Source organism: Enterobacter cloacae complex sp. ECL352, assembly GCF_020149545.1.
Lineage (GTDB): Bacteria > Pseudomonadota > Gammaproteobacteria > Enterobacterales > Enterobacteriaceae > Enterobacter > Enterobacter asburiae_B.
On record NZ_CP083709.1, the window covers coordinates 4184948 to 4297399 of the forward strand.

At 56.5% G+C, this 112452-nt stretch carries 117 protein-coding genes, 1 other RNA gene, 1 pseudogene and 1 other annotated feature (2 of these 120 only partly in view); of the genes and pseudogenes, 66 read left to right on the forward strand and 53 right to left on the reverse strand.

What is annotated here, in order from left to right:
- The 9 genes from LBF07_RS20495 to LBF07_RS20535 form a co-directional block, all read left to right on the forward strand.
- The gene (locus tag LBF07_RS20495; protein ID WP_087451024.1) for an IS3-like element ISSen4 family transposase occupies window positions 1-62 on the forward strand (it extends 1059 nt beyond the left edge of the window). Within the gene, window positions 1-62 belong to an annotated coding region that runs on past the window's edge; the region does not span the whole gene.
- A gap of 32 nt (window positions 63-94) precedes the next feature.
- Window positions 95-1498 carry a DNA circularization protein gene (locus LBF07_RS20500; RefSeq protein WP_001139208.1) on the forward strand — a complete coding sequence of 468 codons (1404 nt, stop codon included), beginning with the start codon at window positions 95-97 and terminating at the stop codon, window positions 1496-1498.
- A complete protein-coding gene (locus LBF07_RS20505; RefSeq protein WP_001548480.1) occupies window positions 1495-2580 on the forward strand; it encodes a phage baseplate assembly protein in 1086 nt (361 codons plus the stop codon). The genes LBF07_RS20500 and LBF07_RS20505 overlap by 4 nt, the downstream gene beginning before the upstream one ends.
- Window positions 2577-3161, forward strand: a complete 585-nt coding sequence (locus LBF07_RS20510; RefSeq protein WP_023568807.1) for a phage baseplate assembly protein — start codon at window positions 2577-2579, stop codon at window positions 3159-3161. The genes LBF07_RS20505 and LBF07_RS20510 overlap by 4 nt, the downstream gene beginning before the upstream one ends.
- Window positions 3158-3595, forward strand: a complete 438-nt coding sequence (locus LBF07_RS20515) for a phage GP46 family protein (RefSeq protein WP_206462056.1) — start codon at window positions 3158-3160, stop codon at window positions 3593-3595. The genes LBF07_RS20510 and LBF07_RS20515 overlap by 4 nt, the downstream gene beginning before the upstream one ends.
- A 1-nt stretch (window position 3596) precedes the next feature.
- The gene (locus LBF07_RS20520; protein ID WP_206462057.1) at window positions 3597-4739 is read left to right on the forward strand and encodes a baseplate J/gp47 family protein; all 1143 of its coding nucleotides are present in this window, start codon (window positions 3597-3599) and stop codon (window positions 4737-4739) included.
- Window positions 4736-5329, forward strand: coding sequence for a YmfQ family protein (locus LBF07_RS20525; protein ID WP_206462058.1), 594 nt, complete (start codon window positions 4736-4738; stop codon window positions 5327-5329). The genes LBF07_RS20520 and LBF07_RS20525 overlap by 4 nt, the downstream gene beginning before the upstream one ends.
- Before the next feature lie 51 nt (window positions 5330-5380).
- Window positions 5381-6133 carry an integrase gene (locus tag LBF07_RS20530; RefSeq protein WP_224435054.1) on the forward strand — a complete coding sequence of 251 codons (753 nt, stop codon included), beginning with the start codon at window positions 5381-5383 and terminating at the stop codon, window positions 6131-6133.
- Window positions 6133-6717 (forward strand): tail fiber assembly protein, encoded by a 585-nt coding sequence (locus LBF07_RS20535; RefSeq protein ID WP_206462059.1) that lies wholly within the window; start codon window positions 6133-6135, stop codon window positions 6715-6717. The genes LBF07_RS20530 and LBF07_RS20535 overlap by 1 nt, the downstream gene beginning before the upstream one ends.
- A 50-nt stretch (window positions 6718-6767) precedes the next feature.
- Here the strand turns inward: LBF07_RS20535 and LBF07_RS20540 are convergent, their stop codons facing one another.
- The 3 genes from LBF07_RS20540 to LBF07_RS20550 form a co-directional block, all read right to left on the reverse strand.
- Window positions 6768-7175, reverse strand: coding sequence for a MaoC family dehydratase (locus LBF07_RS20540; RefSeq protein ID WP_206462060.1), 408 nt, complete (start codon window positions 7173-7175; stop codon window positions 6768-6770).
- On the reverse strand, window positions 7176-7916 hold the full coding sequence (locus tag LBF07_RS20545; RefSeq protein ID WP_206462061.1) for an N-acetyltransferase: 741 nt from the start codon (window positions 7914-7916) through the stop codon (window positions 7176-7178).
- A gap of 294 nt (window positions 7917-8210) precedes the next feature.
- Window positions 8211-8477 (reverse strand): DinI family protein, encoded by a 267-nt coding sequence (locus LBF07_RS20550; RefSeq protein WP_206462062.1) that lies wholly within the window; start codon window positions 8475-8477, stop codon window positions 8211-8213.
- 100 nt (window positions 8478-8577) lie between these two features.
- Between LBF07_RS20550 and LBF07_RS20555 the strand changes: the two genes are divergently transcribed.
- The 3 genes from LBF07_RS20555 to LBF07_RS24775 all read left to right on the forward strand — a co-directional run bounded on the left by LBF07_RS20555 (window position 8578) and on the right by LBF07_RS24775 (window position 9590).
- Entirely contained in the window at window positions 8578-8817 is a 240-nt protein-coding gene (locus tag LBF07_RS20555) for a hypothetical protein (protein WP_126287265.1), read from the forward strand.
- The gene (locus LBF07_RS20560; protein WP_016240120.1) at window positions 8817-9137 is read left to right on the forward strand and encodes a hypothetical protein; all 321 of its coding nucleotides are present in this window, start codon (window positions 8817-8819) and stop codon (window positions 9135-9137) included. Before LBF07_RS20555 ends, LBF07_RS20560 begins: the two co-directional genes overlap by 1 nt.
- 279 nt (window positions 9138-9416) lie before the next feature.
- On the forward strand, window positions 9417-9590 hold the full coding sequence (locus LBF07_RS24775; RefSeq protein WP_080934429.1) for a hypothetical protein: 174 nt from the start codon (window positions 9417-9419) through the stop codon (window positions 9588-9590).
- Here the strand turns inward: LBF07_RS24775 and LBF07_RS20570 are convergent.
- Window positions 9587-10189, reverse strand: coding sequence for a hypothetical protein (locus LBF07_RS20570; RefSeq protein WP_045889599.1), 603 nt, complete (start codon window positions 10187-10189; stop codon window positions 9587-9589). The genes LBF07_RS24775 and LBF07_RS20570 overlap by 4 nt on opposite strands.
- A gap of 82 nt (window positions 10190-10271) precedes the next feature.
- On the reverse strand, window positions 10272-10571 hold the full coding sequence (locus LBF07_RS20575) for a DinI-like family protein (RefSeq protein ID WP_049015967.1): 300 nt from the start codon (window positions 10569-10571) through the stop codon (window positions 10272-10274).
- Window positions 10572-10690: 119 nt separating this feature from the next.
- Here LBF07_RS20575 and LBF07_RS20580 point away from each other — a divergent pair, with 119 nt between their 5' ends.
- A complete protein-coding gene (locus tag LBF07_RS20580) occupies window positions 10691-11011 on the forward strand; it encodes a hypothetical protein (RefSeq protein ID WP_045406334.1) in 321 nt (106 codons plus the stop codon).
- Window positions 11012-11138: 127 nt separating this feature from the next.
- Here the strand turns inward: LBF07_RS20580 and LBF07_RS20585 are convergent, their stop codons facing one another.
- Window positions 11139-12422 carry a YeaH/YhbH family protein gene (locus LBF07_RS20585; RefSeq protein WP_126802336.1) on the reverse strand — a complete coding sequence of 428 codons (1284 nt, stop codon included), beginning with the start codon at window positions 12420-12422 and terminating at the stop codon, window positions 11139-11141.
- A 75-nt stretch (window positions 12423-12497) separates the two neighbouring features.
- Window positions 12498-14432, reverse strand: coding sequence for a protein kinase YeaG (gene yeaG, locus LBF07_RS20590; protein WP_008500713.1), 1935 nt, complete (start codon window positions 14430-14432; stop codon window positions 12498-12500).
- A 431-nt stretch (window positions 14433-14863) separates the two neighbouring features.
- Here yeaG and LBF07_RS20595 point away from each other — a divergent pair, with 431 nt between their 5' ends.
- Window positions 14864-15610 (forward strand): MipA/OmpV family protein, encoded by a 747-nt coding sequence (locus LBF07_RS20595; protein ID WP_032657936.1) that lies wholly within the window; start codon window positions 14864-14866, stop codon window positions 15608-15610.
- Window positions 15611-15688: 78 nt separating this feature from the next.
- Here the strand turns inward: LBF07_RS20595 and LBF07_RS20600 are convergent, their stop codons facing one another.
- Together LBF07_RS20600 and gapA are read right to left on the reverse strand one after the other, a co-directional pair.
- Window positions 15689-16573 (reverse strand): D-hexose-6-phosphate mutarotase, encoded by an 885-nt coding sequence (locus LBF07_RS20600; protein WP_094935566.1) that lies wholly within the window; start codon window positions 16571-16573, stop codon window positions 15689-15691.
- A 73-nt stretch (window positions 16574-16646) separates the two neighbouring features.
- On the reverse strand, window positions 16647-17642 hold the full coding sequence (gene gapA / locus LBF07_RS20605; protein ID WP_023311257.1) for a glyceraldehyde-3-phosphate dehydrogenase: 996 nt from the start codon (window positions 17640-17642) through the stop codon (window positions 16647-16649).
- Window positions 17643-17982: 340 nt separating this feature from the next.
- Between gapA and msrB the strand changes: the two genes are divergently transcribed.
- Window positions 17983-18396 (forward strand): peptide-methionine (R)-S-oxide reductase MsrB, encoded by a 414-nt coding sequence (gene msrB, locus LBF07_RS20610; RefSeq protein ID WP_008500710.1) that lies wholly within the window; start codon window positions 17983-17985, stop codon window positions 18394-18396.
- Window positions 18397-18452: 56 nt separating this feature from the next.
- Complete coding sequence (locus tag LBF07_RS20615; protein WP_196238666.1) at window positions 18453-18716, forward strand: YeaC family protein; 264 nt, start codon at window positions 18453-18455, stop codon at window positions 18714-18716.
- Window positions 18717-18761: 45 nt separating this feature from the next.
- Here the strand turns inward: LBF07_RS20615 and pncA are convergent, their stop codons facing one another.
- The 3 genes from pncA to sppA form a co-directional block, all read right to left on the reverse strand.
- Window positions 18762-19403 (reverse strand): bifunctional nicotinamidase/pyrazinamidase, encoded by a 642-nt coding sequence (gene pncA, locus LBF07_RS20620; RefSeq protein ID WP_058840806.1) that lies wholly within the window; start codon window positions 19401-19403, stop codon window positions 18762-18764.
- Between the two features lie 9 nt (window positions 19404-19412).
- Window positions 19413-20429, reverse strand: a complete 1017-nt coding sequence (gene ansA / locus LBF07_RS20625; protein ID WP_008500705.1) for an asparaginase — start codon at window positions 20427-20429, stop codon at window positions 19413-19415.
- 63 nt (window positions 20430-20492) lie between these two features.
- The gene (gene sppA / locus LBF07_RS20630) at window positions 20493-22349 is read right to left on the reverse strand and encodes a signal peptide peptidase SppA (protein ID WP_094935567.1); all 1857 of its coding nucleotides are present in this window, start codon (window positions 22347-22349) and stop codon (window positions 20493-20495) included.
- Window positions 22350-22516: 167 nt separating this feature from the next.
- On the opposite strand from sppA, the gene LBF07_RS20635 reads away from it, so the two are divergent.
- The 3 genes from LBF07_RS20635 (at window position 22517) to LBF07_RS20645 (ending at window position 26139) form a co-directional block, all read left to right on the forward strand.
- Window positions 22517-23068 carry an NAD(P)H nitroreductase gene (locus tag LBF07_RS20635; protein ID WP_094935568.1) on the forward strand — a complete coding sequence of 184 codons (552 nt, stop codon included), beginning with the start codon at window positions 22517-22519 and terminating at the stop codon, window positions 23066-23068.
- Between the two features lie 115 nt (window positions 23069-23183).
- Window positions 23184-24227 (forward strand): selenide, water dikinase SelD, encoded by a 1044-nt coding sequence (gene selD / locus LBF07_RS20640; RefSeq protein ID WP_039262032.1) that lies wholly within the window; start codon window positions 23184-23186, stop codon window positions 24225-24227.
- Window positions 24228-24231: 4 nt separating this feature from the next.
- The gene (locus LBF07_RS20645; RefSeq protein ID WP_094935569.1) at window positions 24232-26139 is read left to right on the forward strand and encodes a DNA topoisomerase III; all 1908 of its coding nucleotides are present in this window, start codon (window positions 24232-24234) and stop codon (window positions 26137-26139) included.
- A gap of 71 nt (window positions 26140-26210) precedes the next feature.
- Here LBF07_RS20645 and gdhA read toward each other — a convergent pair whose 3' ends face one another.
- The gene (gene gdhA / locus LBF07_RS20650; RefSeq protein WP_112778374.1) at window positions 26211-27554 is read right to left on the reverse strand and encodes an NADP-specific glutamate dehydrogenase; all 1344 of its coding nucleotides are present in this window, start codon (window positions 27552-27554) and stop codon (window positions 26211-26213) included.
- 228 nt (window positions 27555-27782) lie between these two features.
- Between gdhA and LBF07_RS20655 the strand changes: the two genes are divergently transcribed.
- Window positions 27783-28061 (forward strand): DUF1496 domain-containing protein, encoded by a 279-nt coding sequence (locus LBF07_RS20655; protein ID WP_087822393.1) that lies wholly within the window; start codon window positions 27783-27785, stop codon window positions 28059-28061.
- Here the strand turns inward: LBF07_RS20655 and LBF07_RS20660 are convergent.
- Window positions 28021-28437, reverse strand: a complete 417-nt coding sequence (locus LBF07_RS20660; RefSeq protein WP_032657918.1) for a pyrimidine (deoxy)nucleoside triphosphate diphosphatase — start codon at window positions 28435-28437, stop codon at window positions 28021-28023. The genes LBF07_RS20655 and LBF07_RS20660 overlap by 41 nt on opposite strands.
- A gap of 75 nt (window positions 28438-28512) precedes the next feature.
- On the opposite strand from LBF07_RS20660, the gene LBF07_RS20665 reads away from it, so the two are divergent.
- Complete coding sequence (locus tag LBF07_RS20665) at window positions 28513-29082, forward strand: carboxymuconolactone decarboxylase family protein (RefSeq protein ID WP_094935571.1); 570 nt, start codon at window positions 28513-28515, stop codon at window positions 29080-29082.
- Window positions 29075-29692: a CDP-alcohol phosphatidyltransferase family protein gene (locus LBF07_RS20670; protein WP_094935572.1), complete on the forward strand. Its 618-nt coding sequence runs from the start codon at window positions 29075-29077 to the stop codon at window positions 29690-29692. Before LBF07_RS20665 ends, LBF07_RS20670 begins: the two co-directional genes overlap by 8 nt.
- On the opposite strand, the gene LBF07_RS20675 is transcribed toward LBF07_RS20670, so the two are convergent.
- The 6 genes from LBF07_RS20675 to xthA all read right to left on the reverse strand — a co-directional run bounded on the left by LBF07_RS20675 (window position 29689) and on the right by xthA (window position 35864).
- Window positions 29689-30996 (reverse strand): sulfurtransferase, encoded by a 1308-nt coding sequence (locus LBF07_RS20675; RefSeq protein WP_094935573.1) that lies wholly within the window; start codon window positions 30994-30996, stop codon window positions 29689-29691. The genes LBF07_RS20670 and LBF07_RS20675 overlap by 4 nt on opposite strands.
- Before the next feature lie 73 nt (window positions 30997-31069).
- Window positions 31070-31690: an ATP-binding cassette domain-containing protein gene (locus LBF07_RS20680; protein ID WP_094935574.1), complete on the reverse strand. Its 621-nt coding sequence runs from the start codon at window positions 31688-31690 to the stop codon at window positions 31070-31072.
- The gene (locus LBF07_RS20685) at window positions 31690-33219 is read right to left on the reverse strand and encodes a thiamine ABC transporter permease (RefSeq protein ID WP_094935575.1); all 1530 of its coding nucleotides are present in this window, start codon (window positions 33217-33219) and stop codon (window positions 31690-31692) included. The genes LBF07_RS20680 and LBF07_RS20685 overlap by 1 nt, the downstream gene beginning before the upstream one ends.
- On the reverse strand, window positions 33192-34352 hold the full coding sequence (locus LBF07_RS20690) for an ABC transporter substrate-binding protein (RefSeq protein ID WP_370642522.1): 1161 nt from the start codon (window positions 34350-34352) through the stop codon (window positions 33192-33194). Before LBF07_RS20690 ends, LBF07_RS20685 begins: the two co-directional genes overlap by 28 nt.
- Before the next feature lie 15 nt (window positions 34353-34367).
- Window positions 34368-35051 carry a TVP38/TMEM64 family protein gene (locus LBF07_RS20695; RefSeq protein WP_094935577.1) on the reverse strand — a complete coding sequence of 228 codons (684 nt, stop codon included), beginning with the start codon at window positions 35049-35051 and terminating at the stop codon, window positions 34368-34370.
- Between the two features lie 6 nt (window positions 35052-35057).
- A complete protein-coding gene (gene xthA / locus LBF07_RS20700) occupies window positions 35058-35864 on the reverse strand; it encodes an exodeoxyribonuclease III (RefSeq protein ID WP_058840797.1) in 807 nt (268 codons plus the stop codon).
- A 433-nt stretch (window positions 35865-36297) separates the two neighbouring features.
- Here xthA and LBF07_RS20705 point away from each other — a divergent pair, with 433 nt between their 5' ends.
- From LBF07_RS20705 to ves, 7 genes are all read left to right on the forward strand, one after another.
- Complete coding sequence (locus LBF07_RS20705) at window positions 36298-37518, forward strand: aspartate aminotransferase family protein (protein WP_039262052.1); 1221 nt, start codon at window positions 36298-36300, stop codon at window positions 37516-37518.
- On the forward strand, window positions 37515-38549 hold the full coding sequence (gene astA, locus LBF07_RS20710; RefSeq protein ID WP_058840796.1) for an arginine N-succinyltransferase: 1035 nt from the start codon (window positions 37515-37517) through the stop codon (window positions 38547-38549). The genes LBF07_RS20705 and astA overlap by 4 nt, the downstream gene beginning before the upstream one ends.
- Complete coding sequence (astD, locus tag LBF07_RS20715) at window positions 38546-40033, forward strand: succinylglutamate-semialdehyde dehydrogenase (protein WP_094935578.1); 1488 nt, start codon at window positions 38546-38548, stop codon at window positions 40031-40033. The genes astA and astD overlap by 4 nt, the downstream gene beginning before the upstream one ends.
- On the forward strand, window positions 40020-41345 hold the full coding sequence (gene astB, locus LBF07_RS20720) for an N-succinylarginine dihydrolase (RefSeq protein WP_094935579.1): 1326 nt from the start codon (window positions 40020-40022) through the stop codon (window positions 41343-41345). Before astD ends, astB begins: the two co-directional genes overlap by 14 nt.
- 10 nt (window positions 41346-41355) lie before the next feature.
- Window positions 41356-42321 carry a succinylglutamate desuccinylase gene (astE, locus tag LBF07_RS20725; protein WP_094935580.1) on the forward strand — a complete coding sequence of 322 codons (966 nt, stop codon included), beginning with the start codon at window positions 41356-41358 and terminating at the stop codon, window positions 42319-42321.
- 338 nt (window positions 42322-42659) lie between these two features.
- A complete protein-coding gene (gene spy / locus LBF07_RS20730; RefSeq protein WP_023311279.1) occupies window positions 42660-43154 on the forward strand; it encodes an ATP-independent periplasmic protein-refolding chaperone Spy in 495 nt (164 codons plus the stop codon).
- A gap of 297 nt (window positions 43155-43451) precedes the next feature.
- A complete protein-coding gene (gene ves / locus LBF07_RS20735; RefSeq protein ID WP_094935581.1) occupies window positions 43452-44009 on the forward strand; it encodes an environmental stress-induced protein Ves in 558 nt (185 codons plus the stop codon).
- On the opposite strand, the gene cho is transcribed toward ves, so the two are convergent.
- Both cho and nadE read right to left on the reverse strand, forming a co-directional pair.
- On the reverse strand, window positions 43987-44865 hold the full coding sequence (gene cho / locus LBF07_RS20740; RefSeq protein ID WP_199121790.1) for an excinuclease Cho: 879 nt from the start codon (window positions 44863-44865) through the stop codon (window positions 43987-43989). The genes ves and cho overlap by 23 nt on opposite strands.
- A gap of 178 nt (window positions 44866-45043) precedes the next feature.
- On the reverse strand, window positions 45044-45871 hold the full coding sequence (gene nadE, locus LBF07_RS20745) for an ammonia-dependent NAD(+) synthetase (protein WP_094935583.1): 828 nt from the start codon (window positions 45869-45871) through the stop codon (window positions 45044-45046).
- A 232-nt stretch (window positions 45872-46103) separates the two neighbouring features.
- Between nadE and osmE the strand changes: the two genes are divergently transcribed.
- Together osmE and LBF07_RS20755 are read left to right on the forward strand one after the other, a co-directional pair.
- The gene (gene osmE / locus LBF07_RS20750) at window positions 46104-46448 is read left to right on the forward strand and encodes an osmotically-inducible lipoprotein OsmE (protein ID WP_010430142.1); all 345 of its coding nucleotides are present in this window, start codon (window positions 46104-46106) and stop codon (window positions 46446-46448) included.
- 281 nt (window positions 46449-46729) lie between these two features.
- Window positions 46730-47071, forward strand: coding sequence for a PTS sugar transporter subunit IIB (locus LBF07_RS20755; protein ID WP_165771880.1), 342 nt, complete (start codon window positions 46730-46732; stop codon window positions 47069-47071).
- Here the strand turns inward: LBF07_RS20755 and LBF07_RS20760 are convergent.
- Window positions 47006-47703 (reverse strand): IS1-like element IS1B family transposase gene (locus LBF07_RS20760; protein ID WP_103178130.1). Its coding sequence is split into 2 segments (ribosomal slippage): window positions 47006-47454 and window positions 47454-47703, totalling 699 coding nucleotides; the frame shifts between segments, so codons are not numbered across the junction. The genes LBF07_RS20755 and LBF07_RS20760 overlap by 66 nt on opposite strands.
- Window positions 47704-47758: 55 nt before the next feature.
- Between LBF07_RS20760 and LBF07_RS20765 the strand changes: the two are divergent.
- Both LBF07_RS20765 and chbG read left to right on the forward strand, forming a co-directional pair.
- A pseudogene (locus LBF07_RS20765) lies at window positions 47759-49027 on the forward strand (6-phospho-beta-glucosidase); the annotation flags it as partial.
- 11 nt (window positions 49028-49038) lie between these two features.
- Window positions 49039-49788 (forward strand): chitin disaccharide deacetylase, encoded by a 750-nt coding sequence (gene chbG, locus LBF07_RS20770; protein ID WP_094935158.1) that lies wholly within the window; start codon window positions 49039-49041, stop codon window positions 49786-49788.
- 102 nt (window positions 49789-49890) lie between these two features.
- Here chbG and katE read toward each other — a convergent pair whose 3' ends face one another.
- On the reverse strand, window positions 49891-52140 hold the full coding sequence (katE, locus tag LBF07_RS20775) for a catalase HPII (protein ID WP_047061621.1): 2250 nt from the start codon (window positions 52138-52140) through the stop codon (window positions 49891-49893).
- Window positions 52141-52343: 203 nt separating this feature from the next.
- Here katE and cedA point away from each other — a divergent pair, with 203 nt between their 5' ends.
- Window positions 52344-52583 carry a cell division activator CedA gene (cedA, locus tag LBF07_RS20780; protein WP_008500668.1) on the forward strand — a complete coding sequence of 80 codons (240 nt, stop codon included), beginning with the start codon at window positions 52344-52346 and terminating at the stop codon, window positions 52581-52583.
- Window positions 52584-52631: 48 nt separating this feature from the next.
- Here cedA and tcyP read toward each other — a convergent pair whose 3' ends face one another.
- From tcyP to hxpB, 3 genes are all read right to left on the reverse strand, one after another.
- The gene (gene tcyP, locus LBF07_RS20785; RefSeq protein ID WP_008500667.1) at window positions 52632-54023 is read right to left on the reverse strand and encodes a cystine/sulfocysteine:cation symporter; all 1392 of its coding nucleotides are present in this window, start codon (window positions 54021-54023) and stop codon (window positions 52632-52634) included.
- A 127-nt stretch (window positions 54024-54150) separates the two neighbouring features.
- A complete protein-coding gene (locus LBF07_RS20790; protein ID WP_014883483.1) occupies window positions 54151-54741 on the reverse strand; it encodes a metal-dependent hydrolase in 591 nt (196 codons plus the stop codon).
- 101 nt (window positions 54742-54842) lie between these two features.
- Entirely contained in the window at window positions 54843-55514 is a 672-nt protein-coding gene (gene hxpB / locus LBF07_RS20795; RefSeq protein WP_032657872.1) for a hexitol phosphatase HxpB, read from the reverse strand.
- Window positions 55515-55662: 148 nt separating this feature from the next.
- On the opposite strand from hxpB, the gene LBF07_RS20800 reads away from it, so the two are divergent.
- A complete protein-coding gene (locus tag LBF07_RS20800; RefSeq protein WP_023311291.1) occupies window positions 55663-56199 on the forward strand; it encodes a YniB family protein in 537 nt (178 codons plus the stop codon).
- A 35-nt stretch (window positions 56200-56234) separates the two neighbouring features.
- Here the strand turns inward: LBF07_RS20800 and LBF07_RS20805 are convergent, their stop codons facing one another.
- From LBF07_RS20805 to pfkB, 3 genes are all read right to left on the reverse strand, one after another.
- Window positions 56235-57095: a fructosamine kinase family protein gene (locus LBF07_RS20805; protein WP_029740438.1), complete on the reverse strand. Its 861-nt coding sequence runs from the start codon at window positions 57093-57095 to the stop codon at window positions 56235-56237.
- Between the two features lie 105 nt (window positions 57096-57200).
- Window positions 57201-57491, reverse strand: coding sequence for a type V toxin-antitoxin system endoribonuclease antitoxin GhoS (gene ghoS, locus LBF07_RS20810; protein ID WP_033145271.1), 291 nt, complete (start codon window positions 57489-57491; stop codon window positions 57201-57203).
- Between the two features lie 106 nt (window positions 57492-57597).
- A complete protein-coding gene (pfkB, locus tag LBF07_RS20815; RefSeq protein ID WP_094935159.1) occupies window positions 57598-58530 on the reverse strand; it encodes a 6-phosphofructokinase II in 933 nt (310 codons plus the stop codon).
- Between the two features lie 295 nt (window positions 58531-58825).
- Here pfkB and LBF07_RS20820 point away from each other — a divergent pair, with 295 nt between their 5' ends.
- Window positions 58826-59584 (forward strand): YdiY family protein, encoded by a 759-nt coding sequence (locus LBF07_RS20820; protein WP_033145273.1) that lies wholly within the window; start codon window positions 58826-58828, stop codon window positions 59582-59584.
- An 80-nt stretch (window positions 59585-59664) separates the two neighbouring features.
- Here LBF07_RS20820 and yniD read toward each other — a convergent pair whose 3' ends face one another.
- Both yniD and yncL read right to left on the reverse strand, forming a co-directional pair.
- Window positions 59665-59772 carry a small membrane protein YniD gene (gene yniD, locus LBF07_RS20825; protein WP_008500658.1) on the reverse strand — a complete coding sequence of 36 codons (108 nt, stop codon included), beginning with the start codon at window positions 59770-59772 and terminating at the stop codon, window positions 59665-59667.
- A 98-nt stretch (window positions 59773-59870) separates the two neighbouring features.
- On the reverse strand, window positions 59871-60143 hold the full coding sequence (yncL, locus tag LBF07_RS24780; RefSeq protein WP_080338151.1) for a stress response membrane protein YncL: 273 nt from the start codon (window positions 60141-60143) through the stop codon (window positions 59871-59873).
- 142 nt (window positions 60144-60285) lie between these two features.
- Between yncL and thrS the strand changes: the two genes are divergently transcribed.
- The 14 genes from thrS to selO all read left to right on the forward strand — a co-directional run bounded on the left by thrS (window position 60286) and on the right by selO (window position 72936).
- Entirely contained in the window at window positions 60286-62214 is a 1929-nt protein-coding gene (gene thrS, locus LBF07_RS20835) for a threonine--tRNA ligase (RefSeq protein ID WP_008500657.1), read from the forward strand.
- Window positions 62215-62217: 3 nt separating this feature from the next.
- Window positions 62218-62760, forward strand: coding sequence for a translation initiation factor IF-3 (gene infC / locus LBF07_RS20840; RefSeq protein WP_014069901.1), 543 nt, complete (start codon window positions 62218-62220; stop codon window positions 62758-62760).
- 97 nt (window positions 62761-62857) lie between these two features.
- Complete coding sequence (gene rpmI / locus LBF07_RS20845) at window positions 62858-63055, forward strand: 50S ribosomal protein L35 (RefSeq protein ID WP_003030583.1); 198 nt, start codon at window positions 62858-62860, stop codon at window positions 63053-63055.
- 50 nt (window positions 63056-63105) lie between these two features.
- Window positions 63106-63462 (forward strand): 50S ribosomal protein L20, encoded by a 357-nt coding sequence (gene rplT, locus LBF07_RS20850; RefSeq protein ID WP_000124850.1) that lies wholly within the window; start codon window positions 63106-63108, stop codon window positions 63460-63462.
- A 117-nt stretch (window positions 63463-63579) separates the two neighbouring features.
- Window positions 63580-63704: a sequence feature (Phe leader region), on the forward strand.
- On the forward strand, window positions 63585-63629 hold the full coding sequence (gene pheM / locus LBF07_RS20855; RefSeq protein ID WP_001386830.1) for a pheST operon leader peptide PheM: 45 nt from the start codon (window positions 63585-63587) through the stop codon (window positions 63627-63629). (Overlaps the previous feature by 45 nt.)
- A 62-nt stretch (window positions 63705-63766) precedes the next feature.
- On the forward strand, window positions 63767-64750 hold the full coding sequence (gene pheS / locus LBF07_RS20860; RefSeq protein WP_094935160.1) for a phenylalanine--tRNA ligase subunit alpha: 984 nt from the start codon (window positions 63767-63769) through the stop codon (window positions 64748-64750).
- 15 nt (window positions 64751-64765) lie between these two features.
- Window positions 64766-67153: a phenylalanine--tRNA ligase subunit beta gene (pheT, locus tag LBF07_RS20865; RefSeq protein WP_094935161.1), complete on the forward strand. Its 2388-nt coding sequence runs from the start codon at window positions 64766-64768 to the stop codon at window positions 67151-67153.
- 4 nt (window positions 67154-67157) lie between these two features.
- Window positions 67158-67457, forward strand: coding sequence for an integration host factor subunit alpha (gene ihfA / locus LBF07_RS20870; protein WP_003857805.1), 300 nt, complete (start codon window positions 67158-67160; stop codon window positions 67455-67457).
- Between the two features lie 103 nt (window positions 67458-67560).
- Window positions 67561-68541, forward strand: a complete 981-nt coding sequence (btuC, locus tag LBF07_RS20875; RefSeq protein WP_094935162.1) for a vitamin B12 ABC transporter permease BtuC — start codon at window positions 67561-67563, stop codon at window positions 68539-68541.
- Between the two features lie 34 nt (window positions 68542-68575).
- Complete coding sequence (locus LBF07_RS20880; RefSeq protein ID WP_094935163.1) at window positions 68576-69127, forward strand: glutathione peroxidase; 552 nt, start codon at window positions 68576-68578, stop codon at window positions 69125-69127.
- Window positions 69127-69882: a vitamin B12 ABC transporter ATP-binding protein BtuD gene (btuD, locus tag LBF07_RS20885; RefSeq protein WP_087822412.1), complete on the forward strand. Its 756-nt coding sequence runs from the start codon at window positions 69127-69129 to the stop codon at window positions 69880-69882. The genes LBF07_RS20880 and btuD overlap by 1 nt, the downstream gene beginning before the upstream one ends.
- A 74-nt stretch (window positions 69883-69956) precedes the next feature.
- Window positions 69957-70421 (forward strand): NlpC/P60 family protein, encoded by a 465-nt coding sequence (locus LBF07_RS20890; protein WP_008500650.1) that lies wholly within the window; start codon window positions 69957-69959, stop codon window positions 70419-70421.
- 294 nt (window positions 70422-70715) lie between these two features.
- Window positions 70716-71432: an EAL domain-containing protein gene (locus LBF07_RS20895; RefSeq protein WP_032657851.1), complete on the forward strand. Its 717-nt coding sequence runs from the start codon at window positions 70716-70718 to the stop codon at window positions 71430-71432.
- A 61-nt stretch (window positions 71433-71493) separates the two neighbouring features.
- Window positions 71494-72936, forward strand: a complete 1443-nt coding sequence (selO, locus tag LBF07_RS20900) for a protein adenylyltransferase SelO (RefSeq protein ID WP_094935164.1) — start codon at window positions 71494-71496, stop codon at window positions 72934-72936.
- A gap of 40 nt (window positions 72937-72976) precedes the next feature.
- On the opposite strand, the gene LBF07_RS20905 is transcribed toward selO, so the two are convergent.
- Genes LBF07_RS20905 through LBF07_RS20925 form a run of 5 tightly spaced genes read right to left on the reverse strand, consistent with a single transcriptional unit; the run spans window position 72977 to window position 77751 of the window.
- Window positions 72977-73747: a 3-hydroxybutyrate dehydrogenase gene (locus LBF07_RS20905; RefSeq protein WP_058840783.1), complete on the reverse strand. Its 771-nt coding sequence runs from the start codon at window positions 73745-73747 to the stop codon at window positions 72977-72979.
- A 10-nt stretch (window positions 73748-73757) separates the two neighbouring features.
- Entirely contained in the window at window positions 73758-75149 is a 1392-nt protein-coding gene (locus LBF07_RS20910; protein ID WP_094935165.1) for a GntP family permease, read from the reverse strand.
- 44 nt (window positions 75150-75193) lie between these two features.
- Complete coding sequence (locus LBF07_RS20915) at window positions 75194-76375, reverse strand: acetyl-CoA C-acetyltransferase (RefSeq protein WP_112778311.1); 1182 nt, start codon at window positions 76373-76375, stop codon at window positions 75194-75196.
- Window positions 76376-76384: 9 nt separating this feature from the next.
- Window positions 76385-77041 carry a CoA transferase subunit B gene (locus tag LBF07_RS20920; RefSeq protein ID WP_029740425.1) on the reverse strand — a complete coding sequence of 219 codons (657 nt, stop codon included), beginning with the start codon at window positions 77039-77041 and terminating at the stop codon, window positions 76385-76387.
- Between the two features lie 2 nt (window positions 77042-77043).
- Entirely contained in the window at window positions 77044-77751 is a 708-nt protein-coding gene (locus LBF07_RS20925; protein WP_094935166.1) for a CoA transferase subunit A, read from the reverse strand.
- 140 nt (window positions 77752-77891) lie between these two features.
- On the opposite strand from LBF07_RS20925, the gene LBF07_RS20930 reads away from it, so the two are divergent.
- A complete protein-coding gene (locus tag LBF07_RS20930; RefSeq protein WP_033145286.1) occupies window positions 77892-78815 on the forward strand; it encodes a LysR family transcriptional regulator in 924 nt (307 codons plus the stop codon).
- On the opposite strand, the gene LBF07_RS20935 is transcribed toward LBF07_RS20930, so the two are convergent.
- From LBF07_RS20935 to LBF07_RS20970, 8 genes are all read right to left on the reverse strand, one after another.
- Window positions 78782-79561, reverse strand: coding sequence for a heme ABC transporter ATP-binding protein (locus LBF07_RS20935; RefSeq protein ID WP_094935167.1), 780 nt, complete (start codon window positions 79559-79561; stop codon window positions 78782-78784). The two genes, LBF07_RS20930 and LBF07_RS20935, sit on opposite strands and share 34 nt — an antisense overlap.
- Window positions 79554-80546 carry an iron ABC transporter permease gene (locus LBF07_RS20940; protein ID WP_094935168.1) on the reverse strand — a complete coding sequence of 331 codons (993 nt, stop codon included), beginning with the start codon at window positions 80544-80546 and terminating at the stop codon, window positions 79554-79556. Before LBF07_RS20940 ends, LBF07_RS20935 begins: the two co-directional genes overlap by 8 nt.
- Window positions 80546-81367, reverse strand: coding sequence for a hemin ABC transporter substrate-binding protein (locus LBF07_RS20945; RefSeq protein WP_112778313.1), 822 nt, complete (start codon window positions 81365-81367; stop codon window positions 80546-80548). The genes LBF07_RS20940 and LBF07_RS20945 overlap by 1 nt, the downstream gene beginning before the upstream one ends.
- Complete coding sequence (gene chuS / locus LBF07_RS20950; RefSeq protein WP_048977414.1) at window positions 81364-82392, reverse strand: hematinate-forming heme oxygenase ChuS; 1029 nt, start codon at window positions 82390-82392, stop codon at window positions 81364-81366. Before chuS ends, LBF07_RS20945 begins: the two co-directional genes overlap by 4 nt.
- Before the next feature lie 35 nt (window positions 82393-82427).
- The gene (locus LBF07_RS20955) at window positions 82428-84410 is read right to left on the reverse strand and encodes a TonB-dependent hemoglobin/transferrin/lactoferrin family receptor (RefSeq protein WP_112778315.1); all 1983 of its coding nucleotides are present in this window, start codon (window positions 84408-84410) and stop codon (window positions 82428-82430) included.
- 77 nt (window positions 84411-84487) lie between these two features.
- A complete protein-coding gene (hemP, locus tag LBF07_RS20960; RefSeq protein ID WP_094935171.1) occupies window positions 84488-84670 on the reverse strand; it encodes a hemin uptake protein HemP in 183 nt (60 codons plus the stop codon).
- A gap of 210 nt (window positions 84671-84880) precedes the next feature.
- Window positions 84881-85927, reverse strand: a complete 1047-nt coding sequence (gene aroH / locus LBF07_RS20965) for a 3-deoxy-7-phosphoheptulonate synthase AroH (RefSeq protein ID WP_094935172.1) — start codon at window positions 85925-85927, stop codon at window positions 84881-84883.
- Window positions 85928-86079: 152 nt separating this feature from the next.
- A complete protein-coding gene (locus LBF07_RS20970; RefSeq protein WP_023311315.1) occupies window positions 86080-86913 on the reverse strand; it encodes a pyruvate, water dikinase regulatory protein in 834 nt (277 codons plus the stop codon).
- A 335-nt stretch (window positions 86914-87248) separates the two neighbouring features.
- Between LBF07_RS20970 and ppsA the strand changes: the two genes are divergently transcribed.
- The 3 genes from ppsA (at window position 87249) to LBF07_RS20985 (ending at window position 93640) form a co-directional block, all read left to right on the forward strand.
- The gene (gene ppsA / locus LBF07_RS20975; protein ID WP_023311316.1) at window positions 87249-89627 is read left to right on the forward strand and encodes a phosphoenolpyruvate synthase; all 2379 of its coding nucleotides are present in this window, start codon (window positions 87249-87251) and stop codon (window positions 89625-89627) included.
- Window positions 89628-89860: 233 nt separating this feature from the next.
- Window positions 89861-91261, forward strand: a complete 1401-nt coding sequence (locus LBF07_RS20980) for an MFS transporter (protein ID WP_033145293.1) — start codon at window positions 89861-89863, stop codon at window positions 91259-91261.
- 3 nt (window positions 91262-91264) lie between these two features.
- Window positions 91265-93640 carry a glycoside hydrolase family 3 N-terminal domain-containing protein gene (locus tag LBF07_RS20985; RefSeq protein WP_094935173.1) on the forward strand — a complete coding sequence of 792 codons (2376 nt, stop codon included), beginning with the start codon at window positions 91265-91267 and terminating at the stop codon, window positions 93638-93640.
- A gap of 5 nt (window positions 93641-93645) precedes the next feature.
- On the opposite strand, the gene rprA is transcribed toward LBF07_RS20985, so the two are convergent.
- Both rprA and ydiK read right to left on the reverse strand, forming a co-directional pair.
- Window positions 93646-93753, reverse strand: an RNA gene (gene rprA / locus LBF07_RS20990) — antisense sRNA RprA.
- A gap of 209 nt (window positions 93754-93962) precedes the next feature.
- Window positions 93963-95078, reverse strand: coding sequence for an AI-2E family transporter YdiK (gene ydiK / locus LBF07_RS20995; RefSeq protein WP_033145295.1), 1116 nt, complete (start codon window positions 95076-95078; stop codon window positions 93963-93965).
- Window positions 95079-95277: 199 nt separating this feature from the next.
- Here ydiK and LBF07_RS21000 point away from each other — a divergent pair, with 199 nt between their 5' ends.
- From LBF07_RS21000 to LBF07_RS21010, 3 genes are all read left to right on the forward strand, one after another.
- Window positions 95278-98334: an FAD-binding and (Fe-S)-binding domain-containing protein gene (locus LBF07_RS21000; protein WP_094935174.1), complete on the forward strand. Its 3057-nt coding sequence runs from the start codon at window positions 95278-95280 to the stop codon at window positions 98332-98334.
- Window positions 98331-98741: a 1,4-dihydroxy-2-naphthoyl-CoA hydrolase gene (menI, locus tag LBF07_RS21005; protein WP_094935175.1), complete on the forward strand. Its 411-nt coding sequence runs from the start codon at window positions 98331-98333 to the stop codon at window positions 98739-98741. Before LBF07_RS21000 ends, menI begins: the two co-directional genes overlap by 4 nt.
- Window positions 98742-98826: 85 nt before the next feature.
- Entirely contained in the window at window positions 98827-99021 is a 195-nt protein-coding gene (locus tag LBF07_RS21010; RefSeq protein ID WP_003857766.1) for a YdiH family protein, read from the forward strand.
- An 88-nt stretch (window positions 99022-99109) separates the two neighbouring features.
- Here the strand turns inward: LBF07_RS21010 and fdhF are convergent, their stop codons facing one another.
- From fdhF to ycgZ, 4 genes are all read right to left on the reverse strand, one after another.
- A complete protein-coding gene (fdhF, locus tag LBF07_RS21015; protein WP_112778316.1) occupies window positions 99110-101260 on the reverse strand; it encodes a formate dehydrogenase subunit alpha in 2151 nt (716 codons plus the stop codon).
- 191 nt (window positions 101261-101451) lie between these two features.
- Complete coding sequence (locus tag LBF07_RS21020) at window positions 101452-101730, reverse strand: biofilm/acid-resistance regulator YmgB/AriR (RefSeq protein WP_048977426.1); 279 nt, start codon at window positions 101728-101730, stop codon at window positions 101452-101454.
- A gap of 29 nt (window positions 101731-101759) precedes the next feature.
- Window positions 101760-102080, reverse strand: a complete 321-nt coding sequence (locus LBF07_RS21025) for a hypothetical protein (RefSeq protein WP_094935177.1) — start codon at window positions 102078-102080, stop codon at window positions 101760-101762.
- Between the two features lie 4 nt (window positions 102081-102084).
- Window positions 102085-102324, reverse strand: a complete 240-nt coding sequence (gene ycgZ / locus LBF07_RS21030; protein ID WP_094935178.1) for a regulatory protein YcgZ — start codon at window positions 102322-102324, stop codon at window positions 102085-102087.
- A 338-nt stretch (window positions 102325-102662) separates the two neighbouring features.
- Here ycgZ and LBF07_RS21035 point away from each other — a divergent pair, with 338 nt between their 5' ends.
- The 9 genes from LBF07_RS21035 to LBF07_RS21075 all read left to right on the forward strand — a co-directional run bounded on the left by LBF07_RS21035 (window position 102663) and on the right by LBF07_RS21075 (window position 111742).
- Window positions 102663-103883 carry a diguanylate phosphodiesterase gene (locus LBF07_RS21035; protein ID WP_094935179.1) on the forward strand — a complete coding sequence of 407 codons (1221 nt, stop codon included), beginning with the start codon at window positions 102663-102665 and terminating at the stop codon, window positions 103881-103883.
- Between the two features lie 188 nt (window positions 103884-104071).
- Window positions 104072-104800 carry a MerR family transcriptional regulator gene (locus LBF07_RS21040; protein WP_033145300.1) on the forward strand — a complete coding sequence of 243 codons (729 nt, stop codon included), beginning with the start codon at window positions 104072-104074 and terminating at the stop codon, window positions 104798-104800.
- A 313-nt stretch (window positions 104801-105113) separates the two neighbouring features.
- Window positions 105114-105482, forward strand: a complete 369-nt coding sequence (sufA, locus tag LBF07_RS21045; RefSeq protein ID WP_033145301.1) for a Fe-S cluster assembly scaffold SufA — start codon at window positions 105114-105116, stop codon at window positions 105480-105482.
- A gap of 8 nt (window positions 105483-105490) precedes the next feature.
- The gene (gene sufB / locus LBF07_RS21050) at window positions 105491-106981 is read left to right on the forward strand and encodes a Fe-S cluster assembly protein SufB (protein ID WP_094935180.1); all 1491 of its coding nucleotides are present in this window, start codon (window positions 105491-105493) and stop codon (window positions 106979-106981) included.
- A 9-nt stretch (window positions 106982-106990) separates the two neighbouring features.
- Entirely contained in the window at window positions 106991-107737 is a 747-nt protein-coding gene (gene sufC / locus LBF07_RS21055; protein WP_014831592.1) for a Fe-S cluster assembly ATPase SufC, read from the forward strand.
- Complete coding sequence (sufD, locus tag LBF07_RS21060) at window positions 107712-108983, forward strand: Fe-S cluster assembly protein SufD (protein ID WP_094935181.1); 1272 nt, start codon at window positions 107712-107714, stop codon at window positions 108981-108983. Before sufC ends, sufD begins: the two co-directional genes overlap by 26 nt.
- Window positions 108980-110200, forward strand: coding sequence for a cysteine desulfurase SufS (gene sufS, locus LBF07_RS21065; RefSeq protein WP_094935182.1), 1221 nt, complete (start codon window positions 108980-108982; stop codon window positions 110198-110200). The genes sufD and sufS overlap by 4 nt, the downstream gene beginning before the upstream one ends.
- A 14-nt stretch (window positions 110201-110214) precedes the next feature.
- Window positions 110215-110631: a cysteine desulfuration protein SufE gene (gene sufE, locus LBF07_RS21070; protein WP_028012869.1), complete on the forward strand. Its 417-nt coding sequence runs from the start codon at window positions 110215-110217 to the stop codon at window positions 110629-110631.
- Between the two features lie 97 nt (window positions 110632-110728).
- Window positions 110729-111742, forward strand: coding sequence for a L,D-transpeptidase family protein (locus LBF07_RS21075; RefSeq protein WP_039262109.1), 1014 nt, complete (start codon window positions 110729-110731; stop codon window positions 111740-111742).
- A gap of 60 nt (window positions 111743-111802) precedes the next feature.
- Here the strand turns inward: LBF07_RS21075 and lpp are convergent, their stop codons facing one another.
- Together lpp and pykF are read right to left on the reverse strand one after the other, a co-directional pair.
- Window positions 111803-112039, reverse strand: a complete 237-nt coding sequence (lpp, locus tag LBF07_RS21080; protein WP_010430241.1) for a murein lipoprotein Lpp — start codon at window positions 112037-112039, stop codon at window positions 111803-111805.
- Between the two features lie 309 nt (window positions 112040-112348).
- Window positions 112349-112452, reverse strand: the final stretch of a protein-coding gene (gene pykF, locus LBF07_RS21085) for a pyruvate kinase PykF (RefSeq protein WP_029739779.1). It continues 1318 nt past the right edge of the window; 104 of the gene's 1422 nt are visible here — the last part of the coding sequence; the start codon falls outside the window, past its right edge; the stop codon is at window positions 112349-112351.

Consider the following 112452-nt stretch of genomic DNA (forward strand, 5'->3'; position numbering starts at 1 on the left):
AATTTGCAGCGGGCTGGAGAAAGGGTCATTCTGAGAATGAAGATTCCGACGTTACTAACTGAGTGTTGTATCTAATCGTGGGGGCAGGTCAGTGATGCCGTCAATTATCCAGGACGCAATAACTTCTCTTTTGGGGGGAGATACCAGCGATGACTGGCAGGGGCAGTTACGGCCCAGCTCATTCAGAGGTGTGCCATTTGCAATTGTTGCTGAGGAAGGGAGCCACGGCCGACGCCAGGCGGTACATGAATATCCCTACCGTGATACAGCCTGGATAGAGGATATCGGGCGGGCAACACGGCGATTTGTTATTCGCGGTTTCTTGATCCAGAACAGCCAGGTTTACGGCGGCGGCGATGCTATCACGCAGCGCCAGTCACTGATTGAAGCCTGTGAACAAAAAGGTAGCGGTACGCTTGTCCATCCGACACTGGGCGAATTAACGGTTTCCATCCCTGAGAATGGTTTGCGTATTTCCGGTTCGATGGAGAACGGGCGAGTATTTGAATTTACCCTGATGGCAATTGAATCAGGGCTTAAAGTGTTTGCTGTCACGGGCAGTACCGTTGCAGGCGCCACGGTGAAAACCAACTATCTGAAACTGGTCAGCACTGCTGTGCTGAGCACGATTGCCAGAGTTAAGAGTGAAATCCGCGGTGTCACACAGGCTATAAACACCATCAGAGGCACGGTCACGTTCTGGACTAACATGGTTGACAGCACCATCAGTCAGGTCACGAATCTCAGCAATGTCCTGAACTCCACGTTCGGGAATACCCGGTACGGACGTTACAGTAAAGGCTCTGTGGGCGGTAGTTCCTCTGCTGTTGCTGGCAAATCGTCAGTTGCTGATGTGGATGATGAGAGAGCACTGGCTGACAAGGTAACAGCCCAGTCGGTAATGGACCGGAAAAATGTTACCGACAGGTCGAGCCAGCTTAGCAGCTCCAACACACCTGATGAGTTTGTCCAGGGCGTCGCCGACGTGGTAAACGCAATTCTTAACAGCGCCGGCAGCGTTAATGACCGAATCACAGCGCTGGAAAAACTGGCTAATTCAATCAGCACGGAGTACCAGCAGTCCGACAGCAGCAAAGCGATTTCGGCGACCATGAACACGCTGATTGTTGTGCTATGTACTGGTGCCATGACCAGTGCCGCTGCGGACTCCAGACCAGCCAGTACAGACGAGGCAGAAGAGTTAACTCAACGAGTTTCTGTGCAACTTGATACGGCGCTGGTTCTGGCTGGAGACCGCGCGGACGATGATATGTATAACGCGCTTCTCGCCGTCAGATCGGCATTCCTTTCTACGATGAGTGAGCGTGCTTCTGGTCTGAGCGAGCTTCTGCAGGTTACTACCGCTCAGCCGCTTCCGGCGCTGACGCTGGCAAACCGATTATACCAGGATGCCACCCGTGCAGATGAACTGGTACAGGAAGCGCGCGTACCGCATCCGGCGTTTATGCCGACAACCATGAAGGTACTGAGGCAATGAATGCAGACAGCGATCTGGATGTTGTTTCTTTGACGGTCGACGGCAAAATCATCGAGGGGTGGGATTCTGTCCGGGTAACGCGGGGTATTGAGCGTTTTCCCTCTGATTTCGATCTTGGGCTAATGGATTACTTCCCTGGCAACGAAGATCGTCAACTCGTTGAAGAGGGAATGTCTTGTGAAGTTCGTATCGGAGATGATCTGACACTGACGGGATATGTTGATGACTGGGAACCCGCACTATCGCGCTCCCGCCATGAGGTCCGCGCCACGGGCAGGAGCAAATGTCAGGACCTGGTGGATTGCTCAGCCGAGTGGCCTAACAACGTCATCAATGCCAGTAATGCGCTTGAAATTGCTTCTCGCCTGGCATCCTACTACGGCATCACCGTAACCACGGATGTTGATGAACTTGTGAAGGTACCCCAGTTCACTCTGAACTGGGGTGAGTCTCCGCAAGAAGTCATCGATCGGGTGGCCAGATGGTCTGCTCTGCTTTACTACGATCAGCCCGATGGAAACCTGTTACTGACCCGGGTGGGAACACGTCGTGCGGCAAGTGGGATAGCCGAAGGGGTAAATGTCGAGCAGGCATACTACCGCAAATCGATGGCTGACAGGTTTTCAGATTATGTCGGTGTATCAATGAGCGTTTCTCCAATTGCAGGGTATTCGCCTGATACGGCCTATGACGCTGTGACTCTGGCAACGGCGAGAGATCCGGAGGCCGCCCGCATGCGGTACCGAAAACATATATCGATTGTGGAAAGTACCCTGATGGCTACTCAACAGGCACAAAGTGCGATCGACTGGGAAATGAACCGGCGGTACGGACGTTCAAAACAGCTCTCGGTAACCATCGATTCCTGGCGGGATAAAGACGGGAAACTGTGGGAACCAAACACATTGATCCCCGTTGATCTTCCCACCTTACGGTTGCCGAAGACTGAATTGCTACTGGCAGAAGTCACCTATATGCGCGATGACTACGGCACCCATGCACGCATGACGCTGATGCCGCCTGAAGCATTCTCCGTTCAGCCATATGCCTTCTACCAGAACCTGGCGGGATTCAATACATGAAGCAACTATTTAAACATGCAGCGACCAGGATCGCCGGCATGCTGGGGATTGGCCGGATCACGGCTATGAAAGATGGTGGGGTGGTGCAGTCTATCCAGTACCAGACTCCGCTGGAGGTGGCCAGCGCTCCGCGGATGGCAGAATTTGGCTTTTCATCCGGCCTGCCGTCAGGGACTGACGTGGTTCTGGCTTTTATTGGCGGTGATCGTTCCAGCGCGGTGGTAATTGCGTCCAACCATCAGGGGTTCCGTCATACAGGCCTGAAAGCGGGCGAAACGGTCATGTATAACCAGTGGGGCCTTAATATTCTCCTGACGGAGAAGGGGATCTTCCTGGATGCAAAGGGCCAGAATGTTGAGGTCAATAACGCCACTAACGTGACCATCAATGCCAGCCAGGGGATCCTTGCAAATACCCCGATCCTGAGGTGCACGGGTGACATTGTTGATAACTGTGAAACCAATACCCGAACACTGAAAGAGCTGCGGGATGCACATAATGACCATGATCATGTGGTTAAAAATGCCCAGAGTGGCAATGACAATATCCGCAGCCAAAAAACAGAGGATCAGGTGACATGAGTGACATCGCTTCATTCTGGAATGTGGATGAGATGTTTGCTGACTGGCAGAAAGGGCTGGGTGAACTCACCACGGGGAACGATTTACAGACTGCAATACTGGACAGCCTGTTTACTGACAGGCTGGCGCGTGCTGACGATGATTATGAGGACAGCGATCGCCGCGGCTGGTGGGGGGATTCCGGGGAGGAATCCCAGCTGGGATCCCGGCTGTGGCTGCTACGGCGGCAAAAACTGACCCCGGATATAGCAAAAAAAGCGGAGGAATACTCGAGTGAAGCGCTCAACTGGTTAAAGGTTGATGGCGTTGTCAGCGAGGTTATTCCTGTTGCCAGGATCGTCCTGCCTGACCGGCTCAATCTCATTATCCGCTATCAGGCACCGGGGAAGGACTGGCAGGAATTCAGGTTTTACTGGATATGGGAGCAACGTTAATATGCCGTTTAAACGACCGACGCTGAGCGAACTCCGCGACGGAAACCGGAAATTTATGCAGGCGGAGCTTGAGGATGTTGGTGCGCTCCTGCGCTTCGCGAACCTGAAGGTACTGGCTGACATGGATGCGGGAATGGGGCATCTGCATTACGCCTACCTTGACTATATTGCCCTGCAGACAAACCCGTTTACCTCTACCGATGAGTATCTCGCCGGGTGGATGGCCCTTAAGCAGGTATTCAGAAAACCAGCTGCAGCGGCGAAGTCGCCTGCGGTACAGGCTAGTGGCAGTGTTGACAGTATTATCCCTGTTGGCTCGATCATTAACCGCGGGGACGGATACCAGTACCGGACGAATGCAGATCTTAAAATTCAGCCAGATGGATTTGGTATCGTCGCGGTGACGGCCATCCTGCCGGATATTACCAGTGATGTAACGGGTGGAGGCGCGCGCGGTAACGCTGATGCCGGGACCATAATGACCCTGGACGCGAATATTGCTGGCGTGGATCCACAGGTAACGTTACTGTCCGCTGCGACCGGCGGAGCCGATATTGAAACGGAAGAGGACTTTCGCAGTCGTGGCTTGCTGGCATGGCAGAATCCGCCTCAGGGTGGAAGCGACGCCGATTATAAAAAATGGGCGCTTGAGGTTTCGGGCGTCACCCGCGCGTGGGTAAAGCGGCGTCTGAACGGGGCCGGGACCGTTGGCGTGTATATCATGTGTGATCGGAATGACAATGGTGGGTTTCCGGTCGGTACCGACGGAATATCCCAACTTGAGGACTGGGGGGCTGTTAAAGCCACCGGAGACCAGCTCGCTGTCGCCGACCACATCTATCCGCAGCAGACAGACACTGCCATTGTTTTCGTATGTTCCCCGATCAAGAAAGTCATCAATATTGAAATCTCTGGGATCAAAAATGCCGACAGCACCACAGTACAGGGGATAAAAGACGCGCTGACGGCGCTGTTTTTTGAAGAAGCTAACCCTGATGGTTCCGGGAAAGTTTACCTCTCTGATATTAACGGGAGTATCGGCGGTGTTAGCGGCACGACGGGCTATATTCTTAACTCTCCGACGGCCAATATCACCTTCGCTGTTGGCGAAATTCCGGTACTTGGTGGGGTGAATTTTGTATGAGCCTCTTTTCAAAAAATGATTATGCGGGTGCGCTTGGTGCGCTGCTACCGACGGGCAGGGCGTGGCCCCGGTCGCAAAGAACGGTACAGGCTGCGGTATTACGGGCACTGGGCAGCGCGTTTCAGCGTTCTGACAGCGATGCGCAAAGCCTGATTACTGGCGCTTTTCCGCCTACAGCGACGGTAATGTTGCCAGAATGGGAAAGCTCTCTGGGGCTGCCAGATGATTGCGCGATTGGTGAGTCCGGTGGCGTCAGCGATCGCCAGCGCGCCGTGGTGGCAAAGTTAATCAGCACCGGCGGTCTGAACCGCGATTATTACATCCGGGTGGCTGCAGCTCTTGGTTATACCATCACTATCACACAGTTCCGCCCCGCTATGAGTGGCATGTCAGTATGCGGTGATGCGCTTAACGGTGACGAGTGGCCATTTACCTGGCGGATAAATGCGCCACAAACAACAATCAAGTATTCGCTTGCTGGCGCGTCCTACTGCGGCGATCCGCTCTCCTCGTGGGGCAATAAACAACTGGAGTGTTCAATCAACAAAATTGCTCCATCCCATCTGAACATCATTTTCAATTATTCATAACTGATATTTCCCCCTCTGATTTTATCGCTTAACACTAAGTGAGGATTAACTATGCTCCGAATCGGGCAAGTCGAAGCCACTGCAACGCAGGATGGCAAATATACTGATGGAAGTGTTGCTGGTGGTATTGCCGCAACGAGGCTGCGGGCAGCAGCGTTTAACGCCCTGCAGGAAGAGTTAGCGCATATTGTAGAGTCAGCAGGATTGGCGCTCGACATTAACGATATGACTCAGGTTTTAAAAGCCATTCAAAAACTGACACTGAGCCGTACAAACCCATTTGCTGATATCAAATCAGATGGTGCTGCGGCGATTTCTACGGCTCTCACAAACCTTGGTTTGGGAGCGGGTGTGCCAGCTATCGGTATTCCGTTCTTCTGGCCGTCCTCGGCAATGCCAAATACGGTTATGACTGAATGGGCTGATATGGTGTTTCTGAAGTTCAACGGAGCCACATTCTCAGCGTCGAATTATCCAAAACTCGCTCTGGTGTTTCCTGGATTAACACTGCCTGAAGCACGCGGTGAATTTATTCGTATCTGGGATGATGGCCGTGGTGTGGATAGTGGACGCACATTGCTTTCCGCGCAATTAGACGATTTCAAAACGCACGAGCATAAAATTCTGGGGACAAATGGAAGTGGTGGCAATGTAGCGTTTGGCACAGTATCGAATGCTTCTCCTTTCTACACCAGCGCCGTTAGTCAGCCGGGTGGAAGTGCTTTGCCCGCTTTTCAAAATCCAGGCGGCACCGAAACACGCCCACGTAACATTGCATTCAACTTTTTAGTAAGGGCTAAATAATGAAACCTGTTTTCGATGAAAATGGACTGGCAACAGAACCGGGTGATATCCGATGCTATTACTACGACGCGGTGACGTTTGAATACATGGGATGGTCTGACGAATATATTAATCTTGGTGTGAGCATGCCAGGCCATTCGACTGATATTGAGCCGGGTGATGAAGTGGCTGGGAAGGTTGCTGTATTCCAGAACGGCGGATGGGTGCTTAATGAAGACCATCGTGGTGAAACGGTATATTCAACCGCTGACGCAACATCCTCAACGGTGGACTATATCGGTCCAATCAAGGATGGTTACACCAGCATTACGCCCTCAGGTCCTTACCAGAAATGGGATGGGAAAAAGTGGATAACAGATACAGATGCTCAGCATGCTGCTGATGTAAAAGCGGTGGATAAGCAGAAAGCCGCGTTACTGGTTGAAGCGAAGGAAAGTATCAGTTTCTGGCAAACTGAGCTGCAATTGGGCATCATCAGCGACGAAGACAAAGCAAGCCTGATAGTCTGGATGAACTACATCAAAGCTTTGCAGGCATTGGATACGTCGAAAGCGCCAGATATCAACTGGCCTTTAAAGCCCTAGAATAGGAGTATCCCGCATAAATATGAAACTACATTTATGCGGGGATGTGCTTATAATGGCATGTAAATTTCGGCCTCTCCTGTTATTACTTTTGAATTTCCTACTTTGCAGAAGGTGTTAAAGAATATACGACGCTTTTCAATGTCAATATCTTTAACTTCAACAGTAGCGATAACAGTATCACCAATATACACAGGCTTTCGGAACTTGGTATTCTGAGCAACATATACACAGCCTTCGCCGGGGAGTTTTGTTCCAAAAAGCGCGGAAAAGAAACTGGTACTAAACATACCGTGTGCTATACGTTTTTTATAACGAGAAGAGGCTGCATATTCTTCATCCATATGCACAGGGTTTCTGTCTCCCGACAAAGCAGCAAAGCTCTTTATGTCAGAGTCAGTGATTGTCTGAGAGTAAGAGGCCGACATGCCTACCTTTAAATCCTCCAGTTTGTACATTTATACTTCCTCAATCCATGATTCGACGACTTCTTGCGGGTAACCTCTTGAGAAGTGTTTTCTCCATGGATATGCTGGCTTACGAGATCCATCACGAAGTTTTAGTCTGCTAGTTGGTCCGACTGCACGAGCTGGGTTTCCTGCGTAAATCATATCGGCTTCAGTTTTACCCGAGAGACAGGAATGGGCCCCCACTAAGCAGCCATGAGCTATGTTAGCGCCAGGTAGGATTACAGACATAGTTGCAACTACAGCGAAATCTTCAATAGTCACACCCATAACAACTTCACTTGGCGGGTGTGGATCATTGGTCAGGACGACATAAGGGAAGAGCCAGACATAGTTTCCAATCGAACTATGTTGACCAATATGGACGTTGCTGTGAGTTCTAACATAATCGCCAATATCACAATGCCCTTGAATGTCGGATAGAGTACCGATCTGAAAGCCTTTCCCTGCTTTAGTTTTTTCTCGAACAGTTACACGATGTCCTGTCATCAAACCATCGCCAAATACCGAGCCTTCATAAAAAATACTATGTGAACGAATGTGCGAGTTTTTACCGATTTTTAATTGTTCTCCGCCTGAAAGTTTATTCGCGACACCAATTTCGCAATAGGATTCAATGATCGTGTTATCTTCAATGGTGACATTATCGTGAATGGTAACAAAATCACCAATCGTCACTTTATTGCCTATTACTGCTTTTTCAGAAATTATAGAATATTTTCCAACCTTCATTACTGTGTCCCTTATAGTAAAAATCCTGAATCAGGTGGTGAAATCAATTACCATAAAATACCATTAAAAACAAGGTGTTTATTTTGATGGAATGAAAGACAGAGGTTTGTCTGCGACCGAAGGATAGGGTTTTACAGTAAGTAACGGGCGTGTGCCGAAAGGATAAGTTTATCCAGAGGAAATAAGCCTGCGTGGGCGGGGGATTATCAACATTTTACCTGAAATTCCAGGTAGGCAGTGGTTAGACATGATGCAGGCCGCCGGTGAATGTTTAGTCTGGCAGCCTGCACAATTTTACCGTTCAACCTGGCGAACTGTCGGGAACTCAGATACCAGCCACATATCGGCCTCTTCAAACATCTCCTCCAGCATGCGGTTCAACTTTTCCCGATCGCTTTTGCTGGCATCACTATTCAAGCCGTTCGCCTGCATCGGCTTTACCTTCACTTCTGCATCAGGAAAAATCTGGTGCACTCGCTTTGTTAGCTCAGCCAGGATGATCTCTCTGGCCCCTTGGAGCCCTTCAACATTTCGCTTGTCATAAACCAGTTCAACAAACATACCGATCCTCTTATGAGTGAAAAATTGCCTGTGCTTGATCTGTTTTTATAAAAATACTACTGTATATCTATACAGTCAATGAGTGAGTGAGGGTGTGTTCATGCCTCGTCAACCGGATATTCGTGCTGCTTTTATTGCGGCCATACAGCAAAACCCGAAGGGCTATCTTTGCCTGCATACAGACAAATTCATCGCTGAACTGCAGGAGAGGCACTGGCATTTCAGCCTGGCGGATGCAAATTCATGGATCGAGCGATACCAACCGGACTTCGCCGATAAGACGACAAACGGAAGTGAGAACCGATACTGGATACTGCGTAACATGGGGAGGGTTTTCTAATGGGATTTCCATCGCCAGCCATGGATTACCAGGAGCAGCGCATGACGATAGATGTTATCTGCGGTGTAGATAACAACTGCCGGGTTATTGAAACTTCATGCGGCTGGGCCGTTATTAACGTAAGTCTGAAGCCAGAAGGAGGGGATACGTTGCTGGTTAGCATGGACGGGAGAAACCAGTTCGTGAAGCTAATGGGCCACGCGCTGATCACTCAAGATGGTGAAGCGATAGAAGGGGAGGCTCTGAATGACGTAACGGTACACGGCGTTCTTACACATACACTTAACCAAGTTAAAGACGATAAATCGCCTGTAATGTAGCGTGTAAATGTCGGGGGTTATTCCCCCATTTTTCCCCAATGATTCCCCGTACAAATTTTAAACATGAAAAAACCAGCCGTAAGAGGCTGGTTTTCAATGTGATTTTGGTCGGCACGAGAGGATTTGAACCTCCGACCCCCGACACCCCATGACAGCACGCTACCATGATAATCAAGGCGCTGCGGACCCTAAAATAATTTTCCATAGTCCACGATATCCATCTACAGACCATCCGCCATACATAACTATCCCTACACGCTGCGTGTGTCCGGTGATTCCATGATCGGCGCCGGTATTCTCGATGGCTCTTTTCTTCTTGTCGACTTCAGCCTTATGCCCCAGCATAACGATATTGTCGTCTTTAACATCGTGGGCGTGTCTGGTTTCTACAAAGATTCCCGCACAACGGGCGGGAATCGGGTAAGCTTGAACGGCATGACATTGCCGCGCTAGTTTAAAAAGGGATAAACTTCAAAAGAAGCCCATAAGTCATTGTTAAGTGCCAGCAAACCTACGGAGATATAGGATAATATCGCAAGTGCTCCTGTAAAATAAAGTATGGTTTTCTTTAACTTTTTCCACAGAATTAGAGCTGGAATCGAAATTACGGCTATCACACCCATCTGGTAAAAAAATTGTTTGGCAATGTCACCATCACTCCAAGGGTATATAAAAACATAAGGGGCAAAAAGTATTAAATGGACAACTCTAAGTATAAACCCTATACCTGCCCCAGGTATTGCAAAAAAACCTCCGGCGCTTTGTAATAAAAAACTTGCCCTCAGGCCGGGAATAAGAATAAAAAAATTAAGAATAGCCCAGAATGTTAATATTATCGTGGCATAGCCAAAAAGAGTGCTTAACCCAGATTGACCGGCAACTGCTGTAAACTGTGGCGTCTGGTAAGACTGGCTCGGCTGACTAACTGATTTGCTGGCATCACATGCATTTTGCCAGCTCTCTGCATTTTGTGCCTGCCATCCATGATCATACTGTTTAAACGGCCTGTCACTGGTAACATACTTGCCTTCATCATCTTGCCTAACACCCATATTTAAGCCCCATTATTTTTATTCATGCCGATATGTGTAGTTGTACGACTTATACTTAACGGAATGTCCGATCCCGTAGCTGTTACACTTGATATGATAACGCAATATGGCCTATACGGAAGAGAACAATTACAGCAACAATTTCCTCCAGCATACGGTTCAGCTTCTCCCGATCGCTTTTACTTGCATCGCTATTCAAGCCGTTCGCCTGCATCGGCTTCACCTTCACTTCGGCATCAGGGAAAATCTGATGCACCCGCTTCGTCAGCTCGGCCAGAATGATCTCTCTGGCCCCTTCGAGCCCCGCAACATTACGCTTGTCATATACCAGTGTTTGAACACTGACAAATTCATTACTGAATTGCGCGTTAGGAATTGGCATTTCAGCCAAGCAGATGCCAATGCATGGATTAAGAGATACCAACCAGACTTTGCTGATAAGACGACGGATGGAAGCGATAACCGTTACTGGATCTTGCGTAATATGGGGAGGGTTTTCTGATGGGCTTTCCTTCACCGGCTATGGATTACCAGGAACAGCGGTTAACCATAGATCTGTTATGCGGAATTGATGGGAACTGCAGGGTAATAGAAACGTCTTGCGGTTGGGCTGTCATTAACGTTGCCATGAGGCCAGAGCAGGGAGATACCCTACTGGTAAGAATGGATAACAGGAACGAGTTTGCAAAGCTATACGGGGCGGCATTGATAACAGAAGATGGTGAAGCGATAGAAGGCGACGCGCTGGATGATGTAACTGTGTACGGCGTACTGACTCACACCCTTAACATTATAGGGGAGGACAAGTTACCCACTATCTAACCGGATAATCACTAAACTGCCTTCCCCAAAATAAAAACTAAGGCAATGAAAATTATGGAGAATTTTAAACGTGAAAACTATAGTTAATCAGCCAGTAAAACAAAGTTAACTGGCTGATTAACAAGGTTTAATTTGAAGTTGTTGAGCTTTGCTTGTGGAACAGCTCCCTGAACACCGGATAAATATCATCCTGGTCACGGATATGCTGCATGGCAAAATTATCGAACATTGCTTGCAGATGTTCATACTCCCGCCACAGGGTCTGGTGCGCGCGACGGGTAATTTCGATATAGCTGTAGTAACGCACCACCGGCAGAATTTTCTTCGCCAGAATCTCGTGACACAGCGGTGAGTCGTCGGCCCAGTTGTCGCCATCGGACGCCTGCGCGGCATAAATGTTCCACTGCGCCGGGTCGTAACGCTCTTTGACCACTTCATCCATCAGCTTCAGAGCGCTTGACACGATGGTCCCGCCGGTCTCCTGCGAGTAGAAGAACTCATGTTCATCCACCTCTTTCGCCTGAGTGTGGTGACGAATATAAACCACCTCCACGTTCTTATAGGTTCTGCTCAGGAACAGGTAGAGCAGAATATAAAAACGCTTCGCCATATCCTTCGTGGCCTGGTCCATCGAGCCGGAAACGTCCATCAGACAGAACATTACCGCCTGGCTGGAGGGCTCTGGGCGTTTTTCGTAATTCTTGTAGCGCAGGTCGAAGGTGTCTATAAACGGTACCCGTTCGATCTTCGCTCTTAGTTCCGCAATCTCTTTACGCAGACGCTCCTCTTCCAGCAGTTGCGCCGGTTCCGTGTTTTCCACGACCTTCAGGCTGCTCTCCAGCTCGCGCAGTTCGCGCCGTTTGCCCGCCGTCATGGCCGTTCGTCGCGCCAGCGAATTCTGCAACGAACGCACGACGCTGATATTGGCGGGCACGCCGTTGGCGGTATAGCCCGCGCGATGGGTTTTGTATTCATTAAGCTGACGATGCTGATTCTTTTTCAGATTCGGCAGCGCCAGGTCTTCAAACAGCAGGTCGAGATATTCGTCTTTCGAAATCTTGAAGACAAATTCGTCCTGACCTTCACCGTCCTGGCTGGCCTGTCCCTGACCGCTTCCTGAACCACCGCCGCCGCCCTGAGGACGCTCAATTCTGTCGTTCTGAACGAAGTGGTCATTACCTGGGTGTACGCGATGGCGCAGGCCGCCTCGCCCCTGATGAAACATCGGTTCGCTGATGTCATCGGTGGGGATGGAGACAGACTCGCCGCTGTCGACGTCGGTCACCGAGCGTTTGTTGATGGCCTCGGAGATAGACTGTTTAATTTGCGCTTTATAACGACGCAAGAAGCGCTGGCGGTTCACCGTGCTCTTGTTTTTGCCGTTAAGACGCCGGTCAATAAACCAGGTCATATACCCCCCGTACTGCATTTGCCAACTTGCATTTTGTAGGCCCGGTCAGCGCTAACCGCCACCGGGCACTTGTTTTTAAGACGATTTACGCACGCGCAGATACCATTCGCAGAGCAGGCGGACCTGCTTGCGGGTGTAGCCTTTTTCCATCATACGGTCGACAAAGTCGTCGTGCTTTTTCTGCTCATCGGTGGAGGTTTTGGCGTTAAACGAGATCACCGGCAGCAGCTCTTCGGTATTGGAGAACATTTTCTTCTCAATGACCGTGCGCAGTTTCTCGTAGCTGGTCCAGTTCGGATTGCGTCCGTTGTTATGCGCTCTGGCGCGCAGGACAAAGTTCACAATCTCGTTACGGAAGTCTTTCGGGTTGCTGATCCCGGCAGGCTTCTCGATTTTTTCCAGCTCCGCGTTCAGGGATTCACGGTCAAACAGCTGGCCGGTATCCGGGTCGCGGTACTCCTGATCCTGGATCCAGAAGTCAGCATAGGTGACATAACGGTCGAAAATGTTCTGCCCGTATTCTGAATAGGATTCCAGGTAGGCCGTCTGGATCTCTTTGCCAATGAACTCGGCGTATTTCGGGATCAGGTAACCTTTGAGGAACTCAAGGTAGCGTTCAGCCTGCTCCTGCGGGAACTGCTCGCGTTCGATTTGCTGCTCCAGCACGTAGAACAGATGAACCGGGTTGGCCGCCACTTCCGCATGGTCGAAGTTAAAGACGCGGGAGAGGATCTTAAACGCGAAGCGCGTGGACAGACCGTTCATCCCCTCATCAACCCCGGCATAGTCGCGGTATTCCTGATACGACTTCGCTTTCGGGTCGGTATCTTTCAGGCTTTCACCGTCATAGACGCGCATTTTCGAATAGATGCTGGAGTTTTCCGGCTCTTTCAGACGCGAAAGGATGGAGAAGCGCGACAGCGTTTCCAGCGTGCCGGGCGCGCAGGGGGCATGCACCAGCTCGCTGTGGTTAAGCAGTTTCTCGTAAATTTTGATCTCTTCGGAGATCCGCAGGCAATAAGGCACCTTGACGATGTACACGCGGTCAAGGAAGGCCTCATTGTTTTTGTTATTACGGAAGGTCACCCATTCAGATTCGTTCGAGTGGGCGAGAATAATCCCGTTAAACGGCAGGGCGGAGATACCTTCCGTCCCGTTGTAGTTGCCTTCCTGGGTAGCCGTCAGCAGAGGATGCAGCACTTTAATCGGTGCTTTAAACATCTCGACGAATTCCATAATCCCCTGGTTCGCACGGCACAGCGCGCCTGAGTAACCGTAGGCATCCGGATCGTTTTGCGCGAAGTTTTCCAGCTTACGGATATCGACTTTACCCACCAGCGCCGAGATATCCTGGTTGTTCTCATCACCGGGTTCTGTTTTGGCGATGGCGATCTGCTCAAGGATAGACGGCCAGACCTTCACCACGCGGAATTTGGTGATGTCGCCACCAAACTCGTGCAGGCGTTTTGCCGCCCACGGCGACATGATGGTGCCGAGGTAGCGACGCGGGATGCCATACTCTTTATCCAGAATCTGCGCGTCTTCCTGCGGATTGAACAGGCACAGCGGATGGTCGTTCACCGGGCTGCGTTCACCGTTGGCGCTCAGCACATAAATAGGAACGCGCTGCATCAGCGACTTCAGGCGTTCAGCCAGCGAGGATTTACCGCCACCCACCGGGCCGAGTAAATAGAGGATCTGTTTCTTCTCTTCCAGACCCTGAGCGGCATGCTTCAGATAGGAGACAATCTGTTCGATGGCATCTTCCATACCATAGAACTCTTCAAACGCCGGGTATCGGGCGACCACCCGATTCGAAAAGAGACGGGAAAGCCGAGGCTCCAGGGCAGTGTCAACCATGTTTGGCTCACCAATGGCCATCAATAGCCGTTCTGCCGCATTGGCATAGGCACTGCGATCTTGCCGACAGATGGTAAGAAACTCCTGCAGTGTGAACTCTTCGTCCTTGGCAGCTTCATAGCGCTGGCGATAGTGATCGAATATATTCATGGCATGCCGTCCTTTCGTTTTTTAGCACAGGATAAGAGCCGTTCGTATGAGTAGTGGAGGCTCCCGGAAGAGAATCTCTCGCACCTCACTGCCAGAGCAGCAACCTGTGTGCCAGGTCAGACGCTAAGAACCGCAGGGTGTTCAGGAAAACTCTTCTTAAATTAAAGCGTAGATGGCATTTGCAAAACTTGCATGCCCAGAAAATCTACTTTCAATGACATATCAATAACTCATCCAAAAATTTCCACTGTCGTTATAAGACAAATGCACGTTTTTCATTCAGTGGTCATATAAATGAAAGCGTGTTGTCATCTGAAAAGTTAAAAATAACGGGTTAATCAGACTGATTAGCAGGCAAAAAATTTTGGGATGTACGGGAATGGCGGTTACACTTCATCCGCTGATTATTTGACTACAGGAAAGAATGGATTGTGACCAAACTCAAACTTCTGGCATTAGGCATCCTTGCCGCAACCGCAGTGAACACCGCGCAGGCGGAAAGTCAGTGGACGGTTGGCGCGGGTGTTGGCGTCATTAACAGCCCGTATAAACAGTATGACCGTGATGTTTATCCTGTTCCCGTTATCACCTATGAAGGCGACAACGTCTGGTTCCGCGGGCTCGGCGGCGGCTACTATCTCTGGAACGATAAGGCCGATAAGCTTTCCATCATGGCCTACTACGATCCAACGCACTTCAAGCCGGGTGACAGCGACAGCCATGCGCTTCGCCAGCTCGACAAGCGTAAAAGCACCATGATGGCCGGGCTCTCGTATGTACATAACACCGAGTATGGCTTCCTGCGTACGGCACTGGCGGGTGACACGCTGGATAACAGCAACGGCTTTATCTGGGATCTGGCGTGGTTGTACCGCTACACCAACGGTGGGCTCACCCTGACGCCGGGTATCGGTGTGCAGTACAACAGCGAGAACTACAACGACTACTACTACGGCGTCTCTAAAAACGAGTCCCGCCGCAGTGGTCTGAAAAGCTACAGTGCAGATGACGGCTGGGATCCTTACCTGGAGCTGACCGCGAGCTACAACTTCCTCGGTGACTGGAGCGTGTACGGTACCGGCCGCTATGAGCGTCTGAGCGATGAAGTGAAGGATAGCCCGATGGTCGATAAGTCCTGGGCAGGCATCTTCTCTGTGGGTGTGAGCTACAAGTTCTGATTGTGCATTAATTTAGTGCAATTTATGCATCAAAACGGGGCGCTTGCGCCCCGTTTGCTTTAGCGTGGTGCAGGGAGTTTATCGCTTAACAATGCGAATCGTCTGCCCTAAACGAGACGGTTTTTCCTCACTCGCTTTTTGCGGGTTGCTCACGCAAGCGGTTTCCACGCAGACAAACGTTTTGTAGCCATCATCCGTCATGTCGGCCATGCTGACGGACAGCGCAGGGCCCGGGTTCCAGCCCACCACGTCGCTGTGATGATGATGGACCACTTCAATGCCGCGGTTCAGGGCGCCGTCGTGGATCACGCTGCACGCTTCCGGGTGCAGGTAAACGCGGTCGGTACGGTCAGGGAATGCCTGAACGCCGTCGCTCAGTTTGCCTTCTTTCGCGTTATCCACTTTGTCGATATAGGTATCGCCCAGGCCGCTCACCTTCACGGCGCTGATATCACCCACGTTGAAATAGGTGTGCAGGGCAGAGGTGGTTTCGAACTCGCCGTGAGCTTCCAGTTCGATTTCACAGGTTTTACCCAGCTTGAAGCGGGCATACAGGGTGAAATCGTGCGGCCAGAGGGCGCGGGTTTCATCATTAGCCTGCAGCTCAAGGGTCAGCACTGCGCCGTTGTCATCTTCGTTATGCGCTTTCAGCGTCCACTGCTGGTTACGGGCAAAACCGTGAGACGGCAAACCCGGCTGTGCGGACGGGCCGAACCACGGCCAGCAGATCGGTACGCCACCGCGGATTGCGGCCCCTTTTTTGAAGGAGGTCGCATCGCTCAGCCATAAGCCTTCTGCTTCGCCTTCCGGTTTCCAGGAGAGCAGGTGGGCGCCGTTCAGCGCTACGGAGGCTTTAACGCGTGGGTGGTCAACGACGATGACATCAGCACCGTCAATCTGACGGCGGGAGAGCACAGGGGTAAGTTGTTCGACTACCGGAAGTGCAAAAATTTTATTAGTCATTAAGCAATCCTCTGTCTTATAAATAAAAAAAGGCGACCGAAGTCGCCTTTTTGGATCAAACACTCATCTCAACTTATTTGGAGATGTGAGCGATCAGGTCCAGTACTTTGTTAGAGTAGCCAGTTTCGTTGTCGTACCAGGAAACCAGTTTCACGAAGTTGTCGTTCAGTGCGATACCTGCTTTAGCATCGAATACTGAAGTGCAGATTTCGCCGTTGAAATCGGTAGATACAACGTCGTCTTCGGTGTAGCCCAGAACGCCTTTCATTGCGCCTTCGGAAGCAGCTTTGATTGCTTTCTTAATTTCTTCATAAGAAGCAGCTTTTTCCAGACGAACGGTCAGGTCAACAACGGATACGTTAGGAGTTGGAACGCGGAACGCCATACCAGTCAGTTTGCCATTCAGTTCTGGCAGTACTTTACCTACAGCTTTAGCAGCACCGGTAGAGGATGGGATGATGTTCTGAGCCGCGCCACGGCCGCCGCGCCAGTCTTTGTGAGACGGGCCATCAACGGTTTTCTGAGTAGCGGTAGTCGCGTGAACGGTAGTCATCAGACCTTCGATGATGCCGAAGTTGTCGTTGATAACTTTAGCCAGCGGTGCCAGGCAGTTGGTGGTGCAGGATGCGTTAGACACGATATCCTGGCCAGCGTAAGTTTCGAAGTTTGCACCACGAACGAACATTGGGGTGTTGTCTTTGGAAGGACCAGTCAGAACAACTTTCTTCGCACCAGCGGTGATGTGTTTACGCGCAGTTTCGTCGGTCAGGAAGATACCGGTTGCTTCAGCAACAACGTCAACACCGATTTCGTTCCATTTCAGGTTAGCTGGGTCTTTTTCAGCAGTAACGCGGATGGTTTTGCCATTAACAACCAGGTGGCCGTCTTTCACTTCAACGGTGCCGTCGAAACGACCGTGAGTTGAGTCGTACTTCAGCATGTACGCCATGTATTCAGCGTCCAGGAGATCGTTGATACCAACGATTTCGATGTCAGAACGTTTCTGAGCAGCACGGAAAACAATACGGCCGATACGGCCAAAACCGTTGATACCTACTTTGATAGTCATATATTCCACCAGCTATTTGTTAGTGAATAAAAGGTTGCCTGTAAAATTACAAAAACCTTACGCAGCGTCAAGCGGAATCGTGTCAATCATTGCGACAAATCAATCCTGTGACTAACGTTTGTGCGACTGACTCGCCTCACTTTCCCTTTGAGCTTGCACCCATATGGGGGCTGAGCCGGGATTTTAAAGTCCTCTCAGGATAAAAATGTGAACGTGATCACAATTGCCTGACCGCTTATTCGCGACACATAAGTTTAGATCAAAAGTGCACGCAAGGGTGTTAATGTTTTGTTAGAATCCGGGGTGAAAGATGTCTGTTTCTACAGCGAGATGTAAGCATATGTCGAACCAACGTAACCCTGACGATTTGAAAAAAAACCTCACAGAAATGCAGTTTTACGTGACGCAGAATCACGGAACGGAACCGCCGTTCACCGGGCGTTTACTGCACAACAAGCGAGACGGCGTCTACCACTGCCTGGTCTGCGATGCGCCTCTGTTCAATTCACAAACGAAATTTGATTCTGGCTGCGGCTGGCCGAGTTTCTACGAGCCGGTGAGCGATGAGGCCATCCGCTACCTGACCGACTCGTCGCACGGCATGGTGCGTACGGAAATTCGCTGCGGCAACTGCGATGCGCACCTTGGGCACGTCTTCCCGGATGGCCCCCAGCCTACGGGCGAGCGTTTTTGCGTAAATTCAGCCTCAATGAGCTTCACCGATGATGAAAACGGTGATCAGATTAAGGGTTGAAAAAACGATTCAGCAAATTATTCCTTTGAAAGGGCGCGAGAGTGAATATTGATGACATGATTAGCGGCATGACGCCGGAGATTTATCAGCGTCTGGTGACCGCCGTAGAACTGGGAAAATGGCCCGACGGCGTTGCGCTGACGCCGGAGCAAAAAGAGAACAGTTTGCAGCTGGTGATGCTGTGGCAGGCGCGCAATAACACCGACGCGCAGCACATGACGATCGACACCAAAGGCCAGATGGTCATGAAGAGCAAGCGCGAGCTGAAAGAAGACTTTGGCATCACGCCGAAGCCGATTGCGACGATGAAAATGCAATAACGGTGCAGGTTGATACCCTCTCCCACAGGGAGAGGGCGTAAAAGACTACGCCTGCGTTTCCAGCCAGTCTTCGAGCGTATACAGCGTTGCGCCTTCCGCAGCCATATCCATAAACGCCTGAGCACTGTCCTGCGGGTGAATGTTTACCCCGCGGCAGCCGTCGGTGATGACGCTGACGGTATACCCCAACTGGAGCGCGTCCAGCACGGTAAACTTCACGCAGTAATCCGTCGCCAGGCCCAGCACGATCAGCTCCGTGATTTCATGGTGGCGTAACCACGCGTCCAGCGCCGTTTTCTGGCGATGCCCGTTATCAAAAAACGCGCTATAGCTGTCGATAGCCGGGTTTTCACCTTTATGGAACACCGCGTCGATGGCTTTCTGGTTCAGGAGCGGATGCAGCTCCGCGCCTTCCGTCTGCTGTACGCAGTGATCCGGCCAGAAGGTTTGCGCCAGCCCGTCGAGTTCCCCCTGAGTGAAAGGCTCGACGTCGTGCTGGCTGGCAAAGCTGCCGTGGTTCGCCGGGTGCCAGTCCTGGCTTGCGACAACCGCTTCACCGCGGGCTTTGCACCAGTCAATCAGCGTGTTTGCCACGTCAACGGTGCTGTCACCTTCGGCGACGGCCAGCGCACCGCCCGCGCAGAAATCATTTTGCAAATCGACCAGTAGCAGGGCGCGTTGCTTCATGAGCACTCCTTATTCGTCCGGGGTCAGCTCGCCGCGCAGGTTTTGCATCATCGCGCTGCGAATGGACTGAATGTCCAGATCCTGACTCAGTAAATAGTGAAGTTTAGTCAGCGTTGCCTCAACGGTCATATCGAAGCCGCTGATAACCCCCGCATGTGCCAGCGCGTTGCCGGTGGCATAGCCGCCCATGTTGACCTTTCCGGACATACACTGGGTCAGGTTCACGACCACAATTCCGCGCTCGCTGGCTTCCTGAAGCTCTTTCAGGAATTCGCCGTTCTGCGGCGCGTTGCCGACGCCATAGGAGCGCAAAATCAGCGCTTTCACCGGCTGGCGCAGGAAGTTACGCACCACGTCGGCGGAGATACCCGGGTAGATAGTGACCACGCCAATCGGTTGCGGAGTTATCGGATGCACGATCAGCTCGCCGGCGGTGTTCGGCGCAGGCGGCGTGCCCAGACGACGGATATGAATCCCGGCCTCCAGCAGCGGCTGCAGGTTAGGGGAGGCGAAGGCGTCAAAACCGTCAGCATGGGCTTTGGTGGTACGGTTGCCGCGATACAGACGGTTATTGAAGAACAGCGACACTTCGTTGATCGGGTAATTCGCCGCCACGTACAGGGAGTTCAGCAGGTTGATCTGCCCGTCCGAGCGCAGCTCCGCCAGCGGGATTTGCGACCCGGTGACGATAACCGGCTTGCTCAGGTTCTCCAGCATGAAGGAGAGCGCCGAGGCGGTAAACGCCATGGTGTCGGTGCCGTGCAGGATCACAAAGCCGTCGTACTGGTCGTAATGGGCTTTAATGTCATCCGCGATATGCTGCCAGTCTTCCGGCGTCATGTCGGAGGAGTCCATCAGCGGCTCGTATTCGTGGATGGTGAAGTCAGGCATCTCCGGACGGTGGAATTCTGGCATCAGCGCAAGCTGACGCTGAAGGTGGCCGGAGACAGGGATATAGCCGTTTTCAGAGCGCTGCATACCGATGGTACCGCCAGTGTAGGCTACATAAATCGATTTCTTCTGCATGGTAGTGAGTTCTTGTTCTTCAAAAGAAAAAAATCCCCTCTTCGCGGGAAGAGGGGACGGTTTTTAACGGACGTTAGCGCAGGTCAGGCAAAACGCGTAACGACTCTGTGGATCGTTAAAGGCCGCGAGCTTGTCGCTTTCCGCCTTCATCGCTTTCGCTGCCGCGGCGACCGGCGCAGGCAGGTAAGCCTGCATCGCCTCCGGCAGCATGGCGCGTACCGAGCCGGACATGCTGTCCATGACCATATCGAAGAACGACGGCTCGTCCTGGTAATACTCGATATGCCACTGCTTGAGCTTAGCCAGCTCGGCGGCTTTCTTCACGGCGTCATCGAAGTCGCCCAGGCTGTCCACCAGACCGTTGCTCTTCGCATCCTGGCCGGTCCAGACGTGTCCCTGTGCGATCTGGTCGATCTGCTCAGGCGTCTTTTTACGCGAGTCCGCCACCAGGGTGATAAAGCGCTTATAGCCGTTCTCAATGCTGAGCTGCATCATCTCAGAGACTTCCGGCGGCAGGGATTTGGTCACCGACACATCCGCCAGCGGAGAGGTGGCCACGCCATCGGTATGCACGCCCAGAGAATCCAGGCTGTTTTCCACGGTGTTGATCACCCCGAAGATGCCAATCGAACCGGTCAGCGTGCTCGGGTTGGCCACGATGTAGTTGGCTGGCGTTGAGATCCAGTAACCCCCGGAGGCGGCCATTCCGCCCATTGATACAACCACCGGCTTGCCGGCGGCACGCGCCGCGGCAAGTTCAGCGCGGATCACCTCGGAGGCGCTGACGCTGCCGCCAGGGCTGTTCACCCGCAGGACAATCGCTTTAACTTTCGGATCCAGACGAGCATCGCGGATTTGTGACGCGGTAGTATCGCCGCCCACGTTCCCCGGAGTCTCCTGGCCGTCCATGATGGCGCCGTTGGCAAAGACCACCGCTACGCTGTCACCGCTGTCATCCGGCTTTTTCGTAGAGTAATCATACATGCTGATGGCGCTGTAATTTTTATCCTCTTTGCTCCAGCCAAACTGCTTGCTCAGGGATTTTTCAATCTCGGCGCTGGTGCCCAGGGCATCAACCAGTTTGTTATCGAGCGCATATTTTGCGGTATCACCGTCAACCTTACGCAGGCCTTCGAGCACGCCCTGTGCGCCAGGGAATGCCTGCTCAGGCGTAATCTGACGGTTAGCGGCAACGGTGCCGAGATAGTTCTGCCACAGCTCGCCAATCCAGCGGCTGTCCGCTTCGCGGGCGGCAGGGGACATATCGTCGCGGATAAACGGCTCGACGGCGGATTTGTACGTGCCGACGCGGAAGACGTGGGTGGTGACCTTCAGCTTGTCGAGCAGGGATTTGTAGTACAGGCCGTTGGTGGCAAACCCGTGCAGATCGACCGTGCCCTGCGGGGAGAGCCAGATCTTATTGGCGAAGCTCGCCAGATAATATTGCCCCTGGCTGTAGCTGTCGCCCACGGCAATCACCGGCTTGCCGCTGTCGCGGAATTCGCGCAGCGCTTTACCGATGTACTGCATTGAAGGCTGATCGCCTCCGGCAAAATCTTTCAGATCCAGCACGATCCCGGTGATGTTCCGGTCGTCTTTGGCCTGGCGGATGGTATCGACGATATCGAACAGGGAGTTTTCCTGCAGACGGTCTGATGTCGCGCCAAACAGCTGGCGGCTGATTGCCCCCAGACGGTTGCTGGCGGACGGTTTATCAACGATAACGCCGGTGATATCGAGTAACAGGGCCCCGCGAGTCGAATGCTGCGCCTGATTCGCGTTGCTGATATGCATCCAGATGCCCGCGCAAACCAGAACCAGCAGGATGAAGAAAATGTTCATCACCAGGTAGCGGACGAAGTTGAGCAGTCGCCACGTCCATTTAAAGAAACCGGCAATGATTCGCCAAAGGGTTCGCATGTATTCTCCCTAACCAGAAAATGACTGTTTCCGTCGCCACTGGACGGTAATGTTGGGTTATCGTAATGACCCAACCGCCACTTGTCAGCAGGAATCGCCTGCCAGGCTGTAACAAAATCTGCCGTCGTGTTAATTTTGTGAGTAAATTTCAAGAAAGGAGTTAACCAATGGACGCACTCGAACTGCTTGTTAACCGCCGTAGCGCTTCCCGTCTGGCCGAACCTGCCCCGGCAGGCGAGCAGCTGGAGAACATTCTGCGTGCCGGCATGCGTGCCCCCGATCACGGCACGCTGCAGCCGTGGCACTTCTTTGTGATTGAAGGCGAAGGCCTCGATCGTTTCAGTCAGCTGCTGGAGCAGGGCGCGGTTGCCGCCGGTCAGGATGAGAAAGGTATCGACAAGGCGCGCAATGCCCCGTTCCGCGCCCCGATGATTATCGCCGTCGTGGCGAAATGCCAGGCTGACCATAAGGTGCCGGTCTGGGAACAGGAAATGTCCGCAGGCTGTGCGGTCATGGCGATGCAAATGGCCGCCGTCGCGCAGGGCTTTAACGGTATCTGGCGTACCGGTGCGCTGACCGAAAGCCCGGCGGTCCGTGACGGTTTTGGCTGCGGTGAGCATGACAAAATTGTCGGCTTCCTCTATCTCGGCACCCCGCAGCTTAAAGCCTCCAGCACCATCAGCATTCCGGACACCACGCCTTTCGTCAGCCATTTCTGATAACGCACCTAAACTGTCTGGATTCTGAGCATCTGCCGCAGAATTCAGACAGTCATACTTACCTCTTTATGGAATGAGCGCTACCATAGCGCGATTGAGATGACAGGAGACGTCCATGAGCGAGCAAACCATTCGTTTAACGCAGTACAGCCACGGAGCCGGTTGCGGTTGTAAAATTTCCCCGAAAGTGCTGGAGACCATCCTGCACAGTGAACAGGCGAAGTTTGTCGACCCGAACCTGCTTGTCGGCAATGAAACGCGTGACGATGCTGCAGTTTATGACTTAGGTAACGGCACCAGCATTATCAGTACTACCGACTTCTTTATGCCGATTGTCGATAACCCGTTCGACTTCGGGCGAATTGCGGCCACCAACGCCATCAGCGATATCTTCGCGATGGGCGGTAAGCCGATCATGGCGATTGCCATTCTGGGCTGGCCGATCAACACCATCCCGCCGGAAGTGGCCCGTGAGGTGATTGATGGCGGACGTTTTGCCTGCCAGCAGGCGGGGATTGCCCTGGCCGGCGGTCACTCTATTGATGCGCCGGAGCCTATCTTTGGCCTGGCCGTTACCGGCGTAGTGCCGACCGAACGCGTAAAGCGCAACAGCACCGCGCAGGCGGGCTGCAAACTGTTCCTCACCAAGCCGCTGGGCATTGGCGTGCTGACCACCGCCGAGAAAAAATCCCTGCTGAAACCGGAGCACAAAGGCCTGGCAACGGAAGTCATGTGCCAGATGAACCTCGCCGGTGCGGCGTTTGCCAATATCGACGGCGTGAAGGCGATGACCGACGTCACCGGTTTTGGCCTGCTGGGGCACCTCTCTGAAGTGTGTCAGGGCGCGGGCGTGCAGGCGCAGGTCTGGTATCAGGACGTGCCGAAGCTGCCGGGCGTGGAGGAGTATATTGCTCAGGGCGCGGTCCCGGGCGGTACCCAGCGCAACTTCGCCAGCTACGGTCACCTGATGGGCGAAATGCCTGAGGAGTGGCGCAGCCTGCTGTGCGATCCGCAAACCTCCGGCGGCCTGCTGCTGGCGGTCACGCCGGAATCCGAAGCCGAGGTTCAGGCCACTGCCGCCGAGTTCGGCATCACCCTGACGGCGATCGGCGAGCTGGTGACCGCGCGCGGCGGTCGTCCGATGATTGAGATCCGTTAATTCGATGCGGTTGTTTATTGCCGAAAAGCCGAGCCTGGCCCGTGCCATTGCCGATGTGCTGCCTAAACCGCATCGCAAGGGCGACGGCTTTATCGAATGCGGTAACGGGCAGGTGGTCACCTGGTGTATTGGTCACCTGCTTGAGCAGGCGCAGCCGGATGTCTACGACAGCCGCTACGCCCGCTGGAATTTAAACGATCTGCCCATCGTGCCGGAAAAATGGCGCCTGCAGCCCCGACCTTCGGTCACCAAACAGCTCAACGTGATTAAGCGCTTCCTGCATGACGCCGCTGAAATCGTGCACGCGGGTGACCCGGACAGGGAAGGGCAGCTGCTGGTGGATGAGGTGCTGGACTATCTTGAGCTGGCGCCGGAAAAGCGCCAGCAGGTACAGCGCTGCCTGATAAACGACCTCAACCCGCAGGCCGTCGAGCGGGCGATTTCGCGCCTGCGCGCCAACAGCGAGTTTATCCCGCTGTGCGTCTCGGCATTAGCCCGCGCACGCGCCGACTGGCTGTACGGCATCAACATGACCCGCGCCTACACCATCCTCGGGCGCAACGCGGGCTATCAGGGCGTGCTTTCCGTGGGGCGCGTGCAGACGCCGGTGCTGGGGCTGGTCGTGCGTCGTGACGAAGAGATTGAGAACTTCGTCGCCAAAGATTTCTTTGAGGTGAAAGCGCATATCGTCACGCCTAAAGACGAACGCTTTACCGCCGTCTGGCAGCCTAGCGATGCCTGTGAATCGTATCAGGATGAAGAGGGGCGACTGCTCCATCGTCCGCTGGCGGATCACGTGGTTAACCGCATTACCGGCAAGCCGGCTATCGTTACCAGCTATAACGATAAACGGGAATCAGAACCCGCGCCGCTGCCGTTCTCGCTTTCTGCACTTCAGATTGAGGCGGCCAAAAAGTTTGGCCTCAGCGCGCAGAACGTGCTGGACATCTGCCAGAAGCTCTATGAAACCCACAAGCTCATCACCTATCCGCGTTCGGATAGTCGCTATCTGCCGGAAGAGCACTTTGCCGGTCGCCACTCGGTGATGAACGCCATCAGCGTCCACGCGCCGGATCTGCTCCCGCAGCCGGCGGTAAACCCTGACACCCATAACCGCTGCTGGGACGACAAAAAAGTCGATGCTCACCACGCGATTATCCCGACGGCGCGCGCCAGCAACGTCAACCTGACCGAGAACGAAGCGAAGGTCTATAACCTGATCGCCCGTCAGTACCTGATGCAGTTCTGCCCGGACGCGGTATTCCGTAAGTGCGTGATTGAGCTTGAGATTGCCAAAGGCAAGTTTATCGCCAAAGCGCGTTTCCTCGCGGAAGCAGGCTGGCGCACGCTGCTGGGGAATAAAGAGCGCGACGAAGAGAACGACGGCACGCCGCTGCCGGTGGTCGCTAAAGATGACGAACTGCTGTGCGAGAAGGGCGAAGTGGTTGAACGTCAGACCCAGCCGCCGCGCCATTTCACCGATGCGACGCTGCTGTCGGCGATGACCGGGATCGCCCGGTTTGTGCAGGATAAAGATCTGAAGAAGATCCTGCGCGCCACCGACGGTCTGGGGACGGAAGCGACGCGAGCGGGGATCATCGAGCTGCTCTTTAAGCGCGGCTTCCTGGAGAAAAAGGGACGCTACATCCACTCAACGGAACCGGGCCGGGCGCTGATTCATTCTCTGCCGGAGCTGGCCGCGAGGCCGGACATGACCGCGCACTGGGAATCGGTGCTGACGCAGATCAGCGAGAAGCAGTGCCGCTATCAGGACTTTATGCAGCCGCTGGTCGGGACGCTTTATCAGCTGATCGATCAGGCGCGCAGCACGCCGGTGAAAACGTTCAGAGGGATGGTTGCGCCCGGTGGCGGCGCGAAGAAACCGTTCAAGAAGAAAAAGAGCGCGGCCTGATACGCCCGGTTTTCTCCCTCTCCCTGTGGGAGAGGGCCGGGGTGAGGGCATCCGGCCGCACGCGATAAACCTTAAATCACGCCCTGACCAATCATCGCATCCGCCACCTTCACGAATCCGGCGATATTCGCCCCGCGCACGTAGTTGGTTTGCGACGCCTCGCCGCCGTACTCCACGCAGGCATGGTGAATATCCAGCATGATGTGGTGCAGGCGCGCATCCACTTTCTCCGCCTTCCAGCCGAGACGCGCGGCGTTTTGCGCCATCTCGAGGCCGGAGGTCGCCACGCCGCCCGCGTTAGCGGCCTTGCCCGGCGCAAACAGCACGCCCGCTTCCAGGAACAGATCCGTCGCGTCGATGGTGGTCGGCATATTCGCCCCTTCGGCCACCGCTTTTACGCCGTTGCTAATCAGGGTACGCGCGGCGTCTGCATCCAGCTCGTTCTGCGTGGCGCACGGCAGGGCGATATCCACCGGCACGCCCCACGGCTGTTTCCCTTCCAGGTAGGTCAGGCCAAGCTCCCGGGCATAATCCGCCACGCGACCGTCGCGGCTGGCTTTGATTTCACACAGGCGCGCCAGCTTCTCTGCCGTGAAGCCCGCTTCATCCACCACCGTGCCGCTGGAGTCAGAGGCGGTCACCACGCGAGCGCCAAACTGCATCGCTTTCTCAATCGCATACTGCGCCACGTTACCGGAGCCGGACACCGCGACGCGCATGCCTTCAAAGCCTAAACCGTGACGCTTGAGCATCGCCTCGGTGAAGTAAACCAGGCCGTATCCTGTCGCTTCCGGGCGGATCAGGCTGCCGCCAAACGACAGACCCTTGCCGGTAAAGACGCAGGCGTTGTTGTTGGAGAGCTTTTTCATCATCCCGGCCATAAAGCCCACTTCACGTCCGCCCACGCCGATATCACCTGCAGGAACGTCGGTATCCGGGCCGAGGTGACGGTAGAGTTCGGTCATCAGCGCCTGGCAGAAGCGCATGACTTCGCCTTCGCTTTTGCCTTTCGGGTCGAAATCGCTGCCGCCTTTCCCGCCGCCCATCGGTAGCGTGGTGAGGGCGTTTTTAAAGGTCTGCTCGAAGCCGAGGAATTTCAGAATCGACAGGTTCACGGACGGATGAAAACGCATGCCGCCCTTAAACGGGCCAATGGCCGAGTTAAACTGAACGCGCCACGCGCGGTTAACCTGTACCTGGTTGCGATCGTCAACCCACGTCACGCGGAACTGGATCACGCGCTCTGGCTCGACAAGGCGTTCAAGCAGAGACATCTGGCGATAACGCGGGTTTTGTTCAAGGAAGGGCCACAGGGTGGTCATAACTTCACGCACGGCCTGCGCGAACTCGCTTTGGTGCGGGTCGCGCTGCTGAACATGGGCAAGGAAACTTTCCAGAGAGCGTGTCTGATCCATAGATATAAGAACCTCTTATCGTATTTTATGTTTATTACTTATGCGATTTGTGTTGTTTTTTTGACTATACCACCCGTACCGCTTTGTGAGGCAAGCAGAAATTTATGACGAAAGGGAAATTAATGAGAGGGTGGGCGTCATAACGAAAAGCGATGAAGAGATAAATTAAAGGTTCGGCTCTGGTTTACCGTTATAGTCATTATCAAGGAACTACTGGAAGATGTGTCTATGAAACGTTATCTATTCACCGCGTTATGTCTGATCTTTACCGCAGGCGTGCAGGCCAATCCCATTCTCCCGGACGTGGAAGTGAATGTGCCGCCGGAAGTGTTTAGCTCCAGCGGCCAGAATCAAACGGTGCAGCCCTGTAATCAGTGCTGTATCTATCAGAATCAGAACTACTCGGAAGGGGCCGTTGTGAAAGCGGACGGCATTCTGCTGCAGTGCCAGCGCGACGAGCGCGCCATCAGCACGAACCCGCTGGTCTGGCGTCGCGTAAAACAATAAAGGCTTCCAGCAGCGGAATATCCGCGGGGGCTAAGGCGTAGCCAAACGCCTCTTCCGGCGTACACCACGCGAGCGCGCTGTGGTAGTGCGCCGTGAGCTCGCCGCGAAAAGCAGGAACGTGCCAGGCATGCAGGTTAATCAACCGCTGCGAGACTTCCCGCTGGTGGCTTGCCACGTATTGCCCCGGCAGGGCGTCAATGCCCAACTCTTCACGCAGCTCGCGGATAAGCGCTTCTGGCTGGGTTTCTCCGGCCTCGACTTTACCGCCTGCAAATTCCCACATTCCCGGCTGGTCGGCGTGGGCAGGGCGCTGCGCCAGTAAAATGTTGCCGTCTTTTTCGATGATGGCGGCAACGACATCGAGTGTTTTCAGCATGGTCGTCAATAATTGATAGCGAAAAAAGACATATTATCGTGCCCTTTCTCAGAGTCCAGTAAACAGGAGAATGAGGTGAAAGAGTCCACCGCCTGGGTTGCCCCCCTCGAATCCCTTCCCGCCAGCCTAAAACCGATTGCCGCCATGCAGAAAAAGCACTTTGGCGCGGTGCTGAATCCCACCCGCTGGTGGGGGCGCATGCCGCGTCTGTTCTGGCTGGTGGCGCTGTTTGTCGGCTTTCTGGAGCGTCGTCACGCGCGCCTGACGCCCGCGCTGCGTTCGCTGCTCATGACGCGGGTATCCCAGCTCTGTCACTGCGCTTTCTGTATTGATGCCAACAGCCTGCGGCTGGCCGAGCGCTGCGGCGCGCTGGATAAGGTTCAGGCCGTGAGCGACTGGCAGGATTCCGCCTTGTTTACCGAGCAAGAGCGCGTGGCGCTGGCCTACGCCGAGGCGATGACCGCCACGCCGCCCCGGGCGGATGAGTCAGTCAGAACGGCGCTGAAACGCCACTTCACGGATGATGCCATCACCGAGATGACGGCGCTGATTGCGTTTCAGAATCTCTCCGCCCGCTTTAATGCCGCGCTGGATATTCCGGCGCAGGGGCTGTGCGCCACGTTTAACGAGACTCCTCATGCTTGACCGTCATCTTCATCCGCGGGTAAAGCCCGTTCTGAATCGTCTGGTTTCCGTGCTGGATAAGCCGGGCATCACGCCCGACGGATTGACCCTGACCGGGTTTGTCTTCGGCGTGCTGGCGCTGCCGTTTCTGGCCCTCGGCTGGTATCCGGCGGCGCTGGCCGCCATCGTGCTTAACCGCCTGCTGGATGGTCTGGACGGCGCGCTGGCGCGCCGGAGAGGGCTGACCGACGCGGGCGGATTTCTCGACATCGCGCTCGATTTTCTGTTCTACGCCCTGGTGCCGTTTGGCTTTGCGCTCGCGGCTCCGGCAGAGAATGCGCTCGCGGCCGCCTGGCTGCTGTTTGCGTTTATCGGTACCGGCAGCAGCTTTCTGGCGTTTGCGGCCCTGGCCGCAAAGCACAATATCGACAACCCCGGCTATGCGCACAAGTCGTTTTATTACATCGGTGGGTTAACGGAAGGGACGGAGACCATCGCGCTGTTCGTGCTGTGCTGCCTGTTCCCGGCGCACTTTGCGCTGTTCGCGTGGGTATTCGGCGCGCTGTGCTGGCTGACCACCACAACGCGCGTCTGGAGCGGCTATGTAACGCTGAAGTCACTCACCCGTTAGAGAGCGCTCTCTGGCCCGCGCTCTCCGGTGGTGACCGGGTTCTGCGGGTGACTGCTCCATTCGTACCAGCCGCCGTCATAGACGGCGACATTCTTCCAGCCCATCACCCGGGCGTACATAAAGGTTTCTGACGCCCGCCACCCGGTGCCGCAGTAAAACGCGACGTGCTGTTCCGGCAGAATATTCCAGCGCTTCCACTGGGCGGCGATATCGTCCGCGCTGCGCATGGTGCCATCCGGGTTATGGAAATCTTCCATATGGGTCGCGTCGCTGCCCGCATGACCCCAGCGGGCACCGGCTATTTCACCTTTTGGCTTGATGTAGCTGTAGCCGCTGGTTTCGCCGATGAACTCCGGCCACGAACGAATGCTGACCAGGGAGGCATCCTTACGGTGCAGCATCCCCCGCGCCTGTTCCATATCAACCATCAGCTGCGGCTGGCCGGGGATCGGCGCGCCAAAATCGGGGGCTGGCGTCACTTTCGCGGGCGTGCCGCGCTCAACCGGGAGGCCAGCATCCGACCACGCCTTCCAGCCGCCGTCGAGAATACGCACATCCTTCACGCCGGCATACAGCATGATCTGTGCCACGCGCGCGGCGGCGTAAACGTCACGGCCATACAAAATGACGGTGGTGTCGTGACGGATCCCGTGCTTCGCCAGCATCGCTTTCAGCTTGTCGTCGGAGACTTTATTCCACAGCGGCTCGCTCTCCACCTCGTTGGTGTCGATGTAGCCCGCGCCGGGAATGTGGTTCAGCAGGTAAAACTTCGGTGCGCCCCAGGCGGCTTCAATCACTTTCCAGTCACCCGCCGGCGCGGCGGTCACGGGTTTACCCTGCTGGAGGCGGTGGATCCACTGCGGGTAAACCAGCTGTTCAAAGTGAGGCAGGCGCTGAAGGCGGCCGGGCGTCTGCAGCGCGTCGCTGAGCAGCGAGACGTGGCGGTATCCGGCTTTCTCCAGGCGGGATTTCACCGCCAGGTTATCGTTCTCGTCGCCGTAGAGGGCGATGGCGGTTGCAGGCGTAAGCTGATGCTGTTTTGCCCAGCTCGCAATCTGCTCGTCGCTCATTGCGCCCAGCCAGGCGGCAGCCAGGTTGAGTGCGGCGGGTTCATGCCCGGAGGGGCCGCTGAGGGTTTGCGGCCAGCCGTTATAGAACGCGCTGGGGCGGGTGTCGACAGGCGTGCCGTGCTGCGCCTGAAGCTGGGAGAGCGTCATCGCGTTGGGCATATCAGCCGCCAGAGAGGAAAAGGACGCGAGGCCGCAGAGCAGGGCCAGCGCGGTCAGTTGAGAAACACGTTTCATCGAATAACCTGACGTCAGTAAAAGAGGGGGGCATTGTCGTCTCTCCCGAAACGGAAAACATTGCGTTAGCACATTATTGCCAGCGAGAAATCTCAATCAGCTCGCCGCCGGGCGGAATATCATCCTCATCGTGCGTGACCAGCACCACTGGGATATTGCGCGCGCGGACGGAGTCAAAAACCCATTCCCGAAACGCTATGCGCAGCGTTTTATCGAGGCGGCTGAACGGTTCATCCAGCAGCAGCGCCTGCGGCTCTGCGAGCAGGGCGCGCAGCAGGCTGACCCGGGCACGCTCCCCGCCGGAAAGGGTGGCCGGATCGCTGGCGTAATGACCGCTCAGCCCGGCGGAATCCAGCGCCTGCTCGACCGCTTCCCGACGCGCGCGTCCGACGATGTGCTCAGGCAAGGCCAGCAGCAAATTTTGCCCGACGCTGAACGGTTCAAACAGCAGCGCGTCCTGAAAGAGAATGCCCAGCCCGCGGGATTCGACGGGAAGGCCGTCACAGCGACGCGCGTCGAGCCACAGTTCGCCCCGCGCCTGGAAATCGTCTGACAGCGCGCCGACCATCCACGCAAAAAGGGTCGATTTGCCGCTGCCGGACGGCCCCATCAGGGTAACGATCTCCCCGCGAGGAACGCAAAAATTGACCTCGCGGAAAAGCGGTTCGATGGTGAGATCTTTTACCTTCAGCATTAACGTAATCCTTGACGGTAGCGGCCCGCGAGCCGGGATAACAGGGCGGCAAGACCGAACACCGTGCCCGTGACCAGCAGTAATCCCAGCGCCCTGCTGGCGAGAACGGGGATGCTGCCCCCGCTGCTGAGCGCGACGGTTTCGGTAGTCAGCGTGGCGAAACGCCCCGCGCCAAGCCAGAGCGTCGGCATGTATTGCGCCATGCTGACGGAAAAGCCGGTGGCAAAGGCCAGCAGCGCAGGGCGCACCAGAAGGGGGCATTTCAGCAGTAAGAATATTTTCGCCCGTCGCCAGCCGAGCGTTCTGGCGGTAAGGATAAGCCGGGGATCGATCCGCCGCCAGGCGGGCTGCAGAACCAGCAGCATCCAGGGTAATACCCACAGCAGATGGCTCCAGAGCACGGCGGCATAGTTCCCGTCGAGCCCCAGACGCAATGCAATAAAGTATTGCCCGGTGACGAGCGGCAGCGCAGGAAGGGCGAGCGGTGACCACACCCACGCTGCGCCGCGCTGCGGTCCCCATTCCAGCCAGAGAAAAATGACGATGAGGGCGATCAGGCTCGACAGCAGGCCGAAGGAAAGGCTGGTCCCCACGGGACCCACGTCGCCCCCTTGTGCCAGCATCAGCAGTACCCCAGCGCACATGATGCCGCACGCGGGCAGTAACCCGCTGAGCGCCCGCTCAGGCAGGACGCGCTGAGACCTTCGGCGCGTCCCCGCGAGGTCCGGGATTGTGCGCCGCCATGCCTTCCAGAGGCCGTATCCGAGGGCGGCCAGCGCGGCCAGCAGTACAAGGAGAAGCAGGCACAGCAGCATTCCTTTTTCCTGCTGCTGCGCGTCGCCCTGGCTTAGCCACTGCCAGGCCAGCACGGCCAGGGTGGGCGGGTTGCCGGGCCCGAGAACGATCGCCACGTCCACGACCGAGAGCGACCATGCCAGCACCGCCAGCATCACCGCGCCGAGGACAGGCGCGATCGCCGGGAGGATCAGCCAGCTGAGCGTCTGATAACGCCCGTAGCCAAAGGTCTGCAGGACGATCTTCTGCTGCGCGAGCCGTTGTTCCGGCAGTACGGCGTAAATGGCCCACAGCACGAACGCGCTCTCTTTGACCGCGAGCGTCAGGCCCAGCCCGACGCCGTAGCGGTCAAACGGAGCCGTACAGACGGTACAGAGCTGATAAAACAGACCGCCCTCGGCAAACAGCAGCAACGCGCTGGTGGCGAACGCCACATGGGGGATCGCCAGTAGCCAGGGCAGTCGGGTCGTGAGGCGCCGCCAGCGTTGACCGGGCCACAAAAGGCAGACGAAGAAAAGGGCAATCAGCAACGCCCCCAGCGTGGCGATGAGCGTTGAGACTAGCGTGGCGGCGGTCGCCTGCGGCAGCTGCGGATCGTTCAGCAGCCGCTGCCAGTTTGTCGCAGAAAGCGCCGGTGCGAACAGCATCACGCCGGCGGGCAGGATCGGCAGATAAATCACCGCCATCGCCAGCCAGACAAGCCCGCTCAGCGGGTGCCGTAACGACGCAGCCATTCCTGCTCCAGCGCGTTCACCCAGGCGGACTGCGGCTCTGCAAGCACCTGCGGCAGCCCCTGAGGCGTATGGGCCAGCAGCTGTTTCGCTTCCTCTTCGGGCAGCGCTTTCGCATCCAGGACGCTCGGGTCTCCCCAGATGGCCGGGTCGGCCTTGCGGATTTGCGCCTGCGGTGACAGCAGGAAATTAGCGACCACCTTTGCACCCGCGCTCGCGCTGGCATTGGCCGGGATAGCCACAAAATGGACGTTGCCGAGCATCCCGCTCTCGAAACCAAAGCTGTAGCTGTCGGCGGGCAGTTCGCCGCTCGCCACTTTCTGCTGCGCATGGGACGGGTTAAAGGTCAGCGACAGGTTCAGACTGCCGCTGGCAAGCAGGGCATCCATTCGGGCAGGTGAGGGAGGGAAATCTTTTCCTTCGCGCCACAGCAGCGGGTGCAGCTTATCGAGGTAGGCCCAGAGCGGCGCCGTAACCTGAGCAAACGTTGCATCGGGCGCTTTTTGTAAAACTTCAGGGCGATCGGTCAGCGTCAGCAGCAGCTGCTCCAGAAAGGCCGTGCCGGTAAAATCGGGCGGGCGGGGATAGCTGACCTTGCCCGGATGCTGCTGCGCGTACGCCAGCAGCGCCTGCGGATCCGCGGGCGGCGTCGGCATGCTGGCTTTGCGGGCGATAAAGGTCAGCTGCGCGTCGCCCCACGGGGATTCCGCCCCGTCGGTTGGAATCGCAAAATCTTCCGTGACGGGTTTGCGGGTATCGACATAGTGCCAGTCTGGCAACGTCTGCGCCCATCCGGTTTGCAGCAGGTTCGCCTCTTTTAACGTGCGGAAGTTTTCGCCGTTGACCCACAGCAGGTCAACCGAGCCGTTGGCCTTACGCCCTGCGGCGGCTTCGGTCTGGATCCGTTTTACCGCATCGGCGGCGTCCGCCAGCGGGACAATTTTTAGGGTAATGGCGTAGTGCGTTTGCATCTCACCGCTGACCCACTCAAGGTAGCGGTTGACCGCCGGATCGCCGCCCCAGGCGTTAAACCAGACGGTCTGGCCTTTGGCCTGCTGTTGAATAGCGTGCCAGCTTTCGGCGGCACAGAGGGGGGCTGCCAGCAGCAGACCGGTCAGGAACGCGCAAAAACGCACACGGCGCATAATGCCTCACTTTTTAACAGACGGGAGATAACGGGAAAACAGCCGGCGAGTCGCCAGCGGCAATAACCCCAGTAGTGTAAAGGCGATTAGCATGCCCGGCGACAAAATATCGCGCAGCGACGCCACTTTCCCCAGCTCGCGCCCGGCGTTCAGAAAGACCACCGTCGCGGGCAGCATGGCGACCTGGCTGACCCACCAGTAGCGATATACGCCAATGCGGGTCAGCCCCATCAGCAAATTCACCAGGAAAAACGGGAACAGCGGCATCAGGCGCAGGGCAAAAAGATAGCCCGCGCCGTCATGCGCCATACCGGCGTTCACCGTTTTCATCTGCTGAGCAAACCGCCGCTGGACCCATTCGCGCAGCAGATAACGGCTGGCGAGCATCGCAAGCGTCGCCCCGAGCGTGGAGGCAAACGAGACCAGAACGGTGCCTTCCCACAGGGGAAATAACGCTCCGCCCAGCAGGGTGAGGATCGCCGCGCCGGGGATCGACAGGGCGGAGACCACCACATAGAGCGCAAAAAAGATCAGCGCGCTTCGCAGCGGCGCGTGGTCAACATGGGAGAGGAGTGCCTGCTGGTGGGTTTTAATCCCTTCCAGGGAGAGCGTGCCTGGAGGAAGCATGACAAACGTCAGAATAAATGCGCCCAGAAGGGCGCACAGGAAAGCGAGTTTTCGAATGTTCACGCGTCATTACAGCTTGAATTTAGCCCACACCGGCGCGTGGTCAGACGGTTTTTCCATGCTGCGGATCTCGTAGTCGATCCCGGTTTCGATGCAGCGCTCTGCCAGCGGCGAACTGGCGAGCAGCAGGTCGATACGCAGGCCACGGTTGTCGTCAAAGCCTTTTGAGCGGTAGTCAAACCACGAGAAGCGATCCTGCGTGTCCGGGTTGGCGGTACGGAAGGTATCCACCAGCCCCCAGTCCAGCAGGCGCTGCATCCACTCGCGCTCTTCCGGCAGGAAGGAGCATTTGCCGGTACGCAGCCAGCGTTTGCGGCTGTCTTCACCGATGCCAATATCCAGATCGGTCGGGCTGATATTCACATCACCCATGATCAGCACCGGATTGTCTTTATTGAGTTCGGTTGTCAGGTAGTTCTGCAGATCCTGATAAAACTTGGCCTTAGCAGGGAATTTGGTCGGATGGTCGCGGCTCTCGCCCTGGGGAAAGTAACCATTAATCACGGTGATGTTCCCCAGCGGGGAAGGCAGTTCTGCCATGATGATGCGGCGCTGTGCTTCTTCGCCGTCGCCGGGAAACCCACGGCGGACTGAAACTGGCGTCTCTTTGGTCAACAGCGCAACGCCGTAATGGCCTTTCTGCCCATGATAGAAGACGTTGTAGCCGAGCTTCGCCACCTCTTCGAGGGGGAACATGTCGTCGTGAACCTTGGTCTCCTGCAGGCCGATCACATCTGGCTGATGTTGTTCAACGATAGCTTCAAGCTGATGGGGGCGGGCGCGCAGGCCGTTGATATTAAAAGAGACAAATTTCATAGTCGCTGCCAGTGCAAGGTGAATAGTGCATGGATGGTAGCAGAATTTGCGTCAACTGTTACCGGGTTCGGCCAATAACTGCGACAGATAATGCCGGTGGTGCAATATTTGCACCATTCTGACGCACATCGCCCTCAAACAGGGCGTAAATGACCGATAAATTTCGCGAGCGATCACAATTCCAGAATTATATTTGGCCCTTGCATACTCTTTCTGATTTTCATGCGGCAAAGCGCCGCTTGCTGTAAAAATATTCACTTTTTATGCACTAAAAGTGAATAACTCCATATTGTAACTTGTTGATATTCTGTTACCTCAACCCGTTTATGCAATTTTATCGCTGGCTGGCACGAAGGCTGCAATCTACATTCACAGTGCAAACACCCAATTATTTAACATTCAAATAACTTTTTATTTACCGGATGAGGTCGCTATGTCTCTGTCAATTACGCGTGAAAATTTCGATGAATGGATGATGCCGGTTTACGCTCCGGCGGCTTTTATTCCGGTTCGTGGGGAAGGCTCGCGCCTGTGGGATCAGCAGGGTAAAGAGTATATCGACTTTGCAGGCGGGATTGCGGTCAACGCGCTGGGTCATGCGCACCCTGCGCTGCGTCAGGCGCTGAATGACCAGGCGGCGAAGTTCTGGCATACCGGCAACGGCTTTACTAACGAGCCCGCGCTGCGCCTCGCCAAAAAACTGATCGACGCGACGTTTGCCGAAAAAGTCTTTTTCTGTAACTCGGGGGCGGAAGCCAACGAAGCGGCGCTGAAGCTGGCGCGCAAATATGCGCACGATAAATTTGGTACCCACAAGAGCGGCATCGTGGCGTTTAAAAATGCCTTCCACGGGCGCACGCTCTTTACCGTCAGCGCTGGCGGCCAGCCTTCCTACTCGCAGGATTTCGCACCGCTGCCGCCGGATATCCGTCACGGTGTTTATAACGATCTGCAGTCCGCCAGCGAGCTGATTAACGACACCACCTGCGCGGTGATCGTCGAGCCGATGCAGGGCGAGGGCGGCGTGCTTCCGGCGCAAAAAGCCTTCCTGCAGGGGCTGCGCGAGCTGTGCGATCGCCACAACGCGGTCCTGATTTTCGACGAAGTGCAGACCGGCGTGGGCCGCACCGGCGAGCTGTATGCCTATATGCACTATGGCGTAACGCCGGACGTGCTTTCGACCGCCAAAGCGCTGGGCGGCGGCTTCCCGATTGGCGCGACGCTGACCACCGATAAATTCGCCAGCGTAATGACCGTAGGTACCCATGGCACCACCTACGGCGGCAACCCGCTGGCAACCGCCGTTGCCGGGCAGGTTCTGGACATCATTAACACGCCTGAGGTGCTGAAAGGCGTTAAGCAGCGTCACGACTGGTTTGTCGAGCGCCTGAATGCCATCAACGGCAAAACGGGGCTGTTTAAAGAAATTCGCGGTCTGGGGCTGTTAATCGGCTGCGAGCTCACCGCCGAGTTTGCCGGAAAAGCTAAACTTATTTCACAGGAAGCGGCAAAAGTGGGCGTGATGGTGCTGATTGCCGGTGCCAACGTGGTGCGTTTTGCGCCGGCGCTGATCGTCAGCGAGGAAGAGGTGCAAACCGGTCTGGACCGTTTTGCGCTGGCGTGTGAAAAAGTGAAATCCGGGGTGTCATCATGATGGTCATCCGTCCCGTTGAGCGCGGCGATCTCGCCGGGCTCATGCAGCTTGCCGGTAAGACGGGAGGCGGGCTGACCTCGCTTCCTGCCGATGAAAAAACGCTGTCGGCGCGCATTGAGCGCGCCCTGCAAACCTGGCAGGGGACGTTGCCAAAAAGCGAACAGGGGTATGTGTTCGTGCTGGAAGACACCGACACGGGGACCGTGGCCGGGATCTGCGCCATTGAAGTGGCCGTCGGGCTTAACGACCCGTGGTACAACTACCGCGTCGGCACCATGGTTCACGCCTCGAAAGAGCTGAACGTCTATAACGCGCTGCCCACGCTGTTCCTCTGTAATGACCACACGGGCGCCAGCGAGCTGTGCACGCTGTTCCTCGACCCGGCGTGGCGCAAAGAGGGCAACGGCTATCTGCTCTCCAAATCGCGCTTTATGTTTATGGCCGCCTTCCGCGATCGCTTTAACGAAAAAGTGGTCGCTGAGATGCGCGGCGTGATCGACGATACCGGCTACTCGCCGTTCTGGGAGAGCCTGGGCGAGCGCTTCTTCTCGATGGAGTTCAGCCGGGCGGACTATCTCTGCGGCACCGGCCAGAAAGCCTTTATCGCCGAACTGATGCCGAAGCATCCTATCTATACCCATTTCCTCAGCCCGGAGGCGCAGGCGGTGATTGGCGAAGTCCATCCGCAGACCGCGCCTGCCCGCGCGGTGCTGGAGAAAGAGGGGTTCCGCTACCGGAACTATGTCGACATCTTTGACGGCGGCCCAACGCTTGAGTGCGATATCGACCGCGTGCGCGCGATCCGTAAAAGCCGTCTGGTTGAGGTCTCTGAAGGTCAGCCCGCGCCGGGTGACTGGCCCGTCTGTCTGGTGTCGAACGAAAATTACGCCAACTTCCGCGCCATGCTGGTGCGTACCAACCCGAAATGTGAACGTCTGGTGCTGACGGCTGCAGAACTGGATGCCCTGAAATGTAACGCCGGCGATACGGTTCGCCTGGTGCGTCTCTGCCCTGAGGAGAAAACAGCATGACATTATGGATTAACGGTGACTGGGTCACGGGCGAAGGCGAAGAGCGCGTAAAGACCAATCCGGTTGGAAAAGAGGTGCTCTGGAAGGGGCATGACGCCAGCGACGCGCAGGTGGAACAAGCCTGCCGTGCCGCGCGCCGCGCGTTTCCTGCGTGGGCAAAACAGCCTTTCGTCGTGCGTCAGGCGATTGTGGAAAAGTTTGCCGGGCTGCTGGAGGCAAACAAGGCCGAACTGACGCGCATCATCGCGTCAGAAACCAGCAAGCCGCGCTGGGAAGCGACAACCGAAGTGACGGCGATGATCAACAAAATCGCCATTTCGGTGAAGGCGTACCACACCCGCACCGGTGAACAGCACACCGACATGCCGGACGGCGCGGCCACGCTGCGCCACCGTCCGCACGGCGTGCTGGCGGTGTTTGGCCCGTATAACTTCCCGGGGCATCTGCCGAATGGCCATATTGTGCCTGCGCTGCTGGCGGGCAATACCGTCATTTTCAAACCGAGCGAGCTCACGCCATTCACCGGCGAGGCGGTGGTTAAGCTGTGGGAACAGGCCGGCCTGCCGCCGGGCGTGCTGAACCTGGTGCAGGGCGGGCGGGAAACCGGTCAGGCGCTGAGCGCGCTGAGCGATATCGACGGCCTGCTGTTTACCGGCAGCGCCGGTACGGGCTATCAGCTGCACCGCCAGCTGGCAGGGCAGCCGGAGAAAATCCTGGCGCTGGAGATGGGCGGCAACAACCCGCTGATTGTGGAAGACCCTGACGATATCGACGCCGCGGTGCACCTGACGATTCAGTCCGCCTTTATTACCGCCGGACAGCGCTGCACCTGTTCCCGCCGTCTGCTGGTCAAGCGCGGCGCGCAGGGGGATGCCTTCCTGAAGCGTCTGGTAGAAGTGAGCGCGCGTCTGGTGCCTGCCGCGTGGGATGCCGATCCGCAGCCGTTTATCGGCGGGCTGATTTCCGAACAGGCCGCGCTGAACGTGCTGAAGGCCTGGCAGGACCACGTCGCGCGCGGCGCGAAAACCCTGCTGGAGCCGAAGCAGGTTCAGCCGGGTACCTCGCTGCTGACGCCGGGCATTGTAGAAATGAGCGGCGCGAGCAACGTGCCGGATGAAGAGGTCTTTGGCCCGCTGCTGTGCGTCTGGCGTTACGACGATTTCGATGCGGCCATTGCGATGGCGAATAACACCCGCTACGGCCTGTCGAGCGGACTGATTTCGCCGCATCGCGAGAAGTTTGATCGGCTGCTGCTGGAAGCACGCGCCGGGATTGTGAACTGGAATAAACCGCTGACCGGGGCCGCGAGCACCGCGCCGTTCGGCGGCGTGGGCGCGTCGGGCAACCATCGCGCCAGCGCGTGGTATGCCGCCGATTACTGCGCGTGGCCGATGGCGAGCCTGGAAACCCCGGCGCTGACGCTGCCGGAGACGCTTAATCCGGGGCTGGATTTTACCGGAGGGGATCGCCATGAAAGCGCGTGAGGTTAACTTTGACGGGCTGGTGGGGCTGACGCACCACTATGCCGGTCTCTCTTTTGGTAATGAAGCCTCGACGAAGCACCGTTTTCAGGTCTCCAACCCGAAGCTGGCGGCGAAGCAGGGGCTGCTGAAGATGAAAGCACTGGCGGATGCCGGTTTCCCGCAGGCGGTGATCCCGCCGCAGGAACGCCCGAACGTGGCAGTCCTTCGTCAGCTCGGCTTTAGCGGTACCGATGAGCAGGTCGTCGAAAAAGCGGGTACGCAGACGCCGCACCTGCTCTCCGCGGCAAGCTCCGCCTCCTCGATGTGGGTGGCAAACGCGGCGACCGTCGCGCCGTCAGCCGACACGCTTGATGGCAAAGTTCATCTGACGGTGGCGAACCTGAACAATAAATTCCACCGCGCCACCGAAGCGGAAACCACCGAGCGCGTGCTGCGCGCCATTTTCAACCATGACGCCCATTTTGAGGTGCATCAGGCCCTGCCGCAGGTGGCGATGTTTGGTGACGAAGGCGCGGCCAACCATAACCGCCTGGGGGGCGACTATGGCGACCCGGGCCTGCAGCTGTTTATCTACGGGCGAGAAGAGGGGGGCCACGCCGCGCCAACCCGTTATCCTGCTCGTCAGACGCTGGCGGCCAGCCAGGCGGTTGCGCGCCTGAACCAGGTCAATCCTTCCCAGGTGGTTTTTGCCCAGCAAAACCCGCATGTGATTGACCAGGGCGTGTTCCATAACGACGTGATTGCCGTTTCTAACCGCCAGGTGCTGTTCTGCCACGAGCAGGCGTTTGCCCATCAGGAGAAGCTGCTCGCCACGCTGCATGAGCGCGTGCGCGGCTTCACGCCAGTCCAGGTGCCCACGGAGGCGGTGAGCGTGCAGGACGCGGTAGAAACCTATCTGTTCAATAGCCAGCTGCTGAGCCGTGACGATGGCAGCATGATGCTGGTCCTGCCGCAGGAGTCCCGGGATCATAAAGGCGTGTGGCGCTACCTGACGGAGCTGGTGAAGGCCGATAACCCGATTGACGAACTGCGCGTGTTTGACCTGCGCGAAAGCATGGCCAACGGCGGTGGTCCCGCCTGTTTGCGTCTGCGCGTGGTCCTGACCCAGGACGAAATGCAGGCGGTGAACCCGGCGGTCATGATGAACGATACGCTCTTTACGCGGCTGAATGACTGGGTCGATCGCTACTATCGCGATCGGCTAACGCAGGCGGATCTGGTTGACCCGCAGCTTCTGCGTGAAGGACGCGAGGCGCTGGACGCGTTATCGACAATCCTGCAGCTGGGATCGGTTTACCCGTTCCAGCGCTAAAGGAGTGGATATGGAAAATTTACTGGCGCTGACCCTGGCCGACGAGACGCCGGAACTGAAAGAGGGGGACGGCCCCTCATTTCGCTGGCGGTGGCTGGGGCGCGGGGTGCTTGAACTGACGCCGACCGTAAAAAGCGATCTCTCGCTGCTGCTTTCAACGGGTATCCACGGGAATGAAACCGCGCCCGTCGAGATTGTTGATCTGCTGCTGCGTGCGCTGTATCGCAATGAGATCGAACTAAAGTGCCGCGTGCTGGTGGTGCTCGGCAATCCTCCTGCGCTGGCGCAAAACAAACGGTATCTGGTGAGCGACATTAACCGCATGTTTGGCGGCCGCTGGTCGCAGTTTCCGCAGAGCGATGAAACGGCGCGGGCTGAGTGGCTGGAGAACGTCGTGACCGCGTTTTTTGCCGTCGCGGGGCCGGGGCGCTGGCATCTGGATCTGCATACGGCAATCCGCGCGTCCTACCACGTTCGCTTCGGCGTTCTGCCGCAGCGCAGTCAGCCGTGGGATGAAGCGTTCCTGAGCTGGCTGGGTGACGCCGGGCTGGAGGCGCTGGTATTTCATCAGTCGCCGGGCGGAACGTTTACCCATTTCACCTGTGAACGTTTCGCTGCGCTGTCCTGCACGCTGGAACTGGGAAAAGCGCTGCCGTTCGGCCAGAACGATCTGACCCGCTTTGCGCCTACGCATCTCGCCCTTCGGGCGCTGCTGGGAGGAACGGCTCCCGAGCACGCGCATCAGCCCGTTGAGCGGTATCGGGTCGTACAGCAGATCACGCGCCGCAGCGATGCCTTCCAGCTCCATATGGCCGCACACACCCTGAACTTCACCCCGTTCCGCAAAGGGGCGCTGCTGGCTGAGGATGGCGAGGAACGTTACGAGGTGCAGAACACCACCGAGTATGTCTTATTCCCTAACCCCACCGTCGCGTTTGGCCTGCGGGCCGGGCTGATGCTGGAAAAAATATCCTGAACCTTTCCCCTCCCATCATCCGGGTGGGGGAAGTAAAAAACTTTTCTTAACGATTAAAGCGCTTGCGCTTGTTTTGCAGAATATTCCTGGTGAATTGCTTTATTATTGATCTTCACTTCGCTATACTTCTGCTTAATCTCTTTAAAATCATCCTGTTAAATATTTTTTGTTGCAACTCTCCACGCTTTATCCTTATTTCCTCCACATTTGGCGAAAATTTGTTTTTTACACTTTCATTGTTTTACCGTTGCTCTGACTAATTGACGATAAACCCCGTAAAGTTAATCTCGTCAACACGGCATAGCGCCGAAGAATAACTGAAAGAAAGGAAATAAATTATGCGTAAGTTTACTGCACTGTTTGTTGCTTCTACCCTGGCTCTGGGCGCTACCAGCATGGCGTTCGCCGCAGATACTGCGACCACTACAACTGCCGCGCCTGCTGAAGGCAAAATGATGATGCATCATAAAGGTCCGGGTATGCACAACGAGATGATGATGTTTAAGGATCTCAACCTGACGGATGCCCAGAAGCAGCAGATCCGCGACATCAGAAAAGGCGAACGCGACCAGATGAAACGTCCTCCGCTTGAAGAGCGTCGTGCGATGCATGACATCATCGCCAGCGACAGCTTCGATAAGGCGAAAGCCGAAGCGCAGATCGACAAAATGGCCGAGCAGCACAAAGCCCGCATGCTGGCTCACATGGAAACCCAGAACAAGATCTACAACATTCTGACACCGGAACAGAAAAAGCAATTTAATGCGAATTTTGAGAAGCGTCTGACAGAACGTCCGGCGATGGAAGGTAAAATGCCAGCACCAACCGAATAATCGGTTCACACTCTTAAGACCGCCGGGATCCTGTCCACAAAAGCGCAACCGCTGTGGACAGGACCGGCGGTTTTTCTTTCCTGCCCTCTTGCCTGCCGCCGCCAGCGCGGTATCCTCCTGTAGTCGCTTCAGAGAATGTTTGCAGAGTCATGGCGTTAGAATTTTTATTAACGTTCCGCTAAGGCCTGCCCGCTCTGCTGCCGATACTGTTTCTGTGAATACCCAACGATAACAAACAAGACAGCAACGATAGCGATATCCTTGCCCTGGCACGGGTTGTGCCATTCAGGAGTGGTGATGGAGTTCTTTGATATCCGTAAGATGCCGGTCAGCCTCTGGCGCAATGGTGCTGGCGAAACGCGTGAGATTTGCTGCTTCCCTCCCGCGACGCGCGATTTTCACTGGCGTGCCAGTATCGCGACGATTGCCAGCAACGGCGAATTCTCCTCGTTTCCCGGTGTTGACCGGGTGATTACCTTGCTGGAAGGGGGAGAGGTGACGCTGGACGCGGGTCAGGCGTTCTCCCATACCCTCAAGCATCATCAGCCCTACAGTTTTGCCGGCGATCTGCCGGTAAAAGCGCTGCTTTCAGATGGGCGGATGGCGATGGACTTTAACATCATGACCCGGCGCGACTGCTGCCGGGCGAAGGTGCGCGTTGCTGACCGAACCTTCACCACCTTTGGCTCACGCGGGGGCGTGGTGTTCGTGCTAAGCGGGGCGTGGCAGCTGGGCGATAAATTGCTGACGGCCGATCAGGGTGCCAGCTGGGAGGAGGGTACCCATACGCTGCGTCTGCTGGAGGCTCAGGGCACCTTATTGTTCAGCGAAATCATGTGGCTGCCGGGTCATTGAGCACAATGATCTCAAACTTTCCTGCCAGGACCGGTTTGCAGAGAATTTTGTAGCCATCGTGGTCAAATCCGGCGGGCGTGCGCAGCAGGGTTGCCGCGTCGTTGATGTCGTCGACGGCGCCCAGCCAGAGCCAGTTGTTGACGATGTGATACTGGGTCATGGCCTCGCCCACTTCTTTTAGCGCAACGGCGCTTTCCCAGGGCCAGCAGTTCACGCTGATGGCCGCCAGACCGGTGAGAAGCCGGGCGTGATGCGCCTCAACGCTCTCTTTCCCGCAGCACGCACCGGCGCAGCGCTTCAGCGCGGATCGAAAACAGGCGCGTCCCCGGGTGATTGCCTCCAGACCTAAAAGGCTGTAGCAAAGCTGTAAATCGTCCGCCAGCGTCTGCAGCGCCTGGAGCGCGGCGCGTTTATTGGCGAATAGCCCATAGAGATTCGGGGCATGAGAAAAATCGACGTCGCGCGCGTAGACGACCTGCGGCCTGCCATCGTTTATCTGCAGCGAGCAGAGCTGACGGTTGCGGCGCAGGCGCTTATTGAACAACGGCTGTTGTTCTTTTATCAACCGCGCCTCCAGCAACAGCGCGCCCATTTCTCCCGCCGTCTGGAACCAGGAAATGCGTCGCGACTGGCGCAGCATGGCGGCCTCGTCCGGCGTACGGAGATGGGATAACACCCGACTGCGAATGTTAACGCTCTTGCCGATATAGAGCGGCAGGGTGTCGCTTTCACCGTGAAAGATGTACACGCCCGGCTGTTTAGGCAGCGCCTCAAGCCAGGGGCGAAGGTGTTCGGGATATTCGTAGATAGCCGCCGCTTCAAACTCAAGACGCGGGGCGGATTGACGCCTGCTCACATACTGCTCCATATACTGTTCAGGCATACAGTGTAGCAGGAGTGTGGTGGTTAAAAAAGAGCCGGGTGGCGGCTACGCCTTACCCGGCCAGGACGTGCGGCCTGGTGCCCTCACCCCAACCCTCTCCCACGGGAGAGGGCGCAAACATTAAAAGCGGTAACCTGGTTACCGCTTTGCTTTATTTTTTCCAGAAGTCGTCAAACACCGTAATGGGCGTATGGCGCTTGTGCTCGGTTTTCAGATACCAGCCCTCGATGATTTTCGCGGTCCGTTCATCCAGCTTTTTGCCTTCCAGATAATCATCGATGTTGTCATAGGTGACGCCAAGGGCCGCTTCATCCGGCAGGGAAGGGCGATCGTCTTCAAGGTCCGCTGTCGGCGCTTTCTGATACAGATGCTCAGGACAGCCCAGCGCGGCCAGCAGCTGCTTACCCTGACGCTTGTTGAGACGGAAGATCGGGTTAATGTCGGTGCCGCCGTCGCCGTATTTGGTGAAGAAACCGGTGATCGCTTCTGCTGCATGGTCGGTGCCGACCACAACGCCTTTGGTCATCCCGGCGATGCTGTACTGCGCTTTCATGCGCTCGCGGGCCTTCTCGTTGCCGCGAACAAAATCGCTCAGCTCAATGCCCGCTTCGCGAAGCGCCTGCTCGCTTGCCAGCACCGAGCCCTTAATATTTACGGTCAGCACGCGGTCAGGCTGAATGAAGGCAATGGCATCCTGGCAATCCTGCTCGTCCGCCTGTACGCCATAAGGAAGACGCACCGCGATAAACTGTAGTTTCTCATCACCCGTCTCTTCGCGAAGCTCTGAAATCGCCATCTGGCAGAGTTTACCGGTCAGGGTAGAGTCCTGGCCGCCGCTAATGCCCAGCACCAGGGATTTCAGGAAAGCGTTCTTTTTTAAGTACGATTTTAAAAAATCCACGCTGCGGCGGATCTCTTCATGTGCATCTACCGTAGGCTTCGCGCCCAGTGCCTGAATAATCTCTTGTTGCAGAGCCATCACGCCCTCCATATGCAGTACATAAACAGAATGTGTTAGCTGTTAAAACTAACCCTTTGGGCGAGAAACGACAAGGATCACAGTTTCGAGTGCGCTAATTTGCGCCGATTTAGCAGGTTATCGTTGTTTTATTAGAATTTTCCGAAATTCGTCTGGCGTAACTCACAAAGTTGAACAATAGTACTTTTTATCCCATGCTTAGATAACACGCTGATAAACAAGAGGACGGAATATGAACAAGAACGTAGCAGGAATTCTTAGCGCAGCGGCGGTACTGACTATGCTGGCAGGGTGTACGGCTTACGATCGCACTAAGGATCAGTTTACGCAGCCCGTAGTAAAAGACGTTAAAAAAGGCATGACCCGTTCGCAGGTGGCTGCGATTGCCGGTAAACCTTCTTCTGAAGTGACCATGATTCATGCGAAAGGGACCTGCCAGACCTATATCCTGGGTCAACGTGATGGTAAGGCAGAAACCTACTTCGTCGCCCTGGATGATACCGGTCATGTGATCAACTCCGGCTATCAGACCTGTGCTGAATACGACACCGATCCGCAGGCACCTAAGGCGCAGTAACCCTGCTTGCCTGAGGATGTTAACAAACCGGCCCATGGGCCGGTTTTTTTATGCATCAGAAAATCTTATTTCTTTGCGCGAATTATTTGCCCGAAATGTGAAGGGAGTCAACAAGTCAGGTCAATGAGAGACAATTTGAGCCTATCCAGAATTATCCCCTGTCTGTACCATTGCGTATACTCACTCCAACGATAAACAACAGTACGCAAGCTACCTGTCTGCCGGGACAGCGAGTCGAGTGATAGCGCGATGGCAGGTAGTTATATAAGAGGGAAATCACGATGGAAAAGAAACATATCTACCTGTTCTGCTCAGCGGGCATGTCAACGTCGCTTCTGGTGTCAAAGATGCGTGCGCAGGCTGAAAAGTATGAAGTCCCTGTGGTGATTGAAGCGTTTCCAGAGACGCTGGCGGGCGAAAAAGGCCAGACAGCCGATGTTGTTTTACTGGGGCCGCAAATTGCCTATATGTTGCCCGAAATTCAACGACTGTTACCGAATAAACCGGTCGAAGTGATCGACTCGGGGCTGTACGGCAAAATTGGTAATGACTCCAACTTATTGATAGTGTTTTATGTTCAGATAATGCCCGATGACTTTGTCATGCAGCTCCACCGATTTTGAGAACGACAGCGACTTCCGTCCCAGCCGTGCCAGGTGCTGCCTCAGATTCAGGTTATGCCGCTCAATTCGCTGCGTATATCGCTTGCTGATTACGTGCAGCTTTCCCTTCAGGCGGGATTCATACAGCGGCCAGCCATCCGTCATCCATATCACCACGTCAAAGGGTGACAGCAGGCTCATAAGACGCCCCAGCGTCGCCATAGTGCGTTCACCGAATACGTGCGCAACAACCGTCTTCCGGAGCCTGTCATACGCGTAAAACAGCCAGCGCTGGCGCGATTTAGCCCCGACGTATCCCCACTGTTCGTCCATTTCCGCGCAGACGATGACGTCACTGCCCGGCTGTATGCGCGAGGTTACCAACTGCGGCCTGAGTTTTTTAAATGGCGGAAAATCGTGTTGAGGCCAACGCCCATAATGCGGGCGGTTGCCCGGCATCCAACGCCATTCATGGCCATATCAATGATTTTCTGGTGCGTACCGGGTTGAGAAGCGGTGTAAGTGAACTGCAGTTGCCATGTTTTACGGCAGTGAGAGCAGAGATAGCGCTGATGTCCGGCAGTGCTTTTGCCGTTACGCACCACCCCGTCAGTAGCTGAACAGGAGGGACAGCTGATAGAAACAGAAGCCACTGGAGCACCTCAAAAACACCATCATACACTAAATCAGTAAGTTGGCAGCATCACCGAATTACCGGTCAGCGAATTATGGCTGGTGGACGTGGAGGAAGGTCAGGAAAAGCTGAATATTATTTTCGACCTGTGCCAGCGCATGGTGGAGAAAGCCGGCGTGCCTCTGACCGTGCATAAAACCCTGGACCGCCGTCTGGCGCTGAAAGATGCGGATTTCGTCACCACCCAGCTGCGCGTCGGCCAGCTGAAGGCGCGCGAGCTGGACGAACGTATCCCGCTGAGCCACGGCTATCTCGGGCAGGAGACCAACGGCGCGGGCGGCCTGTTCAAAGGCCTGCGTACCATCCCGGTGATTTTCGACATCGTCAAAGACGTACAGGAGATCTGCCCGAACGCGTGGGTGATTAACTTCACCAACCCGGCCGGGATGGTGACCGAGGCGGTCTATCGTCATACCGGTTTCAAACGCTTTATCGGCGTCTGTAATATTCCGATTGGTATGAAGATGTTTATCCGCGACGTGCTGGCGCTGAACGACAGCGACGATCTCTCCATCGACCTGTTCGGCCTGAACCACATGGTATTCATTAAAGACGTGATCGTGAACGGAAAATCGCGCTTTGCCGAGCTGCTCGACGGCGTGGCTTCCGGTCGCCTGACGGCGGCATCGGTGAAAAACATCTTTGACCTGCCGTTCAGCGAAGGGCTGATCCGCTCGCTGAACCTGCTGCCGTGCTCGTACCTGCTTTACTACTTTAAGCAGAAAGAGATGCTGGCTATCGAAATGGGCGAGTACTATAAGGGCGGCGCGCGCGCGCAGATCGTTCAGAAAGTCGAGAAGCAGCTGTTCGATTTGTATAAAGATCCGAACCTGAACGTCAAACCGAAAGAGCTGGAGCAGCGCGGCGGGGCCTACTACTCCGATGCGGCGTGCGAAGTGATTAACGCCATCTACAACGACAAGCAGGCGGAACACTATGTCAACGTGCCGCACCACGGCCATATCGACAATATCCCGGCGGACTGGGCGGTCGAGATGACCTGCATCCTGGGACGCGAAGGTGCTAAACCGCATCCACGCATCACCCACTTCGATGATAAGGTCATGGGCCTGATCCACACCATCAAAGGCTTTGAAGTGGCGGCAAGCAACGCGGCGCTGAGCGGCGAGCTCAATGACGTGCTGCTGGCGCTGAACCTCAGCCCGCTGGTGCATTCCGACCGCGATGCGGAGCAGCTGGCCGGCGAGATGATCCTGGCGCATGAAAAATGGTTGCCGAACTTTGCCGCCACGATCGAGAAGCTGAAGTTCAAACACCACTGAGAGGACGCACAATGGAAAACCTGCTGATCGTTAATGCTGATGATTTTGGCCTCTCGAAAGGCCAGAACTACGGCATTATTGAAGCCTGTCGCCGGGGTGTTGTGACCTCGACCACGGCACTGGTGAATGGTGAGGCGGTTGAACACGCGGCGCAGCTGAGCCGCGAGGTGCCGGAGCTGGGCGTTGGCATGCATTTTGTGCTGACGCTCGGGATGCCGCTTTCGCCCATGCCGGGCCTGACGCGCGATGGCCAGCTGGGCAAATGGATTTGGGAACTGGCGGAACAGGGCGTTCTGCCTCTCGAAGAGATTGCCCGCGAGCTGGAGTGTCAGTTCAACCGCTTTGTTGACGCCTTTGGTAAGGCACCGACGCACATCGACAGCCATCACCACGTGCATATGATCCCGGCGATTTTCCCGATTGTCGCGGAGTTTGCGCAGCGTAAAGGCGTGGCGATGCGCGTGGATCGGGAGGCTCGCGGCGTGCCCGACTGCGCCGTGACCACCACTGAGGGATTCAGCAGCGCATTTTACGGCGATGAGATCGACGAAGCGCTGTTCCTTAAGGTGCTGGATGATTCCAGCGCGCGGGGGGAACGGTCGCTGGAGATCATGGCGCATCCTGCTTTTGTCGATAACATCGTACGTAAGAGCGCCTACTGCTGGCCGCGCCTGGCGGAGCTGAACGTGCTCACATCGGCGTCGCTGAAGTATGCGATTGCCGAGCGCGGGTATCGGTTGGGGACGTTCAGGGATCTTTGAGATACAGCCCGGTGGCGAGGTAAAAGCAAAACGGTAACCTGGGTTACCGTTTTTATTGTTTTCTCCCTCTCCCGTGGGAGAGGGGTGGGGTGAGGGTATTTTTTACGCCGGGATCTGGTCAATCTTACTGCTGCGCGACCAGACGCGGTGCGCGGCAAGCAAATCAAACAGCTTCGTCATAAAGGCATCGTCAACGTTGTCTCCCTCGACAATGCCGTCCTCACCCTGATCGGCCACCTTCAGCTGTGCCTTAAACCGTCGCGCGTCGCCGGACAGCGCGATCGGTTTCAGGTGCTTGTAGGCTTCCAGCAGATAATACACCGCGTCACCGTTGCTCAGCAGGCTGTCTATATCTCCGCACGGCACAATCACCGCATCGACGGTCAGCGATGGCGCCCCGGCAAAGGTCGCCGCCACCGGCAGCACGGAGCCGTCATCGGCGGTCACTTCCCCCATGCGGGAATAAAGCAGCTTCGCATGCACGCCCTGGGTCTTCAGCGCCTGCATAATCCCCAGCACGTCGCTGGCGCGGGTTTTGTCGTTCAGCAGGATGGCAACCACGCGGCCTTTAATCGAGCCACCCGGTACGGCATACAGGCTCAGCGACGGATCTTTCTTCACGCCGTTAACCTCTTTAGGCGGGGCAAGGTTGCGCTGCTCGTCGGTCAGCGTAATGCCCAGGTTATCCGCAACGCTCTGGGCGAGCTGAATATCAATGCGCGCCAGCTGATCGACCACCCGCTCGCGGATGTAGGTACGCACCACTTTGCTCAGCTCAAAGCTGAAGCCGCCGATAATGTGCTGTTGCTCAATCGGCGTCTGGCTGTTCCAGAACAGGCGAGGGTGGGCGTAATATTCGCCGAACGACGGGCTGCGCTCGCGAATTTTGTTGCCGTCGATACGCTCCTGGTACGATTCGAATCCACCGCGTTTCGGCGCCGGAGGCGTTTCGCGCGGCCAGTTATCGTTGATGGAGTTCGGCTCATAGTTCGCCGGATTGGTATCAATATCCTGACGGTGCATCCCGTCGCGCTGGAAATTGTGGTATGGGCAGGTTGGGCGGTTAATCGGAATTTCGTGGAAGTTCGGCCCGCCCAGACGGCTGATCTGCGTATCGGTATACGAGAACAAACGTCCCTGCAGGAGCGGATCGTTGGTGAAGTCCAGCCCCGGCACGATATGCCCCGGGTGGAATGCGGCCTGTTCGTTTTCGGCAAAGAAGTTATCCGGGTTGCGGTTGAGCACCATTTTACCCACCAGCTGAACCGGCACCAGCTCTTCCGGGATCAGCTTCGTCGGGTCAAGCAGGTCGAAATCGAACTTAAATTCGTCCTCTTCCGGAATGAGCTGCAGGCCCAGTTCATACTCCGGGAAGTCGCCCGCTTCAATGGACTCCCACAGCTCGCGGCGATGGAAATCCGGATCGCGACCGGTCAGCTTCTGCGCCTCGTCCCACACCAGGGAGGCTTTACCCGCCACCGGCTTCCAGTGGAAACGGACGAACGTGGCTTTACCCTCGGCGTTGATCAGACGGAAGGTATGGATGCCAAAGCCTTCCATGGTGCGATAGCTGCGCGGAATGCCGCGGTCTGACATCGCCCACATCACGTTGTGTAAGGTTTCAGGCTGCAGGGAGACATAGTCCCAGAAGGTGTCGTGCGCGCTTTGTCCCTGCGGTATGGCCCAGTGGGGCTCCGGTTTTACCGCATGGACAAAGTCAGGAAATTTATGCGCGTCCTGAATGAAGAACACCGGGGTGTTATTGCCCACCAGATCGAAAATACCCTCTTCGGTATAAAACTTGGTGGCAAAGCCGCGGATATCCCGGACGGTATCTGCCGAACCCGCGCCGCCCTGTACGGTGGAGAAGCGCACAAATACCGGAGTGATTTTGTCCGGATCGGAGAGGAAATCCGCTTTGGTGATCGCTTTCAGGCTCTTATAGGGCTGGAAGTAGCCGTGCGCAGCGGAACCGCGCGCGTGGACGATGCGTTCCGGTATCCGCTCGTGGTCGAAATGGGTGATTTTTTCCCGCAGGATAAAATCTTCCAGCAGGGTTGGCCCGCGCGCGCCTGCGCGAAGGGAGTTCTGATCGTCAGCAATGCGCACGCCCTGATTGGTGGTCAGCGCAAAACCTTCGCCGCCTTTGCGGTGCGGCTCAAGCGATTTCAGCTTCTCGTTTCCCGTCTCCGGCGATTTCATGCTTCCCGGTGCGGTAGGCTGTTCGCCCGGTGCAGAGGGGCCAGGGGAGGGGCGATGAGAGCCGTCAGCAGGGGCGAGAGAGTCCATACCCGGTTGAGATTCCTCAGTGCCATGAATCGGTGATTGATGTGTTTTATCTTTGTTCGACATTGCACGCTTCTCCTTTATCCATTGCTAAAAACCCTATTAAGGATAGAACAATGTCGCGAGATGGCTCGCGAACTAAGAGTTTTCACATGCCGTCATTGACGAAAGGAGCCTTCTCACCCACTCGGGGCGCGACGGAAGGCAGCAGGATCGGCTATCATAGAATTTTCCTGCTTCAAGAATTTGCTTTAGTGAACCAGTCGCTTATGAAACCTCTTCGTCAACAAAACCGCCAGGTTATTAGCTATGTGCCCCGCGTTGAGCCCGCGCCGCCTGACCATGCCCTGAAAGTGGAGGGTTTTCGCGATGTCTGGCAGCTTCGGGGGAAATACGTGGCCTTCGTGCTGATCGGCGAACATTTCCGCCGCTCGCCCACGTTTACGGTGCCGGAGTCAGCGCAGCGGTGGGCGATGCAGATCCGCCAGGATGAAGAGGTTGAAGAATAACAGCCATAAAAAAACCGCCATCAGGCGGTTTTTTTATTTCTACCGAGTTTAACGGTGCGCCAGCTCGGCGTCGTCTTCACTTTCCAGAATCGCTTTGTCGGTCTGCTTCAGCCACTGGCTGGTCAGCGTACCGGCGGTCATGGAGCCGCTTACGTTCAGCGCGGTACGGCCCATGTCGATCAGCGGCTCAACGGAGATCAGCAGCGCGACCAGCGTCACGGGCAGGCCCAGCGCGGGCAGCACAATCAGCGCGGCGAAGGTTGCGCCACCGCCAACGCCCGCAACGCCTGCGGAGCTTACGGTAACAATCCCGACCAGCGTGGCGATCCAGACCGGATCCAGCGGGTTAATCCCAACGGTAGGGGCGACCATCACGGCCAGCATCGCCGGATACAGACCCGCACAGCCGTTCTGACCAATGGTGGCACCAAAGGAGGCAGAGAAGCTGGCGATGGATTCAGGCACGCCCAGACGGCGGGTTTGCGCTTCAACGTTCAGCGGAATAGACGCGGCGCTGGAACGGCTGGTGAAGGCAAAGGTCAGTACCGGCCAGACTTTACGGAAGTATTTCAGCGGGCTGACGCCGTTTACGCCCAGCAGGATGCCGTGCACCACGAACATAATGCCCAGGCCCAGATAAGAGGCGACAACGAAGCTGCCCAGCTTAATGATGTCCTGCAGGTTAGAGCCGGCAACCACTTTGGTCATCAGCGCCAGCACGCCGTAAGGCGTCAGCTGCATCACCAGACGCACCAGCTTCATCACCCAGCTTTGCAGGGTATCAATCGCGGTCAGCACGCGTTCGCCTTTAGGCGCGTCGTCTTTCAGCAGCTTCAGCGCCGCTACGCCCAGGAACGCGGCGAAAATAACCACGCTGATGATCGAGGTTGGGCTCGCACCGGTCAGGTCAGCAAACGGGTTCTTCGGAATGAAGGAGAGCACCATCTGCGGCACGGTCAGATCAGCCACTTTACCCACGTAGTTGGTTTGAATCGCGGTAAGACGCGCCGTTTCAGCGGTACCCTGAACCAGACCTTCTGCGGTCAGGCCAAACAGGTTGGTGACCAGCACACCCACCAGCGCGGCAATCAGCGTGGTGAACAGCAGCGTACCAATGGTCAGGAAGCTGATTTTTCCCAGCTGAGTGGCATTATGCAGGCGGGCAACGGCGCTCAGAATAGAGGCGAACACCAGCGGCATAACGATCATCTGCAGCAGCTGGACATAGCCGTTACCGACGATGTTGAACCACTGAATAGAATCTTTCAGAACTGGATTATCGGAGCCATAAATTGCCTGTAATGCCAGACCAAATACGACACCCATGGCCAGACCAACCAGCACTTTTTTCGCCAGGCTCCACTGTTTGTGGCGCGCCTGCGCGAGAAGCAATAGCAATACAACGAACACAACGACGTTCGCGATGAGTGGAAAATTCATCCCCGTTCTCCTGATTTATTATTGGGTCGGTTTTTACCGATCCTGTTGGCGGAAGGTTAGCAGAAGTGTGATGTAGCGCTTATATCCAAATGGAATGGGTTATGACAAATAGGATAATTTTGTTGGTTTACTGTTCAATCTGGTGATGAATAAAGCGATTGAACTGAAATTGCAGCGAATTAATCATCTGGGATGACCAGCGAACTGCACTGTTTTCGGGCAATGTTTGCGGCATCCAGACGGCGTAAGCAAATAGCGCCATGCACAATACGCGCTCAAGCTGGTTTCCTTTCTGCGGTGCGAGGATGGGAAAACGGAAACGCCAGCGGCAGGGCCAAAGCAGCGGCACGCCCGCAGGCGTCAGCATATCGGCGAGAATATGGCTTAAATAGCCCAGCACCATCCCCTGGATGGCATCGGCGGGGACTATCCAGCTTTCGGGCACCTTCAAATAGAAAAGCGTCAGCAGGCCAAACACGGCCAGCAGGCTGTGCGTAAACCCCCGGTGGCCGAACGCGCGGGCGATGGGTTTCGACACCCACTTCAGGCGTTGTCCGAGGAAGGACTTGGGGTGGTCAATGTCGGGCAGCAGACAGGTCAATACGGCGGAAGGGACAATATGCCACCAGTCCCCCTGTGCCAGCACGGGGGTGAGTTCAGCGTTTTTGGCAAATACTGCGCACGCAATAGAAAAAAGCAGGTGGCCTTCCGCCGTCATGATAAAACCCACAAAACTGTCAATTCATACAGTATAGGGTTTTTATACAGTAGGCGGAAGAGGTGACGGTGTAACTGTTTGTCACAAACCGGAGAAGGGCGTTAACCGCCCTGCAGATGATGCACCGTGAGTTCTGCCAGCGAGTTAAGCTTAACGTCGGCGAGGGCAAACCGGGGGTCGTGACGGCCTTCTTCAGCGGGCACCACAATGGAGCGCATCCGTGCAGCCTTCGACGCCACCATACCGTTAACGGAATCTTCCAGCGCAACGCAATTGAGGGGATCCAGGCCCAGCTTTGCGGCGCAGTCCAGATAGACCTGCGGGTGCGGCTTGCTGTAAGGCAATTTTTCAGCGGACGCCAGCGCGTCGAAACTGTCGCGCAGTTCAAACATCGTGAGCACTTTTTCCAGCATATGCAGCGGTGAAGCCGAGGCCAGTCCGACCTTCAGCCCCTGGGCTTTACACAGCGCGACGGCCTCACGTACGCCGGGTAGCAGCGGCCTGTTCTCTTCCACCAGAGAAATGGCGCGGCTGATAATGCGTGCGGTCACCTCATCGCGATTGGGACCTACCCAAGGCTGTTGGGCAAACCACAGGTCAACCACCATATCGATGCGCAGGCCCAGCGTATCGGGAAGTTCATTACGGCGGCTGATATCCACGCCGAGGCTGGCCATAACGTCCAGTTCGGCGCGATCCCACAGCGGTTCGGAATCGATCAGTAATCCATCCATGTCAAAAATTGCGGCAAGAATTTGGCGCGGTGTCGACATCACAACGTCTCCTTATCCAGGGTGTTCGACAGACGATACGTGCTAAGCACACTCTGCAATTTAGCATATTGCTTTTAAAGAGCGGGCGAAATTGATGACCAGCAGGTAGACTTAGGCACAAATAACGCGTCTTTATGAAGAGGAACTGATGACGTATCAACAAGCTGGACGCATTGCGGTCTTAAAACGTATTGCTGGCTGGGTGATTTTTATTCCTGCCGTCATTTCTACGCTGATTTCTGTACTCAAATTTATGTACGACCACAGCGAAAAACAGCCGGGTATCAATGCGGTAATGCTTGATTTCGCTCATGTCATGATTGAGATGATGCGTTTTAATACGCCATTTTTGAATGTCTTCTGGTTTAACTCACCTACCCCGGATTTTCATCAACAGCTGAATATCGGCTTTTGGGTGATATATGCCCTGATCTTTGTCGCGCTGGCATTACAGGCCTCTGGCGCGAGAATGAGTCGCCAGACGCGCTTTTTACGCGAAGGCGTTGAGGATCAGTTGATTCTGGAGCAGGCCAAAGGCCCGGAAGGAATGAGTCGGGAGCAGATTGAATCCCGCATTGTTGTGCCGCGTCACACCATTTTCCTGCAAATTTTCCCGCTCTACATCTTGCCCGTGATTATCATTGTGGCGGGATACTTCTTCTTCTCACTGCTCGGTTTTCTGTAAGCAATAAGGGTGGCGGCAAGGCCACCCTTATCTTCTCAGGCGGCAAGCATACGCTCGAGTGCCCGCTGCGCGTTAACAAGGTGTTCTCCGCCAAAAAGAATGGCACGGTTCATCAGCGTATAAAGCTGATACACCGGCTGGCGGTCGAGGAAACCGGGCGGGAGGGGGGAAACAGACTGGTATCCGTCGTATATTTGCGGCGGCTGCTCAGGATGAAGCGGCAGCATGGCAAGATCGCACTCTCTGTCACCCCAGTAGCAGGCCGGGTCAAAGATGTACGGGCCGTTGGGACCCAGCGCGCAGTTATTGGACCACAAATCGCCGTGCAGCAGAGACGCCTGAGGCTGGTGGGATGCCAGACGCTGTTGAACGTGCTCGACGATGGCGTCGATATTGCCAAACTCCAGCCCTTTCTCGGCGGCCAGCTCAAGCTGCCAGCCAATGCGCTGCTCGGCAAAAAATGTCGACCAACGACGCTGCCAGGCATTGGGCTGTGGCGTGGTGGAGAGATCGTTGTCAAAGTCGAGACCAAACTGCGGCTGGTCGCTCCATTGATGCAGGCGCGCTAACTGTTGGCCAAGGATGAACGCATTATGGGCATCCAGCGGGCGGGCGGGGAGATATTCCATTACCAGGAAGCTGTAGTCGCGGTCGCTCCCCACGGCCAGAACCTGCGGGACCGTGACCGTTTTACTGCGGGACAACAGCTCCAGCTGGTCGGCTTCGGCGGTAAATATTGGAAGCAGCTCTCGCTCATCGCATTTAACGAAGAGATCGCGCCCTGCGTAGCGTAAATGCCACGCGGCGTGGATCTCACCGCCTGGCAGTTCGTTACGCAGTTCAATTTCACCTTCACCCAGCTGCTCACGTAAAAGATGACTGATAGCCTGCCACATGTTGTCTCTCCCATGTTGTCTGCCAGATCATAAAGTTAGCGCATAACTGCGGTAAAAAAATACGAACTAACGCACACCTGAGCGGTTTAAATTCATACAGCGCACTTATTGTTCTTTTTTCCGCCAGCTTTCCCAGGTATCCACGTCAATTTCGGCAGGCTTGTCGGTCACGCTCTCCACCAGACTGGCGGCCAGCGCATGAACCTCTTCCTGACTCAGGGCGCCGATCAGACCAAATGTCAGGGTGCCTAAATCATGAATGTTGCCCTCGTCATCCGTCAGCGTGAGGAGAAAATTAGCGCGGGTGAAAGCATTGTTGAGCTCATTCAGCTCGGTCAGCGATGCTTCATGAAGGTTGATGGTCACGACGTAGCGTGTGATGTCACCACTGCTCATAATTCACCTCATTGTTATCATGGAAGTTTTCTTAGCATAGTCGATAGTTTGCGTTTGGCGACTCAGAGACGACATTCCCCTCCGTAAAGACGAAGGGGAAGAGGGGTTAATTTCGGGACAGGTAATCGACGATTTTTTGCGTATCGGCGAGCGAACAGAGACGCGTGCCCTGGTTGATGGTGGCGGCACTACCCGCCGCCACGCCGTAGCGGGTCATTTCGAGCAGAGACGCGCCCTGCGCCAGTTTTAGCGTCATCGCACCCACCATGCTATCGCCCGCGCCAACCGTGCTCTGGCTCTTCATCGGCGGTGGGACAACCTGAACGAATGACGATTCATCGACTGCCAGCGCCCCCTGAGGGCCAAGGGAGACGACTACGCGCCGCGCTTTGCCGCTTCGCACCAGCTCCTGCGCGGCGGTGCGCACATCATCAGGCTGCGTCAGTTCGCGGTTGACCAGCGCGCTTAACTCTTTCTGGTTGGGTTTGACCAGCTCCAGATTGCCCGGCACCAGGGCCGCCTGCAGGGCCTCGCCGCTGCTGTCGACAATGCAGCGGATGCCGCGCTGCTGCGCGGCCTGAATCAGCGCCGTTAATTTTTCCGTGCTTACGCCGGGCGGCAGGCTGCCGCTTATCACCAGCAGCGCGCCGCTCTCTATCGTCAGCACTTTTTCTTCAAGCTGACGAAACTCGTCATCGCTGAGTTTCGCGCCCGGCATGACAAAACGGTACTGCTCGCCGCTTGATTCTACGTGGACATGCAGGTTTTGCCGCGTCCAGTCTTTGGCCTCAACGGTTTCAACGGCCACCTGTTCATCGGCCAGCAGAGAGACCAGGTGTTCACCGGTAGCACCGCCTGCGGGGAAAATTGCCGTGGCTTTGCCGCCGAGGTGTGTAATGGCGCGCGCCACGTTGATCCCGCCGCCGCCGGGCTCAAAGACCGGGGCGCTGCAGCGCAATTTACCTTCCGGGTAAATCTGCGGCGTCAGGGTGGCGGAATCCAGGGAAGGGGAGAGCGTCAGAGTATAAATAGAAACCATCATTACCTCCTTTTAGCATGGGTTCTTATTAGCCTGGCACCATTTGTCAGGAAGGCAATGTAAATAACAGTATGATTTTAAATATGAATGCTGACGAAAAGTGAGGCGGGGGATATATAAAATAAAACGCTTTTTGAGATCGTTCTTATTCAAAAAATGAAATAAGAAAACATTGCTATGTTATTTGCGGCTTTTTATAATTTGTTACCTTTCTCTGGACGCCTTGTCATTGATCCTCAAGAAAGATTCCGGGACCGTGTGGTCTCTTTTTTTGTTGTACGGACTCCTTAATAAAATGAAGCTTTTAAAGACAGTGCCCGCTGCACTGATGCTGGCGGGTGGCGTGTTTGCGGCTATGAACGCGACCGCTGATGATACCGTTTTTACTGTCATGGACGATCCTTCCACCGCGAAAAAACCGTTTGAAGGTAACCTGAACGCCGGATACCTGGCACAATCCGGTAACACGAAAAGCTCTTCTCTGACGGCGGACAGTACGCTCACCTGGTACGGTAATACCACCGCCTGGTCTCTGTGGGGTAATGCCAGCAACACTTCCGCTAACGACGAACGTTCTTCCGAGAAGTATGCGGTAGGCGGACGTAGCCGTTACAACATGACCGACTATGACTACCTGTTTGGTCAGGCAAGCTGGTTAACCGACCGGTACAACGGTTATCGCCAGCGCGATGTATTCACCGCCGGTTATGGTCGCCAGTTCCTGAACGGTCCGGTACACAGCTTCCGTTTTGAATTCGGTCCGGGTGTGCGTTATGACGAGTACACCAATGGCGATACCAAAACCCAACCGCTCGGTTACGCTTCCGGTACCTATGCCTGGCAGATGACTGACAACACCAAATTTACCCAGGGTGTTTCTGTATTTGGTGCCGACGATACGACGCTGAACTCTGAGACGGCGCTGAACGTGGCTATCAACGAACACTTTGGCCTGAAAGTCGCCTACAACGTGACCTGGAACTCTTCACCACCAGAATCTGCACCGGATCATACCGACCGCAGAACCACGGTTTCACTGGGTTATAGAATGTAATAAAAGCGGGCCGATGATGATGTCGGCCCGTTTATTGTCTGCGGTCTTTTGACGTCCCTTCTGATGACTTGTCTTCGCCCCTAGCCCCAAATCATTGCCGCCCAACGGAGTAGCAGCATTGCGCCGCAGATGGCAATCAGCACCAGCACCATTTTCCAGTGTTTTACGGCAAATCGTTTAGTTGGCATAACCTAATCCTTGTTGGTTGATATCCCCAGTCTACCAAACAGGGCCGAAATATGCCCCTTCTCAGGAACGATTGGGTTATGCCAGCGTAGGGTTCGGCTCAGAACCAGTGGAATCGTTCGGCGAGAATCAACAATAAACCTGTGGCGGAAAGGATGTTCAATATCACAACCGTTCTACTGGATACGTTCATGGTATGCACCTTTGGGTTTATAGACCTGTTCAAGAGTAGCCCAGCATCTTTGAAATGCGAGCGCAGGGGAGAAGCAACCTGCAAATTCGTGCGAAAGCGCCAGCCCATCAATCTGGCCGCAGAGGGTGCAATCTCCTTGCCGTTAGTGTTAACATTACGTCGCTTGCCGTAAATCCACATTAATCTGAATTCGGCTGGTGAATGATGACGAACCAATTTGACGATTGTTGGTCAGATGGTGTCGTAATCTATTGTCAAATCACGATTATTTTCTTTGTATATGCTCTTATGTGTGGGGCATCACTGCAAATAAGGATATAAAATGCCTGTAATTACTCTTCCTGATGGCAGCCAACGCCATTTCGACCGTGCTGTTAGCCCAATGGATGTTGCCCTGGACATTGGTCCTGGCCTCGCGAAAGCGACTATCGCTGGCCGCGTTAACGGTGAGCTGGTGGATGCTTCCGATCTGATCGAAAACGATGCGACGCTTGCAATCATCACCGCGAAAGACGAAGAAGGTCTGGAGATCATTCGTCACTCCTGCGCGCACCTGTTAGGCCATGCCATCAAACAGCTGTGGCCAAACACCAAAATGGCGATCGGTCCGGTTATCGACAATGGTTTCTACTACGACGTTGACCTTGACCACACCCTGACTCAGGAAGATATCGACGCGCTCGAAAAACGCATGCACGAGCTCGCCGAAACGAACTATGACGTCATCAAGAAGAAAGTCAGCTGGCACGAAGCGCGTGAAACCTTCGTGAAGCGCGGCGAGAGCTACAAGGTCTCTATTCTTGACGAAAACATTTCGCATGATGACAAGCCTGGCTTGTACCATCACGAAGAATACGTCGACATGTGCCGTGGACCTCACGTGCCGAACATGCGCTTCTGTCATCACTTTAAGCTGATGAAGATCGCAGGCGCCTACTGGCGTGGCGACAGCAACAACAAGATGTTGCAGCGTATCTATGGTACCGCGTGGGCCGATAAAAAAGCCCTGAACGCGTACCTGCTGCGCCTGGAAGAGGCGGCGAAGCGTGACCACCGTAAAATCGGTAAGCAGCTTGACCTGTACCACATGCAGGAAGAAGCGCCGGGCATGGTGTTCTGGCATAACGACGGCTGGACTATCTTCCGTGAACTGGAAACTTTCGTACGCTCCAAGCTGAAAGAGTACCAGTATCAGGAAGTGAAAGGCCCGTTCATGATGGACCGTGTGCTGTGGGAAAAAACCGGCCACTGGGACAACTACAAAGATGCGATGTTCACCACCTCGTCTGAGAACCGTGAATACTGCATCAAGCCAATGAACTGCCCGGGCCACGTTCAGATCTTCAACCAGGGTCTGAAGTCCTACCGCGACCTGCCGCTGCGTATGGCGGAGTTCGGTAGCTGCCACCGTAACGAGCCATCAGGTGCGCTGCACGGTCTGATGCGTGTTCGTGGCTTTACTCAGGATGATGCGCATATCTTCTGTACTGAAGATCAGGTCCGTGACGAAGTTAACGCCTGTATTCGTATGGTCTACGATATGTACAGCACCTTTGGCTTCGAGAAGATCGTAGTCAAACTCTCAACGCGTCCGGAAAAACGTATCGGTAGCGATGAGACATGGGATCGCGCAGAAGCGGATCTCGCCGTGGCGCTGGAAGAGAACGGCATTCCGTTCGAATACCAGCTGGGCGAGGGCGCATTCTACGGTCCGAAAATTGAATTTACCCTGTATGACTGCCTCGATCGCGCATGGCAGTGCGGTACTGTACAGCTGGACTTCTCCCTGCCGCAGCGTTTAAGCGCCTCTTATGTTGGCGAAGACAACGAGCGTCAGGTACCGGTAATGATTCACCGTGCAATTCTCGGTTCTCTGGAGCGCTTCATCGGCATCCTGACCGAAGAGTTCGCTGGCTTCTTCCCAACCTGGCTTGCGCCAGTGCAGGTCGTGGTGATGAACATTACCGATTCTCAGGCGGATTACGTTAAAGAATTGACGCAGAAACTACAAAATGCGGGCATTCGCGTAAAAGCAGACTTGAGAAATGAGAAGATTGGCTTTAAAATCCGCGAGCACACTTTACGTCGTGTCCCGTATATGTTGGTCTGTGGTGATAAAGAGGTGGAAGCAGGCAAAGTTGCCGTTCGCACCCGCCGTGGTAAAGACCTGGGCAGCCTGGACGTAAGTGAAGTGATTGAGAAGCTGCAACAAGAGATTCGCAGCCGCAGTCTTCAACAACTGGAGGAATAAGGTATTAAAGGCGGAAAACGAGTTCAAACGGCACGTCCGAATCGTATCAATGGCGAGATTCGCGCCCAGGAAGTTCGCTTAACAGATCTTGAAGGTGAACCACTGGGGATTGTGAGTCTGAGAGAAGCGATCGAAAAAGCTGAAGAAGCTGGAGTAGATTTAGTTGAAATCAGCCCTAACGCCGAACCGCCAGTTTGTCGTATCATGGACTACGGCAAGTTCCTTTATGAAAAGAGTAAGTCTTCTAAGGAACAGAAGAAGAAGCAAAAAGTTATCCAGGTTAAGGAAATCAAATTCCGTCCTGGTACCGACGATGGCGATTATCAGGTAAAACTCCGCAGCCTGATTCGCTTTCTGGAAGATGGCGATAAGGCCAAGATCACACTGCGTTTCCGCGGTCGTGAGATGGCCCACCAACAGATTGGTATGGAAGTGCTTAACCGCGTCCGTGACGATCTGAGTGAACTGGCAGTAGTCGAATCCTTCCCTACGAAGATCGAAGGCCGCCAGATGATCATGGTGCTCGCTCCTAAGAAGAAACAGTAAGGCCTTCAAGCAGCAAAATCTGTGGAGCCTTCGGGTTTCATAGGTTTTGTTCGCCTATGTTTCGTTTATTTAACAATGCGAAGTGGAAGTTATTAAGATGCCAAAAATTAAGACCGTACGCGGTGCTGCTAAGCGCTTCAAAAAAACCGGTGGTGGTGGATTTAAGCGTAAGCACGCAAACCTGCGTCATATTCTGACCAAAAAATCTACTAAGCGTAAACGTCACCTGCGTCCAAAAGGCCTCGTTTCTAAAGGCGATCTGGGTCTGGTTATCGCGTGCCTGCCGTACGCATAAGCCGTTAACGTTTAATTTTTTACTAAGAATATAGATACAGGAGAGCACATATGGCTCGCGTAAAACGTGGTGTAATTGCACGTGCACGTCACAAGAAAATTTTGAAACAAGCTAAAGGCTACTACGGTGCGCGTTCACGCGTATACCGCGTTGCCTTCCAGGCTGTTATCAAAGCAGGTCAGTACGCTTACCGTGACCGTCGTCAGCGTAAGCGTCAGTTCCGTCAACTGTGGATTGCGCGTATCAACGCAGCAGCACGTCAGAACGGTATTTCTTACAGCAAATTCATCAACGGCCTGAAAAAAGCCTCTGTTGAAATCGACCGTAAGATCCTGGCTGACATCGCAGTATTCGACAAAGTAGCGTTCACCGCTCTGGTCGAAAAAGCGAAAGCAGCACTGGCATAAGCCAGTTGAGAGAGGGGGCTTTGCTCCCTCTTTTCATTTAACACCATCAGAAGATTGACATTTATCCGTCCAGGCTTTTCAATAAGGTCTCAACGGCTTTTACCAGACAAGGTAACGCAAGCATGAATGCTGCTATTTTCCGCTTCTTCTTTTACTTTAGCACCTGATTTCAGGAGGCTAGCGCGTGAAAGATGAAACGAAAAACAGCGCCAGATAAGCCTCCCGATGGAGGCTTTTTTTGTGCCTGAATTTGAGAGAATAACTCCACCAAATCGGTGTCTGCACCGACATAATGAGGAAAATCATGTCACATCTCGCAGAGCTGGTTGCCAGTGCAACAGCCGCCATTAATCAGGCCTCAGATGTTGCCGCGTTAGACAATGTCCGCGTCGAATATCTTGGGAAGAAAGGGCACCTGACCCTTCAGATGACAACCCTGCGTGAGCTGCCGGCAGAAGAACGCCCGGCAGCAGGTGCGGTGATTAACGAAGCCAAAGAGCAGGTACAGCAGGCGCTGAACGCGCGTAAAGCCGAGCTGGAAAGCGCGGTGCTGAATGCGCGTCTGGCCGCAGAGACGATCGACGTTTCTCTGCCGGGTCGCCGTATCGAAAACGGTGGTCTGCATCCGGTTACCCGCACCATCGATCGCATTGAAAGTTTCTTCGGTGAGCTCGGCTTTACCGTGGCGACTGGCCCGGAAATCGAAGATGATTACCACAACTTCGACGCCCTGAACATTCCTGGCCATCATCCGGCACGCGCTGACCACGACACTTTCTGGTTCGACGCTACGCGTCTGCTGCGTACTCAGACCTCCGGCGTTCAGATCCGTACCATGAAGGATCAGGAGCCGCCAATCCGCATTTACGCGCCGGGCCGCGTCTATCGTAACGACTACGATCAGACCCACACGCCAATGTTCCACCAGATGGAAGGTCTGATTGTTGATAAAAACATCAGCTTCACCAACCTGAAGGGCACGCTGCACGATTTCCTGAACAACTTCTTTGAGGAAGATCTGCAGGTTCGTTTCCGCCCGTCCTACTTCCCGTTCACCGAACCGTCTGCGGAAGTTGACGTGATGGGTAAAAACGGCAAATGGCTGGAAGTGCTGGGCTGCGGCATGGTGCATCCAAACGTGCTGCGCAACGTGGGTATCGATCCGGAAGTTTACTCCGGCTTTGCTTTCGGCATGGGCATGGAGCGTCTGACCATGCTGCGTTACGGCGTGACCGACTTACGTGCATTCTTCGAAAACGATCTGCGTTTCCTCAAACAGTTTAAATAAGGGCAGGACAGAACAATGAAATTCAGTGAACTGTGGTTACGCGAGTGGGTGAACACCACGCTGGACAGCGACGCGCTTTCTAACCAGATCACCATGGCAGGTCTGGAAGTCGACGGCGTTGAGCCGGTTTCCGGTGCCTTCAACGGCGTGGTCGTTGGCGAAGTGGTCGAGTGCGGCCAGCACCCGAATGCTGACAAACTGCGCGTAACAAAAGTAAACGTGGGCGGTGACCGTCTGCTGGATATCGTCTGCGGTGCGCCAAACTGCCGTCAGGGCCTGAAGGTGGCCGTGGCGACCGTCGGTGCGGTGCTGCCGGGTGATTTCAAAATTAAAGCGGCTAAGCTGCGCGGCGAGCCGTCTGAAGGCATGCTGTGCTCCTTCTCCGAGCTGGGTATTTCCGACGATCACAACGGCATTATTGAGCTGCCGCTGGATGCGCCAATCGGCACCGATATCCGTGAATACCTGAAGCTTGATGACAACACCATCGAAATCAGCGTCACGCCAAACCGTGCCGACTGCTTAGGTATCATCGGCGTGGCGCGCGACGTGGCCGTGCTGAACCAGACCGAACTGAACGCGCCGGACATCGCGCCGGTTGAAGCGACCATCAGTGACGTGCTGCCTATCCAGGTTGACGCTGCGGATGCTTGCCCGCGCTACCTCGGCCGCGTGGTGAAAGGCATCAACGTGAAAGCGCCAACTCCGCTGTGGATGAAAGAGAAGCTGCGCCGCTGCGGTATCCGCTCTATCGACGCCGTGGTTGACGTGACCAACTACGTTCTGCTGGAGCTGGGCCAGCCAATGCACGCGTTCGATAAAGATCGTATCGACGGCGGCATCGTTGTGCGCATGGCGAAAGAGGGCGAAACCCTGGTTCTGCTCGACGGCAGCGAAGCGAAACTGAACGCCGACACCCTGGTGATTGCTGACCACAGCAAAGCGCTGGCAATGGGCGGTATCTTCGGTGGCGAGCACTCAGGCGTGAACGACGAGACGCAAAACGTCCTGCTGGAATGCGCGTTCTTCAGCCCGCTCTCCATCACCGGTCGCGCACGCCGTCACGGCCTGCATACCGATGCCTCTCACCGCTACGAGCGCGGCGTTGACCCGGCGCTGCAGTACAAAGCGATGGAACGTGCGACCCGCCTGCTGATCGACATCTGCGGCGGTGAAGCGGGGCCGGTTATCGACGTCACCAACGAAGCGGCCCTGCCGAAGCGTGCGACCATCACCCTGCGCCGCAGCAAGCTGGATCGCCTGATTGGTCACCACGTTGCCGATGCGCAGGTAACCGACATCCTGAAACGTCTGGGCTGTGAAGTAACCGAAGGCCAGGACGAATGGAAAGCCGTTGCGCCATCATGGCGTTTCGACATGGAAATTGAAGAAGATCTGGTGGAAGAAGTGGCCCGCGTTTACGGCTACAACAACATCCCTGACGAGCCTGTCCAGGCAGGTCTGGTGATGGGCACCCACCGCGAAGCCGACCTGTCTCTGAAGCGTGTGAAAACCATGCTGAACGACAAAGGCTACCAGGAAGTGATCACCTACAGCTTCGTTGATCCAAAGCTGCAGCAGCTGATCCACCCGGGTCAGGAGGCGCTGATCCTGCCAAGCCCAATTTCCAGCGAAATGTCCGCGATGCGTCTGTCTCTGTGGACGGGCCTGCTGGGCACTGTCGTTTATAACCAGAATCGCCAGCAAAACCGCGTGCGAATTTTCGAAAGCGGTTTGCGCTTTGTACCGGATAATCAGGCAAATTTAGGCATCCGTCAGGATCTCATGCTGGCTGGCGCCATCAGCGGCAACCGCTATGAAGAGCACTGGGACCTGGCAAAAGGCACGGTTGATTTCTACGATATGAAGGGCGATCTGGAAGCGATTCTGGATCTGACCGGTAAATTATCTGAAATTGAATTCCGCGCAGAAGCTATCCCGGCCCTGCATCCTGGCCAGAGCGCAGCGATCTATTTAGACGGCAAACGCGTTGGTTTTATTGGGGTTGTTCACCCTGAGCTGGAGCGTAAGCTGGACCTGAACGGCCGTACCATCGTGTTCGAGCTGGAATGGAACCCGGTGGCTGACCGCGTTATTCCTCAGGCTCAGGACGTCTCCCGCTTCCCGGCAAACCGCCGTGATATCGCGGTTGTGGTCGCGGAAAATGTGCCTGCAGCAGATATTTTGGCCGAATGTAAGAAAGTTGGCGTAAATCAGGTAGTTGGCGTAAACTTATTTGACGTGTACCGCGGCAAGGGCGTAGCAGAAGGTTTCAAGAGCCTCGCTATTAGCCTTATCCTTCAGGATACCAGCCGTACACTCGAAGAAGAGGAGATTGCCGCTACCGTCGCCAAATGTGTAGAGGCATTAAAAGAGCGATTCCAGGCATCATTGAGGGATTGAACCTATGGCGCTTACAAAAGCTGAAATGTCAGAATATCTGTTTGATAAGCTTGGGCTTAGCAAACGGGATGCCAAAGAGCTGGTAGAGCTGTTTTTCGAAGAGATCCGTCGTGCTCTGGAAAATGGTGAGCAGGTAAAACTCTCCGGTTTTGGCAATTTTGATTTGCGAGACAAAAACCAACGTCCGGGCCGCAACCCGAAGACGGGGGAAGATATTCCCATTACAGCCCGCCGCGTGGTGACCTTCAGACCCGGCCAGAAGTTAAAAAGCCGTGTCGAAAACGCAACGCCCAAAGCAGAGTAATATGAACTAACTAAAAAGGCCGCCCACGCGGCCTTTTTTCTTTGCGCTCTCCGGCAAACCCGCCGTAAAATCAATTACATCTCTCGCTACTAAAACCGTACCCATGCTTGATTATGCCCATCACCAGCACCGTTCCGATCGGCGTCACCTGCTTTTGCTGGTGCTGATGCTCATTGTCGCCGCGGGCGTGAGCCTCTGCGCGGGCGACAGATGGATCGGGCCTGAAAGCTGGTGGGGGCCTGACGGGCAGCTCTTCGTCTGGCAAATACGCCTGCCGCGCACCGTCGCGGTGGTTCTGGTCGGCGCCGCGCTGGCGCTGTGCGGCACCATAATGCAGGCGTTGTTTGATAACCCTCTGGCGGAGCCCGGGCTGCTCGGCGTGTCAAACGGCGCAGGCGTAGGCCTGATTGCGGCGGTAATGTTCGGCGGAGGAGAACTCTCCGGATGGAGTATTAGCCTGAGCGCTATCCTCGGCGCGCTGCTAATCACCGCGATCCTTCTTCGTTTCGCCAGACGGCACTTATCGACCAGCCGTCTGCTGCTTGCCGGCGTGGCGCTGGGGATCATCTGCAGCGCGCTGATGACCTGGGCGGTCTACTTCTCAACCTCCTTTGACCTGCGTCAGCTGATGTACTGGATGATGGGCGGCTTTGGAGGCGTTGACTGGCACCAGGGCTGGCTGATGGCGCTGCTGGTACCGGTCATCGTCTGGGCTGCCCTGCAGGCGCAGCCGCTGAATATGCTCGCGCTGGGTGAAACCTCTGCCCGCCAGCTCGGCATGCCGATTGGGTTCTGGCGTAATGTGCTGGTAATAGCCATTGGCTGGCTGGTCGGCGTCAGCGTGGCTCTGGCGGGCGCGATCGGCTTTATCGGGCTGGTGATTCCGCACATGCTGCGCCTGTGTGGCCTCACGGACCATCGGACCCTGCTTCCGGCCTCGGCGGTTGCCGGGGCCGCCACGCTGCTGGTGGCCGATATCATCGCCCGGCTTGCCCTGACGGCCGCCGAGCTGCCGATTGGCGTGGTGACCGCCACGCTGGGCGCGCCGGTATTTATCTGGCTACTATTAAAAGCTGGACGTTAAAACAACTAGCCGTAAGACAACCTGAGGGAATGCTATGCAGACTGATATCCTGAATACTGAAGTGACCACCATTGATGGCGTTAACACCACGCTGGAAGGCTACAAAGGCAACGTGCTGCTTATCGTCAACGTGGCATCCAAATGTGGCCTGACGCCGCAGTACGAACAGCTGGAGAACATTCAGAAGGCCTGGGAGAAAGACGGTTTCACCGTGCTGGGCTTCCCGTGCAACCAGTTCCTGGGCCAGGAGCCGGGCAGCGAAGAGGAGATTAAAACCTTCTGCAGCACCACCTATGGCGTGACGTTCCCGATGTTCAGCAAAATCGATGTCAACGGTGAAGACCGCCATCCTCTGTATGCGAAGCTGATCGCTGCCGCGCCGAAGGCCGTTGCGCCGGAAGGAAGCGGTTTTTATGAACGCATGGCCAGCAAAGGCCGCGCGCCGCTTTACCCGGACGATATCCTGTGGAATTTTGAAAAATTCCTGATTGGCCGCGACGGCCAGGTCGTTCAGCGTTTTTCGCCGGATATGACCCCTGAAGATCCGATCGTCATGGAATCGATCAAGCTGGCGCTGGCGAAATAATGTCGTTGCTGATGCAGCTCACGGACGTTGCCGAGCGGGGACGTCTGGAGCCGATAACCGGTACCATCAATGCGGGAGAAATCCTGCATCTTGTCGGGCCAAACGGTGCAGGGAAGAGCACGCTGCTGGCAAGGATGGCAGGCATGACCGTCGGAGAAGGGCAGATAACGCTGCTGGAGCATACGCTCGCCGACTGGTCACCGGTCTCGCTGGCGCATCGGCGCAGTTACCTCGTGCAGCAGCAGGTGCCGCCCTTTGCGATGCCGGTCTGGCACTATCTGATGCTGCATTTGCACGACAAACAACAGACGGCACTGCTGACGGACGTTGCCGCGGCCCTGGGGCTGGAAGATAAACTGTCCCGGCACGCCAGCCAGCTTTCCGGCGGAGAGTGGCAGCGGGTGCGCCTGGCGGCCGTCATTCTTCAGATCCACCCGGCAGGTAATCCTCACGGGAGAATGCTGCTCCTCGATGAACCCATGAGCGGTCTGGACGTGGCGCAGCAGGCGGCACTGGATACGCTGTTAAGCGCCCTGAGCCGAAAAGGTATCGCCGTGGTGATGAGCAGTCATGACCTCAACCACACCCTGCGTCATGCCCACCGGGTGTGGCTGCTGTCGCAGGGAAAGATGATCGCCAGCGGTGCGCGGGATCGGGTTCTTACGCCTCCCCATCTTGCCCGCGCGTACAACATGTCGTTCCGCAGGCTGGATATTGAGGGACATAAGATGCTGATTTCTACCGGGCAGACGTAACCGTTTCTTGCCTCTTAGCACAATTGCACGCTAAATTACGAAAAGAACAAAAAAAGCAGAGGATTCGTCTGAAAATGCGATTCTGGTTTCTCCTGATGGCCGCACTTTTTCTTGCGGGATGCAGTAGCCATCGTGCGCCGCCGCCTAACCCACGGCTTTCAGATTCGATCACCGTCATTGCCAGCCTCAACGATCAGCTGAGCAACTGGCGCGGCACGCCTTATCGCTACGGCGGAATGAGCCGCGGCGGCGTAGATTGTTCCGGCTTCGTTCTGATGACGTTCCGCGACAAGTTTGATTTACAGCTTCCGCGTGAAACGCGCAAGCAGGCCGAAATTGGCACTGAAATTGATAAAGACGATCTTCTGCCCGGGGATCTGGTTTTCTTCAAAACCGGATCGGGTGAAAGCGGTCTTCATGTGGGGATATATGATACAGACAATCAGTTCATTCACGCCTCGACAAGCCGCGGGGTGATGCGCTCTTCTCTTGATAATGTTTACTGGCGTAAAAATTTCTGGCAGGCACGACGTATATAGTCTTTGTCAGACACTTCTCTTATGACGGCATGGTCTCTAATAAATCATGCCGTTTTTTCTCAAATAAGATGCTTAAAGTTAAATTTATCTAAAATTAGCGAATCCTCCATGTGTCTGTTTTATCTAAAACTGGCTATTATTCGGCAACCAGGATAAAATTATTTTAGATTCAGGGATAAATCTGAAAATAAATACGGAACTAATGAAATTAATCTTATTAAAATCAAGACAGTGGAATTGTGTCGGCAATTGCTCCAGGATGTCCTCTCTCATCTTTAATGCGGAGCGAGTGCAATGATTATTACGCTAGATAATGCTTACCAGTCTGAACTGCTGCTTCTGCCTGCTCGTAATAGCGCAGGGGAGCTTAAAGGTTTAGAGGTTCTGGTTAACTTTACTGGCGTCGGCAGCGATGTGCGGATCCCCACTGAGCTCGTTATCCCTCGGCTTTCAGCAGCTGAAGAGTTAGTGCTGTTTAACGAAAAATTGCAATTGCTTGATACCTGTAAACTGTTTTTTATTCAGCATCAGTTAATTGCATGGATCAATATTACACCTGCAATAGTTGAATTTTTATTAAGTAATGGAAACGCTGTTTCAATCCTTGAGCGTTACCCGTTTCTTGAGTTTACTGTTAATGAGAATTATCCAGGTTTAAATAACGGAAAGGACGATCTGCAGCTGGCGAGAATGGCAATCCATTTCCCGTTGGTCCTGGCAAACTTTGGCGCAGGTGCCGCATCGCTCAAAGCGGTCTATGATGGATTATTTAAACGGGTTATTCTCGACAAAGGCTTCATTCAGCAGCGTGCCCCGGAGCTCTCTTTTGAGCCCTTTATGCGCGCCATCCTCTGGCAAATCACACCGCACTGCCAGTCAGTGATCGTCTCGGGCATTGACGACCACGGCCTGTTGCAACGCGTTTTGTCCTTCAATTTTGGCGCCATGCAGGGCGCACTCTGGCCAGCCGTCTCTGCGGAGCACGTTACATCGCTGGTTCAGCAGCGATAACCCTTGCTTTCGCCCGTGTTTAAGTCCGGGTAAACCCTCTACACTAAAAGCAGGAGGACTTATGACCCTGTCTTTTACTGCTCACTGGCATGACGAGTTGCCTGGCTTTTACACCGCACTCAAACCAACACCGTTACAAAATTCACGCCTTATCTGGCACAACGATTTGCTGGCAGAAGAACTGGCCATTCCGCCTGAGCTGTTTCAGCTTTCAGAGGGCGCTGGCGTCTGGGGCGGTGAAACGCTTCTCGCCGGGATGCAACCTCTGGCTCAGGTCTATAGCGGACATCAGTTTGGCGTCTGGGCGGGGCAGCTGGGCGACGGCAGGGGGATCCTGCTCGGCGAACAACGGCTTCCCAACGGGGGAACGGTTGACTGGCACCTGAAAGGGGCAGGCCTTACTCCCTATTCGCGAATGGGCGACGGGCGCGCGGTGCTGCGTTCAACGATTCGCGAGTGCCTGGCGTCCGAAGCGATGCATGCCCTGGGTATTCCCACTACGCGCGCGCTGTCGATTATCACCAGCGATACGCCGGTAGCGCGCGAAACGGTGGAAAAAGGGGCAATGCTGATGCGTATTGCGCAAAGCCATTTGCGCTTCGGCCATTTTGAGCACTTTTACTATCGCCGCGAGCCGGACAAGGTTCGCCAGCTGGCTGATTTTGCCATTCGTCACCACTGGGCGCATTTGCAGGACGAGGCGGATAAATACGTTCTCTGGTTCAGGGATGTGGTTGCCCGTACCGCAAGCCTGATTGCCCGCTGGCAAACGGTGGGCTTTGCGCATGGCGTCATGAATACGGACAACATGTCGATCCTCGGGCTGACCTTTGATTACGGTCCGTTTGGTTTCCTGGACGATTATCAGCCTGGCTATATCTGCAACCATTCCGACTATCAGGGACGTTACAGCTTTGACAATCAGCCCGCGGTTGGCCTGTGGAACCTGCAGCGGCTTGCGCAAACCCTGTCGCCGTTCATCGACGTAGATGCCCTCAATGATGCGCTCGACAGCTATCAGGACATATTGCTGCGAGAATACGGCTCGCTGATGCGCAACAAGCTGGGGCTGATGACGCAGGAGAGGGGCGATAACGACATCCTCAACGGTCTGTTTGCCCTGATGGCGCGCGAGGGCAGCGATTATACCCGTACCTTCCGGATGCTGGGCCAGACGGAGCAGCACAGTGCGGCCTCGCCGCTGCGCGACGAGTTTATTGACAGACAGGCGTTTGACGACTGGTTTGCCACTTACCGCGCGCGGCTGCAGCAGGAGCAGGTGGACGACGCTACCCGCCAGACGCAGATGAACGCGACAAATCCCGCGATGGTGTTGCGCAACTGGCTGGCGCAGCGGGCGATTGAGCAGGCAGAGCAGGGGAAGTATGACGAGCTACACCGTTTGCATCTGGCGTTGCGCACGCCGTTTGCCGACCGGGATGATGACTACGTCAGCCGCCCGCCTGACTGGGGCAAGCGGCTGGAGGTCAGCTGCTCAAGTTAGAGATTTTGCCGGGTGGCGGCATCGCCTTACCCGGCAAAAGTCACTGCGCAACCCAGCCGCCATCCATATTCCACGCGGCGCCGCGAACGTTCACGGCGCCATCGCTGCACAAAAACAGCGCCAGTTCACCCAGCTGCTCCGGAGTGACAAACTCGCCCGAAGGCTGTTTCTCCGCGAGAAGCCGATCGCGAGCCTGCTCCGGCGGGACGCCTTCAGCGATGCGCTGGTCGATTTGCTGTTGCACCAGCGGCGTCAGTACCCAGCCCGGGCAGATGGTATTGGCGGTAATACCGGTGCGGGCGGTTTCCAGCGCCAGCGATTTCGTAAAGCCCACTACGCCATGCTTGGCGGCAACGTAGGCTGACTTCTCTTTTGAGGCCACCAGCCCGTGAACGGAGGCGATATTGATGATGCGCCCCCAGTTTTTCTCGCGCATGGCGGGCAGCGCCAGCCGGCTGGTGTGAAATACCGAGGAGAGATTAATGGCGATAATGTCGTTCCATTTCTCCACCGGAAACGCGTCAACCGGCGCGACATGCTGTATCCCGGCGTTGTTGACAAGGATGTCCACGCCGCCAAACTGCGATTCGGCGTAGCGCATCATGGCTTCAATTTGCAGCACGTCACGCAGGTCCGCATCGTGATAGCCCGGCTTTTTGCCCAGCTGCGCAATCTCTTCTCTTGCTGATTCGCTGTCGCCGAAACCGTTGAGGATCAGCTGCGCTCCGGCCTTCGCCAGTACGCGGGCGATCCCAAGTCCAATGCCGCTGGTCGAGCCCGTCACCAGCGCGGTCTTACCGTTCAGATTCATCTTTCTCTCCTTACACAATGCCGGTCAGATAGAACACGGCAATGACAAAAAGCACTGCCAGACTTTTAATGATGGTGATAGCGAAAATGCCGCCGTAGGCCTGGCGATGGCTCAGGCCGGTAATCGCCAGCAGGGTAATCACCGCGCCGTTATGGGGCAGCGTATCCATCCCGCCGCTCGCCATAGAGGCCACGCGGTGCAGCACCTCAAGAGGGATATTGGCGGCGTGGGCGGCGGCGATAAACGAGTCGGACATGGCGGCGAGGGCAATGCTCATCCCGCCGGACGCCGAGCCGGTGATCCCCGCAAGCACCGTCACGCTGATGGCCTCATTCAGCAGCGGATTCGGGATGGCCGCCAGCGCTTTGGATAACACCAGGAACCCGGGCAGGGCGGCGATCACCGCGCCGAAACCGTATTCCGAGGCGGTATTCATCGCCGCCAGAATGGCACCGCTCACCGCGGTCCGGCTGCCTTCTGCCAGACGACCCCGGATATTGCGAAAGCCAAAAATCAGCACCAGCACGATACCGGAGATCAGCGCCGCTTCCACGGCCCAGATGGCGGTGATCTTGCCCACCTCGGTCACAATCGGTTTCGCCAGGCCTGGCAGAGTAAGCTCGTGGGTCGTGCCGTACCAGCCGGGGATCCAGCGGGTAAACAGCAGGTTCAGTATGCCCACCACCAGCAGCGGGGAGATAGCAATCAGCGGGTGCGGGAGGTTAATGTTATCCGGCGTTTCGGGTTCATTTTTCAGATCCGTGCCGTAGCCTTCGTTGTTATTGAACGCCTTACGACGCTGGCGCTCCAGCCAGAGCAGGCCAAAGACGATAATAAACAGAGAGCCAATAAGCCCAAGCCACGGCGCGGCCCAGGCGTTCGTGCCAAAGAAGCTGGTGGGGATGATGTTCTGGATCTGCGGCGTGCCGGGCAGGGCGTCCATGGTAAACGAAAATGCCCCCAGCGCCACGGTGGCCGGGATCAGCCGCTTAGGGATGCCGCTCTGGCGGAACAGTTCCGCGGCAAACGGATACACTGCAAACGCCACCACGAACAGCGACACGCCGCCGTAGGTTAACAGCGCACACACCAGGACAATCACCGGAATGGCGTGGCGACGGCCCAGGATCTGAATCGCGGCCGCGACGATGGATCGTGAGAAACCGGAAAGCTCAATCAGCTTGCCGAAAACGGCCCCCAGCAGGAACACCGGGAAGTAGAGCTTGACGAAGCCCACCATTTTTTCCATAAACAGACCGGTAAACGTCGGGCCGACGGCACCCGGATCGGTCAGCAGCACGGCGCCGAGCGCCGCAATCGGCGCAAACAAAATAACGCTGTATCCGCGATAGGCCGCCAGCATCAGCAGCGCCAGCGCCGCCAGGGCAATTAACACGCTCATTACGACTCCTCACTTTAGTTATTATTCGGGTACCAACGAGATGCTTACCGCTCGACGGTCAGAGCAATGCCTTGCCCGCCGCCCACGCACAGGGTGACGAGCCCTTTTTTGACGTCACGGCGCTGCATTTCGTACAGCAGCGTCACGAGGATGCGGCAGCCGGAGGCGCCAATCGGATGACCCAGGGCGATAGCGCCGCCGTTAACGTTCACCCTGCGCTCATCCCAGCCGAGCTGCTTGCCTACCGCCAGCGCCTGGGCGGCAAAGGCTTCATTGGCTTCAATGAGGTCCACGTCATCGAGCGTCCAGCCCGCCCTCGCCAGCGCCGTCCGGCAGGCGCTGACCGGACCGATGCCCATTACCGACGGGTCAACGCCCGTCACGGCGTAGCTCACGATGCGACCGAGGATCGGCAAACCGCTCTCCCGCGCCTTTTCGCCGCTCATCAGCAGCACCGCGGCGGCACCGTCGTTGAGCGTTGACGCATTTCCGGCCGTCACCGTGCCTTCCGCCTGCAAAAAGGCGGGGCGCAGCTGCGCCAGCTGCTCAGCGGTAGTGCCAGGCCGGGGCTGTTCGTCACGGCTGACGATAAGCGGCGGTTTTTTGCCCTGTTTTACCGTCACCGGCGCTATCTCGGCGTCAAACCGATCCGCTTCGATGGCAAAGGCCGCTTTGTGCTGCGACCGGGCGGCGAAGGCGTCCTGCTGCTCGCGGGAAATGGCATTCTCACGAGCGACGTTTTCAGCGGTGATCCCCATGTGATAATCGTTGAACGCGTCCCACAGCCCGTCGGTAATCATGCTGTCCTGCAGGCCCGTATGGCCAAAACGCAGCCCTGAACGCGCGCCGTCCAGCAGATAGGGGGCGTTGCTCATGCTCTCCTGACCGCCAGCGATGGCCACGTTCGCGTCGCCGCAGCGGATCGCCTGCGCGGCGAGCTGCACCGCTTTTAGGCTCGCGCCGCACACCAGGTTGACCGTTGTCGCCGGCGTGCTGACGGGTAATCCGGAGGCGATGGCCGTCTGACGCGCGGGGTTTTGCCCGCATCCCGCCGTCAGCACCTGTCCGAAAATCAGTTCATCTACCTGTTCTTCGAGAAGATTGCTGTTCTCCAGCAGTTGCCGCACCGCGACGGCCCCCAGTTCAACCGCCGAAAGGGACGATAGCGAGCCGCGAAAACTGCCTATGGGGGTCCGCGTTGCCCCGACAATCATGACTTCTTTCATCGTGAGTCCTCAGTTGAAGCGCATCTCGCGAACGTCGTCCGCCACAATCATTTTCCCGGCTGTCTTAGCCGCAATTTCGTCGATACTGACGCCGGGAGCGTATTCCCGCAGGATGAACGCGCCGTCCTCGATCTCCAGCAAAGCGAGGTCGGTGAGGACCCGACGGATACAGCCCGCGCCCGTGAGCGGCAGCGTGCAGCGCGGCAGCAGCTTTGACTCACCGCTTTTCGAGGCGTGGGTCATCACCACAATGATGTTCTGCGCCCCGGCGACGAGATCCATCGCGCCGCCCATGCCCTTCACCATCTTTCCGGGGATCATCCACGAGGCGATATTGCCCTCGACGTCCACTTCAAACGCGCCCAGCACGGTCAGGTCGACATGACCGCCGCGGATCATGGCAAACGACTGGGCCGAGTCGAAAATGGCCGCGCCGGTGCGCGCGGTCACGGTCTGTTTACCGGCGTTGATCATGTCGGCGTCAAGGCTCTGCTCGTCAGGAAAAGCCCCCATCCCCAGCAGCCCGTTTTCCGACTGGAGCATCACGTCCATTCCGTCCGGAATGTAGTTCGCCACCAGGGTAGGAATACCGATCCCCAGGTTGACGTAATACCCGTCGCGCAGCTCGCGGGCGACGCGCATGGCCATCTGTTCACGGGTTAACATCGTCAGACTCCTTCCGCGCGCAGGGTGCGCTGTTCAATGCGTTTTTCAAACTGGCCGACAATCAGCCTGTCGACGTAAATTCCCGGGGTATGAATGGCCGACGGGGGCAGCTCGCCCGGTGCAACAATCTCTTCCACCTCGACGACCGTTATCCGGCCCGCCGTTGCCATCAGCGGATTAAAATTTTGCGCGGTATGCCGATAGACAACGTTGCCGTACCAGTCCGCTTTCCAGCCCTTAATGAGCGCGAAATCTCCCACGATCGCCTCCTCGAGGATGTAGTGCTTCCCCGCAAACTGGCGCACGTCTTTGCCGGCAGCCACGGGCGTGCCGTAGCCGGTGGCCGTGTAAAATGCCGGAATACCCGCGCCGCCCGCGCGCACCTTTTCCGCCAGCGTGCCCTGAGGCGTGAGTTCAATCTCCAGTTCGCCGCTCAGCACCTGCCGCTCGAACAGGGCGTTCTCGCCGACGTAAGAGGCCACCACTTTGCGAACCTGCCGCGTTTCGAGCAGTATCCCGAGACCGAAACCGTCCACGCCGCAGTTGTTTGATACCACCGTCAGATCTTTCACCTGACGGCGTCTGACCTCTGCAATCAGGTTCTCCGGAATCCCGCACAGGCCGAAGCCGCCCGCCAGCAAGGTCATTCCGTCCGTCAGCCCTTCCAGCGCCTGCGCATAGCTGCCGACGCGCTTGTCCAGTCCCGCCATAGTTATCCCTCCCGTTATCCGTGCCGGTATCATTAGGGGCGGCGACTCATTTGTTAATTTTGAATTTGTGACCCACTCATTTGGTTTTTTTATTAATTTACTGTTAACTAAATTTTTTCAATTGGTTAACAGGATGAAAAATGAGAATGAGTGTCAAACAGTTACGCGCGTTTTTAGCGGTAGCTCACACTCTCAATTTTGCGCACGCCAGCGAACGGCTGAATCTTTCCCAGCCGGCCCTGAGCCTGACGATTAAAGCGCTGGAGGATGCGCTCGGCGGGCCGCTGCTGCAGCGGAGCACGCGCAAGGTCGCGCTGACGCAGGAGGGGGAGACGTTTTTGCCGATGGCGCGCCAGCTGCTTGCCGACTGGGATAACGTCGAAGAGGCGATGCACCAGTGCTTTACCCTGCAGCGCGGTAAAATTTCGGTCGCGGCTATGCCGTCGTTTGCCGCGAATGTCCTGCCCGAGGTGCTAAAAGCGTTTCGCGATCGCCATGCCGGGATCAACGTCACCGTGCATGATGTCATTAACGAGCAGGTGATAGAGATGGTGCGGGAAGGACGGGTCGAGATGGGGATCGCCTTTGAGCCCGCGCCAACGCACAACCTGCTGTTTACCCCGCTGGGCCTCGACAGGTTTGTGGCCATTGTGCCGAAAGATTCCTCGCTGGCAGGCAAGAAGCGCCTGTCATGGGAAGAGCTGCTGACGCTGGATTTCATCACCCTGCAGCGCCCTTCGGCGGTACGTCTGATGATGGAGGAGGAGCTGGCGCGAAGCGGCAGAAAGCTGGACGTGGCGCTGGAGAGTCATCAGCTGGTGACGGTCGGGAGAATGGTCGCGAGCGGGCTGGGCGGCAGCGCCGTTCCGGCGCTCTGCGAGGCGCAGATGACGGCGCTGGGCGCGGTCTGTATTCCGCTGGATAACCCGCCGATAGAAAAGTGCATTGGAGCGATCCATCCAGGACACACGCAGCTCTCTAAAGCGGCGCATGCCCTGCTGGAAACGCTGAAAGATTTTTACCAGCCCAATCAGGGGGCGAGAAACACCTGCGGCGCGGCGTGAGCCGGATGCCTGCCGACGATAACCTGCGCGCCGTACCAGCGCGCCAGTGCGTCGGCCTGCAAAACGGTTTCCGGTGCTCCCTGGGACACGATTCTGCCGTCATGCAGCAGCAGGATGCGGTCCGCCCACAGCGCCGCCAGATTAAGGTCGTGCAGCACCGCGCACACGTGCAGATGACCCCGACGGGTCAGGGATTTCAGCAGGCGCAGCAGATGCTGCTGGTGATAGAGATCCAGCGCAGACGTCGGTTCATCAAGGAACAGCCAGCCGCGCGGCGCGCCGTCGCACCAGAGCTGAGCCAGCGCGCGGGCGAGCTGGATGCGCTGCTGCTCGCCGCCGGAGAGCGCGGCAAACTGCCTGCCCGCCATCGGTAAACAGCCGGTGACGTCCATGACCTCCTCAATAACCGTCGCTTCAGGCGTGCGGGTCCAGGGCGCTCGCCCCATACCGACGACCGCCTCAACCGGCCAGTCAAATCCGAGCTGCGTGTTCTGGCGCATTACCGCCCGGTAGCGGGAGAGCCTGTGCGGCTGCCAGGCCGCAAGCGGTGTGCCCGCCAGGCTGCACCGTCCGCCCGCAGGTTTAAGGTAGCCGGTCAGCAGCCGCAACAGCGTTGATTTCCCGGCGCCGTTGGGGCCAATCAGCGCCACCAGCTCGCCCTGAGATAAGGTCAGCGACACGTCGTGAATCAGCGTGCGTTGTCCGGCGCGAAAAACAAGGTTTTCAGCACAATAGCGTTCAGCCATGCGCACCTCCGCGACGAAAGATAAGCCACAGAAACCACGGCGCGCCGAGAAGGCTGGTCAGTAAGCCGACCGGCATTTCCGCCGGTGCGACCAGGCTGCGCGCCAGCGTATCGGCAACCAGCAGAAGCAACGCGCCGGCCAGCCCCGAGCCGGGGAGCACGGCCCGGTGGTCGGCTCCCAGCCACATGCGCACCAGGTGCGGCACCACCAGGCCGACAAAGCCGATCACGCCGCTGACCGCAACGGCGGCGGCCACCAGCAGGGCGCTGCACAACAGCAGGATCCGCTGCACGGCGGCAACCTCCACGCCGAGGTAATGTGCCTCTTCGTCACCCAGCTGCAGCAGGTTGAGGGCGCCTGCCAGACGCCAGATCGCGAGCACGGTGGGAACCATCAGCGACGCGACGGCCAGCAGCGTTGACCACTGCGCCTGGCCGAGGCTGCCCATTCCCCAGAGCGAAAGCTGGCGAAGCTGGGCATCATTGCTGAGCCATGACAGCACCCCGACGGCCGCGCCGCACAGGGCGTTGATAGCAATTCCCACCAGCAGCAGGCGCGACAGGGAAGCGTCACGCTGTCGGCTGAGCAGGAAAATCACGAAGGTGGCGGCCAGCGCGCCGAGAAACGCCGCCAGCATTGGGGCATACAGCATCACCAGTGCAGGCAGCGAGAGCGGAAGAACCACCCACAGCGCAACGGCGAGCGCCGCGCCGCTGCTGATGCCGAGCAGTCCCGGGTCCGCCAGCGGATTTCGAAACAGCCCCTGCATCACGCAACCCGCCAGCGCCAGTGAACCGCCGATCGCCAGCGCCAGCAGCACGCGAGGCAGGCGGATTGTCAGCCAGATTTGACGCAGCGCCTCGTCGGTCCCGTTCCACAGCAGGCTGATCGGCAGGTGTAATGCCCCAACCCCGGTCGCTGCGAGCGTCATGATGGTCAGGATCGCGGTCAGCATCCATAACGATAAGGCGATCCGCCGGGACATCAGGGCAGCAGCTCCGCTTTGGCACGCAGCTGCTGGATGGCTTCCGGCGTTCGCACGCTGAAGCCCAGCAGCGCCATATCGTCAATCGCCAGCACCTGCTTGTTCCGTCCCGCCGGGGTTTGCGCCAGGCCGGGCAGCGTCCACAGATTCGCTTCACCGCCCAGGGCGTTGAGACCGTCCTGAGAAATCACCACCAGATCGGGTTGGCTGGCTATCGTGCCTTCCTGAGACAGCGGCTGATAGCGGGTAAACCCCTGCATCGCGTTCTGCAGCCCCGCCGCACGAATGGCAGCATCCGCGCCGGTCTGTTGTCCGGCGGCCATGGCGGTCATCCCGCCGTGGTTGAGAATAAACAGTACCCGCTTATTGAGCGGCGACGCGGGAAGCGCCGACAGTGCCTGGCGCAGCGTGCTGCGCAGGACCTCCCCCTCGACCTCGCGGTGCGTCGCTTCAGCGACGATCCGCACCTTTTCGTCAATGACGTTCAGGTCGTTACTGGCAGGAACAGCGATCACCCTGACGTGGCTTTGCTCAACCTGCTTTAGCGCCAGAGACGGCTGCGCCTGAGCGCTGGCCAGCACCAGCGTGGGGCGCATGGATAAGATCCCTTCCGCATTGAGCTGGCGCAGATAGCCCACGTCAGGCAGCGAATTCGCCGCCTGCGGCCACTGGCTGGTGCTGTCGCGGGCCACCAGCGAGGGCGCCGCGCCGAGAGCGTAGACAATCTCGGTGACGTCGCCGCCGAGGGTAACGATTTTCTCCTGCGCCGCCGCAGACGCCAGCAGGGGCAGGGCGCTAAGCAGGGCAAGCCACCGTTTCATGCGGCCAGCCCTTTCGCCGTTAAGGCGTCAATCTGGCTGCGCCACTGGCTCTGCTCCGGTTCGCCTTCCGTACGCTGGCCGTACAGCTGGGCGATTTGCGTTCCGTCGGCGGCAAACAGCTCCAGGCTGGTGACATGCCCGTCAGCCGTCGGCTTGCGCGTGACCCACGTTTCCGCAATGGATCCTTCAAGCAGATGCAGGGTAAAGGTTGGGTTAAAGACGTTCAGCCAGCCTTTCATTGGCACCAGCTTTTCCACCGCGCCGGTGAAGATCTGCACGCAGCCGCGGTTGCCGACGAAGACCATGATTTCGTTACCGTCCCGACGCGCCGTCTCCAGGAGCTGCGCCAGCGCGGTGTTTTCTACCCGGCAGGCCAGATCGTCACCCACCAGGCGAAACGCCTGCTGGCGGCTGAGGTTATGGCGCTTGAGCAGGCTGAAGAACTGATGAACGTCGGTCATGGCGCGCCACTCGTTATCCACGAGAGCGGCATTTGCGTTTTCTGCATGAGCCGGAGCATCGGCTATCCTCAACGCCAGCGGCGGGTTGTCGGCAAAGATAAAGCGGGTCAGCACGTCGCCCCAGGCGGAAACGTCGGTGTTGTCCGTGGCGTAGACCTTCAGCAGGGCATCGCCCTGGTGATCGAAGAACTGAATGCTCTGCCGCTCGCCGCGTGCGGTGGCTTCACTGATGTGAAACACGCTCGACCACTGGTTGAGGAACAGGCGCAGATCCAGCGCGCGCGGGTTCAGCACCAGCCCGGCGTGGCCGTTCAGGTGCTGGTTGGTAAATCTCCCGACCTGCTCGTGTACGGCGTATTCGTTGCGGCAGATACATTTGGTTTCGCCCACCGCCTCCAGCGCGCCCAGGATCTCGCGGATTTCACCGCGCAGTCGCCAGGCGTCGTGACCTACGCGGGCAAAGGTCAGCTCTGCTTCACTGATGTTCATTAACCCCGCGACGTCGCGCGCGTACATACCCGGATTGGCTTCTTTTAGCTCAAGCCAGCGCGTGTAGTGATTCATTGTCTCTTCCTTCTGAATAGTTGCCCCGAAGGGAATTACCAATGATAGCTTACGAAAATCTTGCCGTTACGACCGTCCTGCGGAATGCCCTGAGGTGACCAGTACGCTTTGTCAAAGGCGTTGCCCAGCACCAGCGTGGTGGTCACGCCTTTGAGCCGCTCCTGGCCTTTGTAGCTCACGTAGAAATCGTTGACCGCATAGCCCGGCTGCTTGCTGTAGCTGCTGCTGATATGCGTTGAGCGATCGACAAAAGTACCGATCCAGCCGACGGAGAACCCGCTTTGCGCCACCGGGATATCCAGTTTGCTGGTGACGGTGTCCGGGTTAATGCTGGAGATGTACTCGCTCGTATCGGTGTCTTTCCCGCGCGTGCGGTTGTAGGCCAGATCGAGGCTGAAGAGATCGGCCGAGTATTTTGCCATCATATCCCAACCCCAGATTTTGGCGTTCGGAACGTTGTACGACATGGTGGTCGCGGCGGCAAAATCGACGGTGGTGGAGATATAGTCTTTGGCTTTGGTGTCGAAATAGCTGGCTTTAAACTCCAGCGCATCATTGGCAAGCATCAGATCGTCAAAGCGCAGGCCAAAACCAAACTCCTGCGTTTCGTTGGTTTCCGGGCGCAGGTTCGGGTTTGGCACCCAGTAGTTGGTATAGAAGCGGCCAATGGAGAAGTGTTTGGCGTCGTTATACATTTCGCCCATGGTCGGCGCGCGGAAGGCCTGCGCGTAAGAGCCAAACAGCATCAGCCAGTCGGTTGGGCTGATGGTTAACCCGGCGCGGGATGACCACTTGTCTGCATCCACATCTTTGTAGCCGTCGCTGCTGCCGCGGTAGCTGTCATAGCGCGTGCCGCCCAGCAGGGTAACAGGCAGATCGCGCAGGGTGATCTCATCCTGCAGCCAGCCGGAGCTGAAGTCGATTTTCGCGTCCGGGAAGCCGGTGGTTGCCCCGCCCGGATGCTGCTCCTCACGATAGTATTCCCCGCCGTAGGTCAGAAGGTGTGCTGCAAAGGTGTCGCTGAACAGACGGGTGCGGTTTTCCACCTTGCCGCCTTTGGTGGTCTGCTTGCGGAACTCACCGCTACCGTCGACGTTCTGGGCATTAATGCGCGCTTCGGACCAGTAGACCTTCGCGTCGGCGTCCAGCCAGTCGTACCCTTCCGGTGAAATGTGGTAGCCGACCTGCGCATCGCGCTGGATGGTGGAGCGGTCGGTCATCGGGTTACTGCTGTCCGCCCCGGTGGTTTGCGGGTTTTTCGGCTCCTGAGCGGCGTTGTTGTAGTAGCGCAGGGAGCCGCTCAGGGTCTGGGCGGGGTCGATTTTCCAGCTGCCTTTCGCCAGCATGTTGTTGATGGATTCGTCGTTAGGCGCGGTTGCACCATCGCTCTGGCGGACATCACCGCGATCCCGGCTGGACCAGGAGACCAGACCGTCAAGCGTATCGGTGCGGCCGTAGGCGCTGGCCCCCATCCCGAGGCTATGATCGCCCGTTGCGCCCGTTCCAAACACGCGGTAGCCGCTGTTTTTACCCGGTTCGAGCAGATCGTTGGCATCGGCGGTGTCATAAGAGATCACGCCGCCCAGCGCGCCGCTGCCGTACAGCAGGGCCGACGGGCCGCGGACCACCTCGATACGTTTGATTAGCGCGGGATCGAGAAAGGTGCTGTTCAGGTGGCCGGTGTCGGTGCCCTGACGCACGCCGTCAACCAGCACCAGCACGCCGCGACGGTCATAGCCGCGCAGGTTGACGTCCTGCCCGTTAGTGCGCCCAGTGCCGTCCAGCGTCAGACCGGGGACGTTACGCAGCAGGTCGGCCGCCGAGCTTGCGGTTTGTTTCTCCGGCGCGCTGGCGTCAATTACGCTTACCATCATGGGCGCTTCAAAGGTGCTGCGGGCGTTGCCCGTGGCGGTGACGGTAATGTCGTCTGTGGCGGCGAACGCGACGCCCGGTAGGGTACTGGCAATCGCCAGCGCCAGAAGTGACGGACGTAAAGATGCGGAAGGCAGGTGTGGCATAGCAACTCTCCATAAGAAGTGAAAAGCGCTGGCTGCCTGGGGATAACCTGGGTGGCTGGCGTATTTTTAGGTGTTGTTTATTTTGTGAGGATCAGTTTTCCGGCATGGGTCTGGCGCAGAAGATAGCGCTGTCCGTCATGCTCGATAATGACCCGTCCCTCATCGCCGAGGAGGGTTTTGCTGTCAATGCGACGCTCGGCGGGGGCTGGCGCTGTGTGTGTTTTTTCTTGCGTTGCCGCGCTGTTATCCGTACGTGACATAATGTTTATAAATGGCAATCAATGTAACAATGATAATCATTATCAATAAAGTACAAATTGACGGCAAGCGTTTTTGTGAAAAAAGGATGAGGGGATCAAATTTGGGGGGGGAGGTGCGGTCTGATGCCCTCACCCCGACCCTCTCCCACAGGGAGAGGGAGAAGGGCACAATCGTAGGTCGGGTAAGCGCAGCGCCACCCGACAATAACATCAGAAGCGAGAATCAACCGCAGCTGCCAGCTTTTCCAGCAGCAGTTCGCTGTCTTCCCAGCTCAGGCACGGGTCGGTGATCGACTGGCCGTAAACCATCTGCTGTCCGGCAACGATTTTCTGCGTGCCTTCTTTGATAAAGCTCTCAGCCATAATCCCTGCAACGGCGGTCGAGCCGCTGCGGATCTGCTGGCAGATCTCATCGCAGACGTCCAGCTGGCGGCGATGCTGCTTCTGGCAGTTGCCGTGGCTGAAATCCACCACCAGATGTTCCGGCAGGTCGAACTCGGCCAGCGTTTCGCAGGCCGCCGCAATATCCTGGGCATGGTAATTGGGTTTCTTCCCGCCGCGCATGATGATATGCCCGTAAGGGTTACCGCTGGTCTGGTAGATGGTCATATGACCGCTCTTGTCCGGCGACAGGAACATGTGGCTGGCACGGGCAGCGCGGATGGCATCAACCGCGATACGGGTGTTGCCATCGGTCCCGTTTTTGAAGCCGACCGGGCAGGAGAGGGCAGAGGCCATCTCACGGTGGATCTGGCTTTCGGTGGTGCGCGCGCCAATCGCGCCCCAGCTGATCAGATCGGCGATAAACTGCCCGGTCACCATATCGAGAAACTCGGTCGCCGTCGGAACGCCCAGCTCGTTGACCTGTAAAAGCAGCTTCCGCGTCAGCTCGATACCGTGGTTAACGCGATAGCTGCCGTTGAGGTCAGGGTCGGAAATCAGGCCTTTCCAGCCCACCACGGTGCGCGGTTTTTCAAAGTAGGTGCGCATCACGATCTCAAGGCGATGCTGGTACTTATCCCGCAGTCCCTGGAGTCGTTTTGCATAATCCATCGCGGCATCCAGATCGTGGATGGAGCAAGGCCCAATCACCACCAGAAGACGTTTGTCTTCACCGTTCAGGATTTTTTCAATGCGGCGGCGGGAGGCCGTCACATGTTCCGCGACGGCGGCGGAAACGGGATGCCGCTGTGCCAGTTCAGCCGGCGTGACCAGGCTGTCAATGCGCGCAGTGCGGAGTTCATCGGTTTTATTCATGGAATGTCTCAGAAAATTTTTGCTTCATCGGCAGACTACCGGGAAGTGATGGGCATCACCTTAAACCAATCCCTGCTGATTTCAAGTTCGGGGCGACACCGCCCCGTGGTTGCAGGTGATGATACCTGAATCTGAGCTAATGTACTAGCATATTAGTACATGCGGCGATTAAGCCCCATGATGTCGAGAATTTTGGTGGCAATTTCTTCAACCGAATAGTTGGTGCTGTTCAGCCACGGGATCTGGTTTTTGCGGTACAGCGCTTCCACTTCGGAGACCTCCATCCGGCACTGGCGCATGGAGGCGTAGCGGCTGTTCTCGCGACGCTCCTCACGGATGGCCGCAAGGCGTTCAGGGTTGATCGTCAGGCCGAACAGCTTGTGCTGCAGCGGCTTAAGGGCGGCGGGTAGCACCAGGTTATCCATATCGTCGGCGATAAACGGGTAGTTTGCGGCGCGAATGCCAAACTGCATCGCCAGATAAAGGCTGGTCGGGGTTTTGCCGCAGCGCGACACGCCAAGCAGGATCACCTGCGCCTGGTCGAGATTTCGCAGCGAAATACCGTCGTCGTGGGCCAGGGTGTAGTCGATAGCGGCGATACGCGCGTCGTACTTGGTCAGGTTACCGGGGTTCAGCCCGTGGGTTCGGTGGGCAATCGGGGTCGGGTCGAGCTTAAGCTCGCTCTGCAGCGGCGCCACCAGCGCCTGCACGATATCCTGGCAGAAGCCTTCACTTTGCAGAATGATGGAGCGAATCTCGGGGATCACGATAGAGTAGAACACCAGCGGGCGGACGCCGGTCTGCTGGTAGATGGCGTCAATCTGGTCCTTCACCGCTTTAGCGCGGCTCTCGTTTTCGACAAACGGCAGCGTGATGCTGTTAATCGAGACGGGAAACTGCGACATCACCGCGTGGCCCAGCACCTCGGCGGTGATCGCCGTACCATCAGAAATATAAAAAACGTGGCGATCGACAGCACTATCCATTTTACTCACCCTGAATATCAGACCTAATTGTCTGAAAGCATAAATTAAAAAAGTAAATTACACAGCAAAGAACTTATCCTAATTATGAATGAAACACTGTTTTTGATTTTCCTGAAAAGTGGATTTCATTTTTCAAATAGCGACTTTATTTTTGGGGTTTCTGGCTGAATATAGAGGAATCATCGGGTTAATCGTTGATGGGAAAGTATCCGAAAAGTTGAAATTTTAAATTGCTTACACGATTCACCGTTTTTTTAGCGGAAATAAATATGCCAGTATAAATACGTAGTCAGGTGTTACTTACTCCGATCAAATATCACAAAAGGATTGTTTCGATGTCCAACAATGGCTCGTCACCGCTGGTGCTTTGGTATAACCAACTCGGCATGAATGATGTAGACAGAGTTGGGGGCAAAAATGCCTCCCTGGGTGAAATGATTACAAATCTGTCAGGTATGGGTGTCTCCGTACCGAACGGGTTTGCCACCACCGCCGATGCCTTTAACCTGTTTTTAGACCAGAGCGGTGTTAACCAGCGCATTTACGACCTGCTGGATAAAACGGATATTGATGACGTAACCGAGCTTGCCAAAGCCGGGGCGCAGATCCGCCAGTGGATCATCGACACACCTTTCCAGCCGGAACTGGAAAAAGCCATTCACGACGCGTACAACCAGCTCTCAGCTGACGATGCGCAGGCCTCCTTTGCCGTACGTTCCTCTGCGACCGCAGAAGATATGCCGGACGCCTCGTTTGCCGGGCAGCAGGAAACCTTCCTGAACGTCCAGGGTTACGATGCGGTGCTGGTGGCGGTGAAGCACGTGTTTGCTTCCCTGTTCAACGATCGCGCCATCTCCTATCGCGTGCACCAGGGCTACGACCATCGCGGCGTGGCGCTCTCCGCTGGCGTGCAGCGCATGGTGCGCTCGGACGTGGGCTCATCCGGCGTGATGTTCTCCATTGATACCGAATCCGGCTTCGACCAGGTGGTGTTTATCACCTCCGCGTGGGGTCTGGGTGAGATGGTGGTGCAGGGCGCGGTAAACCCTGACGAATTTTACGTCCACAAGCCAACGCTGGCCGCTGGCCGTCCGGCGGTGGTGCGCCGCACCATGGGCTCGAAAAAAATCCGCATGATCTATGCCCCGACCCAGGAGCATGGCAAGCAGGTTAAAATTGAAGATGTACCGCAGGAGCAGCGCGACCGCTTCTCTCTGACCGACGCCGAAGTGCAGGAACTGGCGAAGCAGGCGGTGCAGATCGAAAAACACTACGGCCGTCCGATGGACATCGAATGGGCAAAAGACGGGAACACCGGCAAGCTGTTTATCGTGCAGGCGCGTCCGGAAACCGTCCGCTCTCGCGGTCAGGTGATGGAGCGTTATACGCTGCACGCGCAGGGTAAAATCGTGGCGGAAGGCCGCGCCATCGGTCACCGCATCGGTGCCGGTCCGGTCAAAGTGATCCACGACATCAGCGAGATGAACCGTATTGAGCCAGGCGACGTGCTGGTGACCGACATGACCGACCCGGACTGGGAACCGATCATGAAGAAAGCGGCGGCTATCGTCACCAACCGCGGCGGTCGTACCTGCCATGCGGCGATCATTGCCCGCGAGCTGGGCATTCCCGCGGTTGTCGGCTGCGGTGACGCCACCGAACGCATGAAGGACGGCCAGAACGTGACCGTCTCCTGTGCCGAAGGCGATACCGGCTACGTCTACGCCGATATCCTCGACTTCAGCGTGAAGAGCTCAAGCGTGGATACCATGCCGGACCTGCCGCTGAAGATCATGATGAACGTCGGCAACCCGGACCGCGCGTTTGACTTCGCCTGCCTGCCGAACGAAGGCGTTGGCCTGGCGCGTCTGGAATTTATCATCAACCGTATGATCGGCGTTCACCCGCGTGCGCTGCTGGAGTTTGACGACCAGGATCCGAAGCTGCAGAACGAAATCCGCGAGATGATGAAAGGCTACGACTCACCAAAAGAGTTCTACGTCGGTCGTCTGACCGAAGGGATCGCGACGCTGGGCGCCGCCTTCTATCCGAAACGCGTGATCGTGCGTCTGTCAGACTTTAAGTCTAACGAATACGCCAACCTGGTAGGCGGCGAGCGCTACGAGCCGGAAGAAGAGAACCCGATGCTGGGCTTCCGCGGAGCCGGACGCTACGTGTCCGACAGCTTCCGCGACTGCTTTGCGCTGGAGTGCGAGGCGGTGAAACGCGTGCGCAACGACATGGGGCTGACCAACGTTGAAATCATGATCCCGTTCGTGCGTACCGTGGATCAGGCGAAAGCGGTGGTGGACGAGCTTGCGCGTCAGGGTCTGAAGCGCGGCGAGAACGGGCTGAAGATCATCATGATGTGCGAAATCCCGTCCAACGCCCTGCTGGCCGAGCAGTTCCTCGAGCACTTCGACGGCTTCTCTATCGGCTCGAACGACATGACGCAGCTGACGCTGGGTCTGGACCGCGACTCCGGCGTGGTCTCCGAGCTGTTCGACGAGCGCAACGAGGCGGTGAAAGCGCTGCTCTCCATGTCCATCCGCGCGGCGAAGAAGCAGGGTAAATACGTCGGGATCTGCGGTCAGGGTCCATCCGACCATGAAGACTTTGCCGCATGGCTGATGGAAGAGGGGATCGATAGCCTGTCCCTTAACCCGGACACCGTGGTGCAAACCTGGCTGAGCCTGGCGGAACTGAACAAGTAACGCCACGCTGACCCGAAAAGGCGAGGATATTATTCCTCGCCTTTTTTATTTCATTTCTTATTTGCTCCCCATCACAAATAAAGTAAAAAACCAAATATCATAATTTGTCTGTCAATTTAGACAATTGTTAGCGCGCAAACCGTTGCTAATACTTGAGCCTTACTGCGCATTTCCCTTAAGAAGATGCGCAACTGGTTGAAATACGTTTTAACCTGATAAAAAGGCAAATAACAATGACACTCTCCTCTGTATTGCGTACCAAAGATAAAATAGGTTATGGCTTAGGCGATATGGCCAGCGCGCTGGTCTGGCAAACGGCAACCTTATTTCTCGCTTATTTTTATACAGACGTATTTGGGCTGCCCGCCGCGATTATGGGCACCATGTTTTTAGTGGTGCGCGTGGTCGATGCGTTTGTCGATCCGTGCATTGGCGCACTGGTTGACCGCACCCGGACGCGTCACGGACGTTTCCGTCCCTGGCTGCTGTGGTTTGCTATCCCGTTTGGCGTGAGCTGCCTCATTACCTTCTATGTGCCGGACGTTGGGCCGACGGCAAAAATCGTTTACGCCTGCGTGACCTACGCGATTTTAAGCCTGATTTACTCCGCAATTAACGTGCCTTACTGCGCTATGCCCGGCGCGCTGACGCTGGACCCGCGCGAGCGTCATTCTCTGCAGTCGTGGCGCTTTGGGCTGTCGTTTATCGGCGGGCTGATCGTGACGGTTATCGCCCTGCCGCTGGTCTCACTGTTAGGCCAGGGCAACGTGCAGAAAGGCTATTTCTATGCCATGAGCCTGATGGGTCTGCTGGGAATTGTGCTGTTCTTCTGCTGTTTCCTGATGACCCGCGAGCGTTATTCTCCGCGCAATGATACCTCCGGCTCCATGCTCACCGATTTAAAACTGCTGGCCGGGAACAGCCAGTGGCGGATTGTGTTTCTGTTTAATATTTTGCTGTTAACGGCGGTGGTGACGCGCGGTTCCGCCACCATGTATTACGTGAACTATGTGCTGCTGCGCCCGGATCTGGTTTTTGCCTTTATTGTTTCCGGCATGGTGGCCTCCTTAAGCGGCGCATTATTATCTGAACGGCTGCTGGGGAAATTTGACCGCGTGCGCGCCTACCAGTGGACGATTATCTCCTTCGTTATCTTCGGCGCGCTGATTTTCTTCCTGCCTCCTTCACAGGTGTGGCTAATCTTTGGCCTTAACATCGTCTTTAGCTTTATTCAAAACCTCACCACGCCGCTGCAGTGGACCATGTTCTCCGATGTGGTCGACTACGAAGAGCACCGCAGCGGTCGTCGTCTGGACGGGCTGGTCTTCTCCACCGCGCTGTTTGCCATCAAGTTTGGCCTGGCGCTGGGTGGGGCGGTCGTCGGCTGGGTGCTTGGCATGGTGGATTACGCCCCGGGCCAGGCAACCCAGGCGCCAGGCGTTCTCTCGACCATCAACGCGCTGTTCACCCTTATCCCATGCGCGCTGTTCCTCTGCATGGTCGCGCTGCTTGCTATCTACAAACTCAACAGCCGGCTGGTGGATTCCATCGCCAGGGAGCTGGCCAGCAAGCGTGAAGTCAGACCCGAAGCGGGGCAGCTTCGCCCGGCAACCCCTTCCGCACTACAGGAGTAAAACATGACGACTATCTATAAGGACGCGGGACGTCCCGTGCACGAGCGCGTCGCCGATTTACTGGCGCGCATGACCCCGGAAGAGAAGTTCGCCCAGATGCACGCGTACTGGCTGATCCTCGATGAAAACGGTAACCACCGCGAGCGCAGCGACCTGAGTGACGAATTCGCCGGCGTGAGCGAGCAGGCTGCGCTCAGCGAACGGCTGAAGCTCGGCGTCGGGCAGATCACGCGGCCGCTGGGCACCCATATCGTTGACGCGAAAACCGGCGTGCGCGCGGCGAACCGCCTGCAGCGCATGATGATGGAAGAGACGCGGCTCGGCATCCCGGCGCTATTCCACGAGGAGTGTCTGGTGGGGCTGCTGTGCAAAGATGCCACTCTGTTCCCGTCGTCATTGAACTACGGTTCGACCTGGGATCCGGAGCTGGTGCAGCGGGCGGCAGAGCAGATTGGCAAAGAGGCGCGCTCCGTCGGCTGCCAGCAGGGGCTGGCGCCGGTGCTGGACGTGTCACGCGACGTGCGCTGGGGGCGAACCGAAGAGACCTTCGGGGAAGATCCCTGGCTGGTGGGCGTAATGGCGACCGCCTACGTGAAGGGCTTACAGGGCGATAAGCGCGATCTGCTGGCGACGCTCAAGCATTACGTGGGGCATTCGTTCAGCGAAGGAGCGCGCAACCATGCGCCGGTCCACCTGGGGTTCAGCGAGCTGAACGACACCTTCCTGCTGCCGTTCGAAATGGCGGTCAAGCTGGCAAACGCCGGTTCGGTTATGCCCGCGTACCACGATATTGATAACCAGCCGGGGCACAGCGACAGCTTCCTGTTGACCACCGTCCTGCGAGAGCAGTGGGGGTTCGACGGGATTATTGTCGCGGACTACGGCGGCGTCAGCCTGCTGCACCAGCACCACGGGATTTCCCACGACGCGGCCGAATCTGCTGCGCTGGCGTTCAACGCCGGGCTGGACGTTGAGCTGCCGAAAGACGACTGCGCGCGGCATCTGGCGGAAGCGGTAGAGCGCGGGCTGATCGCTATGGCGAAGGTCGACGAGATCGTGGCGCGTACGCTGACGGAAAAATTCCGCCTTGGCCTGTTTGAAAAGCCGTACGCGGATGAAAACGGTATCGATCTGCAAAACGATATGACCCGCCAGGCCGCGCGGGAGGTGGCGACGAAATCGCTCACGCTGCTGGAAAATAACGGCATTTTACCGCTCGGCGGTAAACCCCGGGTGGCGGTGGTGGGGCCGACGGCAGACGATCCGCTGGCGTTACTCAGCGGCTACAGCTTCCCGGTGCATTTGATCATCAGCGATATGGTGGAAGAGACCTCGCAGGTCACGACCCCGCGCGCGGCGCTGGAGCAGTATCTCGGTACATCGAACGTCCGCTATGCCAAAGGGTGCCACATCATCGAAAAACGGATGGCGGGCGCGCCGGTCTTCCCGGGCGACAGCGGCGGCAAACCGATGCAGCAGTCACCGGTATCGCAAAGTACCGCCCCGATCCCCGAGGCCGTGAACGCCGCGCAGGAGAGTGACGTGGTGGTGGCCTGCGTGGGCGATCTCGCCGGGCTGTTTCAGAGCGGTACCGTGGGGGAAGGTTCCGATACCGATTCCCTGAACCTGCCGGGCGTGCAGCAACAGCTGCTGGAAGCGCTGGTCGCCACCGGTAAACCGGTGATTGTGGTCATGACCGGGGGGCGTCCATACAACCTGCAGGGTCTGGAAGATAAGGTCGCGGCGCTGATGATGGCCTGGGCGCCGGGGCAGGAAGGGGGCTGGGCGATTGCGGACGTGTTAACCGGGCGTGCGGAGCCGCAGGGTCGCCTGGTGGTGAGCGTGCCGAAAAGCGCCGGTGCGATGCCGTATTACTACAATCACAAGCTCAAAAGCGGCGGTACACCGTTTGCGTTCCATTTCGGCTCACGTTACCCGTTTGGCTTCGGCCTCGGCTGGACGACGTTTAGCTGGGGCGCTGTCCGCGTCGCCGAAAGCAGCGTACCGGTCGACGGTGAGGTGAGGCTGAGCGTGGATATCACCAATACCGGAGAGCGCAGCGGCAGCGAGGTGGTGCAGGTTTACGTCAGGGATAAGGTCGCCACGCAGGTGCGGCCGCTTCAGGAGCTGAAGGCCTTCCAGCGCGTCACGCTCTCGCCGGGAGAAACCGCCACGCTCACCTTCACGCTGCCGGTTGAGATGTTCAACTTCACCCGTCGCGACGGAAAACGCATCGTCGAGCCGGGCGAGTTTGAGCTGCAGGTTGGCGCATCGTCGGCGGATATCCGCGAGACGGTGATGGTCAATGCGACAGGGGAAACGCGGGTGTTGCCGGCTGAGTGGCGGATGCTCAGTACCTGTGAGGTTCAACGCGCGTAGTCAGAATAAAAAAAAGCCCATCGTGGGAGATGGGCAAAGACTACACACAGCAATTCGTTGTTTCACTCAGGGGATTTCCATGCTTATAAATCAAGGTGTTGATTTATAACCGTGTGCTAATAGTAGGCATTGTGTTATTTAGCGTCGATCGGATTCGTCTCAATAGTTAAAGAGACGTAAAGAATTCTTGAGGTTATTAGCAGACTTACTGCTGAAAAGGCGGGTCTGACCAGTGAGCAACGAATAAATACTTTAGCAGTGTTTAAGTATCATGCGGGAAAGTGTAGGCCGGGTGAGCGTTAACGCCACCCGGCAGCATACCTTAATGCGTGTTCTTCTCTTCCAGCTCTTCCAGTTCGCTCAAAATCACGTCCGGGTCAGTTCCCGGCGGCGGAATTTCATGCACCCAGGCAGAGAACAGACGCCAGGTGACGGCGAGCAGCACCGGGCCGATGAACAGGCCAATCATGCCAAAGGCAATCAATCCGCCAATGACCCCGGAGAGGATCAGGATCAGCGGCAGGTCTGCGCCCATGCGGATGAGGATCGGACGAATCACGTTATCCATGGTGCCGACCACGCAGCTCCAGACCAGCAGCACCGTTCCCCACGTGGTATCGCCCGTCCAGTAGAGCCAGATAATGCTGGGAACCAGCACCAGCAGAGGTCCCAGTTGCGCAAGACAGGTCATCAGCATGACCACGGTGAACACGGTGGCGTACGGTACGCCGGAAATCGCCAGACCGATCCCGCCCAGCACCGCCTGCACCAGCGCGGTGACCACCACGCCCAGCGCAACCGCGCGCACGGCCTGCGCGGCCAGCAGCACCGCCGCGTCACCGCGTTTGCCCGCCAGGCGGGTGGCAAAGTGACGAACGCCTAAAGCCACCTGCTCGCCGCGCCAGTAGAGCAGGGCGCTGAAGAGCAGCATCAGGGTACAGTGCATCATAAAGCGGCCGATATGCGCCGCTTGCCCGACAAACCAGGTGGTGGTGGTGCCAATATACGGGCGGACTTTTGCCATCAGCGCGCTGCCGCCCATCTCCAGCAGGCTATGCCAGCCGCTGTAGAGTTTGGCGCCCACCAGCGGAATGCTGTTCAGCCAGGCGAGATCCGGCAGCGTCAGGTCGCCGCTGCTAATGGCGCGAATAACCGGGCCACTCGAATCCACCAGGCTATTTACCAGCAGGGCAATTGGAATGATAAACAGCAGGAACAGCAGGAGCGTCATGACCAGCACGGCGAGCCCACGACGGCCGAACAGCAGCTTCTGCAAGCGCAGCAGCAAAGGCCACGTGGCCACGACAACGGTCGCAGCCCACGCAAAGCCGAGAATAAAGGGTTGAACAATCCACAGACACGCAATAATCATGAGGGCCAGAAACAGCACCGACAGCAAAATTTGCGCAACATCCCTGGGCTGGCGAAGATTGACCATAAATGAAACTTTCCTTAAAAGAACGCCAGTACGACTGGCGGGAACGGAAAACCGCGTCTCTTTAATCATTAATGATCTCAGCGGTTTTTAACAGGCGAATTCTGCCTGTAATTCAGCAGAGATTATAAGAAAAAAATGTGATAAAACTTTTAAGATACACGCAAACGATTTCATACAACTCTAATTAGGGTCGACAGTCATGATCCCACAGATTTCTCAGGCACCTGGCGTCGTTCAGCTGGTGCTTAATTTTTTGCAAGCACTGGAGCAACAGGGTTTTACAGGTGATACCGCCACGAACTATGCCGACAGGCTGACGATGGCGACCGATAACAGTATCTACCAGCTTCTTCCCGATGCCGTGGTTTTCCCCCGTTCAACGGCCGACGTCGCGCTTATCGCCCGGCTGGCCACGCAGGAGCGGTTTGCCTCGCTGGTCTTCACGCCGCGCGGCGGCGGCACCGGAACCAACGGTCAGGCGCTGAACCAGGGCATCATTGTTGATATGTCGCGCTATATGAACCGCATCATTGAGATCAACCCGGAAGAGGGGTGGGTGCGGGTCGAAGCGGGCGTCATCAAAGATCAGCTTAATCAGTATCTCAAGCCGTACGGCTACTTTTTTGCCCCTGAGCTTTCCACCAGCAACCGCGCCACCCTTGGCGGGATGATTAACACGGATGCCTCCGGGCAGGGCTCGCTGGTCTACGGTAAAACCTCCGATCACGTGCTGGGCGTGCGTGCGGTGCTGCTGGGCGGCGACATCCTCGATACCCAGCCGATGCCGGTCGAACTGGCGGAAACGCTGGGCAAAGATAATACCGCCAGCGGGCGCATCTATCGTACCGTGCTGGAACGTTGCCGCGACAACCGCCAGCTTATTCTCGATAAATTCCCCAAACTGAACCGCTTCCTGACCGGTTACGATCTGCGTCACGTCTTCAACGATGACCTGACCCAGTTTGATTTAACCCGCGTGCTGACCGGCTCCGAAGGGACGCTGGCGTTTATTACCGAAGCGCGGCTGGATATCACCCGGTTGCCGAAAGTGCGCCGTCTGGTGAACGTCAAATATGACTCCTTCGACTCCGCGCTGCGCAATGCGCCGTTTATGGTGCAAGCGCAGGCGCTGTCGGTGGAAACCGTCGACTCTAAGGTGCTCAATCTTGCCCGGGAAGATATTGTCTGGCACTCCGTAAGCGACCTCATTACCGACGTGCCGGATAAAGAGATGCTCGGTCTTAATATCGTGGAATTTGCCGGCGATGATGCGGAGCTGATTGAGCGGCAGGTCACCACGCTCTGCCAGCGTCTGGACGAGCTGATTGCGCAGGGTGAAGGCGGCGTGATCGGCTGGCAGCTCTGTAACGATCTGGTCGGGATTGAGCGTATCTATGCGATGCGTAAAAAAGCCGTGGGCCTGCTCGGCAATGCGAAAGGGGCGGCGAAGCCCATTCCCTTTGCCGAAGATACCTGCGTGCCGCCCGAGCATCTGGCGGATTATATCGTGGAGTTTCGCGCCCTGCTGGACAGCCACGGCCTGAGCTACGGCATGTTCGGCCACGTCGACGCCGGGGTACTGCACGTGCGTCCGGCGCTGGACATGTGCGACCCGCAGCAGGAGATCCTGATGAAGCAGATCTCCGACGACGTGGTGGCCTTAACCGCCAAATACGGCGGCCTGCTGTGGGGGGAGCACGGGAAAGGGTTCCGCGCGGAGTACAGCCCGGCATTCTTCGGCGAACAGCTCTACGCGGAGTTGCGTAAGGTGAAAGCGGCTTTCGACCCGCATAACCGCCTTAACCCGGGTAAAATCTGCCCGCCTGAGGGTGTTGATGCCCCGATGCTGCAGGTGGATGCCGTCAAGCGCGGCACGTACGACAGGCAGATCCCGATTGCGGTGCGCTCGTCCTGGCGCGGCGCGATGGAGTGCAACGGCAATGGCCTGTGCTTTAACTTTGATGTGAAAAGCCCGATGTGCCCGTCGATGAAAATCACCAGCAACCGTATTCACTCGCCGAAAGGGCGGGCGACGCTGGTGCGCGAGTGGCTGCGTCTGCTGGCCGACCGCGGGGTGGATCCGCTCAAGCTGGAGCAGGAGCTGCCGGAAAAACGGGCCAGCCTGCGCTCGCTGATTGAGCGCACCCGCAACAGCTGGCATGCCAACAAGGGCGAGTATGATTTCTCCCACGAGGTGAAAGAGGCGATGTCCGGCTGTCTGGCCTGTAAAGCCTGCTCCACCCAGTGCCCGATTAAAATCGACGTGCCGGAGTTCCGCTCGCGTTTCCTGCAGCTTTACCACACCCGATACCTCCGCCCGGTGCGCGACCATCTGGTGGCGACGGTGGAAAGCTACGCGCCGCTGATGGCGCGTGCGCCAAAGACCTTCAACTTCTTTATCAACCAGCCGCTGGTGCGCAAGCTCTCCGAAAAACACATCGGCATGGTCGATCTGCCGCTGCTGTCGGTCCCGTCTCTGCAGCGCCAGCTCGTCGGTCACCGTTCGGCGAACATGACCCTGGAACAGCTGGAGGCGCTCACTCCGGAGCAAAAAGGCAATATGGTGCTGGTGGTGCAGGATCCGTTCACCAGCTACTACGATGCGCAGGTCGTGGCCGATTTCGTCCGTCTGGCGGAGAAGGTGGGCTACCAGCCGGTTGTGCTGCCGTTCTCTCCCAACGGCAAGGCGCAGCACATTAAGGGTTTCCTGAACCGATTTGCGAAGACCGCGCAGAAAACGTCTGACTTCTTAAACCGCGTGGCGCAACTCGGGATACCGATGGTCGGTGTCGATCCGGCGCTGGTGCTTTGCTATCGCGATGAATACAAGCAGACGCTGGGCGATAAGCGCGGTGATTTCAACGTCATGCTGGTGCACGAGTGGCTTCCGGTGGCGCTGGCAGATAAAGCCGTTCAGGATGTCAGCGGTGAACCGTGGTATCTGTTCGGCCACTGCACGGAAGTGACCGCGCTGCCGGGTGCCCCCGCGCAGTGGGCGTCCGTTTTTGCCCGCTTTGGTGCGAAGCTGGAGAGCGTCAACGTAGGCTGCTGCGGGATGGCCGGAACCTACGGACACGAAGTGAAAAACCACGCCAACTCGCTCGGTATCTATGAGCTGTCCTGGCATCAGGCGATGCAGCGTTTGCCGCGAAACCGCTGTCTGGCGACGGGCTACTCCTGTCGCAGCCAGGTAAAACGGGTAGAAGGTAACGGTGTGCGTCACCCATTGCAGGCTTTACTGGAGATAATTGGATGATCTGGAAACGTGCCGTGACGCTGCAGGCGCTGAACGCCATGGGCGAGGGGAATATGGTGGGGCTGCTGGATATCCAGTTCATCCGCATTGGCGACGTTGAGATTGAGGCCACCATGCCCGTCGATAGTCGCACCCACCAGCCGTTTGGTTTATTGCACGGCGGGGCCTCCGTCGTGCTGGCCGAAACGCTGGGCTCGGTGGCGGGGTATCTCTGTACCGAAGGGGAGCAGAAGGTTGTCGGACTTGAGGTGAATGCTAACCACATTCGCTCGGTGCGCAGCGGGCGCGTGCGCGGTGTTTGCCGCGCGCTGCACGCCGGAAGCCGCCATCAGGTGTGGCAGATAGATATTCTCGATGAGCAGGATCGCCTGTGCTGCTCGTCGCGGCTGACCACGGCGGTTGTGTAAAGTTTTCAGATGTTTTGCCTTTGGTCAAAAACTAGCCAGTCCGTTGTGATATACTGGTCAGGTTTTGTACATAAGCGAGGACATCATGGATACTGAAATAACCCCAACACAGCTGGCAATTGAATATTTACGTCGCGATAAGAGCAACCTGTCTCCGGCGCAGTACCTGAAAAAGCTGAAACAGCTTGAGCTGGAATTTACAGATTTGCTGGCGCTCTCTTCGAATGAACTGAAAGAAGAGATCTACTTTGCCTGGCGGTTGGGCGTTCACGTCCATTGAGTACATGAGAATAAAAGGGCCGCGAGTGCGGCCTTTTTTGTGTCTGAAATTCAGTATCGGGCGGCGGTGACGCCACCCGATATTTTCCTCAGACATTGACGGCGTTGATCAGCCGCGACTTCATGGACTGATAGGCCGACGCCGCAAAATCCTCCGCCCAGCGCTGGTCCTCAATCGCCTCCAGCTGCACCGCGCAGTACTTCGTTTCCGGCGTTTTGGAGATGGGATCGAGATTATCCTGGGTCAGCTCGTTGCAGGCGCCAATCCACCACTGATAGGTCATGTAGACCGCCCCGGCGTTGATACGCTCGCTAATGCTGGCGCGGGTAATCACTTTGCCGCGACGCGAGCGCACCCAGACCAGCTGGCCCTCCGCGATGCCCAGATTTTCCGCATCGGCAGGGTTCATTTGTACCCGGCCCGGCTCATCGGCCAGGCTTTGCAGCGCGGCGCAGTTCCCGGTCATCGAGCGGCAGGAGTAGTGTCCCACTTCACGCACCGTGCACAGCACCAGCGGGAAATCCGCGTCCGGGGTTTCCGCCGGCGCGCGCCACGGGGCGGCAAAGAGCTGCCCTTTACCGGTTGGGGTGTCGAACTGATTGTCTTTGTACAGGTACGGCGTTCCCGGATGATCCAGCGTCGGGCACGGCCACTGCACGTGGCCCATCTCGCCCATTTTTTCATACGTTACGCCGTAGAAGAGAGGGCACAGCTCGCGCATCTCGTCCCAGATCTGCTGGTTGGAGTCATAATGCATCGGGTAGCCCATCTCGGTGGCGAGCAGGCTGATGATTTCCCAGTCGCGCTTCACGTTGCCGCTGGCCTCAATGGCTTTGCCAAAACGCTGGAATCCGCGATCGGCACAGGTAAAGACGCCGCCGTGTTCACCCCAGGAGGTGGCAGGAAGCAGAACGTCCGCCACTTCTGCCGTTTTGGTCATAAAGATGTCCTGAACCACCACAAAGTCGAGCGCCTCAAAACCGCTGCGAACGAGACCGAGATCGGCTTCGGTCTGAAGCGGATCTTCCCCCATGATGTAGTAGGCCTTGACCTTGCCTTCCAGCGCCAGATGGGGCACCTCGGTAATGCGCGTCCCGACCCGATCGTCCATTTTATTGGCGTCAATTCCCCAGGCATCGGCAAACTTCTGCCTGACCGCCGGATCGGTCACATCCTGATAGCCCGGGAACATATTCGGCAGAACGCCCATATCGCAGGCGCCCTGAACGTTGTTTTGTCCGCGCACCGGCCCGACGCCGACGGCAGGGCGGCCGAGGTTGCCGGTCAGCAGCGCCAGGCTGGAAAGCCCTTTGACCACATCCACGGCCTGACCAAACTGGGTCACGCCCATACCCCACATCACGGTGGCGGAAGGGGCCGCCGCGAAGGTGCGCATCGCCTGACGAACGTCGCGGGCGGGAATGCCGGTAAGATGCTCAACCTTCTCCGGCGCATAGTCTTTCACCGTCTGGCGGTAAGCCTCAAGCCCCTCGGTAAAGCGCGCCACGTAGCTTTTGTCGTAGAGCTCCTCTTCCAGCAGCACGAAGCCAAAGGCGTTCACCAGCGCCATATTGCTGCCGTTTTTCAGCTGCAGATGCTGGTCGGCGATGCGCGCCGTTTCAATGCGCCGCGGATCGCAGACGATAATTTTTGCGCCGTTTTCCCGCGCTTTCAGCACGCGTCGGGCGACGATAGGGTGGGAGTCCGCGCAGTTATAGCCAAACACCAGCAGGCATTTTGAGTTTTCAATATCGCTGATTGAGTTGCTCATCGCGCCGTTGCCGAGCGTTTCCTGTAAACCGGCCACGGAAGGGCCGTGACAGACGCGCGCGCAGCAGTCCACGTTGTTGGTGTTCAGCACCGCGCGGGCAAATTTTTGCATCACATAGTTTGTTTCATTGCCGGTTCCGCGAGAGGATCCGGTGGTCATGATCGACCGCGGCCCGTGCTGCGCTTTAATGCTGCTGAGTTTGTGCGCGGTGTAGCGGATAGCCTCTTCCCAGGTGACGGGAGTGAATGCCTCGCCTTTGCGGTAGCGGATCATCGGCTGGGTCAGGCGCGGGGTGAGCAGACGGGTATCGTTGAGGAAGTCCCAGCCGTAAAAGCCTTTCAGACACAGGGTGCCCTGGTTTGTGACGCCTTCTGCGGCTTCGGCACGGATGATACGGTTATTTTCAACGACAAGGTTTAATTTACAGCCTGCACCGCAGTAGGGGCAGACGCTGGCGATCTTTTTCATCAATAACAGACCTGTTAAGAAATGAAGCAAAGTTGACTGGAAAATCCAGTCCCGTACACGGAGGTAAGCAGGAACCGTGCCAGGTTGGCTTTGCTGGTTTTACAGGGTGTTAAGCGGGGAAGGCGCGTGTCATCGTCAGGCTGTTCGTCAGTTTTGACGATGACACGAAAGCAGGATGAGTGGCCGTGAAATTACAGGTCGTCCATGGTGTAGCCCACGACAATTTCCAGCGTCTTGCGAATTACATCCGCCTGGACAACATCGTGGGTCGCTTCCAGCGTCTGAATGAGCCAGAGGATTATCGCTTTGTTGGACAGATGGCCTTCGGAGGCCAGAACACAGCGTACTGCAGTAGAAAAAATAGCGGACTCTTCAGCAAAACGATCGCCTGCATGACGGAAATATTCCGCCAGCGCACTGTCTAAAAAAGCAGAGTGGTATTCGGGTTGAAGCTGAATATTTTGTCTCATTTGTTCTCACCGTAGCTGTTAAATTGCAGTCAATGTATTTTTTTGGGGTCGGACGGTTTTCCACTTCCAAATAACGGCACTACATTGTCTCTGTTATCGTTGAGAGGTCCCTCTCTGTTCGTTCGTCCTTGCGCGGTTCTGCGACGTTTAAAGGCGATGCTGTTTGAGCCGATCTCGGCAATCACCACCGCTAGTGTCTCCCGCCGCCGGGGATCCTTTTCATGTTCTTCCATGACCCGCAGACGCTGCAGCAATCCTTCGGTTGTCACTGGCCCCCGCTCTTTCAAAAGAGAGAGAACGGCTTCACCGATAAGCGTGTCGATCAGTTTGTCTGCGTTACTGCTCTTCATATCCTTACCGTTCGAAGAGCAGACCAAGCAGCTTGTGGTAATGCTCTTCCTCTTCCGGGCCATCGGCCTTTTCGAGGCGGCTGAGCAGTTTGGTACAGAGCGATTTGCGATTCAGGTTTCGCCCGTCGCTGAGGATTTCGACAACCACCTGGCCCAGCGTCTCCTGCTGAGTAGGAAGCGCCGCCTTTTCGAAGTACTGTGCGATCGCTGCTGCGGAATCTGTGGCGTAACCTTTCTGCTGCATGTTTCGCTCCTGTAAAATTTTGTAATCACTAACGTTACAATTAAGGTATACACAATTCTTAAATCTGTACACTTAAAATGTACAGATTTTTAATATTTTTATGATATATTTTATAAATTGCTTTATTTTCAGGTGGTTAATTAGTTGGTATGAACCGGTAATGTTACAGGATATATTGTACAAAAAGTTCGGGCGCTGATAAGTTGTACAGCCTGGAAAAAAGCATCATCAAATGCCGTAAATGGTTGAGATGTAAATTATTTGTCAGGCAATTAATGTGCTATAAATGATCCTTATCCACCTTTTTTGTGGCCAAAACCCTAACCCCCAGGAATAGCATGCTCACAACCATCATTTACCGCAGTCATATCTGCGAGGACGTTCCAGTTAAAGCGCTGGAAGCAATGGTCGCTGCTGCAAATAGTAAAAACCGGCAATCCAACGTCACGGGGATCCTGCTGTTTAACGGCACACATTTTTTTCAGCTGCTTGAAGGGCCAGTGGAACACGTCTCTGCTATCTATGAGCATATCTGCAACGACCCGCGCCACCATAACGTGGTGGAGCTGATGCGCGATCACGGACCTGTCCGGCGTTTTGGCAACGTGGGCATGGAGCTTTTTGATTTGCGCCACTTCGACAGGGACGAAGTGCTGCAGCAGGTGCTCAACAGGGGGACGACACGCTATCAGCTGACGTATAATGACCGCCCGCTGCAGTTTTTCCGCACCTTTGTCGAGGCCACGGAAAAAGCGAACTATTTTGAACTGCCGCCTGCGGATTCCTGGGAGTTCGTTCGCGAGGAAACGCGCCTGTCCGCGCAGCCCGAAGTGGTCGCGAAAGGGGCGGATTGCAGCTTTGCGTTCCAGCCGATAGTCGATCCGTTTATGCAGCAGGTCGTCTCCTGGGAGGCGCTTCTCCGCACGCCTGACGGCGGCGCACCGGGAGATTACTTTGCCAATCTGCCGCGTGACGAGGTGTATGCCTCTGATTTACACAGCAAGCAGGTGGCGCTCTCCATGGCCAGCGCGCTGGGGCTCCAGGACCAGACGTTATCCCTCAATCTGCGGCCCATGACGCTGGTCAACATTCCCAACGCCGTGGATTTCCTGCTCACCGCGATTGAAGCCAATGGGTTTGTACCCGAGCAAATTGTGGTGGAGTTCACCGAGAGCGAAGCCATTTCCCGTTTTGATGAATTCACGGATTCGGTCAGGCAGTTAAAAAGCGCGGGTATCAGCGTGACGATCGATCACTTTGGCGCCGGTTTTGCCGGGCTGCAGCTGCTGGCGCAGTTCCAGCCGGACAGAATTAAGATTAATCGCGATCTGGTCGCGAACGTGCATAAAAGTGGCCCCCGACAGGCCATTATTCAGGCGATTATTAAATGCTGCTCCTCGCTTGAGATCCAGTTCTGCGCGGTAGGAGTAGAGAAGGCTGAAGAGTGGATGTGGCTGGAATCCGCCGGGATTTCCCAGTTCCAGGGACATCTTTTTGCCAGCCCGCGACACGGCGGTATTCCCGCGATTGCGTGGCCGGAGAAAAAGTTCGACTTCTGATAAAGCTGTACACATTACGGCAGAGTTAACTGTACGAATGGTAATTTTTATACAACAATGTATTAACAGGTGAAGGGAGGAGTAGCCCATTCACCTGAGCAAAATGCGGTCTTAGTTATACAAATGGTGTGTACAATCTGATAAGGTTGGTGCAGTTAGGTATGGAAGTTCTGAGCGTGAGGGAGTTAATGGCCTATTACAGTATCGGCGAAGTGGCCGAACGATGCGGTATCAACCCCGTTACGCTGCGTGCCTGGCAGCGCCGTTATGGATTGTTGAAGCCGCAGCGCAGCGAAGGAGGTCATCGTCAGTTTGACGATGAAGATATCCTCCGCATAGAAGAGATCAAGCGCCTGATGAAAAGCGGCGTCTCGGTCGGAAAAGTCAAAGCCTTGCTGGAAAACAAAGAAGTATTGACTCAGGGCAACTGGGTCTCGTTTCAGGAAGAAATGATGACCGTTCTGCGTTACGCCAGCCCGGCAAAGCTGCGCGCCAAAATGGGCGAATTCCGCCGCGATCACGCGATAGATGCGCTGATTGACAATATTATTTCTCCCGTTCGTCAGCGCATGAATCAGGATCAAAACACCGTGCGCCACATGGCTAGCCTGTTTGACGGCGTCCTGATCGAATTCGCGATTGCAAGCCTGGCGGAATCCCGCAAAAAAGCCGGTAAAGATGCCCTCCTGATTGGCTGGGAATGCGATGACCGCACCCACCTGTGGCTGGAAGCCGCGCGCTTATCGCAGAAGGGCTGGCACATTGACGTCCTGGCGGAACCTATTGATTCGCCGCGTCCTGAACTGTTCCCTGGGCAAAAAATCTTCGTCTGGACGGGGAAATCCCCAACGCCTCGCCAGCAGGAACAGCTCGACCACTGGCGTGAACAGGGGTTTGCTGTCTCATTTCATCACTGATTAACAGAGGCCTTGAGGGCCTTTTTTTGTTTTTGTCATTTTCTGAGCAAAAGCTATCTCAAAAATAGGCATTTCCGATGCATATTTTACTTTTCTCTTCCCTGTCATAAATGCCGCGACGAAATGCATTATTAATCAATGCATTGAACAAATACATCCATCCTGACTGCATCCTCTCACAGGGTCTATGCTTAATAAAAGTAGGCAAAAAGGGCGGTTTAGCCGAATGCCCCTGCTGACAGAGGGTTGAAGTGATAATCGTTATCACTAACATGGTGTTATGCCCTGATGGCTTATCAGATGAGGTGGACCTATGGAACTGCATTCAGAAACCTTTAATCCTGCCGATTTTGCCTGGCGCGGCTTAACGCTCACGCCAGCGGCGGCGGCACATATTCACGATCTGGTGGCGAAAAAGCCCGAGATCCTTGGCGTGCGTTTAGGCGTCAAACAGACCGGCTGCGCGGGTTTCGGCTACGTGCTCGATACCGTCACCGAACCCGAGAAAGATGACCTGGTGTTCGAGACTGACGGTGCGAAGCTGTACGTCGCGCTGCAGGCCATGCCGTTTATTGACGGCACCGAAGTGGACTACGTCCGCGAAGGCTTAAACCAGTTATTCAAATTTCATAACCCGAAAGCCCAGAACGAATGCGGCTGCGGCGAAAGCTTTGGGGTATAGGCGGTACTATGTCTCGTAATACTGAAGCAACGAGTGATGTAAATACCTGGGGCGGTGGGCACCTCAATTATAAAGAGGGGTTCTTCACCCAGCTGCAGACCGATGAGCTGGCGAAAGGCATCAACGAAGATGTCGTGCGGGCGATCTCGGCGAAACGCAACGAGCCCGAGTGGATGCTGGAGTTCCGCCTGAGCGCCTTCCGCGCCTGGCTGGAGATGGAAGAACCGCACTGGCTGAAAGCGCACTACGACAAGCTGAACTATCAGGACTACAGCTACTATTCTGCGCCCTCCTGCGGCAGCTGTGACGATACCTGCGCCTCGCAGCCCGGCGCGGTGCAGCAAACCGGTGCGGAGAACAGTTTCCTCAGCAAAGAGGTGGAAGAAGCCTTTAACCAGCTTGGCGTGCCCGTGCGTGAGGGGAAAGAGGTGGCGGTGGACGCCATTTTCGACTCCGTCTCGGTGGCAACCACCTACCGCGAGAAGCTGGCAGAGCAGGGGATCATTTTCTGCTCCTTCGGCGAAGCGATTCACGATCATCCGGAACTGGTGAAAAAATACATTGGGACCGTGGTGCCTTCTAACGACAACTTCTTTGCGGCGCTCAACGCGGCGGTAGCCTCTGACGGCACCTTTATCTATGTGCCGAAAGGCGTGCGCTGCCCGATGGAGCTGTCCACCTATTTCCGCATCAATGCCGAAAAAACCGGCCAGTTCGAACGCACGATTCTGGTTGCGGATGAAGGCAGCTACGTCAGCTATATCGAAGGGTGCTCCGCCCCGGTCCGCGACAGCTACCAGCTGCACGCGGCGGTGGTGGAGGTCATCATCCACAAAGACGCCGAGGTGAAATACTCCACGGTGCAAAACTGGTTCCCGGGCGACGGCAATACCGGCGGTATCCTGAACTTCGTCACCAAGCGCGCGCTGTGCGAAGGCGAAAACAGCAAGATGTCGTGGACCCAGTCTGAAACCGGCTCTGCCATCACCTGGAAATACCCGAGCTGCATTCTGCGCGGGGATAACTCCATCGGCGAGTTTTACTCGGTGGCGCTGACCAGCGGCCATCAGCAGGCCGATACCGGCACCAAGATGATCCACATAGGTAAAAACACCAAATCAACCATCATCTCGAAAGGGATTTCCGCCGGGCATAGCCAGAACAGCTATCGCGGGCTGGTGAAAATCATGCCGACGGCCACCAATGCGAGAAGCTTTACCCAGTGTGACTCGATGCTGATCGGTGCCGACTGCGGGGCGCATACCTTCCCGTACGTCGAGTGCCGTAACAACACGGCCCAGCTTGAGCACGAGGCGACGACGTCGCGGATTGGGGAAGATCAGCTCTTCTACTGCCTGCAGCGCGGGATCAGCGAAGAAGACGCCATCTCGATGATCGTTAACGGCTTCTGTAAGGACGTGTTCTCTGAACTGCCGCTGGAATTTGCCGTTGAAGCCCAGAAACTCCTCGCCATTAGTCTTGAACACAGCGTCGGTTAAGGAAAGCACATGTTAAGCATTAAAGATTTACAGGTTAGCGTAGAAGACAAAGCCATCCTGCGTGGCCTCAATTTTGACGTTAAGCCGGGTGAAGTCCACGCCATCATGGGGCCGAACGGCTCCGGAAAAAGTACGCTTTCTGCGACGCTGGCGGGGCGCGAAGATTATGAGGTAACCCACGGCTCGGTGGAGTTTAACGGCAAAGATCTGCTGGAGATGTCGCCGGAAGACCGCGCGGGAGAGGGCATCTTCATGGCCTTCCAGTACCCGGTCGAAATTCCGGGCGTCAGCAACCAGTTCTTCCTGCAGACGGCGCTGAATGCGGTGCGCAAGTATCGCGGCCTGGAGGCGCTGGACCGCTTTGACTTCCAGGACCTGATGGAAGAGAAGATCAAGCTGCTGAAGATGCCGGAAGATCTGCTGACCCGTTCGGTGAACGTTGGCTTTTCCGGCGGCGAGAAAAAGCGTAACGACATTCTGCAGATGGCGGTGCTGGAGCCCGAGCTGTGCATTCTGGATGAGACCGACTCCGGTCTGGATATCGACGCCCTGAAGATTGTCGCTGACGGCGTGAATTCCCTGCGTGACGGCAAGCGTTCGTTCATTATCGTCACCCACTACCAGCGCATTCTGGACTACATCAAGCCGGATTACGTTCACGTGCTTTACCAGGGGCGTATTGTGAAATCCGGTGATTTCACGCTGGTTAAACAACTGGAGGAGCAGGGCTATGGCTGGCTTACCGAACAGCAGTAATGCGCTCCAGCAGTGGCACCGGCTGTTTGAAGCCCAGGGCGGCACGCGCTCTGAGCAGGCGCAGCAGCATCTGCAGCAGATGCTGCGTCTCGGCCTGCCGACGCGTAAGCATGAGAACTGGAAATACACCCCGCTTGACGGCCTGCTGAACGCCGAGTTTGTGACCCGCCTGGCGGATCTCACCCCGGCGCAGCGTGACGCGCTGGCCGTAAACGTGGATGCCGTGCGCCTGGTGTTTGTCGACGGTGAGTTCCGTCCGGAGCTGAGCGACGCCCTTCAGGGGAGCGGATTTGAGATTGAGATAAACGACGATCGCCAGCCCCTGAGCGCCCCGGTTCAGCCTGAGGTTTTCCTGCACCTGACCGAGAGCCTGGCCCGCAGCGTGACGCATATCCGCGTGAAGCGTAACCAGCGTCCGGCAAAACCGCTGCTGCTGATGCACATCACCCAGGGTCTGGACGGCGACGAAATCAACACCGCGCACTATCGCCACCATCTTGAGCTGGCGGAGGGGGCGGAGGCCACGGTAATCGAACATTACGTCAGCCTCAACGATGTCCGGCACTTTACCGGATCGCGTCTGACGATGAACGTTGCCACCAATGCCCAGCTTCACCACGTCAAGCTGGCGTTTGAGAATGCGCCGAGCCACCACTTTGCCCATAACGACATTGTACTGGGTCAGGATGCCGCGGCGTACAGCCACAGCTTCCTGCTCGGCGGGTCGGTATTGCGCCACAATACCAGCACGCAGCTTAACGGTGAAAACACCACGCTGCGCATCAACAGCCTGGCGATGCCGGTTAAATCTGAAGTGTGCGACACGCGCACCTGGCTGGAGCACAACAAAGGCTACTGCAACAGCCGCCAGCTGCACAAAACTATCGTGAGTGATAAAGGGCGCGCGGTGTTTAACGGACTGATTAACGTGGCGCAGCACGCCATTAAAACCGACGGTCAGATGACCAACAACAATCTGCTGTTAGGTCGCCTGGCGGAGGTGGACACCAAACCGCAGCTGGAGATCTACGCCGACGACGTGAAGTGCAGCCACGGTGCGACGGTCGGGCGCATCGACGACGAGCAGATGTTCTACCTGCGTTCCCGCGGTATCGACCAGCAGGCGGCGCAGAAAATGATTATCTATGCGTTTGCCGCCGAACTGACGGAAGCGCTGAACGATGGTCAGTTGAAACAGCAGGTGCTGGCGCGTATCGGTCAGCGTCTGCCTGGAGGCGAAGCATGAGTTTTCCCGTCGAGAAAGTACGGGCAGATTTTCCGGTTCTGACCCGTGAAGTAAACGGTCTTCCTCTGGCCTATCTGGACAGCGCGGCCAGCGCGCAGAAGCCTAACCCGGTAGTGGATGCGGAAGCCGAGTTTTATCGCCACGGTTACGCCGCCGTGCATCGCGGTATTCATACCCTGAGCGCCGAGGCGACCCAGCGTATGGAAAACGTGCGCACGCAAATTGCCGCCTTCCTCAATGCGAAATCGCCTGAAGAGCTGGTCTTCGTGCGCGGAACTACCGAAGGGATCAACCTTGTCGCTAACAGCTGGGGCAACGCGCAGGTCCACGCGGGGGATAACATTATCATCACCCAGATGGAGCACCACGCCAATATCGTGCCGTGGCAGATGCTCTGCGAGCGCGTTGGTGCGCAATTGCGGGTCATTCCGCTCAACGTTGACGGGACGCTGCAGCTCGAGCAGCTCGACGCATTGCTGGATGACCGCACGCGGCTGGTGGCGGTCACCCAGGTCTCTAACGTGCTCGGGACGGAAAACCCAGTGGCAGAGATTGTCGAAAAAGCCCATCAGGCCGGCGCGAAGGTGCTGATTGACGGCGCTCAGGCGGTGATGCACCACGCGGTTGACGTTCAGGCGCTGGACTGCGATTTCTACGTCTTCTCAGGCCACAAGCTCTATGGACCTACCGGGATTGGCGTGCTGTACGTGAAAGAAGATATCCTGCAGGCGATGCCGCCGTGGGAAGGGGGCGGATCGATGATCGCCACCGTCAGCCTGACGGAAGGCACCACCTACGCGCGCGCACCGTGGCGTTTTGAGGCGGGTACGCCCAACACCGGCGGGATTATCGGGCTGGGGGCGGCGGTTTCCTACGTCTCCGCAATCGGCCTTGAAAGCATTCAGGAGTACGAACAGCTGCTGATGCACTATGCGCTTGCCGAGCTTGCCAGCGTGCCGGATCTGACCCTCTACGGGCCTGCCGACCGGCAAGGGGTGATCGCGTTCAATCTCGGGAAACATCACGCCTATGACGTGGGCAGTTTCCTCGATAACTACGGCGTGGCGGTCCGTACCGGGCACCACTGCGCCATGCCGCTGATGGCGTTTTACCAGGTGCCGGCAATGTGCCGCGCGTCGCTGGTGATGTACAACACAACGGAAGAGGTCGACAGGCTGGTGGCGGGGCTTAAGCGTATTCACCAGCTGCTGGGCTAACGGAGAGGCGAAAGATGGCAGAACTGCCGGACAGAGACAAATTGCTGCGCAACTTTGGGCGTTGCGCAAACTGGGAAGAGAAGTACCTGTATATCATCGAGCTGGGGCAGCGTCTGCCGCCGCTCGGTGAAGAGGCGCATAACCCGGAAAATATTATTCAGGGCTGTCAGAGCCAGGTGTGGATTGTGATGGAGCAGTCTGACGACGGCACGATAGCACTGCACGGCGATAGCGATGCGGCCATTGTAAAAGGGCTTATTGCGGTCGTCTTTATTCTTTACCACCGGATGTCGGCGCAGGATATTGTCGCGTTTGATGTCCGCCCGTGGTTTGAAAAAATGGCCCTCACACAACACCTCACCCCGTCTCGTTCCCAGGGACTGGAAGCGATGATTCGCGCGATTCGCGCCAAAGCTGCAATCCTTAGCTAGACTTACAGAACAGCATTCATTCTGTTTCGCGAGGTGGTTCCCGCCTCGCTGGTTTTTCAGCTTTCTGGCGTCCTGCCAGTGAATAAGGAATCTCAGCATGAAGCGCGCGTCTCTCATAACTCTATTACTCCTCAGTTCGCTCGGCGCACTTAATTCGGCCCGCGCGATGGACTATCCGTTGCCGCCCGCAGGCAGTCGCCTGATTGGGCAAAATCAAACCTACACGATACAGGAAGGGGATAATAAGCTGCAGACCATCGCCCGCCGGTTTAATACCGCGGCGCAGGTGATTCTGGAAACGAACAATACCATTGCGCCAGTCAACCCGGCCCCGGGAACCGTCATTACCATCCCGTCGCAGATGCTGCTGCCGGACACGCCGCGCGAGGGGATTGTGGTGAACCTCGCTGAGCTGCGGCTCTACTACTTCCCGCCGGGAGAAAACATCGTTCAGGTCTTCCCGCTCGGCATCGGACAGCTGGGGCTGGAAACACCGGTTACGACCACGCGCGTAAGCCAGAAAATCCCGAATCCCACTTGGACGCCCACGCCGGGCATCAGAGCCCGCTCTCTGGAGCAGGGAATCAAATTACCGCCGGTGGTACCTGCCGGGCCAAATAACCCGCTGGGACGCTTCGCATTGCGTTTAGGCGTGGGCAACGGGGAATATCTCATCCACGGCACCAGCGCGCCGGACAGCGTCGGACTGCGCGTCAGCTCAGGTTGTATGCGGATGAACGCCCCGGACATTAAAGCCCTGTTTGAACAGGTGCGGGTTGGCACGCGGGTACAGATTATCAATGAACCCGTGAAGTTCTCCGTGGAGCCGGATGGCAAACGCTATATTGAAGTCCATCGCCCGCTGGCACAGGCTGAGGGAGAAAACCCGCAGGTCTCGCCCATTACCCACTCCGCCGACTTTGCGACCTTTGTTTCTCAGGCGGGAAGCGATAAGGCGCTGATCGAGAAAGCCCTGTCGCGCCGCGCCGGGATCCCGGTTATCGTGTCGTCAGAGAGCGGCCCGTCGGCCAGCAATAGCGTGTTGTCGGTGCAGAACAGTCGGGTGTCCGCTGCGGTAGCGGAAGATGAAGGGGAGAAGGTGACGCAGTAGCCGTTTGACGCAGGCAAAAAAAATGGCGCACAATGTGCGCCATTTTATTAACAGGTACTATTACTTACGGTATTTAGTAGCCTGGTTGTCCAGACGCTGGTTAGCGCGAGCTGCGTCGTCTTTAGCAGCCTGAACGTCGGAACGGATTGCGTTCACGTCGTTGCTCAGCTGGTCAACTTTAGCGTTCAGAGTCTGAACGTCAGAAGACAGCTGATCGATTTTAGCGTTGCTGGAGCAACCAGCCAGCAGAGTAGAACCCAGGATTACCGCGCCCAGTACCAGTTTAGTACGATTCATTATTAATACCCTCTAGATTGAGTTAATCTCCATGTAGCGTTACAAGTATTACACAAAGTTTTTTGGGTTGAGAATATTTTTTTGATGGGAATACACCTATTTTTGATCGTTCGCTCAAAGAAGCATCGAATCGGCCCTTTTTGAGCAAAAATCTATGTAAAAAAAGGCATTTATCATCGGATTCATCTTAGATAATTCGCAATTAAATAGAAAAACCCGATTTGCAATTTGAATGACTTTAGCTAATGCCAGGAATAAAAAAAGCGCCCGGAGGGCGCTTTTTATCAAAATTAATTCGTTCGGGAATTATTACAGCACGTGAACAGATGCGGTATTGGTGGTTCCGCTTGGCACCAGCGCGCCAGAAACCATGACCACAACGTCACCTTTCTGTGCCAGACCACGATCAACCA

Coding starts and splice junctions, on each gene's coding strand:
- LBF07_RS20635 (WP_094935568.1), top strand. CDS start 22,517: ATGGACGCACTCGAACTGCTTGTTAACCGCCGTAGCGCTTCCCGTCTG.
- sufC (WP_014831592.1), top strand. CDS start 106,991: ATGTTAAGCATTAAAGATTTACAGGTTAGCGTAGAAGACAAAGCCATC.
- LBF07_RS20660 (WP_032657918.1), bottom strand. CDS start 28,437: ATGCTGAAAACACTCGATGTCGTTGCCGCCATCATCGAAAAAGACGGC.
- LBF07_RS20560 (WP_016240120.1), top strand. CDS start 8,817: ATGGGATTTCCATCGCCAGCCATGGATTACCAGGAGCAGCGCATGACG.
- pheT (WP_094935161.1), top strand. CDS start 64,766: ATGAAATTCAGTGAACTGTGGTTACGCGAGTGGGTGAACACCACGCTG.
- katE (WP_047061621.1), bottom strand. CDS start 52,140: ATGTCGAACAAAGATAAAACACATCAATCACCGATTCATGGCACTGAG.
- LBF07_RS20600 (WP_094935566.1), bottom strand. CDS start 16,573: ATGACTAATAAAATTTTTGCACTTCCGGTAGTCGAACAACTTACCCCT.
- gdhA (WP_112778374.1), bottom strand. CDS start 27,554: ATGGATCAGACACGCTCTCTGGAAAGTTTCCTTGCCCATGTTCAGCAG.
- tcyP (WP_008500667.1), bottom strand. CDS start 54,023: ATGAATTTTCCACTCATCGCGAACGTCGTTGTGTTCGTTGTATTGCTA.
- btuD (WP_087822412.1), top strand. CDS start 69,127: ATGTCGTTGCTGATGCAGCTCACGGACGTTGCCGAGCGGGGACGTCTG.
- ppsA (WP_023311316.1), top strand. CDS start 87,249: ATGTCCAACAATGGCTCGTCACCGCTGGTGCTTTGGTATAACCAACTC.
- pheS (WP_094935160.1), top strand. CDS start 63,767: ATGTCACATCTCGCAGAGCTGGTTGCCAGTGCAACAGCCGCCATTAAT.
- sufS (WP_094935182.1), top strand. CDS start 108,980: ATGAGTTTTCCCGTCGAGAAAGTACGGGCAGATTTTCCGGTTCTGACC.
- ansA (WP_008500705.1), bottom strand. CDS start 20,429: ATGCAGAAGAAATCGATTTATGTAGCCTACACTGGCGGTACCATCGGT.
- pncA (WP_058840806.1), bottom strand. CDS start 19,403: ATGAAGCAACGCGCCCTGCTACTGGTCGATTTGCAAAATGATTTCTGC.
- LBF07_RS20540 (WP_206462060.1), bottom strand. CDS start 7,175: ATGTACAAACTGGAGGATTTAAAGGTAGGCATGTCGGCCTCTTACTCT.
- LBF07_RS20910 (WP_094935165.1), bottom strand. CDS start 75,149: ATGAGCGTGTTAATTGCCCTGGCGGCGCTGGCGCTGCTGATGCTGGCG.
- yncL (WP_080338151.1), bottom strand. CDS start 60,143: ATGTGGATTTACGGCAAGCGACGTAATGTTAACACTAACGGCAAGGAG.
- fdhF (WP_112778316.1), bottom strand. CDS start 101,260: ATGAAAAAGATCGCCAGCGTCTGCCCCTACTGCGGTGCAGGCTGTAAA.
- thrS (WP_008500657.1), top strand. CDS start 60,286: ATGCCTGTAATTACTCTTCCTGATGGCAGCCAACGCCATTTCGACCGT.
- msrB (WP_008500710.1), top strand. CDS start 17,983: ATGTCGAACCAACGTAACCCTGACGATTTGAAAAAAAACCTCACAGAA.
- sufD (WP_094935181.1), top strand. CDS start 107,712: ATGGCTGGCTTACCGAACAGCAGTAATGCGCTCCAGCAGTGGCACCGG.
- spy (WP_023311279.1), top strand. CDS start 42,660: ATGCGTAAGTTTACTGCACTGTTTGTTGCTTCTACCCTGGCTCTGGGC.
- sppA (WP_094935567.1), bottom strand. CDS start 22,349: ATGCGAACCCTTTGGCGAATCATTGCCGGTTTCTTTAAATGGACGTGG.
- LBF07_RS20985 (WP_094935173.1), top strand. CDS start 91,265: ATGACGACTATCTATAAGGACGCGGGACGTCCCGTGCACGAGCGCGTC.
- ihfA (WP_003857805.1), top strand. CDS start 67,158: ATGGCGCTTACAAAAGCTGAAATGTCAGAATATCTGTTTGATAAGCTT.
- sufA (WP_033145301.1), top strand. CDS start 105,114: ATGGAACTGCATTCAGAAACCTTTAATCCTGCCGATTTTGCCTGGCGC.
- LBF07_RS20580 (WP_045406334.1), top strand. CDS start 10,691: ATGGGCTTTCCTTCACCGGCTATGGATTACCAGGAACAGCGGTTAACC.
- LBF07_RS20680 (WP_094935574.1), bottom strand. CDS start 31,690: ATGCTGAAGGTAAAAGATCTCACCATCGAACCGCTTTTCCGCGAGGTC.
- LBF07_RS20675 (WP_094935573.1), bottom strand. CDS start 30,996: ATGAAACGTGTTTCTCAACTGACCGCGCTGGCCCTGCTCTGCGGCCTC.
- LBF07_RS20820 (WP_033145273.1), top strand. CDS start 58,826: ATGAAGCTTTTAAAGACAGTGCCCGCTGCACTGATGCTGGCGGGTGGC.
- rpmI (WP_003030583.1), top strand. CDS start 62,858: ATGCCAAAAATTAAGACCGTACGCGGTGCTGCTAAGCGCTTCAAAAAA.
- LBF07_RS20515 (WP_206462056.1), top strand. CDS start 3,158: ATGAGTGACATCGCTTCATTCTGGAATGTGGATGAGATGTTTGCTGAC.
- LBF07_RS20755 (WP_165771880.1), top strand. CDS start 46,730: ATGGAAAAGAAACATATCTACCTGTTCTGCTCAGCGGGCATGTCAACG.
- selD (WP_039262032.1), top strand. CDS start 23,184: ATGAGCGAGCAAACCATTCGTTTAACGCAGTACAGCCACGGAGCCGGT.
- ydiK (WP_033145295.1), bottom strand. CDS start 95,078: ATGGTCAATCTTCGCCAGCCCAGGGATGTTGCGCAAATTTTGCTGTCG.
- LBF07_RS20520 (WP_206462057.1), top strand. CDS start 3,597: ATGCCGTTTAAACGACCGACGCTGAGCGAACTCCGCGACGGAAACCGG.
- LBF07_RS20555 (WP_126287265.1), top strand. CDS start 8,578: ATGCCTCGTCAACCGGATATTCGTGCTGCTTTTATTGCGGCCATACAG.
- LBF07_RS20655 (WP_087822393.1), top strand. CDS start 27,783: ATGAAACGTTATCTATTCACCGCGTTATGTCTGATCTTTACCGCAGGC.
- LBF07_RS20525 (WP_206462058.1), top strand. CDS start 4,736: ATGAGCCTCTTTTCAAAAAATGATTATGCGGGTGCGCTTGGTGCGCTG.
- cedA (WP_008500668.1), top strand. CDS start 52,344: ATGAAACCTCTTCGTCAACAAAACCGCCAGGTTATTAGCTATGTGCCC.
- LBF07_RS21025 (WP_094935177.1), bottom strand. CDS start 102,080: ATGAAGAGCAGTAACGCAGACAAACTGATCGACACGCTTATCGGTGAA.
- selO (WP_094935164.1), top strand. CDS start 71,494: ATGACCCTGTCTTTTACTGCTCACTGGCATGACGAGTTGCCTGGCTTT.
- astA (WP_058840796.1), top strand. CDS start 37,515: ATGATGGTCATCCGTCCCGTTGAGCGCGGCGATCTCGCCGGGCTCATG.
- osmE (WP_010430142.1), top strand. CDS start 46,104: ATGAACAAGAACGTAGCAGGAATTCTTAGCGCAGCGGCGGTACTGACT.
- LBF07_RS20615 (WP_196238666.1), top strand. CDS start 18,453: ATGATTAGCGGCATGACGCCGGAGATTTATCAGCGTCTGGTGACCGCC.
- LBF07_RS20925 (WP_094935166.1), bottom strand. CDS start 77,751: ATGGCGGGACTGGACAAGCGCGTCGGCAGCTATGCGCAGGCGCTGGAA.
- astE (WP_094935580.1), top strand. CDS start 41,356: ATGGAAAATTTACTGGCGCTGACCCTGGCCGACGAGACGCCGGAACTG.
- LBF07_RS20945 (WP_112778313.1), bottom strand. CDS start 81,367: ATGAAACGGTGGCTTGCCCTGCTTAGCGCCCTGCCCCTGCTGGCGTCT.
- LBF07_RS21000 (WP_094935174.1), top strand. CDS start 95,278: ATGATCCCACAGATTTCTCAGGCACCTGGCGTCGTTCAGCTGGTGCTT.
- hxpB (WP_032657872.1), bottom strand. CDS start 55,514: ATGTCGACACCGCGCCAAATTCTTGCCGCAATTTTTGACATGGATGGA.
- LBF07_RS20915 (WP_112778311.1), bottom strand. CDS start 76,375: ATGAAAGAAGTCATGATTGTCGGGGCAACGCGGACCCCCATAGGCAGT.
- chbG (WP_094935158.1), top strand. CDS start 49,039: ATGGAAAACCTGCTGATCGTTAATGCTGATGATTTTGGCCTCTCGAAA.
- LBF07_RS20500 (WP_001139208.1), top strand. CDS start 95: ATGCCGTCAATTATCCAGGACGCAATAACTTCTCTTTTGGGGGGAGAT.
- nadE (WP_094935583.1), bottom strand. CDS start 45,871: ATGGCTCTGCAACAAGAGATTATTCAGGCACTGGGCGCGAAGCCTACG.
- LBF07_RS20705 (WP_039262052.1), top strand. CDS start 36,298: ATGTCTCTGTCAATTACGCGTGAAAATTTCGATGAATGGATGATGCCG.
- LBF07_RS20880 (WP_094935163.1), top strand. CDS start 68,576: ATGCAGACTGATATCCTGAATACTGAAGTGACCACCATTGATGGCGTT.
- pfkB (WP_094935159.1), bottom strand. CDS start 58,530: ATGGTTTCTATTTATACTCTGACGCTCTCCCCTTCCCTGGATTCCGCC.
- LBF07_RS20505 (WP_001548480.1), top strand. CDS start 1,495: ATGAATGCAGACAGCGATCTGGATGTTGTTTCTTTGACGGTCGACGGC.
- gapA (WP_023311257.1), bottom strand. CDS start 17,642: ATGACTATCAAAGTAGGTATCAACGGTTTTGGCCGTATCGGCCGTATT.
- LBF07_RS20585 (WP_126802336.1), bottom strand. CDS start 12,422: ATGACCTGGTTTATTGACCGGCGTCTTAACGGCAAAAACAAGAGCACG.
- aroH (WP_094935172.1), bottom strand. CDS start 85,927: ATGAATAAAACCGATGAACTCCGCACTGCGCGCATTGACAGCCTGGTC.
- LBF07_RS20800 (WP_023311291.1), top strand. CDS start 55,663: ATGACGTATCAACAAGCTGGACGCATTGCGGTCTTAAAACGTATTGCT.
- LBF07_RS20890 (WP_008500650.1), top strand. CDS start 69,957: ATGCGATTCTGGTTTCTCCTGATGGCCGCACTTTTTCTTGCGGGATGC.
- xthA (WP_058840797.1), bottom strand. CDS start 35,864: ATGAAATTTGTCTCTTTTAATATCAACGGCCTGCGCGCCCGCCCCCAT.
- LBF07_RS24775 (WP_080934429.1), top strand. CDS start 9,417: ATGATCGGCGCCGGTATTCTCGATGGCTCTTTTCTTCTTGTCGACTTC.
- LBF07_RS20935 (WP_094935167.1), bottom strand. CDS start 79,561: ATGGCTGAACGCTATTGTGCTGAAAACCTTGTTTTTCGCGCCGGACAA.
- LBF07_RS20970 (WP_023311315.1), bottom strand. CDS start 86,913: ATGGATAGTGCTGTCGATCGCCACGTTTTTTATATTTCTGATGGTACG.
- menI (WP_094935175.1), top strand. CDS start 98,331: ATGATCTGGAAACGTGCCGTGACGCTGCAGGCGCTGAACGCCATGGGC.
- LBF07_RS20510 (WP_023568807.1), top strand. CDS start 2,577: ATGAAGCAACTATTTAAACATGCAGCGACCAGGATCGCCGGCATGCTG.
- LBF07_RS20955 (WP_112778315.1), bottom strand. CDS start 84,410: ATGCCACACCTGCCTTCCGCATCTTTACGTCCGTCACTTCTGGCGCTG.
- LBF07_RS21010 (WP_003857766.1), top strand. CDS start 98,827: ATGGATACTGAAATAACCCCAACACAGCTGGCAATTGAATATTTACGT.
- LBF07_RS20645 (WP_094935569.1), top strand. CDS start 24,232: ATGCGGTTGTTTATTGCCGAAAAGCCGAGCCTGGCCCGTGCCATTGCC.
- LBF07_RS20805 (WP_029740438.1), bottom strand. CDS start 57,095: ATGTGGCAGGCTATCAGTCATCTTTTACGTGAGCAGCTGGGTGAAGGT.
- LBF07_RS20920 (WP_029740425.1), bottom strand. CDS start 77,041: ATGTTAACCCGTGAACAGATGGCCATGCGCGTCGCCCGCGAGCTGCGC.
- sufB (WP_094935180.1), top strand. CDS start 105,491: ATGTCTCGTAATACTGAAGCAACGAGTGATGTAAATACCTGGGGCGGT.
- yeaG (WP_008500713.1), bottom strand. CDS start 14,432: ATGAATATATTCGATCACTATCGCCAGCGCTATGAAGCTGCCAAGGAC.
- ves (WP_094935581.1), top strand. CDS start 43,452: ATGGAGTTCTTTGATATCCGTAAGATGCCGGTCAGCCTCTGGCGCAAT.
- LBF07_RS20685 (WP_094935575.1), bottom strand. CDS start 33,219: ATGGCTGCGTCGTTACGGCACCCGCTGAGCGGGCTTGTCTGGCTGGCG.
- astD (WP_094935578.1), top strand. CDS start 38,546: ATGACATTATGGATTAACGGTGACTGGGTCACGGGCGAAGGCGAAGAG.
- LBF07_RS20790 (WP_014883483.1), bottom strand. CDS start 54,741: ATGACGGCGGAAGGCCACCTGCTTTTTTCTATTGCGTGCGCAGTATTT.
- lpp (WP_010430241.1), bottom strand. CDS start 112,039: ATGAATCGTACTAAACTGGTACTGGGCGCGGTAATCCTGGGTTCTACT.
- LBF07_RS20905 (WP_058840783.1), bottom strand. CDS start 73,747: ATGAATCTGAACGGTAAGACCGCGCTGGTGACGGGCTCGACCAGCGGC.
- hemP (WP_094935171.1), bottom strand. CDS start 84,670: ATGTCACGTACGGATAACAGCGCGGCAACGCAAGAAAAAACACACACA.
- sufE (WP_028012869.1), top strand. CDS start 110,215: ATGGCAGAACTGCCGGACAGAGACAAATTGCTGCGCAACTTTGGGCGT.
- rplT (WP_000124850.1), top strand. CDS start 63,106: ATGGCTCGCGTAAAACGTGGTGTAATTGCACGTGCACGTCACAAGAAA.
- LBF07_RS21020 (WP_048977426.1), bottom strand. CDS start 101,730: ATGAGACAAAATATTCAGCTTCAACCCGAATACCACTCTGCTTTTTTA.
- LBF07_RS20895 (WP_032657851.1), top strand. CDS start 70,716: ATGATTATTACGCTAGATAATGCTTACCAGTCTGAACTGCTGCTTCTG.
- LBF07_RS20550 (WP_206462062.1), bottom strand. CDS start 8,477: ATGTTTGTTGAACTGGTTTATGACAAGCGAAATGTTGAAGGGCTCCAA.
- LBF07_RS21035 (WP_094935179.1), top strand. CDS start 102,663: ATGCTCACAACCATCATTTACCGCAGTCATATCTGCGAGGACGTTCCA.
- LBF07_RS20575 (WP_049015967.1), bottom strand. CDS start 10,571: ATGCCAATTCCTAACGCGCAATTCAGTAATGAATTTGTCAGTGTTCAA.
- LBF07_RS20930 (WP_033145286.1), top strand. CDS start 77,892: ATGAGAATGAGTGTCAAACAGTTACGCGCGTTTTTAGCGGTAGCTCAC.
- btuC (WP_094935162.1), top strand. CDS start 67,561: ATGCTTGATTATGCCCATCACCAGCACCGTTCCGATCGGCGTCACCTG.
- astB (WP_094935579.1), top strand. CDS start 40,020: ATGAAAGCGCGTGAGGTTAACTTTGACGGGCTGGTGGGGCTGACGCAC.
- yniD (WP_008500658.1), bottom strand. CDS start 59,772: ATGCCAACTAAACGATTTGCCGTAAAACACTGGAAAATGGTGCTGGTG.
- LBF07_RS21075 (WP_039262109.1), top strand. CDS start 110,729: ATGAAGCGCGCGTCTCTCATAACTCTATTACTCCTCAGTTCGCTCGGC.
- ycgZ (WP_094935178.1), bottom strand. CDS start 102,324: ATGCAGCAGAAAGGTTACGCCACAGATTCCGCAGCAGCGATCGCACAG.
- LBF07_RS20980 (WP_033145293.1), top strand. CDS start 89,861: ATGACACTCTCCTCTGTATTGCGTACCAAAGATAAAATAGGTTATGGC.
- LBF07_RS20535 (WP_206462059.1), top strand. CDS start 6,133: ATGAAACCTGTTTTCGATGAAAATGGACTGGCAACAGAACCGGGTGAT.
- chuS (WP_048977414.1), bottom strand. CDS start 82,392: ATGAATCACTACACGCGCTGGCTTGAGCTAAAAGAAGCCAATCCGGGT.
- LBF07_RS20670 (WP_094935572.1), top strand. CDS start 29,075: ATGCTTGACCGTCATCTTCATCCGCGGGTAAAGCCCGTTCTGAATCGT.
- LBF07_RS20545 (WP_206462061.1), bottom strand. CDS start 7,916: ATGAAGGTTGGAAAATATTCTATAATTTCTGAAAAAGCAGTAATAGGC.
- LBF07_RS21040 (WP_033145300.1), top strand. CDS start 104,072: ATGGCCTATTACAGTATCGGCGAAGTGGCCGAACGATGCGGTATCAAC.
- LBF07_RS20530 (WP_224435054.1), top strand. CDS start 5,381: ATGCTCCGAATCGGGCAAGTCGAAGCCACTGCAACGCAGGATGGCAAA.
- LBF07_RS20940 (WP_094935168.1), bottom strand. CDS start 80,546: ATGTCCCGGCGGATCGCCTTATCGTTATGGATGCTGACCGCGATCCTG.
- LBF07_RS20570 (WP_045889599.1), bottom strand. CDS start 10,189: ATGGGTGTTAGGCAAGATGATGAAGGCAAGTATGTTACCAGTGACAGG.
- ghoS (WP_033145271.1), bottom strand. CDS start 57,491: ATGAGCAGTGGTGACATCACACGCTACGTCGTGACCATCAACCTTCAT.